106 protein-coding genes, 1 tRNA gene, 1 other RNA gene and 1 riboswitch (2 of these 109 only partly in view) are annotated in these 111,970 nt (G+C 71.3%); of the genes, 57 read left to right on the plus strand and 51 right to left on the minus strand.

The window, feature by feature from the left end:
- The 6 genes from ACIBBB_RS08470 to ACIBBB_RS08495 all read right to left on the minus strand — a co-directional run.
- A protein-coding gene (locus tag ACIBBB_RS08470; protein WP_398980160.1) for a carbohydrate-binding module family 20 domain-containing protein crosses the window boundary here: on the minus strand, window positions 1-313 show its beginning. 1,391 nt of this gene lie to the left of the window's left edge; the window shows 313 of its 1,704 coding nt (coding positions 1-313); its start codon is at window positions 311-313; the stop codon falls past the left edge of the window.
- A gap of 257 nt (window positions 314-570) precedes the next feature.
- Window positions 571-1,632, minus strand: a complete 1,062-nt coding sequence (locus ACIBBB_RS08475; protein ID WP_398980162.1) for a LacI family DNA-binding transcriptional regulator — start codon at window positions 1,630-1,632, stop codon at window positions 571-573.
- On the minus strand, window positions 1,617-3,320 hold the full coding sequence (locus ACIBBB_RS08480; RefSeq protein ID WP_398980164.1) for an alpha-amylase family glycosyl hydrolase: 1,704 nt from the start codon (window positions 3,318-3,320) through the stop codon (window positions 1,617-1,619). The genes ACIBBB_RS08475 and ACIBBB_RS08480 overlap by 16 nt, the downstream gene beginning before the upstream one ends.
- Window positions 3,321-3,426: 106 nt before the next feature.
- Window positions 3,427-4,326, minus strand: coding sequence for a sugar ABC transporter permease (locus ACIBBB_RS08485; RefSeq protein ID WP_398980748.1), 900 nt, complete (start codon window positions 4,324-4,326; stop codon window positions 3,427-3,429).
- 5 nt (window positions 4,327-4,331) lie between these two features.
- Window positions 4,332-5,345, minus strand: coding sequence for a carbohydrate ABC transporter permease (locus ACIBBB_RS08490; protein WP_398980166.1), 1,014 nt, complete (start codon window positions 5,343-5,345; stop codon window positions 4,332-4,334).
- A 34-nt stretch (window positions 5,346-5,379) separates the two neighbouring features.
- Window positions 5,380-6,654, minus strand: a complete 1,275-nt coding sequence (locus ACIBBB_RS08495; protein WP_398980168.1) for an extracellular solute-binding protein — start codon at window positions 6,652-6,654, stop codon at window positions 5,380-5,382.
- Window positions 6,655-7,036: 382 nt separating this feature from the next.
- Here ACIBBB_RS08495 and ACIBBB_RS08500 point away from each other — a divergent pair, with 382 nt between their 5' ends.
- Together ACIBBB_RS08500 and ACIBBB_RS08505 are read left to right on the plus strand one after the other, a co-directional pair.
- Window positions 7,037-8,095, plus strand: a complete 1,059-nt coding sequence (locus ACIBBB_RS08500) for a LacI family DNA-binding transcriptional regulator (RefSeq protein ID WP_398980170.1) — start codon at window positions 7,037-7,039, stop codon at window positions 8,093-8,095.
- Window positions 8,096-8,190: 95 nt separating this feature from the next.
- Window positions 8,191-9,276, plus strand: a complete 1,086-nt coding sequence (locus ACIBBB_RS08505; protein WP_398980172.1) for a phosphatase PAP2 family protein — start codon at window positions 8,191-8,193, stop codon at window positions 9,274-9,276.
- Here ACIBBB_RS08505 and ACIBBB_RS08510 read toward each other — a convergent pair.
- Window positions 9,261-12,332 carry a bifunctional [glutamine synthetase] adenylyltransferase/[glutamine synthetase]-adenylyl-L-tyrosine phosphorylase gene (locus tag ACIBBB_RS08510; protein WP_398980174.1) on the minus strand — a complete coding sequence of 1,024 codons (3,072 nt, stop codon included), beginning with the start codon at window positions 12,330-12,332 and terminating at the stop codon, window positions 9,261-9,263. The genes ACIBBB_RS08505 and ACIBBB_RS08510 overlap by 16 nt on opposite strands.
- A gap of 181 nt (window positions 12,333-12,513) precedes the next feature.
- Here ACIBBB_RS08510 and ACIBBB_RS08515 point away from each other — a divergent pair, with 181 nt between their 5' ends.
- Together ACIBBB_RS08515 and ACIBBB_RS08520 are read left to right on the plus strand one after the other, a co-directional pair.
- Entirely contained in the window at window positions 12,514-13,026 is a 513-nt protein-coding gene (locus ACIBBB_RS08515; protein WP_398980749.1) for a pyridoxamine 5'-phosphate oxidase family protein, read from the plus strand.
- A gap of 102 nt (window positions 13,027-13,128) precedes the next feature.
- Entirely contained in the window at window positions 13,129-13,887 is a 759-nt protein-coding gene (locus ACIBBB_RS08520; RefSeq protein WP_398980176.1) for a sulfite exporter TauE/SafE family protein, read from the plus strand.
- A gap of 173 nt (window positions 13,888-14,060) precedes the next feature.
- On the opposite strand, the gene glnA is transcribed toward ACIBBB_RS08520, so the two are convergent.
- Window positions 14,061-15,422: a type I glutamate--ammonia ligase gene (glnA, locus tag ACIBBB_RS08525; protein WP_189108045.1), complete on the minus strand. Its 1,362-nt coding sequence runs from the start codon at window positions 15,420-15,422 to the stop codon at window positions 14,061-14,063.
- 163 nt (window positions 15,423-15,585) lie between these two features.
- A complete protein-coding gene (locus tag ACIBBB_RS08530; protein WP_398980178.1) occupies window positions 15,586-16,113 on the minus strand; it encodes a MarR family winged helix-turn-helix transcriptional regulator in 528 nt (175 codons plus the stop codon).
- A gap of 136 nt (window positions 16,114-16,249) precedes the next feature.
- On the opposite strand from ACIBBB_RS08530, the gene ACIBBB_RS08535 reads away from it, so the two are divergent.
- From ACIBBB_RS08535 to ACIBBB_RS08555, 5 genes are all read left to right on the plus strand, one after another.
- Complete coding sequence (locus ACIBBB_RS08535; protein ID WP_398980180.1) at window positions 16,250-16,681, plus strand: hypothetical protein; 432 nt, start codon at window positions 16,250-16,252, stop codon at window positions 16,679-16,681.
- 79 nt (window positions 16,682-16,760) lie between these two features.
- Window positions 16,761-17,408, plus strand: coding sequence for a DUF3105 domain-containing protein (locus ACIBBB_RS08540; protein ID WP_398980182.1), 648 nt, complete (start codon window positions 16,761-16,763; stop codon window positions 17,406-17,408).
- Window positions 17,405-18,091 carry a DUF305 domain-containing protein gene (locus tag ACIBBB_RS08545; protein WP_398980184.1) on the plus strand — a complete coding sequence of 229 codons (687 nt, stop codon included), beginning with the start codon at window positions 17,405-17,407 and terminating at the stop codon, window positions 18,089-18,091. Before ACIBBB_RS08540 ends, ACIBBB_RS08545 begins: the two co-directional genes overlap by 4 nt.
- A 210-nt stretch (window positions 18,092-18,301) precedes the next feature.
- Window positions 18,302-18,721 (plus strand): CBS domain-containing protein, encoded by a 420-nt coding sequence (locus ACIBBB_RS08550; protein ID WP_398980186.1) that lies wholly within the window; start codon window positions 18,302-18,304, stop codon window positions 18,719-18,721.
- A 126-nt stretch (window positions 18,722-18,847) separates the two neighbouring features.
- Window positions 18,848-20,608 (plus strand): NAD+ synthase, encoded by a 1,761-nt coding sequence (locus ACIBBB_RS08555; RefSeq protein WP_398980188.1) that lies wholly within the window; start codon window positions 18,848-18,850, stop codon window positions 20,606-20,608.
- Between the two features lie 18 nt (window positions 20,609-20,626).
- Here the strand turns inward: ACIBBB_RS08555 and ACIBBB_RS08560 are convergent, their stop codons facing one another.
- The 3 genes from ACIBBB_RS08560 to ACIBBB_RS08570 all read right to left on the minus strand — a co-directional run bounded on the left by ACIBBB_RS08560 (window position 20,627) and on the right by ACIBBB_RS08570 (window position 24,281).
- Entirely contained in the window at window positions 20,627-21,652 is a 1,026-nt protein-coding gene (locus ACIBBB_RS08560) for an endonuclease/exonuclease/phosphatase family protein (RefSeq protein ID WP_398980190.1), read from the minus strand.
- 196 nt (window positions 21,653-21,848) lie between these two features.
- Window positions 21,849-22,529: a TetR/AcrR family transcriptional regulator gene (locus ACIBBB_RS08565; protein WP_398980192.1), complete on the minus strand. Its 681-nt coding sequence runs from the start codon at window positions 22,527-22,529 to the stop codon at window positions 21,849-21,851.
- Window positions 22,530-22,622: 93 nt separating this feature from the next.
- Window positions 22,623-24,281, minus strand: a complete 1,659-nt coding sequence (locus ACIBBB_RS08570; protein ID WP_398980195.1) for a DHA2 family efflux MFS transporter permease subunit — start codon at window positions 24,279-24,281, stop codon at window positions 22,623-22,625.
- Window positions 24,282-24,457: 176 nt separating this feature from the next.
- Here ACIBBB_RS08570 and panB point away from each other — a divergent pair, with 176 nt between their 5' ends.
- The 3 genes from panB (at window position 24,458) to ACIBBB_RS08585 (ending at window position 27,400) form a co-directional block, all read left to right on the plus strand.
- Complete coding sequence (gene panB / locus ACIBBB_RS08575; protein ID WP_398980197.1) at window positions 24,458-25,318, plus strand: 3-methyl-2-oxobutanoate hydroxymethyltransferase; 861 nt, start codon at window positions 24,458-24,460, stop codon at window positions 25,316-25,318.
- Window positions 25,319-25,520: 202 nt separating this feature from the next.
- Window positions 25,521-26,543 carry an ATP-binding cassette domain-containing protein gene (locus tag ACIBBB_RS08580; protein ID WP_398980199.1) on the plus strand — a complete coding sequence of 341 codons (1,023 nt, stop codon included), beginning with the start codon at window positions 25,521-25,523 and terminating at the stop codon, window positions 26,541-26,543.
- The gene (locus ACIBBB_RS08585; protein WP_398980201.1) at window positions 26,540-27,400 is read left to right on the plus strand and encodes an ABC transporter permease; all 861 of its coding nucleotides are present in this window, start codon (window positions 26,540-26,542) and stop codon (window positions 27,398-27,400) included. The genes ACIBBB_RS08580 and ACIBBB_RS08585 overlap by 4 nt, the downstream gene beginning before the upstream one ends.
- 52 nt (window positions 27,401-27,452) lie before the next feature.
- Here ACIBBB_RS08585 and ACIBBB_RS08590 read toward each other — a convergent pair whose 3' ends face one another.
- The gene (locus ACIBBB_RS08590) at window positions 27,453-30,827 is read right to left on the minus strand and encodes an AfsR/SARP family transcriptional regulator (RefSeq protein ID WP_398980750.1); all 3,375 of its coding nucleotides are present in this window, start codon (window positions 30,825-30,827) and stop codon (window positions 27,453-27,455) included.
- Window positions 30,828-31,001: 174 nt separating this feature from the next.
- Here ACIBBB_RS08590 and ACIBBB_RS08595 point away from each other — a divergent pair, with 174 nt between their 5' ends.
- A complete protein-coding gene (locus ACIBBB_RS08595; RefSeq protein WP_398980204.1) occupies window positions 31,002-31,802 on the plus strand; it encodes a site-2 protease family protein in 801 nt (266 codons plus the stop codon).
- Here the strand turns inward: ACIBBB_RS08595 and ACIBBB_RS08600 are convergent.
- Window positions 31,795-32,031: a hypothetical protein gene (locus tag ACIBBB_RS08600; protein ID WP_398980206.1), complete on the minus strand. Its 237-nt coding sequence runs from the start codon at window positions 32,029-32,031 to the stop codon at window positions 31,795-31,797. The genes ACIBBB_RS08595 and ACIBBB_RS08600 overlap by 8 nt on opposite strands.
- An 82-nt stretch (window positions 32,032-32,113) precedes the next feature.
- Entirely contained in the window at window positions 32,114-32,824 is a 711-nt protein-coding gene (gene npdG / locus ACIBBB_RS08605; RefSeq protein ID WP_398980208.1) for an NADPH-dependent F420 reductase, read from the minus strand.
- A gap of 179 nt (window positions 32,825-33,003) precedes the next feature.
- Between npdG and ACIBBB_RS08610 the strand changes: the two genes are divergently transcribed.
- Together ACIBBB_RS08610 and ACIBBB_RS08615 are read left to right on the plus strand one after the other, a co-directional pair.
- A complete protein-coding gene (locus ACIBBB_RS08610; RefSeq protein ID WP_398980210.1) occupies window positions 33,004-33,633 on the plus strand; it encodes a hypothetical protein in 630 nt (209 codons plus the stop codon).
- A 114-nt stretch (window positions 33,634-33,747) separates the two neighbouring features.
- Entirely contained in the window at window positions 33,748-35,064 is a 1,317-nt protein-coding gene (locus ACIBBB_RS08615; protein ID WP_398980212.1) for an MFS transporter, read from the plus strand.
- A gap of 157 nt (window positions 35,065-35,221) precedes the next feature.
- Here the strand turns inward: ACIBBB_RS08615 and ACIBBB_RS08620 are convergent, their stop codons facing one another.
- Complete coding sequence (locus ACIBBB_RS08620; protein WP_398980214.1) at window positions 35,222-35,449, minus strand: hypothetical protein; 228 nt, start codon at window positions 35,447-35,449, stop codon at window positions 35,222-35,224.
- Window positions 35,450-35,519: 70 nt separating this feature from the next.
- On the opposite strand from ACIBBB_RS08620, the gene map reads away from it, so the two are divergent.
- Window positions 35,520-36,377, plus strand: coding sequence for a type I methionyl aminopeptidase (map, locus tag ACIBBB_RS08625; protein ID WP_398980216.1), 858 nt, complete (start codon window positions 35,520-35,522; stop codon window positions 36,375-36,377).
- 79 nt (window positions 36,378-36,456) lie between these two features.
- On the opposite strand, the gene ACIBBB_RS08630 is transcribed toward map, so the two are convergent.
- Window positions 36,457-36,879 (minus strand): polyketide cyclase, encoded by a 423-nt coding sequence (locus ACIBBB_RS08630; RefSeq protein ID WP_398980218.1) that lies wholly within the window; start codon window positions 36,877-36,879, stop codon window positions 36,457-36,459.
- 282 nt (window positions 36,880-37,161) lie between these two features.
- On the opposite strand from ACIBBB_RS08630, the gene ACIBBB_RS08635 reads away from it, so the two are divergent.
- Window positions 37,162-37,830 (plus strand): heme oxygenase (biliverdin-producing), encoded by a 669-nt coding sequence (locus ACIBBB_RS08635; RefSeq protein WP_398980220.1) that lies wholly within the window; start codon window positions 37,162-37,164, stop codon window positions 37,828-37,830.
- Window positions 37,831-37,854: 24 nt separating this feature from the next.
- Here the strand turns inward: ACIBBB_RS08635 and ACIBBB_RS08640 are convergent, their stop codons facing one another.
- On the minus strand, window positions 37,855-38,523 hold the full coding sequence (locus ACIBBB_RS08640) for a PhzF family phenazine biosynthesis protein (RefSeq protein WP_398980222.1): 669 nt from the start codon (window positions 38,521-38,523) through the stop codon (window positions 37,855-37,857).
- 112 nt (window positions 38,524-38,635) lie between these two features.
- Entirely contained in the window at window positions 38,636-38,749 is a 114-nt protein-coding gene (locus tag ACIBBB_RS08645; RefSeq protein WP_398980751.1) for a hypothetical protein, read from the minus strand.
- A gap of 137 nt (window positions 38,750-38,886) precedes the next feature.
- Here ACIBBB_RS08645 and ACIBBB_RS08650 point away from each other — a divergent pair, with 137 nt between their 5' ends.
- A complete protein-coding gene (locus tag ACIBBB_RS08650) occupies window positions 38,887-39,876 on the plus strand; it encodes a hypothetical protein (protein WP_398980224.1) in 990 nt (329 codons plus the stop codon).
- Window positions 39,877-39,942: 66 nt separating this feature from the next.
- On the opposite strand, the gene ACIBBB_RS08655 is transcribed toward ACIBBB_RS08650, so the two are convergent.
- Both ACIBBB_RS08655 and ACIBBB_RS08660 read right to left on the minus strand, forming a co-directional pair.
- Window positions 39,943-40,695, minus strand: coding sequence for a bifunctional DNA primase/polymerase (locus ACIBBB_RS08655; protein WP_398980225.1), 753 nt, complete (start codon window positions 40,693-40,695; stop codon window positions 39,943-39,945).
- Window positions 40,696-41,005: 310 nt separating this feature from the next.
- Window positions 41,006-41,632, minus strand: a complete 627-nt coding sequence (locus ACIBBB_RS08660) for a TetR/AcrR family transcriptional regulator (protein WP_398980227.1) — start codon at window positions 41,630-41,632, stop codon at window positions 41,006-41,008.
- Between the two features lie 205 nt (window positions 41,633-41,837).
- Between ACIBBB_RS08660 and ddaH the strand changes: the two genes are divergently transcribed.
- On the plus strand, window positions 41,838-42,695 hold the full coding sequence (ddaH, locus tag ACIBBB_RS08665; protein ID WP_398980229.1) for a dimethylargininase: 858 nt from the start codon (window positions 41,838-41,840) through the stop codon (window positions 42,693-42,695).
- Here the strand turns inward: ddaH and ACIBBB_RS08670 are convergent.
- Window positions 42,687-43,730: a small ribosomal subunit Rsm22 family protein gene (locus ACIBBB_RS08670; protein ID WP_398980231.1), complete on the minus strand. Its 1,044-nt coding sequence runs from the start codon at window positions 43,728-43,730 to the stop codon at window positions 42,687-42,689. The two genes, ddaH and ACIBBB_RS08670, sit on opposite strands and share 9 nt — an antisense overlap.
- A gap of 215 nt (window positions 43,731-43,945) precedes the next feature.
- Here ACIBBB_RS08670 and ACIBBB_RS08675 point away from each other — a divergent pair, with 215 nt between their 5' ends.
- Window positions 43,946-45,262: a hypothetical protein gene (locus ACIBBB_RS08675; protein ID WP_398980233.1), complete on the plus strand. Its 1,317-nt coding sequence runs from the start codon at window positions 43,946-43,948 to the stop codon at window positions 45,260-45,262.
- Window positions 45,263-45,296: 34 nt separating this feature from the next.
- Here the strand turns inward: ACIBBB_RS08675 and ACIBBB_RS08680 are convergent, their stop codons facing one another.
- Window positions 45,297-46,616 (minus strand): multidrug effflux MFS transporter, encoded by a 1,320-nt coding sequence (locus tag ACIBBB_RS08680; protein WP_398980753.1) that lies wholly within the window; start codon window positions 46,614-46,616, stop codon window positions 45,297-45,299.
- A gap of 146 nt (window positions 46,617-46,762) precedes the next feature.
- Between ACIBBB_RS08680 and ACIBBB_RS08685 the strand changes: the two genes are divergently transcribed.
- Window positions 46,763-47,731, plus strand: coding sequence for a Gfo/Idh/MocA family protein (locus ACIBBB_RS08685; RefSeq protein ID WP_398980754.1), 969 nt, complete (start codon window positions 46,763-46,765; stop codon window positions 47,729-47,731).
- Window positions 47,732-48,027: 296 nt separating this feature from the next.
- Window positions 48,028-50,145 (plus strand): SpoIIE family protein phosphatase, encoded by a 2,118-nt coding sequence (locus ACIBBB_RS08690; protein WP_398980235.1) that lies wholly within the window; start codon window positions 48,028-48,030, stop codon window positions 50,143-50,145.
- Window positions 50,146-50,250: 105 nt separating this feature from the next.
- On the opposite strand, the gene ACIBBB_RS08695 is transcribed toward ACIBBB_RS08690, so the two are convergent.
- Entirely contained in the window at window positions 50,251-51,912 is a 1,662-nt protein-coding gene (locus ACIBBB_RS08695) for an alkaline phosphatase D family protein (RefSeq protein WP_398980237.1), read from the minus strand.
- A 200-nt stretch (window positions 51,913-52,112) separates the two neighbouring features.
- On the opposite strand from ACIBBB_RS08695, the gene ACIBBB_RS08700 reads away from it, so the two are divergent.
- The 3 genes from ACIBBB_RS08700 (at window position 52,113) to ACIBBB_RS08710 (ending at window position 54,319) form a co-directional block, all read left to right on the plus strand.
- Complete coding sequence (locus ACIBBB_RS08700; RefSeq protein WP_398980239.1) at window positions 52,113-52,883, plus strand: SDR family oxidoreductase; 771 nt, start codon at window positions 52,113-52,115, stop codon at window positions 52,881-52,883.
- A 111-nt stretch (window positions 52,884-52,994) separates the two neighbouring features.
- Complete coding sequence (locus ACIBBB_RS08705) at window positions 52,995-53,888, plus strand: PhzF family phenazine biosynthesis protein (protein ID WP_398980241.1); 894 nt, start codon at window positions 52,995-52,997, stop codon at window positions 53,886-53,888.
- Between the two features lie 80 nt (window positions 53,889-53,968).
- A complete protein-coding gene (locus ACIBBB_RS08710; protein ID WP_398980243.1) occupies window positions 53,969-54,319 on the plus strand; it encodes a hypothetical protein in 351 nt (116 codons plus the stop codon).
- 12 nt (window positions 54,320-54,331) lie between these two features.
- On the opposite strand, the gene ACIBBB_RS08715 is transcribed toward ACIBBB_RS08710, so the two are convergent.
- Complete coding sequence (locus tag ACIBBB_RS08715) at window positions 54,332-54,556, minus strand: hypothetical protein (protein ID WP_398980245.1); 225 nt, start codon at window positions 54,554-54,556, stop codon at window positions 54,332-54,334.
- Between the two features lie 84 nt (window positions 54,557-54,640).
- Window positions 54,641-55,059, minus strand: an RNA gene (gene rnpB / locus ACIBBB_RS08720) — RNase P RNA component class A.
- A gap of 94 nt (window positions 55,060-55,153) precedes the next feature.
- Here rnpB and ACIBBB_RS08725 point away from each other — a divergent pair.
- From ACIBBB_RS08725 to eda, 4 genes are all read left to right on the plus strand, one after another.
- On the plus strand, window positions 55,154-55,954 hold the full coding sequence (locus ACIBBB_RS08725; RefSeq protein ID WP_398980247.1) for a MerR family transcriptional regulator: 801 nt from the start codon (window positions 55,154-55,156) through the stop codon (window positions 55,952-55,954).
- Window positions 55,951-56,811, plus strand: coding sequence for a hypothetical protein (locus ACIBBB_RS08730; protein WP_398980249.1), 861 nt, complete (start codon window positions 55,951-55,953; stop codon window positions 56,809-56,811). The genes ACIBBB_RS08725 and ACIBBB_RS08730 overlap by 4 nt, the downstream gene beginning before the upstream one ends.
- Window positions 56,812-56,927: 116 nt before the next feature.
- Complete coding sequence (yaaA, locus tag ACIBBB_RS08735) at window positions 56,928-57,728, plus strand: peroxide stress protein YaaA (RefSeq protein ID WP_398980755.1); 801 nt, start codon at window positions 56,928-56,930, stop codon at window positions 57,726-57,728.
- Window positions 57,729-57,817: 89 nt separating this feature from the next.
- Window positions 57,818-58,432, plus strand: coding sequence for a bifunctional 4-hydroxy-2-oxoglutarate aldolase/2-dehydro-3-deoxy-phosphogluconate aldolase (eda, locus tag ACIBBB_RS08740; protein ID WP_398980251.1), 615 nt, complete (start codon window positions 57,818-57,820; stop codon window positions 58,430-58,432).
- A gap of 164 nt (window positions 58,433-58,596) precedes the next feature.
- Here eda and ACIBBB_RS08745 read toward each other — a convergent pair whose 3' ends face one another.
- From ACIBBB_RS08745 to ACIBBB_RS08770, 6 genes are all read right to left on the minus strand, one after another.
- Window positions 58,597-59,439, minus strand: coding sequence for a GNAT family N-acetyltransferase (locus ACIBBB_RS08745; RefSeq protein WP_398980253.1), 843 nt, complete (start codon window positions 59,437-59,439; stop codon window positions 58,597-58,599).
- 38 nt (window positions 59,440-59,477) lie between these two features.
- Window positions 59,478-60,734 carry a bifunctional RNase H/acid phosphatase gene (locus ACIBBB_RS08750; RefSeq protein ID WP_398980255.1) on the minus strand — a complete coding sequence of 419 codons (1,257 nt, stop codon included), beginning with the start codon at window positions 60,732-60,734 and terminating at the stop codon, window positions 59,478-59,480.
- A complete protein-coding gene (locus tag ACIBBB_RS08755) occupies window positions 60,735-61,478 on the minus strand; it encodes a zinc ribbon domain-containing protein (protein ID WP_398980756.1) in 744 nt (247 codons plus the stop codon).
- Window positions 61,475-62,311: a Nif3-like dinuclear metal center hexameric protein gene (locus ACIBBB_RS08760; protein WP_398980257.1), complete on the minus strand. Its 837-nt coding sequence runs from the start codon at window positions 62,309-62,311 to the stop codon at window positions 61,475-61,477. The genes ACIBBB_RS08755 and ACIBBB_RS08760 overlap by 4 nt, the downstream gene beginning before the upstream one ends.
- A 172-nt stretch (window positions 62,312-62,483) precedes the next feature.
- Window positions 62,484-63,518, minus strand: coding sequence for an ABC transporter substrate-binding protein (locus ACIBBB_RS08765; protein WP_398980259.1), 1,035 nt, complete (start codon window positions 63,516-63,518; stop codon window positions 62,484-62,486).
- A 143-nt stretch (window positions 63,519-63,661) separates the two neighbouring features.
- On the minus strand, window positions 63,662-64,120 hold the full coding sequence (locus ACIBBB_RS08770) for an SRPBCC family protein (protein ID WP_398980261.1): 459 nt from the start codon (window positions 64,118-64,120) through the stop codon (window positions 63,662-63,664).
- Window positions 64,121-64,392: 272 nt separating this feature from the next.
- On the opposite strand from ACIBBB_RS08770, the gene ACIBBB_RS08775 reads away from it, so the two are divergent.
- The 5 genes from ACIBBB_RS08775 to ACIBBB_RS08795 all read left to right on the plus strand — a co-directional run bounded on the left by ACIBBB_RS08775 (window position 64,393) and on the right by ACIBBB_RS08795 (window position 69,175).
- Window positions 64,393-65,631: a hypothetical protein gene (locus ACIBBB_RS08775; protein ID WP_398980757.1), complete on the plus strand. Its 1,239-nt coding sequence runs from the start codon at window positions 64,393-64,395 to the stop codon at window positions 65,629-65,631.
- Between the two features lie 106 nt (window positions 65,632-65,737).
- Window positions 65,738-65,917 (plus strand): hypothetical protein, encoded by a 180-nt coding sequence (locus tag ACIBBB_RS08780; protein ID WP_398980263.1) that lies wholly within the window; start codon window positions 65,738-65,740, stop codon window positions 65,915-65,917.
- Window positions 65,918-66,120: 203 nt separating this feature from the next.
- Complete coding sequence (locus ACIBBB_RS08785; RefSeq protein ID WP_398980265.1) at window positions 66,121-67,278, plus strand: ABC transporter ATP-binding protein/permease; 1,158 nt, start codon at window positions 66,121-66,123, stop codon at window positions 67,276-67,278.
- The gene (locus ACIBBB_RS08790) at window positions 67,275-68,573 is read left to right on the plus strand and encodes a sensor histidine kinase (RefSeq protein WP_398980267.1); all 1,299 of its coding nucleotides are present in this window, start codon (window positions 67,275-67,277) and stop codon (window positions 68,571-68,573) included. The genes ACIBBB_RS08785 and ACIBBB_RS08790 overlap by 4 nt, the downstream gene beginning before the upstream one ends.
- Window positions 68,570-69,175 carry a response regulator gene (locus ACIBBB_RS08795; protein ID WP_398980269.1) on the plus strand — a complete coding sequence of 202 codons (606 nt, stop codon included), beginning with the start codon at window positions 68,570-68,572 and terminating at the stop codon, window positions 69,173-69,175. The genes ACIBBB_RS08790 and ACIBBB_RS08795 overlap by 4 nt, the downstream gene beginning before the upstream one ends.
- Window positions 69,176-69,199: 24 nt before the next feature.
- Here ACIBBB_RS08795 and ACIBBB_RS08800 read toward each other — a convergent pair whose 3' ends face one another.
- Window positions 69,200-70,660 (minus strand): MFS transporter, encoded by a 1,461-nt coding sequence (locus ACIBBB_RS08800; protein ID WP_398980271.1) that lies wholly within the window; start codon window positions 70,658-70,660, stop codon window positions 69,200-69,202.
- 276 nt (window positions 70,661-70,936) lie between these two features.
- Between ACIBBB_RS08800 and ACIBBB_RS08805 the strand changes: the two genes are divergently transcribed.
- From ACIBBB_RS08805 to ACIBBB_RS08825, 5 genes are all read left to right on the plus strand, one after another.
- Entirely contained in the window at window positions 70,937-72,451 is a 1,515-nt protein-coding gene (locus ACIBBB_RS08805; protein WP_398980273.1) for an MFS transporter, read from the plus strand.
- A gap of 123 nt (window positions 72,452-72,574) precedes the next feature.
- Window positions 72,575-73,231 (plus strand): class I SAM-dependent methyltransferase, encoded by a 657-nt coding sequence (locus ACIBBB_RS08810; protein ID WP_398980275.1) that lies wholly within the window; start codon window positions 72,575-72,577, stop codon window positions 73,229-73,231.
- Between the two features lie 31 nt (window positions 73,232-73,262).
- A complete protein-coding gene (locus ACIBBB_RS08815; RefSeq protein WP_398980277.1) occupies window positions 73,263-74,246 on the plus strand; it encodes an N-acetylmuramoyl-L-alanine amidase in 984 nt (327 codons plus the stop codon).
- Between the two features lie 299 nt (window positions 74,247-74,545).
- Complete coding sequence (locus ACIBBB_RS08820) at window positions 74,546-75,391, plus strand: hypothetical protein (protein ID WP_398980279.1); 846 nt, start codon at window positions 74,546-74,548, stop codon at window positions 75,389-75,391.
- Window positions 75,392-75,527: 136 nt separating this feature from the next.
- On the plus strand, window positions 75,528-75,821 hold the full coding sequence (locus ACIBBB_RS08825) for a hypothetical protein (protein WP_189108137.1): 294 nt from the start codon (window positions 75,528-75,530) through the stop codon (window positions 75,819-75,821).
- A 66-nt stretch (window positions 75,822-75,887) separates the two neighbouring features.
- On the opposite strand, the gene ACIBBB_RS08830 is transcribed toward ACIBBB_RS08825, so the two are convergent.
- From ACIBBB_RS08830 to ACIBBB_RS08840, 3 genes are read right to left on the minus strand one after another with little or no spacing between them, the layout of a single operon-like run.
- Window positions 75,888-76,976: a prenyltransferase/squalene oxidase repeat-containing protein gene (locus tag ACIBBB_RS08830; protein ID WP_398980758.1), complete on the minus strand. Its 1,089-nt coding sequence runs from the start codon at window positions 76,974-76,976 to the stop codon at window positions 75,888-75,890.
- Window positions 76,977-76,978: 2 nt separating this feature from the next.
- Window positions 76,979-77,713, minus strand: a complete 735-nt coding sequence (locus tag ACIBBB_RS08835) for a methyltransferase domain-containing protein (RefSeq protein WP_398980281.1) — start codon at window positions 77,711-77,713, stop codon at window positions 76,979-76,981.
- 49 nt (window positions 77,714-77,762) lie between these two features.
- Window positions 77,763-79,085, minus strand: a complete 1,323-nt coding sequence (locus tag ACIBBB_RS08840; protein WP_398980283.1) for a glycosyltransferase family 4 protein — start codon at window positions 79,083-79,085, stop codon at window positions 77,763-77,765.
- A gap of 398 nt (window positions 79,086-79,483) precedes the next feature.
- A riboswitch (cobalamin riboswitch) is annotated at window positions 79,484-79,556 on the plus strand.
- Between the two features lie 135 nt (window positions 79,557-79,691).
- On the opposite strand from ACIBBB_RS08840, the gene ACIBBB_RS08845 reads away from it, so the two are divergent.
- From ACIBBB_RS08845 to ACIBBB_RS08865, 5 genes are all read left to right on the plus strand, one after another.
- Window positions 79,692-81,005 (plus strand): prenyltransferase/squalene oxidase repeat-containing protein, encoded by a 1,314-nt coding sequence (locus ACIBBB_RS08845; RefSeq protein ID WP_398980285.1) that lies wholly within the window; start codon window positions 79,692-79,694, stop codon window positions 81,003-81,005.
- Window positions 81,002-81,667: an SCO2322 family protein gene (locus ACIBBB_RS08850; RefSeq protein WP_398980287.1), complete on the plus strand. Its 666-nt coding sequence runs from the start codon at window positions 81,002-81,004 to the stop codon at window positions 81,665-81,667. The genes ACIBBB_RS08845 and ACIBBB_RS08850 overlap by 4 nt, the downstream gene beginning before the upstream one ends.
- Window positions 81,668-81,995: 328 nt before the next feature.
- Window positions 81,996-82,994 (plus strand): energy-coupling factor transporter transmembrane protein EcfT, encoded by a 999-nt coding sequence (locus ACIBBB_RS08855; RefSeq protein ID WP_398980289.1) that lies wholly within the window; start codon window positions 81,996-81,998, stop codon window positions 82,992-82,994.
- Entirely contained in the window at window positions 82,991-84,706 is a 1,716-nt protein-coding gene (locus ACIBBB_RS08860; RefSeq protein WP_398980290.1) for an ABC transporter ATP-binding protein, read from the plus strand. The genes ACIBBB_RS08855 and ACIBBB_RS08860 overlap by 4 nt, the downstream gene beginning before the upstream one ends.
- Window positions 84,703-85,590 (plus strand): ECF transporter S component, encoded by an 888-nt coding sequence (locus ACIBBB_RS08865; RefSeq protein ID WP_398980292.1) that lies wholly within the window; start codon window positions 84,703-84,705, stop codon window positions 85,588-85,590. Before ACIBBB_RS08860 ends, ACIBBB_RS08865 begins: the two co-directional genes overlap by 4 nt.
- On the opposite strand, the gene ACIBBB_RS08870 is transcribed toward ACIBBB_RS08865, so the two are convergent.
- Window positions 85,508-86,026, minus strand: coding sequence for a GNAT family N-acetyltransferase (locus tag ACIBBB_RS08870; RefSeq protein ID WP_398980294.1), 519 nt, complete (start codon window positions 86,024-86,026; stop codon window positions 85,508-85,510). The genes ACIBBB_RS08865 and ACIBBB_RS08870 overlap by 83 nt on opposite strands.
- 31 nt (window positions 86,027-86,057) lie before the next feature.
- Entirely contained in the window at window positions 86,058-88,133 is a 2,076-nt protein-coding gene (locus ACIBBB_RS08875) for a bifunctional glycosyltransferase 87/phosphatase PAP2 family protein (protein ID WP_398980759.1), read from the minus strand.
- 478 nt (window positions 88,134-88,611) lie between these two features.
- Between ACIBBB_RS08875 and ACIBBB_RS08880 the strand changes: the two genes are divergently transcribed.
- The gene (locus ACIBBB_RS08880; protein WP_398980296.1) at window positions 88,612-89,670 is read left to right on the plus strand and encodes a DUF2330 domain-containing protein; all 1,059 of its coding nucleotides are present in this window, start codon (window positions 88,612-88,614) and stop codon (window positions 89,668-89,670) included.
- Between the two features lie 358 nt (window positions 89,671-90,028).
- Here ACIBBB_RS08880 and ACIBBB_RS08885 read toward each other — a convergent pair whose 3' ends face one another.
- The 7 genes from ACIBBB_RS08885 to ACIBBB_RS08915 form a co-directional block, all read right to left on the minus strand.
- Window positions 90,029-90,223, minus strand: a complete 195-nt coding sequence (locus tag ACIBBB_RS08885; protein WP_398980298.1) for a DUF397 domain-containing protein — start codon at window positions 90,221-90,223, stop codon at window positions 90,029-90,031.
- Entirely contained in the window at window positions 90,220-90,417 is a 198-nt protein-coding gene (locus ACIBBB_RS08890) for a DUF397 domain-containing protein (RefSeq protein WP_398980300.1), read from the minus strand. Before ACIBBB_RS08890 ends, ACIBBB_RS08885 begins: the two co-directional genes overlap by 4 nt.
- Window positions 90,414-91,091, minus strand: coding sequence for a DUF5753 domain-containing protein (locus ACIBBB_RS08895; protein ID WP_398980302.1), 678 nt, complete (start codon window positions 91,089-91,091; stop codon window positions 90,414-90,416). The genes ACIBBB_RS08890 and ACIBBB_RS08895 overlap by 4 nt, the downstream gene beginning before the upstream one ends.
- 81 nt (window positions 91,092-91,172) lie before the next feature.
- Window positions 91,173-92,300: a serpin family protein gene (locus tag ACIBBB_RS08900; RefSeq protein ID WP_398980304.1), complete on the minus strand. Its 1,128-nt coding sequence runs from the start codon at window positions 92,298-92,300 to the stop codon at window positions 91,173-91,175.
- Window positions 92,301-92,385: 85 nt separating this feature from the next.
- Window positions 92,386-93,108 (minus strand): hypothetical protein, encoded by a 723-nt coding sequence (locus ACIBBB_RS08905; RefSeq protein ID WP_398980306.1) that lies wholly within the window; start codon window positions 93,106-93,108, stop codon window positions 92,386-92,388.
- The gene (locus tag ACIBBB_RS08910; RefSeq protein WP_398980308.1) at window positions 93,108-93,722 is read right to left on the minus strand and encodes a hypothetical protein; all 615 of its coding nucleotides are present in this window, start codon (window positions 93,720-93,722) and stop codon (window positions 93,108-93,110) included. Before ACIBBB_RS08910 ends, ACIBBB_RS08905 begins: the two co-directional genes overlap by 1 nt.
- 160 nt (window positions 93,723-93,882) lie before the next feature.
- Window positions 93,883-95,931 (minus strand): DHA2 family efflux MFS transporter permease subunit, encoded by a 2,049-nt coding sequence (locus ACIBBB_RS08915; RefSeq protein WP_398980310.1) that lies wholly within the window; start codon window positions 95,929-95,931, stop codon window positions 93,883-93,885.
- Window positions 95,932-96,177: 246 nt separating this feature from the next.
- On the opposite strand from ACIBBB_RS08915, the gene ACIBBB_RS08920 reads away from it, so the two are divergent.
- The 6 genes from ACIBBB_RS08920 (at window position 96,178) to ACIBBB_RS08945 (ending at window position 103,167) form a co-directional block, all read left to right on the plus strand.
- Window positions 96,178-97,137 (plus strand): peptidoglycan-binding protein, encoded by a 960-nt coding sequence (locus ACIBBB_RS08920; RefSeq protein ID WP_398980312.1) that lies wholly within the window; start codon window positions 96,178-96,180, stop codon window positions 97,135-97,137.
- 151 nt (window positions 97,138-97,288) lie between these two features.
- Complete coding sequence (locus ACIBBB_RS08925; RefSeq protein ID WP_398980314.1) at window positions 97,289-97,969, plus strand: HAD-IA family hydrolase; 681 nt, start codon at window positions 97,289-97,291, stop codon at window positions 97,967-97,969.
- A gap of 921 nt (window positions 97,970-98,890) precedes the next feature.
- Entirely contained in the window at window positions 98,891-99,559 is a 669-nt protein-coding gene (locus ACIBBB_RS08930) for an HNH endonuclease family protein (RefSeq protein ID WP_398980315.1), read from the plus strand.
- 164 nt (window positions 99,560-99,723) lie between these two features.
- A complete protein-coding gene (locus tag ACIBBB_RS08935) occupies window positions 99,724-101,409 on the plus strand; it encodes an alkaline phosphatase D family protein (protein ID WP_398980317.1) in 1,686 nt (561 codons plus the stop codon).
- 314 nt (window positions 101,410-101,723) lie between these two features.
- Complete coding sequence (locus ACIBBB_RS08940) at window positions 101,724-102,161, plus strand: DoxX family protein (RefSeq protein WP_398980318.1); 438 nt, start codon at window positions 101,724-101,726, stop codon at window positions 102,159-102,161.
- A gap of 331 nt (window positions 102,162-102,492) precedes the next feature.
- Window positions 102,493-103,167, plus strand: coding sequence for a DedA family protein (locus tag ACIBBB_RS08945; RefSeq protein WP_398980320.1), 675 nt, complete (start codon window positions 102,493-102,495; stop codon window positions 103,165-103,167).
- A 63-nt stretch (window positions 103,168-103,230) separates the two neighbouring features.
- On the opposite strand, the gene ACIBBB_RS08950 is transcribed toward ACIBBB_RS08945, so the two are convergent.
- A complete protein-coding gene (locus tag ACIBBB_RS08950) occupies window positions 103,231-103,455 on the minus strand; it encodes a DUF2277 domain-containing protein (protein ID WP_398980322.1) in 225 nt (74 codons plus the stop codon).
- Window positions 103,456-103,519: 64 nt separating this feature from the next.
- Here ACIBBB_RS08950 and ACIBBB_RS08955 point away from each other — a divergent pair, with 64 nt between their 5' ends.
- Window positions 103,520-103,984, plus strand: coding sequence for a PaaI family thioesterase (locus tag ACIBBB_RS08955; RefSeq protein WP_398980323.1), 465 nt, complete (start codon window positions 103,520-103,522; stop codon window positions 103,982-103,984).
- Here ACIBBB_RS08955 and ACIBBB_RS08960 read toward each other — a convergent pair.
- From ACIBBB_RS08960 to ACIBBB_RS08970, 3 genes are all read right to left on the minus strand, one after another.
- On the minus strand, window positions 103,981-104,436 hold the full coding sequence (locus ACIBBB_RS08960) for a winged helix-turn-helix transcriptional regulator (protein ID WP_398980325.1): 456 nt from the start codon (window positions 104,434-104,436) through the stop codon (window positions 103,981-103,983). The genes ACIBBB_RS08955 and ACIBBB_RS08960 overlap by 4 nt on opposite strands.
- On the minus strand, window positions 104,414-105,799 hold the full coding sequence (locus ACIBBB_RS08965; RefSeq protein ID WP_398980327.1) for a hypothetical protein: 1,386 nt from the start codon (window positions 105,797-105,799) through the stop codon (window positions 104,414-104,416). The genes ACIBBB_RS08960 and ACIBBB_RS08965 overlap by 23 nt, the downstream gene beginning before the upstream one ends.
- 361 nt (window positions 105,800-106,160) lie before the next feature.
- Window positions 106,161-106,235 (minus strand) — tRNA-Val (locus ACIBBB_RS08970).
- A 179-nt stretch (window positions 106,236-106,414) separates the two neighbouring features.
- On the opposite strand from ACIBBB_RS08970, the gene ACIBBB_RS08975 reads away from it, so the two are divergent.
- The 4 genes from ACIBBB_RS08975 to ACIBBB_RS08990 all read left to right on the plus strand — a co-directional run bounded on the left by ACIBBB_RS08975 (window position 106,415) and on the right by ACIBBB_RS08990 (window position 109,665).
- Window positions 106,415-107,209 carry a DUF4097 family beta strand repeat-containing protein gene (locus tag ACIBBB_RS08975; protein ID WP_398980329.1) on the plus strand — a complete coding sequence of 265 codons (795 nt, stop codon included), beginning with the start codon at window positions 106,415-106,417 and terminating at the stop codon, window positions 107,207-107,209.
- Between the two features lie 145 nt (window positions 107,210-107,354).
- Window positions 107,355-108,650 carry a hypothetical protein gene (locus ACIBBB_RS08980; protein WP_398980760.1) on the plus strand — a complete coding sequence of 432 codons (1,296 nt, stop codon included), beginning with the start codon at window positions 107,355-107,357 and terminating at the stop codon, window positions 108,648-108,650.
- Window positions 108,651-108,804: 154 nt separating this feature from the next.
- On the plus strand, window positions 108,805-109,428 hold the full coding sequence (locus ACIBBB_RS08985; RefSeq protein ID WP_398980331.1) for a DUF4383 domain-containing protein: 624 nt from the start codon (window positions 108,805-108,807) through the stop codon (window positions 109,426-109,428).
- 9 nt (window positions 109,429-109,437) lie between these two features.
- On the plus strand, window positions 109,438-109,665 hold the full coding sequence (locus ACIBBB_RS08990; RefSeq protein WP_398980333.1) for a zinc ribbon domain-containing protein: 228 nt from the start codon (window positions 109,438-109,440) through the stop codon (window positions 109,663-109,665).
- A 155-nt stretch (window positions 109,666-109,820) separates the two neighbouring features.
- Here ACIBBB_RS08990 and ACIBBB_RS08995 read toward each other — a convergent pair whose 3' ends face one another.
- Both ACIBBB_RS08995 and ACIBBB_RS09000 read right to left on the minus strand, forming a co-directional pair.
- Complete coding sequence (locus tag ACIBBB_RS08995; protein WP_398980335.1) at window positions 109,821-110,465, minus strand: response regulator; 645 nt, start codon at window positions 110,463-110,465, stop codon at window positions 109,821-109,823.
- Window positions 110,456-111,316: a sensor histidine kinase gene (locus ACIBBB_RS09000; protein ID WP_398980337.1), complete on the minus strand. Its 861-nt coding sequence runs from the start codon at window positions 111,314-111,316 to the stop codon at window positions 110,456-110,458. The genes ACIBBB_RS08995 and ACIBBB_RS09000 overlap by 10 nt, the downstream gene beginning before the upstream one ends.
- Window positions 111,317-111,452: 136 nt before the next feature.
- Between ACIBBB_RS09000 and ACIBBB_RS09005 the strand changes: the two genes are divergently transcribed.
- Window positions 111,453-111,970, plus strand: partial view of a DedA family protein gene (locus ACIBBB_RS09005; RefSeq protein WP_398980339.1) — the 5' portion only. The gene runs 109 nt beyond the window's last position; 518 of the gene's 627 nt are visible here — the first part of the coding sequence; it begins with the start codon at window positions 111,453-111,455; the stop codon falls past the right edge of the window.

Genomic DNA, 111,970 nt, shown 5'->3' on the forward strand with positions numbered 1-111,970 from the left:
TGTTGACCATGTTCTGGAAGGCGGCGCGGTCGCCGAGGCGCCCGGCGATCTTGTAGCTGACCGGCTGGTACGAGGTCCACCACTGGCCGCCCTGGATGTGCTCCTGGGGCGGGGAGACCTGGACGTAGCCGTATCCGTCGGGGCCGAGGCTGTCGGTACAGGCTCGGGCGACCGAGTCGAACCGCCACTCGAACAGGACGGCGGTGACGTCCTTCTCGCCGGGGGGCGCCGCCTGGGCGGGGCTGCCGGGTGCGACGAGGGCCGCCGCGCCTGCCACGAGGGCGAGCGCGAGGGCGGGAGCTCTGCGGGCCATGTTTCCTCCTGCGTGGGGGGAGGTGCGGGGATCGGGCAGAGACCTCGCAAGGCAACGCGCCCCGCCCTCAAGGCTCCTGAATGTTCTTGCTGCAAGAAAGCAAAGCTTGCCGCGAGCAGACCGTACGAGGCCCGCCCCGCCCGGTCAACCCTCTGGACACCACTGGGTAACCCCGGGGAAATATCGGTGTCGTTGACGCGCAAGAACTTCCGCAAGATGTTGCGGTGTGCCGACCCCCGTACGGCACACCGCACACCTCAGGCGGTCCGAGCGCCCGCCGTCGACCCCCGTACGACCAGCTCCGGCTGGAACACGTACTCCGTACGCTGCACGGGACTTCCGCCGATCTCCTCCAGCAGGGCGCTCACCGCCGCCCCCGCCATCGCGTGGACGGGCTGACGGACCGTCGTGAGCGGCGGGTCGGTGAAGGCGATCAGCTGCGAGTCGTCGAAACCCACCACCGACACGTCCTGCGGGACGCGCAGCCCGCGTTCGCGGGCGGCCCGCACCACCCCGAGCGCCATCATGTCGCTGGCGCAGACGATGCCCGTGCAGCCCCGGTCGAGCAGGGCGCCTGCCGCGACCTGGCCGCCCTCCACGCTGAACAGCGTGCAGCACACCCACTCCTCGGCCTCCTCGCGCGCCAGCCCCAGTGTGCGGGCCAGCGCGTCGACGAAGCCCTCACGCTTGCGCGCCGACGGCACGTAGCGCAGGGGTCCCGTCGCCAGGCCGATCCGCCGGTGCCCCAGATCGGCCAGATGCCCGACGGCCATTCGCATGGCCGCCCGGTCGTCCAGGGACACGAACGGCGCGCTGACCCGGTCGTTGCAGCCGTTGATCATGACGAACGGCACACCGCGGTCGATGAGTTCGGCGTAGCGCGAGGGGTCGGCCGAGGTGTCCGCGTGCAGCCCCGACAGGAAGACGATACCGCCGACGCCGCGCTCCACGAGCTGCTCGACCAGCTCGTCCTCCGTGGCCCCGCCCGGCAGTTGGGTGCAGAGGACCGGGGTGTAGCCGTGCCCGGCCAGGACCTGTTCGACGGCCTGGGCGAACGCCGGGAAGATCGGGTTGATCAGCTCCGGGGTCACCAGCCCGATCAGCCCGGCGCTGCGCTGCCGCAGCCGTACGGGACGCTCGTACCCGAGGATGTCGAGCGCGGCGAGCACCCGTTGGCGTGTGGTGTCGGCGACGCCCGGCTTGCCGTTGAGCACCCGGCTGACCGTCGCCTCGCTGACCGATGCCTGTCCCGCGATGTCGGAGAGCCGTGGCGTACCGGCTGCCGACTTGGGGAGGGGCAGCGTCACACCGTCCACCACACCGTGGTGTCGGCGGGCAGCTCGGCCTCGACGGCGCCGGGACCGGTGCCGTCGAAGGTGACGGTGCCGGGACCGCTGGCCAGCAGGGGGCGCCCGCGCACGGGGATCCGGACCGGCGCGCCGGTCGTGTTGACCGTGCAGAGGAAGCCGGGGCGGGCGAAGACGAGCACGCCTTCCGGCGAGTCCTGCCAGTCGACCGACCCCCCGGCGCCGAGCCCGGGGTGCGCGCGCCGCGCGGCGATGGCCGACCGGTAGAGCTCCAGGCTGGAGCCCTCCACCCCGGTCTGCGCCTCGACGCTCAGCGCGCCCCAGCCGGCCGGCTGCGGCAGCCAGCTGCCGCCGGCGCCGAAGCCGTACGAGCTGCCCTCGCGGGTCCACGGGATCGGTACCCGGCAGCCGTCGCGGAAGCCGTCCTGGCCGGCGGCGCGGAAGTACGAGGGGTCCTGCCTGGCCTCGTCGGGGAGGTCGGTGACGTCGGGCAGGCCCAGCTCCTCGCCCTGGTAGAGGTAGGCGGAGCCGGGCAGGGCGAGCATCAGCAGCGTCGCCGCGCGGGCCCGGCGCAGGCCGAGTTCACGGTCACCGGCCTCCCGGAGCTGGGTGCCGAGGGAGACGGGGTGGGCGAAGCGGGTGGTGTGCCGGGTGACGTCGTGGTTGGAGAGCACCCAGGTGGTGGGGGCGCCGACGGGGCGCATCGCGGCGAGCGAGGTGTCGATGACGTCGCGGAGGGCGGCGGCGTCCCAGAAGGTGCTCAGATACTGGAAGTTGAACGCCTGGTGCATCTCGTCGGGGCGCACGTAGTTGGCGGTGCGCTCGACGGTGGGTGTCCAGGCCTCGGCGACGGCGATCCGGTCGCCGGGGTACTCGTCGAGGATGGTGCGCCAGCTGCGGTAGATCTCGTGCACGCCGTCCTGGTCGAAGAAGGGCAGGCCGTATTCACTGCTGCCGAGGAGCTTGGTCTGGCCGCCGCTGCCGATGTCCGGCAGCCCCGGGGCCTTGACGAGTCCGTGGGCGACATCGACGCGGAAGCCGTCGACGCCCATGTCGAGCCAGAACCGCAGGATGGAGCGGAACTCGTCGGCGACGGCCGGGTGGTCCCAGTTGAAGTCGGGCTGCTCGGGGGCGAACAGATGCAGATACCACTCGCCGGGGGTGCCGTCCGGGTTGGTCGTCCTGGTCCAGGCGGGACCGCCGAAGATGGACTCCCAGTCGTTGGGCGGGAGTTCGCCGGCCGCGCCCTTGCCGGGGCGGAAGTGGTAGCGCTCGCGCAGCGCCGACCCGGGGCCGTCCTGGATGGCGCGGCGGAACCAGTCGTACCGGTCGGAGGAGTGGTTGGGCACCACGTCGACGATGATGCGCAGGCCCAGCTCGTGGGCGTCGCGGATCAGCGCGTCCGCGTCGAGGAGGGAGCCGAACATGGGGTCGATGGCGCGGTAGTCGGCGACGTCGTAGCCCGCGTCGGCCTGTGGTGAGGCGTAGAAGGGGCTGAGCCAGACGGCGTCGACACCGAGCGCGCGCAGATACGGCAGCCGGCTCCGTACGCCTTCGAGATCGCCCATGCCGTCACCGTTGGAGTCGGCGAAGCTGCGCGGATAGACCTGGTAGATCACCGCGTCCTGCCACCAGCCGGAGCGGTGGGCCGGGGCGTCGTCGGACGTGCCGGTGGAAGGGGCAGCGAGGTGCTGGGTCATGTCGTCCCTGGGGGGTCTGGGTGGGAGCGGCGCCGGGATCCTGGTCGGCCTCGGCGCCGCTGTCACTGTCGCTGTGGTGCGGAAGTACGATCGGCCTGACGCTCCGTCAGCCCTTGACGGCCCCGGCGGAGACACCGGTCACCAGATGGCGCTGCGCGAACAGGAAGACGATCGCCGCGGGTATCGCGATGAGCACGGACGCCGCTGTCATCGGACCCCACTGGGCGCCGTACTGGTTGACGAACTTCTGCAGACCGCCCGCGAGGGTCAGGTTCTCGTCGCCGACCATGAAGGCGGAGGCGTACGCCACCTCGCCCCAGGCGGTGACGAAGGAGTAGAACGCGGTCACCGCCAGACCCGGCTTGGCGAGCGGCAGGATCAGCCGCCAGAAAGTGCCGAACGGTGTCAGCCCGTCGACCATGCCCGACTCGTCGATCTCGCGCGGGATGGTGTCGAAGAACCCTTTCATCATCCAGGCGCAGAACGGCACGGCGATCGTGAGGTACGTGATCACCAGTCCGGCCGCCTGGTTGAGCAGTCCCAGGTCCGACATGATGTTGTACAGCGGCACGATGAGGACCGCCATCGGGAACATCTGCGTGACCAGCAGGGTCCACATGAGGCCGCGCTTGCCGGGGAAGCGGAAGCGGCTGACGGCGTAGCCGGTGGTGGCGGCGGTGAACACACCGAGCACGGTGGTGAATCCGGCGATGAGCAGCGAGTTGCCGAACCAGGTGAGGAACGGCGTGTCGTCCAGCAGCTTGGTGTAGTTCTCGAACGTCGTCTCTTTGAAGAAGTCCGTCGTCGTGGCGTACGCGGCGGGCTTCAGCGACGTCAGCAGGACCCACAGCACGGGGAAGACGGCGATGACGGACGCCACGATGAGGGTGGCGTGCAGGCCGACGGACGCGGCCCTGGAACGCTCGCCGCGGCGCCGTACCTTCGCCGTCGGCCGCGCGGGGGCGGCGGGCGGGGCGGTCGGCGTGTTCGTTTGCGTACCGGTCACGGCGGTCACCAGGTATCTCCCTGCTTGCGGAGGACTCGTTGGTAGACCACGGCGAAGATCATCAGGAGTACGAGGATCAGTACGCCCCAGGTGGAGGACTGGGCGAAGTCGCGTGGGCTGATCTCGAAGGAGAACTTGTACGCCTGGGTCACCAGGATCTGGGTGGCCTCGCCGGGCCCGCCTCTGGTCAGCAGGAAGATCACCGGGAACATGTTGAACGTCCAGATGGTGCTCAGCAGGATCACGGTCGTGCTGACGGACCTGAGGCCGGGCATGGTGATGTGCCGGAAGCGCTGCCAGGGGCCGGCGCCGTCCATCTCGGCGGCCTCGTACATCTCCCCCGGAATGGACTGGAGTCCGCCGAGCAGGGCCACGAGCATGAACGGCACACCGAGCCAGATGTTCACGGCGATGACCGAGAACTTCGCCCAGGTCGGGTCGTTGAGCCACGGCACGGCGTCGATGCCGCCGCCGGCGAGCAGCTTGTTGAGGAAGCCGCGGTCCTCGTTGTAGAGGAAGCGCCAGGCGAAGACGGAGACGAAGCCCGGGACCGCCCACGGCAGGATGAGCATCATCCGGTAGACGGAGCGGCCCGCGATCCGGCGGTTGAGGATCCCCGCGAGGGTGAGGCCGAGGACGAAGGTGAGACCGACGCAGGAGACGGTCCACACCAGCGTCCAGCCGAGCGTGGAGAGGAACTGATCACCCGTCAGGGCGTCGGCGTAGTTGTCGAGACCGACGAACTCGTAGGTGGCGGGCAGGTGGTTGACGCCGATGTTCCGCTCGACATTGCGTTCGTTGGCGTCGGTCAGCGACAGATAGATGCCGCGGACCAGCGGGTATCCGACGATCACGCCGATCACGGCCACCACGGGGGCGACCATGGCCCAGGCGTACCAGTGCGTCGAGAGCGAACGCCGCAGCCCGCCGGGGGGTTTGCCAGTGCCGCGGCTCCGGCCGCGGGCGACTTCCGAGTCACCCGCGGCCTTCGCCACCGACTGGCCGGTGTGGACAGCCATCAGCCGGCCTGCCTTCCTTCCTCTCGGCGAAGTCCTACTTCCAGCCCTTGAGCAGCTCGCGGTAGGAGTCGCCGGTGGTCTTTACGCCCTTCTCGGGCGTGGTCTGGCCGGTGAGGACCTTCGTGTACTCGGTCACCAGCGGGGCGAACAGGCTGCCGGTCTCCGGGATCCAGGGGCGCTCGATGGCCTTGTCGACGACGGGCTTGAAGAAGCCGACGATCTCGTTCTTCGCGACCTCGGGCCGCGAGTAGACCGAGGTGCGGGTCGGCAGCAGGTTCAGCTCGGTGGTGATCTTCGCCTGGGACTCGGCGGAGGACATGTACTCGATGAACGCGTAGGAGGCGTCGAGGTTCTTGGAGCCCGCGTAGACGGCGAGGTTGTGGCCGCCCTGCGGGGCGCCCTGGCCGGCCGAGCCGGCGGGCACGGGGGCGACGCCCAGGTTGGCCTTGTCCTTGAACTGCGGTCCGGCGTAGGTGTCGGCGATCGCCCACGGGCCGTTGATCATCATGGCCACGTCGCCGTCCTTGAAGGCGGCCTGCATGTTCTCCCAGCCGTCGGTGGCGTCGGTCTTGGCGGCGCCGGAGTCGACGAGGTCCTTCACGACCTCCATGGCCTTGACGCCGGCCGGGCTGTCGACGGTGACGGTCTTGTCCTTGGCGTCGACCAGGTCGCCGCCCTCGCCGTAGAGGAACGACAGGAACCAGTACGCGTCGTCGCCGCGCAGATACATCCCGGTCTTGCCGGTCTTGTCCTTGACGGTCTTCGAGACGGTCTTCAACTCGTCGATCGTCGTGGGGACTTCGACCCCGGCGTCCTTGAAGAGCTTCTTGTTGTAGAAGATGCCGAGGGAGTCGATGACCTGCGGGACGGCGTACGTCTTGTCGTCGTACCTGGTGGAGGCGGCGGCCTGCGGCACGAAGTCCTTCTCGTCCTTCAGCGCGGGCGTGCCGTCCAGCGGCGCCAGGTAGCCGAGATCGGCGAACTCGGGCGTCCAGGCGACCTCGGAGCGGATGACGTCGGGGGCGCCGGAGCCGGACTGCGCGGCGTTCTTGAACTTGTTCTGCGCCTCGCCGAACGGCACGTTGACGTATGTGACGTCGACACCCTTGTGCTTGGCCTCGAAGTCCTCGGCGAGCTTCTTGAAGACCTTGTCCTCACTGCCCACCGTCGAGGTGTCCCACCAGGTGACCGTTCCCGAGAGCTCGCCCGAGCCCGACTTGCCCTCGGACTCCTCGTCGCCGCCGCCGCAGGCGGTCGCCGCGAGCGCCAGGGTCGCGACCAGGGCGGTGGCCGTTATGCCACGTCGCATCTGAAACTCCTTCAACTGCCGTACCGCTCCGTCGCGGCGCCGGGTCGACGTGAAGGTAACAAGGATGAAAGAAGGCCGAAAGAGCTTGCGGAAGATTCCTGCAAGCATCCTTGATCGTTACATTCATGTGTCCTCACAGTTGCCGCAAGGGTTCTTGACGGGGAGTCCGGGAGCTGGCACGTACGGTCCGTGTCGGCCGGTACCGGCTCGGTGAACGTATTGCGCACTCCGGCGTGACGTCTCGCAAGGCCTTGCAAGATTTTGCCGACGCCGGCACTGCAAGGAGCTGCAAGCCCTCCGGTGCCACCACCCGGTCGGTGCCGGTGGCTGATTCAGGCTCATGGTGGGCAATCCCGGCAGACGCCCGGTACAGTCCACTCCCATGACCGCACGGCTAGCCGACATCGCAGCCCAGGCGGGGGTCAGCGAAGCGACGGTCAGCCGCGTACTGAACGGTAAGCCGGGTGTTGCCACGGCCACCCGCGAATCCGTACTCGCCGCACTCGACGTCCTCGGCTACGAGCGCCCCGTACGGCTGCGCCGACGCAGCGCCGGCCTCGTCGGACTGATCACGCCCGAGCTGGAGAACCCGATCTTCCCCGCGCTCGCCCAGGTCATCGGCCAGGCACTGACGCGCCAGGGCTACACACCCGTTCTCGCCACCCAGACCCCCGGCGGCTCCACCGAGGACGAGCTGACGGAGATGCTGGTCGACCGTGGTGTCTCCGGCATCATCTTCGTCTCCGGTCTGCACGCCGACACCTCGGCGGACATGCAGCGCTACGAGCAACTGCGCGCCCAGGGTGTGCCGTTCGTCCTCGTCGACGGTTTCTCGCCCAAGGTCCGCGCGCCGTTCATCTCGCCGGACGACCGGGCGGCGATGCGGCTGGCCGTGACGCATCTCGTCTCGCTGGGCCACCGCCGGATCGGTCTCGCCGTCGGACCCAAGCGTTTCGTGCCGGTCCTGCGCAAGATCGAGGGCTTCCGCGCGACGATCGTTGAGCAGCTGGGGCTGGACTCCGAGGAGACGGAGGAGCTGATCGAGCACTCCCTGTACACGCTGGAGGGCGGCCAGGCGGCGACGACGGCGCTCATCGGGCGCGGCTGCACGGCGGTGGTGTGCGCGAGCGACATGATGGCGCTGGGCGCGATCCGCGCCGCCAGACAGCTCGGCAAGGACGTGCCGCGCGAGGTGTCCGTGGTCGGTTTCGACGATTCGCCCCTCATAGCGTTCACCGATCCGCCGCTCACCACCATCCGCAAGCCGGTGCCGTCGATGGGCCAGGCCGCGGTCCGTACGCTCCTGGAGGAGATCGGTGGTACACCGGCTCCGCACAGCGAGTTCGTCTTCATGCCGGAGCTGGTCGTACGCGGTTCAACCGCCTCCGGTCCGGTGCCGGGCCCCCTGGGGCGGTCCCTGAGGGAAACCGGGGCCGGGTAAGGGTCGCGGACTCGTCCGTAGGGCGTAGCACATGCGTTCAGGACCCACCCGAGGGATGATCGGTCGAGGGCGGAAATCTGGCAGACTCTCTCTCCATGGGTGAAACGACCGTGAAGATTCCGGAAGGCACGACGGCCCCGCCGACACCCCCCGCGGGTGCGACGGCCGACGCGTCCGGCCCGGCGTCCCGCACCGGTCGGCTGCACCGGATGAGGTCGCCCCGGCACCCTCGGCTCTGGTTCGAAATCCTGCTGATCGCGGTGAGTTATTGGACGTACTCACTGGTCCGTAACGCGGTGCCCGAGCAGAAGACCCAGGCCCTGCACAACGCGGACTGGATCTGGGACGTGGAACGTTCGCTGGGTCTCGCGTTCGAGGAGAGCGTCAATCATGCGGTGAATTCGGTGACATGGCTTGTCGTCGCGATGAACTACTACTACGCGACGCTCCATTTCATCGTCACGATCGCCGTGCTGGTCTGGCTCTACCGCAGCCATCCGGGCCGTTACGCGGCCAGCAGGCTCATCCTCTTCGCGACTACAGGTGCGGCACTGGTCGGTTACTATCTGTATCCGCTCGCGCCGCCCCGGTTGATGAACGGGCAAAACTTCATCGACACGGTGCAGGTCCACGAGACCTGGGGCTCGATGGCCTCGGGCAACTTCAAGGCCGTGTCGAACCAGTACGCGGCGATGCCGTCGATGCACATCGGCTGGTCGCTCTGGTGCGGGCTGACCATCTTCGCGCTGGCCAGGACGCCCTGGGTGAAGATCCTCGGACTGCTCTACCCGACTGCCACGCTGATCGTGATCGTCGCCACCGCGAACCACTTCTGGCTGGACGCGGTGGGCGGCATAATCTGCCTCGCGTTCGGCTTCGGCGTCAGTTACGTCTGGTACCGGGCGCTCCCGCACCAGCTGCCGCGGCTGATCGAGGACGACGACGAGCGCCCGGGACGACGACGCCGGCTCCGACACCCAGGCACTCACCCGGGCACTCCGGGTACGGCGGCCGCGCCTGATCCCGTCGGCCAGGCGGCCCGTACGGCACAGCCCGCTCCGCCCGCCCAGGTCCCCAGGACCGGACAGGCCGCCAGGACCGCGCCGTCCCCGCGGCGCGCGCCGTCCAGCCCGCACGGGCCTCCGCCACGGAGCGAGCCTTCCACTCAGACCGCCCCGTAGAACAGCTCGTCCATCACCGCGCGAGCCCGGCGGGTGGTCCGCAGATAGTCGTCGATCATGTCGCCGGTGTGGCCGTTGTACGGGGTGGGGCCGGGCGCCATCGACCCGGGGCCGTAGCCCAAGTACCGTCCCATGGCGGCCAGTTCCCGGCCGTCCGACGGAAAGGTGTCGCCCGCCCTGCCGCGCACGAGCATCACGCCGTTGCGCACCCGGGTCGCCAGCACCCACGCCTCGTCGAGGATGTGGGCGTGCTCCTCGCAGATCAGGCCCGCGGTGTGCGCGGCGGCCAGTGCCTCGCGCGTACGGGTCGTGCGCAGGCCGGGCACCTCCCAGGCGTGCTGCATCTGGATCAGCTGTACCGTCCACTCGACGTCCGACAGCCCGCCCCGGCCCAGTTTGGTGTGCAGGTTGGGGTCGGCGCCGCGCGGCAGCCGCTCCGACTCCATCCGCGCCTTGAGCCGGCGGATCTCCCGTACGGCGGCGTCGCTCAGGCCGTTGTCGGGATAGCGCAGCGGGTCGATCAGCTCGATGAAGTCGCGGCCCAGTTCCACGTCCCCCGCCATCGGTTCGGCGCGCAGCAGCGCCTGGCTCTCCCAGCCCAGCGACCAGCGGCGGTAGTAGGCGGCGTAGGAGGCGAGGGTGCGCACCAGCGGGCCGGTCTTGCCCTCCGGTCGCAGATCGGCGTCGATCATCAACGGCGGGTCGGACGTGGGCAGTTGGAGAAGTCTGCGCATCTCGGAGACGACAGTGCTGGCGGCGCGTGACGCCTCCTGGTCGCTGACGCCCTCGCGCGGCTCGTACACGAACAGGACGTCCGCGTCGGAGCCGTATCCCTGCTCATGGCCGCCGAAGCGGCCCATGCCGATGACCGCGAACCTGGCGGGCAGGGTGTCGCCCCACGTCCGGCGCACGGCGGCGCGCAACGCACCCGACAGGGTGGCGGAGTTGAGGTCGGTGACGGCGTTGCCGACCCGGTCGACGAGTGCGCCGGGGTCCTCCTCCGCGGGGCTCTCCTCGGTGCCGTAGGAGCCGATGATGTCGGCGGCGGCGGTGCGGAACAGCTCGCGGCGGCGCACCCCGCGGGTGACGGCGACGGCGATCTCGGCGGTCTCGGCGCGTCCGACGGCGGCCAGCACCTCCTGCTCCAGATGGTCACGGCCGCGCGGTCTCAGTCCGTTCGGGTCGCCGAGGATGGCGACCGCCTCCGGGGCGCGCAGCAGCAGGTCGGGGGCGAGGCGCCCGGCGGACAGCACCCGGGCCAGATTCTCGGCGGCCGCTCCCTCGTCGCGCAGGAGCCGCAGATACCAGGGGGTCTTGCCGAGGGCGTCCGAGACCTTGCGGAATCCGAGCAGCCCGGCGTCCGGGTCGGCGGAGTCCGCGAACCACCCCAACAGCACGGGCAGCAGCGTGCGTTGGATGGCGGCCTTGCGGCTCACACCGGACGACAGCGCCTCCAGATGCCGCAGCGCGGACACCGGGTCGGCGTAGCCGAGGGCTTCCAGGCGCTGCCCGGCCGCCTTCGTACTGAGCCTGATCTCGCCGGGGGCGAGCTGGGCCACGGCGTCGAGCAGCGGCCGGTAGAAGAGCTTCTCGTGCAGCCGCCGCACCATCGAAGCGTGCCGTTTCCAGGCCCTGTTGAGCTCACCGACCGGTTCGGTCCGCAGCCCGAGGGTGCGTCCGAGCCGGCGCAGATCGGCCTCGTCGTCGGGCACCAGATGCGTACGGCGCAGCCGGAACAGCTGGATGTGGTGCTCCATGGAACGCAGGAAGCGGTACGCCTCGTCGAGCTGCGCCGCGTCGGTCCTGCCGACGTAGCCGCCGGCGGCGAGGGCCCGCAGGGCGACGAGGGTGGTACCGCTGCGCAGCGACGCGTCGCTGCGGCCGTGCACCAACTGGAGTAGCTGGACGGCGAATTCGACGTCCCGCAGCCCGCCGGGGCCGAGCTTCAGCTCACGGTCGACCTGGCCCACGGGGATGTTGTCGACGACCCGGCGGCGCATCTTCTGTACGTCGGGCACGAAGTTCTCGCGGTCTGCGGCCTGCCAGACCATGGGCGAGACGGCGTCCACGTAGTCCCTGCCGAGGGCGAGATCCCCGGCCACGGCGCGCGCCTTGAGCAGGGCCTGGAACTCCCAGGTCTTGGCCCAGCGCTGGTAGTAGGCGAGATGGCTGGAGAGGGTGCGGACCAGCGGGCCGTTGCGGCCCTCGGGGCGCAGGTTCGCGTCGACGGGCCAGATGGTCCCCTCGGCGGTCGTCTCGGAGCAGATCCGCATCATGTGGGCGGCGAGCCGGGTGGCCGCCTGGAGGGCCTTGGCCTCGGTCTTCGGCGTGTCGCCGGCGTCCTCGCCCGCCATGTGGTGGTCGTGGACCAGGGTGTGGGCGGGCTCGCCGACGAAGATGACGTCGACGTCGGAGACGTAGTTCAGCTCCTGACCGCCGCACTTGCCGAGCGCCACGACCGCGAGCCGGCACAGCGCCGCGTCCTCGGGGGCGGAGGTGCGGGCGACGGCGAGCGCGGCGCGGAGCGTGGCGGTCGCGAGGTCGGCGAGTTCGGAGGCGGTCTGCGCGACGTCGGCCGTGCCGCAGACGTCGCGGGCGGCCAGGGAGAGCAGACAGCGGCGGTAGGCGATGCGCAGCGTGTCGACGTCGTGCGCCTCGGCGAGCCCGGCCTCGAACTCGGCGACGCCGGGGTGCAGATCGGCGGACTCGTACGTGACGAGGACCCGCCAGTCGGCGGGGTGCCTGGCCAGGTGGTCGCCGAGCGCCTCGGACACGCCGAGCACGCCCAGCAGCCTGTCCCGCAGGGGCTTCGCGGCGATCAGGGTGTCCAGCAGGACCTGGCGGTCGTCGCTCTCGTGCGCCTCGACGAGCCGGACGAGGCCGCGCAGTGCCAGATCGGGATCGGCGGTGGCTCCCAGCGCGTCGAGGAGGACGGAGTCCCCGCGTACGGAGGCCATCTCGGGGACGGCGAGCAGGTACTCGGCGGCGGAGGGGTCGGTGAAACCGTGCCGGAGCAGACGGGTGAAGGTACTGCTCCTGCGTCCCTGCACCGTCATCCGGCCTTTCCGTCTGTCCGATCAAGATCCGGGCCCGAGCCTAGTACTCCGTCACTCGCCCGGGGCCGGTGTGCCGGCCGGGCGCTGAGTCCTGGTGTCGCGGACGGTCATCACTTACGGAAGGGTCGTGAGCGTACTCCCGCTCGCCGCCGTACAGGACCTCTCTCGAAGGGACCGCGCCATGGCGCACAGAGAACCGACCAGCACGCACCTGGACGACCGCTACAGCCACCCGACGGCCGCCGCGGAGGACTGGGCCGACGCGGTGGCCCGGCTGACGGAGGCCGAGATCTTCTGGCTCTCGACCGTACGCCCCGACGGCCGCCCCCACGTCACCCCGCTGCTGACGATCTGGTCACGGGACGCGCTGTACTTCAGCTCGGGCGAGCGGGAGCGGAAGGTCATGAACCTCCAGGACAACCCCGAGGTCGTCCTCACCACCGGCACGAACGCGCTCAACGAGGGCCACGACCTGGTGGTCGAGGGCGAGGCGGTCCAGGAGACGGACGACGCGCGCCTGCGCGAACTGGCGGCGATGTACGAGCGGAAGTATGGCTCGGTCTGGCACTTCGACGTGAAGGACGGCGCGTTCGTGGGCGCGGGCGGTCCGGCCCTGGTATTCGGGGTCACCCCCCGCGCGGCCTTCTGCTTCGCCAAGTCCCCCTACAGCCAGACCCGCTGGCAATTCGCCTGACGGCACGGCCCCGCGTCTTCCGGTCGAGGCGCGGCATCGGCGGTGTGGAGTCCGGCTTGCCCGAGGGGGGCTGGACGCGTGGTCGTACCATGGGTTATCGCCATGGACACGATCAGCATGTGGGAATTCGTCGCGCTCGCCGCCGCTGCCGCGCTCGTGGGCTTCTCCAAGACGGCCGTCAGCGGTGCCAACACCGTCAGTCTCGCGGTGTTCGCCGCCGTGCTGCCGGCCCGCGAGTCGACCGGTGTGCTCCTGCCGATCCTCATCGTGGGCGACACCATCGCCGTTCTCACCTACCGTCGCCACGCGCACTGGCCGACCCTGTGGCGGCTCTTCCCGGCCGTCGCCGCCGGTGTGGTGGTCGGCACCGTCTTCATGCTGTGGGCCGACGACGAAGCCGTACGCGTCTCCATCGGCTCGATCCTCCTGCTGATGGCGGGCGTCACCATCTGGCGGCGCCGTTACGCGCCGGAGGAGGACACCCCCCAGGATTCGGCGTCGCTCAAGGGCCGCGTCAAGGCGCGTCTCTACGGGGTGCTCGGCGGGTTCACGACGATGGTCGCCAACGCGGGCGGTCCCGTCATGTCGATGTACCTGCTGTCGGCCGGCTTCCGAAAGCTCGGCTTCCTGGGTACGTCCGCGTGGTTCTTCCTGATCGTCAACACCACGAAGGTGCCCTTCAGCGCGGGCCTCGGACTGATCGACCGCGACTCACTCGTGCTGGACGCGCTGCTCGTGTTCTTCGTCCTGCCCGGCGCACTCGTCGGGAAGCTGTGCGTGGCCCGTATCGACCAACGGGTCTTCGAGCGACTGGTGATCGGCGCGACGGTGCTGGGCGGTCTTCAACTGCTGCTGCGCTGACCCACGTCGTACGACCGACGCGCGGACTCCCGTACCGGCACGGCCGGGGTGACGGTGCGGACGGCACGGGCCCCGGAGGCGTTCCCGCTCCTGGTGGGGAGCCTGGTCCGCGCGTGGGGCCCGGTGCCGTTCGCGATGTCGGTCGCCCGCTGACGGGCGGACACCCCCTGCGGCTACAGCACCGGCAGCAGGTTCTTCAGCTCGAAGGCAGTGACCTCGGAGCGGTACTCCTCCCACTCGCGCTTCTTGTTGCGCAGGAAGAAGTCGAAGACGTGCTCGCCCAGCGTCTCCGCGACCAGTTCACTCCGCTCCATCAGCGAGATCGCCTCACCGAGGTTCTGCGGCAGCGGCTCGATGCCCATCGCGCGGCGCTCCGCGTCGGACAGCGCCCACACGTCGTCGTCGGCGCCCGCCGGCAGTTCGTAGCCCTCCTCGATGCCCTTCAGGCCGGCGGCGAGGAGCACCGCGTACGTCAGGTAGGGGTTCGCCCCGGAGTCGATGGAGCGGACCTCCACCCGCGCGGAGCCGGTCTTGCCGGGCTTGTACATCGGGACGCGGATCAGGGCGGAGCGGTTGTTGTGGCCCCAGCAGATGTAGGAGGGGGCCTCGCCGCCCGAGCCCGCCGTGCGGGTGGAGCCGCCCCAGATGCGCTTGTAGGAGTTGACCCACTGGTTGGTGACGGCCGAGATCTCGGCGGCGTGCTTGAGCAGTCCGGCGATGAACGACCGGCCGACCTTGGAGAGCTGGTACTCGGCGCCGGACTCGTAGAACGCGTTGCGGTCTCCCTCGAAGAGGGAGAGGTGGGTGTGCATGCCGGAGCCCGGGTACTCGCTGAACGGCTTCGGCATGAAGGACGCCTGGACGCCCTGCTCCAGTGCGACCTGCTTCATGACCAGGCGGAAGGTCATGATGTTGTCGGCGGTGGAGAGCGCGTCGGCGTACCGCAGGTCGATCTCCTGCTGGCCGGGAGCGCCCTCGTGGTGGCTGAACTCCACGGAGATGCCCATGGATTCGAGCATGGTGATCGCCTGGCGGCGGAAGTCCATGCCCACGTTCTGCGGGGTGTGGTCGAAGTAGCCGGAGCTGTCCGCGGGGGTCGGGCGGGTGCCGTCGACCGGCTTGTCCTTGAGGAGGAAGAACTCGATCTCGGGGTGGGTGTAGAAGGTGAAGCCGAGGTCCGAGGTCTTGGCGAGCATCCTCTTCAGGACGTAGCGCGGGTCCGCGAAGGACGGCGAGCCGTCGGGCATCAGGATGTCGCAGAACATCCGGGCGGTGCCCGGGGCCTCCGCCCGCCACGGCAGGATCTGGAAGGTACCGGGATCGGGCTTGGCGATCATGTCCGACTCGTACACCCGTGCGAAGCCCTCGATGGCCGAGCCGTCGAAGCCGATGCCTTCGTCGAATGCCTGTTCCAGCTCGGCGGGGGCGACGGCGACCGACTTGAGGAAGCCGAGCACATCGGTGAACCACAGGCGTACGAAGCGGATGTCACGTTCCTCGAGGGTCCGGAGGACGAATTCCTGCTGCTTGTCCATGTCTGCTGTCCTACCCATCCTTGCCGGTCAGGCCGCCTGCTCCCACGCTGCCGAGTACACCGGGGCACCCGAGCATGACACCACAGGATTTCCGGAAGGTTGCACACCGGCGTACTAAAGCATTGTCAGACACGCGCCCCGTCCGCCGCGCGTCCGGGGGGCCTCAGTGGAGCGGCGCCGCCGTGTCCGACCAGCCCAGCGGGTACGGCTCCCCGTCGTCGCCCGGCATGGGCCGCTCCCCGCCCGCCTCGGTGAACGCCGTGAGGGCCTCCACGAGCGCCGTGCGCTGCTCGGGGGCCAGCCGCTCCACGATCGCCGTGATCTCGCGTCTGCGCGCCGCCGAGACGTCCGAGACCAGCGAGCGGCCCTCGTCCGTGAGCCGCAGCACCGTCTCCCGTCGGTTGCCGGGATTGACCTCCCGCTCGGCGAGCCCGGCCGCGATGAGCCGGTCGACCATCCGCATCGCGGTGGAGGGGTTCACCCCGAGCCGCTCGGCGAGCGACACCAGGTTCGCGCCGCCGTGCGCGGCGAGCACCTTCAGCAGTCTGAACTGGGGCAGGGTGACCCGGTCCTCGACAGCGGTCAGGGAACGGACGGACACCGCGACGAGCAGCCGTGAGGCGATCAGGACCGCCCGGGTCACGGCGTCGACATCGGGCTCGCTCGGCTGAGGTTCCGGAGGGTCGGCCATGACCTCTTTGTACCGCGCCGGAGCATTGGCGGACCCCTCCCGTACGGCCGCGTTGTGCCGCCCCACGGCACGTTCCGGACTCGGTACCCCCTGCGTACTCCTGCTCGGCCACCTGTACGGACTACGATCTGCGCCCATGGGGGGACGACAGCGCATACGTCACGCGCGTCCCACGGCCTTGCTCAGCGCCGTGGTGACGCTGCTCGCCGCGCTCTACTTCTGTCTGACCCCCGTCGGCACGCACCACTCGGCCTCCTCGTCGCCGACGGCGGAAGCGCCCGCGCAGACCGCGCGCACCGGCATCACCCTCCGTACGGATGTGGAGGGCACGGCCGCCCGGCCCGCCGCGGCCCCCGAGTACACCTGCCCGTACGACCCGAGCGGCTGCCGCTTCCTCCCGCACCTGTCTCCGGCCGTGCTCACCGCGCCGCACCCCGCCGACCCGCTCGGCGCCGGCGACGTGAGCCCCGCGCATCTCGCACTGCCACCCAGCACCGGCCAGGTGTCCCGGTCCGGAGCGTTTCCCCGCGCGCCGGACCTCCACGTCCTTCAGGTACTGCGGACGTAGCCGGGCCCGCGCCCCACCGGGTGCCCGTAACTCCCCCACCCCCGTTCCGCAGGCTTTTCGAGAAGGACGAACAGACACCATGGCTTCCAAGTCCCAGAGCACCGAGCGCAAGGCCCGAATAGAGCAGATGCGCCGCGCCGAGCGCGTGCGTGAGCGCCGTAACCGCATCATCACGATCACCGCGAGCGCGGTCGTGGTCGCGGCGCTCGTCGGCTTCGGCGCGTTCGTGCTGAATAAGGAGTCCGACGAGAAGAAGGAGCAGGAGCAGGCCGCGGCCGAGCCCGTGAAGGGCGAGAAGTCCTGGGACGCCGAGAAGCTGGGCCGCGACCATGTCGCCGAGGCGGTCAAGTACCCGCAGACCCCGCCCGTCGGCGGCAACCACAACCAGGCCTGGATGAACTGCGCCGGCGACGTCTACAAGGAGCCCGTGCCGGACGTCAACGCGGTGCACTCGCTGGAGCATGGCGCGGTCTGGGTGACCTACAACGACAAGGCGCCCGAGGCCGACGTGAAGGCGCTCGGCGACAAGGTGGGCAAGACGCAGTACTCGCTGATGAGCCCCGTCAAGGAGCAGGCCGGCGCGATCATGCTGACCGCATGGGGCAAGCAGGTCACCGTGGACAGCGCGAAGGACCCCCGGGTCGACCAGTTCTTCACGAAGTACGTGCAGGGCCCGCAGACGCCTGAGCCGGGTGCCGCGTGCACCGGCGGAATCGGCGCCCAGTGACCCGCACGAACTGGGCCGCCATCACGGCGGTCGTTCTCGCCCTGCTGTTCGCGGGGGCGGCCACGGTCGCCTCCGCGGGGAGCGACGACTCGCCCCGCGCGGCGGCCACGCCGACGGCGGACTCGGCGGAGGCGGGGTTCGCGCGTGACATGGCGGTCCACCACCAGCAGGCGGTGGAGATGTCGTTCCTCGTGCGGGACAGCACCGACGACGAGGAGGTGCGCCGCCTCGCGTACGACATCGCCAACACCCAGGCGAACCAGCGCGGCATGCTGCTGGGCTGGCTCGACATGTGGAAGCTGCCGAAGGTCTCCACGGACCAGGAGCCGATGGCCTGGATGGAGCGGGGCGGCGAACACGCGGGCATGGACGGCATGGAGGGCGTGGAGGGCATGGTCCACGGCGGCCACGAGGTCCGTGACGGCTCCCTGATGCCCGGTATGGCGACGAAGACGGAGCTGGAGACGCTCCGGACCGCCAAGGGCCGGAAGGCGGAGATCCTGTATCTCCAGTTGATGACCGACCATCACAAGGGGGGCGTCATGATGGCCCGGGGCTGCGCCGGCCTGTGCACGGTCGACACGGAAAAGGCCCTGGCCAAGGGCATGGTGACGGCGCAGCAGTCCGAACTGGACCTGATGGCCGACCTCTTGAAGGCCCGGGGCTCGAAGCCGCGGGCCTGACGGAGGGCATGACGCGCGAGGTACGAGGCGCACCCCGCCCCCGTCTGTGGAGATCATCTCCGCGGACGGGGGCGGCGCAGTATCTCCGGTGCGCGCGGCCCCGCCGGACCCACAATTCACCCGTTCGGGTGACAGCGGTCGCGTACACCCGTACGACCCCATGACGATGGGTGCGCTCGGGGTGGACGGCATTCAGGAGGGACGAACCCCATGACCACCGCCAAAGACATCATGCATCCCGGCGCCGACTGGATCCCCTCGCACGAGACCCTCGACCGGGCCGCGCAGCTCATGCGGGACCTGGACGTGGGCGCACTGCCCATCGCCGACGTCGACGAGCGGCTGACGGGCATCCTGACCGACCGCGACATCGTCGTCGGCTGTGTGGCGACGGGCCACGACCCGGCGCAGACCACCGCGGCCGAGATGGCCCACGGCACACCGCGCTGGATCGACGCGGGCGCGGACGTGGACGACGTGCTCCACGAGATGCAGGAGCACCAGATCCGCCGGCTGCCGGTGATCGAGAACAAGCGCCTCGTCGGGATGATCAGCGAGGCGGACCTGGCGCAGCACCTGAGCGACGCGCAGATCGCCGCCTGGGTGGAACGGGTCTACGCGACCGGCTGAGCCGCCGCGGAAGCACCGGACGGGCCCGGGGAGGGTGTGCCGGCCGCTGCCCCGTGGCGCGGCTCACACACCCTCCGCACCCGCCCCACCAGCCCATCGCGTCAGAAAGACGATTACGATGGGGACGTGCCTCAACTACGTCTCGCTCTGAATCAGATCGACTCGACCGTCGGCGATCTCGCCGGAAACGCCGAGGCGGTCGTGCACTGGACCCGGCACTCCGCCGAGCAGGGCGCGCATCTCGTCGCGTTCCCCGAGATGGTGCTGACCGGCTATCCCGTCGAGGACCTGGCCCTGCGGTCGTCCTTCGTCGAGGCGTCCCGCGACGCGCTGCGCGCGCTCGCCGCGCGGCTCGCCGCCGAGGGCTTCGGTGAGCTGCCCGTCGTGCTGGGCTATCTCGACCGGTCCGAGCGGGACCGGCCGCGGATCGGCCGGCCGGCCGGCTCCCCGCAGAACGCCGCCGCCGTGCTGCACCGGGGCGGGGTGGCGCTGTCGTTCGCCAAACACCACCTGCCGAACTACGGCGTCTTCGACGAGTACCGCTACTTCGTGCCCGGCGACACCATGCCCGTCGTGCGGGTGCGCGGCGTCGATGTGGCGCTCGCGATCTGCGAGGACCTGTGGCAGGACGGTGGCCGGGTCCCGGCCACCCGGTCCGTGGGGGCCGGTCTGCTGCTCTCGATCAACGCGTCGCCGTACGAGCAGGCCAAGAACGACACCCGCCTCGAACTCGTACGCAAGCGCGCCCAGGAGGCCGGGTGCACGACCGCGTATCTGGCGATGATCGGCGGCCAGGACGAGCTGGTCTTCGACGGTGACTCGATCGTCGTCGACAAGGACGGCGACGTCGTGGCACGCGCACCGCAGTTCGCCGAGGGCTGTGTGGTCCTGGACCTCGATCTGCCGGCGGCCGCCGCCGAACGGCCGGGCGGCATCGTGGACGACGGGCTGCGTGTGGACCACGTCGTCCTCTCCGAGGAGCCCGTCCCCGCCTACGAGCCGGAGCTGACGGGCGGCTACGCGGAGCGGCTGGACGACGACGAGGAGGTCTACTCCGCCCTGGTGGTGGGCCTGCGCGCGTACGCCGCCAAGAACGGCTTCAGGTCCGTCCTGATCGGCCTCTCCGGCGGCATCGACTCCGCCCTCGTCGCCGCGATCGCCTGCGACGCGCTCGGCGCGGAGAACGTCTACGGCGTCTCGATGCCGTCGAAGTACTCCTCGGACCACTCGCGCGGCGACGCGGCCGAGCTGGCGCGCCGTACGGGGCTGAACTTCCGCACCGTTCCCATCGAGCCGATGTTCGACGCGTACATGGGCTCGCTCTCCCTGACGGGACTCGCGGAGGAGAACCTCCAGTCGCGGCTGCGCGGCACGCTGCTGATGGCGCTGTCCAACCAGGAGGGCCAGATCGTCCTGGCGCCGGGGAACAAGTCCGAACTGGCGGTGGGGTATTCGACCCTGTACGGCGACTCCGTCGGCGCGTACGGCCCGATCAAGGACGTCTACAAGACGACAGTCTTCCGGCTCGCCCGCTGGCGCAACCGCGCCGCCGTGGAGCGCGGCGGGACCCCGCCCGTCCCGGAGAACTCGATCACCAAGCCGCCGAGCGCCGAACTGCGCCCCGGCCAGGTCGACACGGACTCGCTGCCGGACTACGACGTGCTGGACCGGCTGCTGGCGATGTACGTCGACCGCGACCAGGGCAAGGACGCGATCGTCGCGGCGGGCTTCGACCCGGCGATGGTGGCGAAGACGCTGCGCATGGTGGACACGGCGGAGTACAAGCGGCGGCAGTATCCGCCGGGCACGAAGATCTCCGCGAAGGGCTTCGGCAAGGACCGGCGGCTGCCGATCACCAACCGCTGGCGGGAATCGCCGAGCCCCTGAACGCGCCTGGGGCGTGTTTCAGAGTCCGATACGGGCGGCGATCGGCAGATGGTCGCTGCCCGTCCGTGGCAGCGTCCACGACGACATCGGCTCGACGCCCTTGACCATGATCTGGTCGATCCGCGCCATCGGGAACGCCGCGGGCCAGCTGAAGCCGTAGCCGTCACCGGCGGCCCCCTGGGTGGAACGCATCTGCGACGTCACGGCGTTCAGGGAGCGGTCGTTCATCGTGCCGTTGAGGTCGCCGAGGAGAACGACCCGCTGGATCTCCTCGGCCGCGATCGCCTCACCGAGCGCGTCGGCGCTGTTGTCGCGCTGGTTGGCGGTGAAGCCGGCGTGCAGTTTGACCCGTACGGACGGCAGGTGCGCCACGTAGACGGCGACCTCGCCCTGCGGCGTCGTCACCGTGGAGCGCATCGCGCGCGTCCAGCCCATCCGGATGTCGACGGGGCGGCTGCCGGTCATCGGGTACTTGCTCCAGATCCCCACCGTGCCCTGCACCGAGTGGTACTTGTACGTCCCGGCCAGCCCCTTCTCGTACGTGGGAACCGCCGACGCCTTCAGTTCCTCCAGCGCGACGACGTCCGCCCCGGACTCCACGATCTCGCGCGCGGTTCCCTCCGGATCGGAATTCTCCGCGTTGACGTTGTGCGTGGCGACGGTCAGATCGCCGCCGCCGCCCGACTTGTCGAGGAGCAGCCCGCCGAAGAGATTGACCCAGACGACGGCGGGCAGCAGGAGAGCGATCAGCGCGGTGGCGGAGCGCCGTACCAGCGCGGCCACGAGAATCACGGGGACGAACAGCCCCAGCCACGGCAGGAACGTCTCCATGAGAGAGCCCAAGTTGCCGATGCGGTTGGGAATCTGGGCGTGCAGGATCATCAGCAGCGCCGTCAGGACGGCGAGCGCCGCGAGGACGGCACCTCTCCGCCAGATCCCGCGGTCGCCGCGCCAGCGGTCGACGAAGGCCCGGAACCGGCTGGTGGGAGGGTCGTTGTCCTCGGGGCCGTCCACCCGGGACTCAGCCGTGTACTCCTGCGTCATTCCGCCTGCCCTCGCTGCCTTGCCGTGCACGCCCGCCATCGACCCTAGGCGATGACGGGCGCTTTCCCTGCCGTCCCCCCACGACGGCCGTACGGGCACAAGGACGAGTGGTTGGGGGCGGCGGGTTCCGGACGCGGGCTGACGGCGGGCGGCTGTGACGGAACAGGCACGTTCGGTGCGAGCACCCGGCGGGCGGTCAGCGCCCCGTTCCCCCGGCCGCGTCCCGGGGGGCCCTGGGGGTGTCCCTGGGGGTGTCCCTGGGGGTGTCCCTGGGGCGCAGACCTTCGAGCAGCGCCCGGACGATGCGCTCGGAGAGGTCGTCGTCCAGGGGCGCGTCCTTGCGGTGGATGGTGCGTAGGAGCATGGGGCCGGCGAACAGTTCGTCCATCAGTTCCACGTCGATGTCGTCGCGGAGTTCACCCGCGGCGACGGCGCGGCTGACCGCCGCCCGCATCGCGGCCCGCCGCGGCTCGATCACGGTGGCCTGGTACGCCCCCCACAGCTTCGGGTGGCTCTTCATCTGCGCGAAGACGCTGTACAGCAGGGTCGAGTTGCGCTGGGCGAGGCCGCGATGGCGCAGGGACTCCAGACAGATGAGGATGTCGGCGAGGCCCGAGGTGCCGGACAGGGCGGGTTCGGGTGGCTCGATGTCGCGCAGGACGTCGACGAAGAGCTCTTCCTTGTCGCTCCAGCGCCGGTAGATGGTCGCCTTGCCGACGCCCGCCGTCCGCGCGATGCGCTCGATGGAGAGCCCGGCCAGCGGCTCGCCCTCTTCAAGAAGCCGCACCACGGCCTGGAGGATCGCGCGTTCGGCCGCCTCGCTGCGCGGCCGGCCTCGCCTGGGCTCCCGTTCCCCGCCCCGTTCCTGCCCTCGCAATGCCTCACCCTTCGCCCTGCTCGCACCACGCCGTACGCCGCGCACAACCCGGTCGATTGTCGCCGACGCCGGCGGGCGCGGTCGACCGCCCGCTCAGTCGCGCAGGGCGGGTGCGGTCTCGGCCGGTGGCTCCGCCCGCGGCTCGGCCGCCTCCTTCGGGGCCGTACGGCCCGGCATGAAGAGCGCCACCACGGCGGTGCCGACCAGCGCGACAGCGGCCGAACCGAGGGCCGTGACATGCATCGCGGTCAGGAAGGCGTCGTTCGCGGAAGAGACCAACGCGTCGCCGGCGGGGCCGAGTCTCGTAGCGACGGCCATGGTCGCCTCGATCGACTCACCCGCCGTGTCGCGCGCGGCGGCCGGGACGGCGCCGAGGTGTCCCTCGATCTCGCCGCGGTAGGTGGTGGAGAGCAGCGAGCCGAGTACGGCGATACCGAGCGCGCCGCCCACCTGGCGGAACGTGTTGTTGATGGCCGATCCCGAGCCGGCCTTCTCGCGGGGCAGGGCCTGCATGACGGCGACGGTCACCGGCGGCATGATGTGGGCCATTCCGGCGCCCTGGACGAAGAACACGACACACAGCACCCAGACGGGCGTGGTGGCGTCGAACAGGGAGAACGCGGCGAGGCCGACGGCGACGAGCAGCATGCCGCCGGTGCAGACCGCGCGGGCGCCGAACCGGTCGACGACCAGCCGGGCACGCGGCGCGAACACCATCTGCGCCACGGCGAGCGGCAGGATCAGCAGACCCGAGTCGAGCGCGCTGTAGCCGCGCACGCTCTGGAGGTAGAAGGCCGAGAAGAAGGTCACGCCCATCAGGGCGAAGAAGACCAGCGCGATCGCGGATACCGCGGCCGAGAAGGCGGGCTTCTTGAAGTAGGACATGTCGATCGACGGATGGTCGCTGCGCTTCTGGTGCACGACGAACGCGGCCAGGACGGCCAGACCGCCGATGATCGAGGCCAGCACCGTGGCCTCGGTGAAGTCGGCGAGCTCGCCCGCGCGGATGATCCCGTACACCAGCAGGACGAGACCGACGATCGAGAGCAGTACGCCCACGGGGTCGACCCGGCCGGGGTTCGGGTCCCTGGAGTCCGGGACCAGCACCACCATCGCGATCAGCGCGACGATCACGACCGGGACGTTGATCAGGAAGATCGAGCCCCACCAGAAGTGTTCGAGCAGTACGCCGCCGGTGATGGGGCCGATGGCTATGCCGAGTCCGACGCCGCCGGCCCATATGCCGATGGCCTTGGGCTGCTCTTCACGCTCGAAGACGTTCATCAGGACGGCGAGGGTGGCGGGCATCACGAAGGCGGCGCCGAAGCCCATCAGGGCCCGGTACGCGACGAGTTCACCGGGCGATCCGGACATCGCGGCGAGGGCGGAGCCGACGCCGAAGACCGCGATGCCGAAGAGCAGCACCTTCTTGCGGCCGACGCGGTCGCCGAGCAGACCGGAGGTGAAGAGCAGGCCGGCGAAGACGAGGGTGTAGGAGTTGATCGCCCATTCGAGTTCGCTCTGGGTCGCGCCGAGTCCGACGGGCTCGGGGCTCGCGATCGTCTTGACCGCGACGTTCAGGATCGAGTTGTCCAGCACCACGATGAGCAGGCTGAACATGAGCACGCCGAGGATGGCCCAGCGACGGCGGTGAATGGCTTCGGGGACCCGGGGTGCCGGACCGTGGGCGCCGGCCGGTCCGGATACCGGTGAGGACGGCGGCGGTGGAGACGAGGGTGACGGTGTGGACATGGGTCTGAGCGTATGCCCATTTCAATACGAGACCGTCTCGTATTGTAAATTCTTTACCCAACGGACCGACTCGGGCGGAGCAGCCCCACTTCCCGTCGATGGTCAGGAGATGCCACCATGGACTCGGTCCGGGGACGCCGTCAGGGCGCCTCGAGATGACGAAGGAGCCGTACGCCATGAAGTCCGAGGCTGCGCAGAACCCCTCCGGCGACACCAAGTCGCTCTACGGCGGCACCAGCACCCGCCGCGTCACCGTCCACGACATCGCCGCCGCCAAGCGACGCGGCGAGAAGTGGCCCATGCTCACCGCCTACGACGCGATGACCGCGTCCGTCTTCGACGAGGCGGGCATCCCGGTCATGCTCGTCGGCGACTCGATGGGCAACGTCCATCTCGGCTACGAGACCACGGTACCGGTCACGCTCGACGAGATGACGATGCTCTCCGCGGCCGTCGTACGGGGCACCAGGCGTGCCCTCGTCGTCGGTGACCTTCCCTTCGGCTCGTACCAGGAAGGCCCCGTCCAGGCCCTGCGCAGCGCCACCCGGCTGGTCAAGGACGCCGGCGTCGGCGCGGTCAAGCTGGAGGGCGGGGCGCGCTCGCTGCCGCAGACGGAGCTGCTCGTCCAGGCCGGTATCCCGGTCATGTCGCACCTCGGCCTGACGCCGCAGTCGGTGAACACCCTGGGCTACCGGGTGCAGGGCCGCGGCGACGAGGCCGCTCACCGGCTGCTGCACGACGCCAAGTCGGCGCAGGCCGCCGGGGCGTTCGCGGTGGTGCTGGAGTTGGTGCCCGCCGAGGTCGCCGCCGAGGTCACCCGGTCGTTGGACATCCCGACCATCGGCATCGGGGCCGGTCCGGACACCGACGCGCAGGTGCTCGTGTACACCGACATGGTGGGTCTCACGGGTGGCAAGGTGCCACGCTTCACCAAGCAGTACGCGAACCTCCGGCAGACGCTCGGCGACGCCGCGAAGGCGTTCGCGGACGAGGTCGCAGGAGGAACGTTCCCGCAGGAGGAGCACACCTTCCACTAGCCCCACACCGCAGCCACTGCCGCAAGAGAAGACAGCCCGCCGACATCCCCCATCGGCGGGCTGTCGGCGTTTCCGGGGGCCGTCACGGCCCGGCGTCGACAGCCCGGGAGTACCCGCCTCCCGCTGAGCCGACAGCCGCGTGTCGGCGGGCTGTCGGTCGGCTGTCGGTGCCTTGTCAGTGGCGCCTGCCAGGATCATCGGCATGACGCGAATCGATACAACCCCTGCCGACGGCACCACGGCCGTCACGGTGCGGGGCCTGGTCAAGCACTACGGTGCGACCAAGGCGCTGGACGGCGTGGACCTGGACGTGCGTGAGGGCACGGTCCTCGGTGTCCTCGGCCCCAACGGCGCCGGTAAGACAACCCTCGTACGCTGCTTGTCCACCCTGATCCTGCCCGACGCGGGCACCGCCGTCGTCGCCGGTTTCGACGTCGTGAAGCAGCCGCGACAGCTCCGCCGCACCATCGGCCTCACCGGGCAGTACGCCTCGGTCGACGAGAAGCTCGCCGGCTGGGAGAACCTGTACATGATCGGGCGGCTGCTCGACCTGCCCCGTCCGGCCGCCCGTAAGCGGGCCGACGAGTTGCTGGAGCGGTTCTCGCTCACCGAGGCGGCGAAGAAGCCCGTGCTCCAGTACTCCGGCGGTATGCGCCGACGCCTGGACCTCGCGGCGTCGATGATCGGGCAGCCATCGGTGCTCTATCTGGACGAACCGACGACGGGCCTCGACCCCCGCACCCGTAACGAGGTGTGGGCGGAGGTCAAGCGGATGGTCGCCGACGGCGTGACCGTCCTGCTCACCACGCAGTACATGGAAGAGGCCGAGCAGCTCGCGAGCGAGCTGACGGTCATCGACCGCGGCCGGGTCGTCGCGGGCGGCAAGGTCGACGAGCTCAAGGCGAAGGTCGGCGGCCGGACCCTGGAGATCCGCCCGAGCGACCCCGGCCAACTGCCGGAGATGGCGAAGGCGTTGAGCGAGACGGGACTGGACGGCATCGCGGGGTCGCAGATCCACGACGGAATGCTCTTCGTGCCGATCCTCGCCGACGAGCAACTGACCGCCGTCATCGGGCTGCTGGGCGGGCGCGGTTTCGACATCGCGCACATCGGCACCCATCTGCCCAGCCTGGACGAGGTGTTCCTGGCGATCACGGGCGAGAAGGCGAGCGAGCAGTCCGACGGCACACAGACCGACGCGCAGCTGAAGGGGGTCGCGGCATGAGTACGGCGACAACGACGAAAGTGACGGAGCCCGCTCCGTCCACCCGGACCGAACAGACCGTCCGGCCCGCCACCGACGAGGGCCGAATCGGTCTGCGGGCCAATCTGAGGCACATCGGCGCCCTCGCGCGCCGTAACGCCCTCCAGATCAAGCAGGACCCGGAGTCGATGTTCGACGTCCTGCTGATGCCGATCGTCTTCACGCTGCTCTTCGTCTTCGTCTTCGGCGGGGCCGTCGCGGGCAAGGGCAACCAGTCCGAGTACGTGAGCTATCTGGTCCCCGGCCTGATGGCGATGATGGGGCTCAACGTCTCGATGGCCGTGGGCAGCGGGATAAACGAGGACTTCCAGAAGGGGGTCATGGACCGGTTCCGGACGATGCCCATCGCCCGGTCGTCGGTCCTGATCGCGAAGATCGTGGTCGAGGTCGGCCGGATGATGGTCGCCTTCGCGATCCTGCTGATCGTGGGCTTCATCCTCGGTATGTCGGTCGAGACCTCACCGCTCCAGGTGCTGGGCGCGATCGGGCTCTCGCTGCTGTTCGGCGCGTCCCTGATGTGGATCTTCATCCTGATCGGTCTCACCGTGAAGACGGCGCAGGCCGTGCAGGGGGTCGGCTTCCTGGTGCTGATGCCGCTCCAGTTCGGCTCCTCGATCTTCACCCCGCCGTCCACGATGCCCGGCTGGCTGCAGAACTTCACGGACTACAACCCGCTGTCGAATCTGGCCGACGCGGCGCGCGCGTTGTTCATCGGCGGGCCGGTCGCGCACGACCTGTGGATGACGCTGGCCTGGTCGGCGGTGATCACACTGGTGACGGCGCCGATCGCGGTGGCCAAGTTCCGCAAGAAGACCTGAGGTTGGGCCTCTCGCCAGGAGGCCGGCCGGGGGAAGCGTCTCAGGGGGCGTCTCAGGCGCCGGCCACGGCGAAGGCCTCGTCGAGGGTGAGCGTGCGACCCTCGGCGAGCGCCTTCTCGTAGTCGGCGCCCTCCAGCCCTCCGGCCCGGATCGTGGCGTCGGTCCCCGCGCGGCACTCGCGCTCCTGCGCGTTGGAGTAGTGGCCCCGCGGCAGGTGCGCCTCGTACGCGCCCACGAGGCGCGCCCCGTCCCGTACCCGCTCCGGGCCGCCGAGTCCGGCCAGCGCCCAGCCCGCGGTCAGCAGATGAACGGCCGGCATCTGCGGGGCGACCACCCGCGACATCGGGTCGCGCGTACGGTCCAGGGCCAGCCGTGACCGGGCGAGCCCTTCGGCGTACCGCCCGTCGAGATTCTCCAGCCAGGAGAGCAGACCGAAGACGAACCCCTCGAAGAGGGCGAGGTTCGAGCGGCTGAAGTCCTCGCGCAGCACGTCGAGTTCACGGCGGCCCTCGGTGGCGCGTCCGGTGCGGCCGAGCCAGATCGCCAGATAGAGCCGGGCGGCCGGCTCGGCCTCGTAGTCCCGCCGGTCGGTCTGGGCGAGGATCTCGCGCAGGATCGCCTCGGCCTCCTCACCGGCGCCCGTCTCCATCATCACGCCCGCCAGGCGGGTGCGCAGGAGCGAGATCTGCGCCTCGGCGCCGAGCAGCCGGGCGTTGTCGATGGCGGCGCGGAAGTCGACCGCGGAGCGCTCGAACTCACCGTTGCGCTCAAAGGCCTCCGCGCGGGCCGACAGTGCCTCCGCGGCGCCCCAGGCGTCACCGATCCTGGTGAAGATCTCCAGGCTCTCGTCGGCGTCCCGGCCCGCGTCGCCGACCCACTCGCTGCGGTTGGCGAGGATGTTGGCCCGCACCTGGAGGGCAGAGGCCAGCTCCCACTCGTAGCCGAAGTCCCGGCACGCCTGGACGGTCGCGTCCGTCACCTCACGGAGCCGGTCGGACTGCCCCGTCAGCAGGATCGAGAAGAACCAGAGCGAGCCGGGCGTACGGCAGGTCTGCGGCAGACCGGGCCGGTACACCTCGCCGACGCGGTGCAGCCACTCCAGAGCGTCGGGCGAGGTCCACACGTCGAAGTCGTGGTTCATGTTGGACAGATGGATCAGCCGGGTCCCGCGCCGCGCCTCCAGCAGTTGCTCGGGCGCCATCGGCGGCGGCGAGTCCGTGCACCGTTCGTGGATCGGCGGGGCGGGGGAGGCCGGCGGGGCAAAGGGGTCGGGACCCAGTTCGGCGGCGGCGCCCGACCAGTGCCGGGCGTCGGTGCGCATATCGCGGATGTGCCAGTACCAGGCGAGGGAGTGCACCAGACAGAGCGCCTCGTGCTCGTCCTCTGCCGCGACGGCGTGCCGCAGCGCGGTGCGCAGGTTCTCGTATTCGACCGAGATCCGCTCGATCCACAGGAGTTGCTCCGGGCCGCGCAGCTTCGGGTCGGCGTGCCGGGCCAGCTCCCGGAAGTGCGTGAGATGGCGGCGCTCGGCGGCGGCGCGGCCGTCGGACTCGTCCAGCCGCTCACCGGCGTACTCCAGGACGGTCTCCAGCAGCCGGTAGCGCATCGCCCCGTCCGGGGCGGGGGTGGCGACCACGAGGGACTTGTCGACGAGCGAGCCGAGGAGTTCCAGCGCGTCGGGCCCGCACACGGCCTCGGCGGCGGCCAGGTCGCAGCCGCCGGCGAAGACGGACAGGGCGCCCAGCGCGGTCCTCTCGGCGGAGTCGAGCAGGTCCCAGGACCAGTCGACGACGGCGCGCAGCGTCTGCTGCCTGGGCAGTACGGTGCGGCTGCCGCCGGTCAGCAGGCGGAAGCGGTCGTCGAGGCGGTCGGCGATCTGCCGGGGGGTGAGCATCCGCAGCCGGGCGGCGGCCAGTTCGATCGCGAGCGGCAGTCCGTCGAGCCGGCGGCAGATCTCGTCGGCGGCGGCCGGGTCCTCGTCCGTACGGAAGCCGGGCCGGGCGGCGGCGCCGCGGTCGGCGAGCAGTCGCAGTGCCATCGGTTCCGGCAGCGGGCCGACGGGACGTACGACCTCGCCGGGCACGCCGAGCGGTTCCCGGCTGGTGGCGAGGATGGTCACGCCGGGGCAGCGGGCCAGCAGTTCCTCGGCGAGCCGGGCCGCGGCGTCCACGACGTGTTCGCAGTTGTCGAGCAGGATCAGCATGCTCCGGCGCGAGCAGTGCTCGACGAGCCGTACGAGGGGGTCGTTGGCGCCGGGGTCGACGGCCCGCAACCCCTCGGCCCCGGCGCCGCGCAGCACGGTCTCGCGCGCTCCGAGGGCGAGGAGTACGGCCTCGGGCACGGTCTCGGGGTCGTCCACGGGCGCGAGCTCGGCGAGCCACACCCCGTCGGGCCAGCCCCCGGGGTCGGCCGCGGCGGCGGCCTCCTGCGACAGCCGCGTCTTCCCGGCGCCGCCGGCCCCGAGCAAGGTGACGAGCCGCGCGTCGCGGAGGTCCCCCTGGAGGGCGTCCAGGTCGGTGTCCCGGCCGACGAAGCTGGTGAGGGGGACACGGAGGTTGCCGGGCGAAGCAGGGGTCGCGGCCCCCGACTCGTGTCGTGCGTGGGCACGGGGCGCGGCCCCGTTGACCGCGGCCTCGGGCCGCGTCCGGGCCGTACGGCGCGGCTGGTCGCCGTGCCCGTCGTCGTCCGGGCTCAGCAACTCCTTGTACAGCGTGCGCAGTTCGTGGCCCGGGTCCGTGCCCAGGCGGGTCGCGAGGTCGCGGCGGACGTCCTCGTACGCCGACAGGGCCTCGGCCGTACGTCCCACCGCGCGCAGCGCGCGGATGCGCAGGGCCTGGAGCAGTTCGTCGATCGGGTGGTCGTCGCAGAGCTCCGCCAGCTCCGGCAGGGCCTCCTCGGCCCGGCCGAGGGCGAGCGAGGCGGTGAGCCGTGCCCGGCGGGCGGCGAGCCGACGGGCCTCCCAGCGCGCCGACTCGGCCCTGCGGTCGGGCAGGTCGGACAGCGCGGGGCCGTGCCAGAGGCCCAGGGCCTCGTCCAGCAGCTCGGCGGCCCGCTCGGGACTCCCCTCGTCCACGGCCTGGGTGGCCTCGGCGGTGAGCCGTTCGAAGCGGTAGAGGTCCACGTCCTCCGGGGCGGCGCGGAGCCGGTACCCGCCGGTGTCGGAGACGACCGTCCCGGCCCCCAGCACCCGGCGGAGCCGGCTGACCAGGGCCTGGAGCGCTCCGGCGGCGTCCGCGGGCGCGTCGCCGTCCCAGACCTCCTCGACGAGTGTGGCCGCCGGGACGATCCTGCCGGGGCGCAGCGCCAGCACCGTCAGCAGCGCGCGCAGCCTTGATCCGCCGACGGCGTACGGGGTGCCGTCGGCGCGCAGCGCCCTTGTGGGGCCGAGAAGCCGGTAACGCACCCCACCATTGTCCGGTACGACCATCCGGTCGGCCGACCGCTCCCCCACGTTCCTGCCCCCCATGTGCCGCCTCTCCCCCTCCGTACGCCCACCCTCACCGGAACCGACTCCGCACGCGAGACGTTTTCGGCGTGTCGCCTGTACGGTCAGGCACGCCCCGCCGCCCGCCCCGCCGCCCGCACCCTCCCGGAGCCGCGAATGACCACCGCACCCTCCCGTCGCGACCGGCGGATCAGCCCCGTCTTCCTCGGGATCGCCGCTGTCATGGCCGCCACCGGGTGGGCCGTGTGGACCGGCTTCGCGGCGGACGCCCGTATCGCCGTCTTCCTCTTCGTCACGTCCGCGTGGGTGGTCTCACTCTGTCTGCACGAGTACGCGCACGCGCGCACCGCCCTGCACAGCGGTGACATCTCCATCGGCGCCAAGGGCTATCTGACGCTCAACCCCCTCAAGTACACCCACGCGTTGCTGAGCATCGTGCTCCCCGTGGTCTTCGTCATCATGGGCGGTATCGGTCTGCCGGGTGGCGCGGTCTTCATCGACCGGAGCCGGATCCGGGGCCGCTGGCGGCACAGCCTGATCTCGGCTGCGGGCCCGCTGACGAACCTCCTGTTCGCGCTCGTCTGCACCGCGCCCTTCTGGCTGGACCTGCTCGACGGCGTGCCGCTCCTCTTCCGCTTCGCGCTCGCGTTCCTCGCCCTGCTCCAGGTGACGGCGGCGATCCTCAACTTCCTGCCGGTGCCGGGACTTGACGGCTACGGCGTGATCGAACCGTGGCTGTCACACAAGGTCCGCGCCCAAGTCGAGCCGTTCGCGCCGTTCGGGCTGCTCGCGGTCTTCGTCATCCTCTTCATCCCCGAGGTGAACGTCGCGTTCTTCGACGGGATCGACGCGATCCTGAGCGGGCTCGGCATCAGCGATCTGGAGACGTACTGCGGTCAGAGTTTCTACCGGTTCTGGACGACTCGTGATGAGTTGTGCCAGTCGTTCGTCAGCTAGCGCGGGGCGCGGTCCTCGCCTTGCGGAGGTAGTACCACGCCATGTTCGAGGACAGCCCGGCCAGCAGCACCCAGACGACACCGAGCCAGTTCCCCCGCATGAAGGACACGACGGCCGCCGCGATGGCCAGGAGGCAGACGACAAGGGCGTAGAGAGCGAGGCGGGGCATGGGGTCGGCTCCTGTCGGGGGCGTGTGGCGTGCGTAAGGCGCCCGTCCAGTGTCCCCCATGCCCCGCCCGCACTCCGATGCGGTACGGCCCGTGCTGTCCGCGCCGTGCGGTCAGGTCCTGGCGTCCCGTCCCGCCCCGTGGTCAGAGGTCGGTGACGCGCAGACCCGCGTGCGCCTTGTAACGGCGGTTGACCGAGATCAGGTTCGCCACGAGCGACTCCACCTGGTGCGCGTTGCGCAGCCGCCCCGCGAACACCCCCCGCATACCGGGGATACGCGCCGCCAGCGCCTGCACGATGTCGGTGTCGGCCCGCACCTCGCCCAGCACCATCACATCGGTGTCGATCCGCCCGACCTCGGGGTCCAGGAGCAGCACGGCGGACAGATGGTGGAACGCGCCGGTCACGCGTGAGTCGGGCAGCAGGGCGGCGGCCTGTTCGGCTGCGCTGCCCTCCTCCGGCCTCAGCGCGTACGCGCCCTTCTTGTCGAAGCCGAGCGGGTTGACGCAGTCGACGACGAGCTTGCCCGCGAGTTCGTCCCTGAGCGATTCCAGCGTCTTGGCGTGGCCCTCCCACGGCACCGCGACGATGACGATGTCGCTGCGGCGCGCGCACTCGGCGTTGTCGGCGCCCTCGACGCCGAGGCCGAGTTCGGCGGCGGCCGTCTCGGCGCGCTCCGCGGCGCGGGAGCCGATGATCACTTTCTGCCCGGCCCGCGCCAGCCGGTAGGCGAGCCCGCGCCCCTGGTCGCCGGTGCCGCCCAGAACACCCACGGTCAGGTCCGCGACATCGGGAAGCTCCCAGGGGTCCTTGGCGGGGGGCTTCGGCGTGCTGCCACTGTCAGTAGAAGTCATGACCTTGACAGTACTTGTCGGTGTGGGACCCACTCGGCGCGACCCTCACGGCCCCTCACGGCCGCCTCGCGCCCCCGGCGGGGCTCCCGCCCGGCTCCCACACAGCCGGAATGGCCCGTTCGGGTGACGCCGTGCGGACCCCCGGCGCGGGGCCCGGCGCTGCGGCAGGATCCCGGCCCATGGATGCCGTACGCGTCGCCCTGCTCCGTGAAGTCCTGGCCGGTACGGAGTGGCCGTCCGCGACCCGGCGGTTCGCCGCGTCCCTGCGGTCCTCGGTCGTGCCGCACGGGGGCGGGCTGCTGCTGGTCGGGACGCGGGTGTACGAGCCGTGGCACATGGCCGCGCATCTCGTGGACGAGGCGGCGTGGTCCGGCCGCCCGGAGCTGACACCCCTGCTCGTACGGCACCGGGTACGGCCCGGCGACCCGCCGCATCTGGCCGTCGGGCTCGGCAGGCTCCAGGCGGCGGGACGGGGCGAGACGCTGCTGCTGGTGGCGCCGGAGCGGCCGGACGGCGGGCTGCTGGAGCGGGTGCACGACGCGCGGCGGGCGGGAGCGACGGTGCTGTCGCTGGGGAGCGGGGACTCCGAGGTGGTGGGGCTGGCGCACGACGCGCTCACGATCGCCCCGCCGGTGCCGGAGGACTCCCGGGAGGGTGCGTCGGGCGTCGACCTCGACATGGTGCAGCACCTGGTGAGCGCGGCGGCCGGGGAGAACGGCCTGCCGGCGGCGCACGGCAGGCGGCGCTTCCGGGACCGGCTGTCGCGGCTCGTCGACCAGTTGACGTCACCGCCGCCCGCGCGCTGGTGACGCGGGCGTCGCGATGCGGGCGGCCAGGACGCGCGGTCGGGCGTCCGGGGTCGGCGTCCGGGGTCGGCTAAAGGAGTTGCCCGTCGTGACCGTTACGACGGAACATGGCCTCTCGTGACCAGAAAGCTGTCCGCGATCCTGCCGGACCTCACCCCGCTGCGCACGCTGCGCGAGTTCCGACTTCTGTGGATCCAGGGTCTGGTGACGTATTTCGGCAGCTCCATGGCCATGATCGCGCTGCCGCTCCAGATCAAGGACCTGACCAACTCGCCTCTCGCGGTGGGCGCCATGGGCGCGGTCGAGCTGGTCCCGCTGATCGTGTTCGGCCTGTACGGCGGGGCGCTCGCCGACGCGGTCGACCGCCGCAAGCTGATCCTGCTCTCCGAGGCGGGCCTCGGGCTGCTCGCGGTCGTCCTGCTGATCAACGCGCTGCTGCCCCGGCCGGCCCTCTGGCCGCTGTACGTCGTGGCCGCCGGCGTCTCCGCGCTGGCGGGCATCCAGCGGCCCGCGCTGGACTCGCTGATCGCGCGGATCGTGCCGCACGCCCAGACGACGGCGGCAGCCGCGCTCAACGCGCTGCGCTGGCAGACCGCTGCGGTCGCGGGGCCCGCGGTGGCCGGTGTGGTGGTGGCGCTCTCGGGAACGGCGACGGCGTACGCGCTGACCGTGACCGGCTTCGTCGCCTCCGTACTGATGTGCCTGCGGCTGCGGCCGGCGCCGCCTTCCAAGGAGGCGGGGAAGCCGTCGTTGCGCGGGATCGCCGAGGGCGCCCGGTACGCGTGGAGCAAGCCGGTGCTGCTGGGCACGTACGCGGTCGACCTGAGCGCGATGTTCTTCGCCTTCCCGCTCGCGATCTTCCCGTTCCTCGCGGAGGACCTGGAGGCGGAGTGGGCGCTGGGGCTGATGTACGGGGCGATCCCGCTCGGTTCCGTACTGGTCAGCCTGACCAGCGGCTGGGCGTCGAAGATCCGGCGGCACGGCCTGATGGTGGTGCTGGGCGCGGGCGGCTGGGGTCTGGCGATGACCTTCGCGGGCCTGATGCCGAACATCTGGCTGGTCCTGTTCTGCCTGGTGCTGGCGGGCGCCGGCGACATGCTCAGCGGACTGGGCCGTTCGACGATCTGGAACCAGACGATCCCCGAGGAGCTGCGGGGCAGGCTGGCGGGCCTGGAGGTGCTGTCGTACAGCGTGGGCCCGCAGCTCGGGCAGGTCCGCGCGGGCACGGTGGCCGGCTGGACGGGCACCCGCCCGGCGATCTGGAGCGGCGGGGTGGCGTGCGTGGTGGCCGTGGGGCTGCTGGCGGCGGTCCTGCCGAAGCTGATGACGTACGACTCGGAGACGGACGAGGACGCGCTGCGCCGCAAGGCCCACCAGGAGGCGGAGCTGGCGGCGGCGGACGGGGCGACCGCGCCCGGCCCCGCAGCGGTCTGACGCGCGGGGCCGTCCGCCGGGGGGCGAGGCGGCTCCGGGCTCCCGTGCCTGGCGGGAGCCGCCTCCGGCGCGGGTGCGGTCCGTCCGCGCACGCGGGACGGGGGTTGATGTGGCCGCCCGGTCCGTCCTCGGATCCCGGGTCGGCCTGAGATCGCCGTCAGTTCGGGGGCGGATCCTGGGACTTGTCGTGCCAGCGGGGGTCCGTCTCCCAGTCGAGGTTGCGTTCGGCCGCCGTCTCCATGGCGTGCTCCGCCTCCTGCCTGGAGGCGTACGGGCCGAAGCGGTCCTTGGCCGGGCAGTCCGGGCCCTCCTCGACCTTCTTGTGTTCGAGGCAGTAGTACCACTCGCCCGGCTTACCCACCGTGCGCTTCTTGAACAGGGCCATCGTCGGCTCCTTCCTCTGAACGCCATGCTGCCCCGCCGACAGCTTTTGAACGCTGGTTAGACTCGCTGTTATGTCTGGCCAGTCACTGCTCGTGCCCGGGGAGCTCTCTCCCGCCCGTTCCGTTCCCGCGAAGATCCGGCGCCCGGAGTACGTCGGGAAGCCTCAGCCGACCCCGTACACCGGGCCGGAAGTGCAGAGCGACGAGACCGTCGAGCTGATGCGGATCGCCGGGCGGATCGCCGCCCAGGCGATGGAGGAGGCCGCGAAGCACATCGCGCCCGGCGTCACCACCGACGAGCTCGACCGGGTCGCGCACGACTTCATGGTCGACCACGGGGCGTACCCCTCCACCCTCGGCTACCGCGAGTTCCCGAAGTCGCTCTGCACCTCGGTCAATGAGGTCATCTGCCACGGAATCCCGGACTCCACCGTGCTGCGCGACGGCGACATCGTGAATCTCGACGTCACCGCCTACATCAACGGCGTGCACGGCGACAACAACGCCACCTACTTCTGCGGCGACGTCGACGAGGAGTCGAGGCTGCTGGTCGAACGGACCCGTGAGTCACTGAACCGGGCCATCAAGGCCGTCAGGCCCGGCCGGCAGGTCAATGTCATCGGCCGCGTCATCGAGTCGTACGCCAAGCGCTTCGGTTACGGCGTGGTCCGCGACTTCACCGGACACGGCATCAACTCGTCGTTCCACTCCGGGCTGATCATCCCGCACTACGACAGCCCGCACGCCACGACCGTCATGCGCCCCGGCATGACCTTCACCATCGAACCGATGCTCACGCTCGGTACCCACGAGTACGAGATGTGGGACGACGGCTGGACCGTGGTGACGAAGGACCGCAGGCGGACGGCCCAGTTCGAGCACACGCTCGTGGTGACGGACACCGGCGCGGACATCCTGACGCTGCCCTGACCCCGCTCTCGCCCGGCTTGTCGAGCCAGGGGTCTGCCGCGTGGGCCGTTCGGTGAAGTCACCGACGGCCACGCGGAGTTCAGGCCCGGGACGTCGGCGCGGCAACCTCGGCCAGATGGTGCAGTGAGTTCGTGAGGTGCTCAGGGCCGAACGGCGGGAACTGGATGTACTCCCGGATGTGCGGCGGCACCGCCGACCAGTCGTAGGTGAGCGTGACCTCGGTCTCGGACGGGCCGACCTGCACCAGGTCGTAACCCCAGAGCCAGCCGCCGAACTCCTGCTCACCGTCGTCGTTGCGATACCCCCGCAGCCAGCCGATGGCGGACGGCGGGTCGAGCACCTGGACCTTGTTGACCACTTGGTAGTCACCCTTCGGATGGTTGGCATGATGCATGCCCATCCCGAAAATCTGCCCCACTTCGGTCAGCGACACCCGGTCGACGGCTTCCTGAACCCAGCCGGTCCCGTCGATCGCGGAATGGCTCGTCGGGTCCGCCAGCACCGCGAACACCCTCGGGGCAGGCGCGGCAACGGCCAGGGCGTCTGGTGAAAGTCCCGTCTGGCTCACGACACCGGGCCCGCACGCCCTCAGCCCTTCGCGGGGGCCACACGGGTGGCGGGTGTCCCCCGCGTGGTCAACGGGTATTACTTTTACCGACAGGACGTCGGGAACCAGTTGACTTAGGTAAGCCTAAGTAGGAGGATCGGCGAAGGCAAGCGCCCATGCTGCCCCGCCGGATCTCGGTCTGGTTCTTCCGTTCCACTCGGCCCCCGGAGGCCCGCCTTGGACGCAACCGCCACCGCCCCCACCCCCTTCTCGACGATGATCCGTGTCGCCTCGCACGAGAAGCACACCGAGGTGAACACCTCGACCTTCATGAGCGACCTGCTGGGCCGGAGGTTCGGGGTGGAGGCGTACACGCGCTACACCGAACAGCTCTGGTTCGTGTACCGCGCGCTGGAGGACGCCGCCGGGACCCTCGAAGGGGATCCGGTCGCCGGGCCCTTCCTCCGGCCCGAGCTGATGCGCACCGACGCCCTGGAGCGCGATCTGACGCATCTGCGCGGCGCCGACTGGCGCGAGGGCCTGGAGCCGCTCCCCGCCACCGCCGCGTACGCGGCCAGGATCACCGAGTGCGCCCGCACCTGGCCCGGCGGCTATGTGGCCCACCACTACACCCGCTATCTCGGGGACCTCTCCGGCGGCCAGGTCGTCCGCGACATGGCCGAGAAGACCTGGGGCTTCGCGCGCAAGGGCGACGGGGTCCGCTTCTACGTCTTCGACGAGATCGGCAATCCGGCGGCGTTCAAGCGCGTCTACCGCGAGCTGCTCGACGCGGTCCCGGTGGACGATCTGGAGAAGCAGCGCGTCATCGAGGAGTGCAAGCGGGCGTTCGAATTCAACGGTGACGTGTTCCACGAGCTGGAGGGCGAGTTCCCCCTCAGCGCCTGAGGAGGGTGACGCCGGGGACCGCGTTCAGCGCGGCGGAAGCAGGCGGACGCGTCCGCCGACCTCGATCGAGCCGTCGGGGCCGGGGGCAGTGAGGATCTGCGACCCCCGGCCCTGCGTGATGTTCAACGCCCGCCCCAGCTCGGCGGTGAGCAGCAGGGCCGCCGCCCCCGTCGCCTCGTCCTCCACGATGCCGTCGTCGCGGCGCGGGAAGGCCCGTGCCCTGACCCGGCCGGCGGACTCGTCCTCCCACGCCCACGCGTAGAGCCAGCCCTCGCCCGGCGGCGGCGCGGGGAGGGCGTCGACCTCGGCGGCCGTCCCGTAGCGGCACAGGGTGCGCGGCGGGGCCCACTCGGGGCGCGCCGTGATCCAGGTGAACTCGCCGTCCTGGCGCACCCACACCTCGCCGACCGGCGGGTTGACCAGCTCCAGGTCGAGCAGCCACGCGGCCCCCACGAGCGGGTGTCCGGCGAACGGCAGCCGTACGCCCGGGGTGTAGATGTCCACGTAACCGCGCTCGGGGTCGTCAACGAACACGGTCTCGCTGAAGCCGAGTTCGGCGGCGAGCGCCTGCCGGGACGCCTCGTCGGGGTAGTCGCGGCCGTGCCGTACGACTCCGAGCCGGTTGCCGTGCCGCCCGTCGCCCCCGCAGAAGACGCTCAGTACTTCGATGCCGCCGCTGCCGATGTCAGTCACGCAGGCATTGAAACATCAGGGGTCGGACATCACGTGCGAGGTGTGCCGGACGGGGCGGGGCCGTACCGCTACTCCCGCGGCACGGCCCTGCCGCTTGAAGGTGCCCGAAGGCTCAACTCACCTGTCGGACCTCGCCGGTGGCCGGGTTACGGCGCCGGGCGACGTAGACGGCCGCGGCGCCCGCGACGGCGAGCGCCCCCGCCGCGCCGGTCAGCGCGCAGGTCAGCGCGCCGGTCGACCCGCGTCACCAGGAGTTGATGCTGCGGGCCTGCCGGGCCCGCGCACCGGGACCCCGCTCGTGGTGCCGCGGCGGACGGGTAGGGTTCGCACGGTCAGTGGGGGTCACGGAGCAGAAGGCGACCGATGAGAAGGCCGATTCGGGCAGCGGCGGGGCTGGCGATAGCGACGGTGATGTCGCTGGTCGCGAGTGGGTGTATGACGGTCCACGGTGAACTGGCGGTACTGCCGGGTGCGAAGAAGTCCGAGGCGGCCCAGGCCCTCGCGGATTTCACCGAGGCGTACAACAAGGCGGACAAGGCGTACGACCCGGGGCTGGACGCCGGCCGGGTCACCGGTGCGCTCGGGGCGATCAACCAGGCCGGGCTCAAGGCCAGAAGCATCACCGACCCCGAGGGCAACGACCGGCACCAGCCCCTGGAGCTGACCGACGCCAAGTACCTGATCCCCAAGAAGGCCGGCTGGCCGCGCTGGTTCGTCGCCGACACCGACAGCAACCGCGACAAGGACGACGGCCCCGGCGACAACCGCTGGGTCCTGGTCTTCGTGCGCAACGGCGCCGACCAGTTGTGGGAGGTCGCCTATCTCGCGATTCTCACGCCGGACGAGTTCCCCGAGTTCAAGACCGACAAGGACGGCTTCGTCGAACCGGCGCCCGCCGACAGCGAGTCACCGGCGGTCGCTCCCGGGGACGTGGGCGCGGAGTACATCTCGTACTTGAAGGACGGCGAGCCCGAGCATTTCACGCCCGGACCGCACACCGACGAGTGGCGGGACATCCGCGCGAAGAACGCCAAGCTTCCCGGCCTCACCATCCAGTACAGCGATCAGCGCCTGGACACCGGGGACTTCGCGCCACTCGCCCTCGCCACGAAGGACGGCGGCGCGCTCGTCTTCTTCGCGATCAAGTACTTCGACCGGCAGACGGCCGCCGAGGGCTACACCCCGACCGTGAGCGCCGACGTGAAGGCGCTGATGACCGGCGACGTGGACGACACCCTCACCAAGGAGTGGGTGTCGAGCCAGGCGGCGCTGGTGAAGCCGGCCGGGGCCGACGCGGATCAGGTGAACGTGGTGAGCAGGCTGCAAGGGGTGATCGGGGCCGAAGGCTCCTGACACCCCTCGCAGGGGACGCCCCGACGAGCGCGGACCGTCGTCCGGGCGACGGTCCGGCTCCGGTGGTCAGCGGCCGAGCGGCCAGGCCACCGAGTGCGGGTCCAGCTCGTGGTTCTCGCCCGCGTACCTCGCGCACGCGTCGGTCAGCGACTCCAGCAGCGTCAGCGGGTCCGGCAGCGGGTGCTCGGGGCCGCGCAGCCAGGCCATCGACAGCTCGCCGGGCAGCCTCGCCGGCGGTACGAGGACGTAACTGCCCCGGCAGTGCCAGCGGAACCCCGGATGCTCGTCCATCGTCTCGGGGTGGCAGTCCAGCTCACAGGGCCACCACTCGTCCTCGTCCTCGGGCGTGCCGCGGGTGGCGGTGAAGAAGAGCATCCGGTCACCGCCGGAGTCGGCCACCGGACCGACGTCGATCCCCGCGCCGAGCAGCCGCTCCAGCGCCCTGCTGCCCGCCTCCAGCGGGACGTCGAGGACGTCGTGGACCAGACCGGTCGCCGTGATGAAGTTGGCCTCGGGCTGGTTCCTGGCCCAGCGTTCGATCTGGGCCTCGTCGGTCGTGGACTGTGTCTGCCAGGCGAAGGAGATGGGATGTCTGGCGGGGGTGGGGCAGCCGATACGTTCGCACGAACATCGGTAGCCGATGGGGTGCGCGGCGGGCGAGACGGGCATACCGGCGGCGGCCACCGCGAGGAGCAGTGCCAGGCGGGCGTCGGGATCCTGGGCGGATGCCGGACCGTCGTCGGTCCGTCTGGCGAGTCGGCGCAGCCACTGGGAAACCCTGCCCTCAGTGCCGCGGTAGCGGCCGAAATCGTCGCCCATCTATCCCCTCACCTCATGCATCGGCCCTCTCGGACTCTTCCATGTTCGCACCATCCTGCGCTTCGGGGGGCCGCACTCCTCAACCGGGGTGGGGAGGCGGATGCCCATCACCGGGCGTCATCCCAGGCTATTTCGGGAAATCAGCCACCGATGCGGGCGATGGGTGCCGGTGGCATTCGACACATTCGACGTTGCCGGGAACTCGTCCCGTGCGGGTCGGGATTCCGGTACGGCACTCAGTGCCGTGAGACGCCCGGCCGGGGGCTGATGGAGGCCGAGCGACGCCGAGGGAGCCGATGGACCGGTCGGGCTACTCATCCGATGATCTCGGCGCCAGTCCGTTCAGCGCGTAGTCGACCAGCGCGTCCGCGTACTCGTGGGTGAGCGGCAGCGTCCGCAGCAGCCAGCGGTGCAGGATGGGGCCGGTCAGCAGTTCCATCGCGGTGCGCGGGTCGATGTCGTCGCGTACGGTCCCCGCCTCCTGTGCGGCCCGCAGCCTCCGTACGTAGAGGGCGGCCTGCGGCTCCAGGAGCTTCTCCACGTACTGGGCGCCGATGGCCGCGTCCACGATGCCCTCGGCGGCGAGCGCGCGGGTCGGTGCCTCGAACGCCGGATCGTTCAGCTCGTCGACCGTGGCGCGCAGCACCAGCTTCAGGTCCGCGGCGAGATCGCCGGTGTCCGGGATCTCGTACGCGCCGCCGCCGGCCGCCTCGGCCGCCTGTTCGCCCAGGTCGAGGAAGGCTTCGAGGAGTACGGCGGCCTTCGAGGGCCACCAGCGGTAGATCGTCTGTTTGCCGACGCCCGCGCGGGCCGCGATGCCCTCGATCGTCGTCTTCGCGTAGCCGGCCTCTCCCACCAGGGACAGAGCGGCGGCGTAGATCGCGCGGCGTGACTTCTCGCTGCGGCGGGTGGAGTCCGGTGCCTTGCTTTCAGCCATTTCGGCAGCCTACCAGGCTGGCGAGACGCACCGTCTCGCCCGCCTCGCCCCTCGGCGCACCGCGCGGGCGCCGATCATGCGGCGCGGCCCCTCCCGTGCCGCTCCGTGAACCACCCGAACGGATCACTGCGCGAACGCCCTTCGGGGCGGACCATGGGTCGACGCACACACCCCGTGCGATCCCCTCGTTCGTGAGGAGCCCTCATTGCCTCGTGACGCCTCGCCCCGGCGCTATCTGATGTGCCCACCGGCGCATTTCAGAGTGACGTACTCGATCAACCCGTGGATGGATCCGTCGAAACCGGTGGACCTTCCGCTGGCCCTCGCGCAGTGGGAGGTGCTCCGCGACCGCTACCGCGCTCTCGGTCACACCGTCTCGCTGCTCGAACCCCGGCCCGACCTGCCCGACATGGTGTTCGCGGCCAACGGCGCCACCGTCATCGACGGCCGCGTGCTCGGCGCGCGGTTCGCCCACCCCGAGCGCACGCGGGAGGCGGAGGCGCATCTGGCCTGGTTCCGCGCGCGCGGCTTCACAGAGATCCATGAGCCGGCGCACATCAACGAGGGCGAGGGCGACTTCGCCGTCACCGGCTCGTACATCCTGGCCGGACGCGGCTTCCGGTCCAGTCCGCTCTCCCACGACGAGGCACAGGAGTTCTTCGGCCGGCCGGTGATCGGTCTCGACCTGGTCGATCCGCGCTACTACCACCTGGACACGGCGCTCTGTGTCCTGGACGACGCGGCCGACGAGGTCATGTACTACCCCGGCGCGTTCTCGCCCGGCAGCCGGGCCGTCCTCGCCCGGCTCTTCCCGGACGCGCTCATCGCCGAGGAGACCGACGCGGCGGCCCTCGGGCTCAACGCGGTGAGCGACGGCCGCCATGTGCTGCTGCCGCAGGCGGCGGCCGGGCTCTTCGCCCCGCTCAGGCGCCGGGGCTACGAGCCGGTCGCCATGGACCTGGGCGAGCTGCTCAAGGGCGGCGGCAGCGTGAAGTGCTGCACGCAGGAGCTGCGCCAGGAGCAAGAGCTCGACGTGCGGCGGGAGTTGCTGCTCTCAGCCTGATTCCGGCGCGCTCGCGGGCACGTCGTGGGGCGGCCAGCCGTCGCCCCACGACGCGTCGCGCGCGGCCCGGTACAGCGGCCCGTGCCGCTTGCTCACCGTCTCGCGCCGGAGCCCGTCCTTCTCCGTACAGAGGTCGAGCAGCATCTGCCCCTTGCGGGTCTGCGGCTTACGGGTCACCCGCGCCCGTACCGGCTCCGCGTCGAAGCGCACCGCCGCCACATAGCTGAACTTCTCGTCCTCGTAGGCCAGCGAGCCCCCCTTCACCTGCCGGTGCAGCGACGACCGGCTGACGCGGGCGGCGAAGTGGCACCAGTCCGTGCCGGGTTCGATCGGGCAGGCGCCGCTGTGCGGGCAGGGCGCCGCGACGCGCAGGCCCGCCCCGATCAGCAGGTCGCGGGCCTCGATGACGCGTGCGTAGCCGTCGGGCGTCCCCGGCTCCACGATCACCACGGCCTGTCCGGCGCGCGCGGCCTCGGCGACGAGGGCGCCGCGATCGGCGTCGGTGAGCTCGCCCAGGACGTAGGAGACGGTGACGAGGTCGCACTCGGGGAGTTTCAGGCCCGTGCCGATCCTGGTACGGCGCCACTCGGCGTCCCGCAGCGCGGGCGCGCCGGATTCGGCGGCCAGCTCGCGGCCGAGGGCGAGCGCGGGTTCGGCCCAGTCCAGCACGCTCGTGGTGCGCCCACCGGCGCCGCCGCCGCCCTCGCCGCCGGACCAGGTCGCCTCGGTCGCCCACACCGCCGCCCCCGTACCCCCGCCCACGTCCACATGGCTGCCCGGCGCCCACCCGGGCGCGGCGTCGGCGAGCGCGTCGAGCGCGGACCGTACGGCCTCGAACGTGGCCGGCATCCGGTACGCGGCATAGGCCGCGACGTCGGAGCGGTCCCTCAGCAGCGGCGTGCCGGTCGGGGTGACTCCCCGGTAGTTGGCGATCAGCCGCTCGACGGCTTGGGCGGCCTTGCTCGGCGGCACTCCGTCGAGCAGTCCCGCGAGCGCGGAGCGGAGGACTTCGGCGGTGCGGAGGGAGGCGTTCACCGCCGAAATTGTAGGCGCCCCGGGTGTGGCCGGAATCCGCCTGTCCGACACTCGATGGGCACAGAACGGGGACGGAATCGGGACGGCACCGAACTGCGTTGGGTACCGACCCAGTTGCTACGCTGACGGCCGTTGCCGCTCCATCGCCACACCGTGCTCGCGGGGGGACCAAGTTGTCGTTTTACCGTGCTCGCGGTCTGACGCCGATGTCCTTGATGACCAAGCGGCAGAAGATCGTGCGCATCACGCTCATCGCCGGGGTGCTGATCCTGGTGATGCTGCTCGTCCTCGCCAGCTGCGGCGGCGGCACCGAGGAGGACGCCAAGCCACGCAAGCCGGTGGCGAGCTCCGGCCCCGAGACACAGCTGAACGTGCCCGACGCCTACAACACCCGGCGCGGCTGGGAGATCGAGGACGTGTCACCGCAGTACGCGGTCGCCTCCGCCAACGGTCTCGTCGCCTATCTGGCCCGGGTCGACGACAACCGGTACCAGCTGCGCACCCAGTACACCGAGACCGGGAAGGCCGGCTGGTCGGGCCAGGCGTGGCGGCCCCTGGCGCCGGTGGACCGGTACCCCCGGCTGCTGTCGGTGACCAAGGGCGACAAGCAGTACTTCGTGACCTGGTCGTACGGGCGGCTCGGCGAGTACGCGCTGGCGTCGGCCGACTCGCTCGTCTCCCTCGACGTGTACGACGCGACCACCGGCGAGCAGCGGCGCGTCGAGGTGCCCTGGACGGACGCGCCAACCATCACCGGCACCGGCCCCGGCATTCTGATCAGCGACGGCAAGGCCGTCAGCGCGGTCGTCGACCCGTCGACCGGCGAGGTGTCCCGGACCGCGCCGGGCTCGCTCGGCTTCCCGAAGGGCTGCCCGAACTGCAAGAAGCTGACCGAGGTGCGGGGCGTGACCGCGAGCGGTCTGCTGGTGAGCGGCGCGAAGGAGTTCTGGGTACGGGGCGGCTGGTTCAGCCGGAAGGTCGCGCCGAAGGGCACCGAACCGACGTCCGGTGTGCCCGCGTCCATGTCGGCCGAGCACGTGCTGGCAAAGTGGCAGAAGAAGAAGGGCGCGAAGGACGCGGCCACGCACGAGATGTGGGTGGTGCACGCCCTGGACACCGGCAAGCTGGTGGCGCAGGTGCGGTGCCGTAAGCCCGCGATCAACCCGAGCGCCGAGCCGCAGCTCATCTCCTCCCCCAACGGCCGCTTTCTCATCGCGGGCAGGCTCGCCTTCGACCTGGACGAGAAGAAGGCGTTCTGCTTCGAGGAGTCGGACGGCACCAGGCCGCTGACGCTGACGTCGGTGACGGACACGGGCGTGGCGTACGGGGCGACGAGCGCCCGTAACGTGACAGACGCCCTGTCCGGCGGCGGCAATCCCGTACAGGTGAGTCTCACCACCGGTGAGCCCGAACCGCTGCCTCTCAATGTGCGGCTGCCGAGCGGGGACGCGAACGGGGTGGGGCTCTTCCGCTGGACGGACGCCGGCGACCGTCCGCATCTGATCGCCTATCTGCGGCGCGACGAGGACTGAGCCTCCCCGGAGAGTCGCGGACCCGGGAGACGGCTCAGGGGCCGACGGGCTGGGAGGCGCGGTGCTGGGGCTGCCACGGGCGGCAAAGCGCCAGGAAGCAGACCAGCGACCCGACGCCGCACACCACCTGCACGACGGCCATCGGCACCGCCGTCTCCTCGCCCGCGATCCCGACGAGCGGTGACGCGACGGCGCCGATCAGGAACGACGCCGTACCGATGAGAGCCGAAGCGGACCCGGCCGCGTGCGGGGTCCGCATCAGCGCCAGGGCGTTCGTATTGGGCATCGCGAGCCCCATCGCCGACATCAGGACGAACAGCCCGGCAGCGACCGGGACGAGGCCGGGCTCGCCGAACACCCCGCTGGTCATCAGCAGCAGCGCCGCCCCGGCGAGTGTGATGACGACCAGTCCGAGCGCCAGCACCTTGTCCATGCTGACCCGGCCGACCAGCAGCCGGCCGTTGATCTGCCCGACGGTGATCAGACCGATGGAGTTGACGCCGAAGAGCAGGCTGTACGTCTGCGGCGAGGCACCGTAGATCTCCTGGACCACGAACGGCGAGGCGGCGATGTACGCGAACAGGGCCGCGAAGGCGAGCCCGCCCGCCAGCATGTAGCCGGTGAAGACGCGGTCGGCGAGCAGCCCGCGCATCGTGCTGAGCGCTTCGCCGACGCCGCCGCCGTGCCGCTTCTCGCTCGGCAGCGTCTCGTGCAGCCACTTCACGACGACGAGGGTCAGCGCGATGCCGACGAACGTCAGGACGACGAAGATGCCGCGCCAGTCGGTGACCTGGAGCACCTGGCCGCCGATCACCGGGGCGATGACCGGCGCGACGCCGGAGATCAGCATCAGCGTGGAGAAGAACCGGGCCATCTCGACGCCGTCGTAGAGATCACGCACCACGGCGCGGGCGATCACGATGCCCGCCGCGCCCGCCAGCCCCTGGAGAAGCCGGAAGCCGATGAGCAGTTCGACGGTGGGGGCCAGGGCGCAGATCGCGGTGGCGAAGACGTACACCACCATGCCGAGCAGCAGAGGCTTCCGGCGTCCCCACTTGTCACTCATCGGCCCCACGACCAACTGGCCGAGGGCCATGCCGGTCAGACAGGCGGTGAGGGTGAGCTGCGCGGTGGCCGCCGACGAGCCGAGGGCACGGGTGACGGCGGGGAGCGCCGGGAGGTACATGTCCATCGACAGGGGCGGGAGTGCGGTGAGCCCGCCGAGGACGAGAGTCACCACGATCCCGGCGCGTCGCGCGGCGGGGATGTCGACGCCGGTGTCGCTCCCCGTCGCGGCCGGTGAGCTGGGTATGTGTCCTTGACGTGCGCGTGTGCTCTGGCCGCCGTCCGGCATTCGCATCTCCATGTAGTTGAAACCCTCCCTATGCTCTCAGCTCTGACCGACTGGTCGAGACCTTTTTTGTGTAAGGGGCACATATGACGGCGGAACAAGACAGAAACGGCGTGGTCGGTGGCGGCGACGGCACGACGCGGTGGGGCATTCTCGCCACGGGCGGCATAGCCGCGACGTTCACCGCGGACGTACGGCGCATGGCGGGCGCCGAGGTCGTCGCCGTGGCCTCGCGGAGTGAGGCGTCGGCGAAGGCGTTCGCCGACCGGTTCGACATCCCGCGGGCGTACGGCGACTGGGCCGGGCTCGTCGCCGATCCTGACGTGGACGTGGTGTACGTGGCGACGCCGCACTCCGCGCACCGCGCCGCGACAGGGCTCGCCCTCGAAGCGGGGAAGCCGGTGCTGTGCGAGAAGGCCTTCACGCTGAACTCGCGCGAGGCCGGTGAGTTGGTGGCGCTCGCGCGTGAGCGGGATCTCTTCCTGATGGAAGCCATGTGGATGTACTGCAGTCCGGTGATCCGGCGGATGACGGAGCTGATCGCGGACGGGGCGATCGGTGAAGTCCGCACGGTGCAGGCCGACTTCGGGCTCCAGGGTCCCTTCGGTCCCGAGCACCGGCTGCGCGATCCCGCGCTCGGCGGCGGCGCGCTGCTGGACCTCGGGGTCTACCCGGTGTCGTTCGCGCAGCTGATCCTGGGCGAGCCGGACCGCGTACAGGCCGACGCACTCCTCTCGCCCGAGGGGGTGGATCTCAACACGGGGATGCTGCTGGGCTGGGAGTCCGGGGCGACCGCTCTGCTCAGCTGCTCGGTGACCGCCGCGACGCCGTCGACCGCGACGGTCACCGGCACAGCGGGCCGGATCGAGCTGCCGAGCGGTTTCTTCGCGCCGGACGCCTTCGTACTGCACCGGGACGGGCGGGAGCCCGAACAGCACGCCGCCGAGAGCGGGTTGACGGGGATGCAGCACGAGGCGGCGGAGGTGATGCGGTGCCTGCGGGCCGGGGAGACCCAGTCGCCGCTGGTCCCCTTGGACGGCAGCCTGGCCGTGATGCGGACGCTCGACGCGGTACGTGAGCGGGTCGGCGTCCGCTACCCGGTGGACGAGGAGGGCTGAGGGGAGCGCGGGCGGGCCGGCGATCACCGCTCCGGCGTATGGCAGAGCGGGGATGACGCCAGAGAAATGCGGGCTTATTGTCCGCTTATGGGTTATCTTGTTCGCCGCGACTGGTGGGCGGCTCCGCTCTCTCCGGCGCTTGGCCGCCGGTCCCGTCGGCCGTCGCACCGGCAGGCAGCGTGGGGTGCCCGCCGCCACCGGCAGGAGGAAGCCGTGATCCGGGAAGAGGCGGCTCAGGGCCGCCGCAGCCGCGTTCGCCCTGCCGCCGCGCTCGCCGCCAGGGCGGGCTGAGCCCCGTGCGGGGGCGCACCGGCTCCGGCCCCGGCTTCGGTCTCGGTGACCTGGATGGCCTGATGACAGAGGTGATGCGCGACACCGACGCGTCGATCGGCCTGCTGTACCTGTTTCCGCCGGGGGCGGAGGTGTTGTGGCTGACGCTGGTGTCCGGCGTGTCACCGCGGGTCGCCGCGCCCTGGGCCCGTGCCCCCCTGGACATCTCCAGCCCTGTCGTGGACGCCGTTCACCAGCGGCATCGGGTGTGGCTGGGCAGCCAGGAGGAGATGTCCAGCCGCTACCCGCAACTGGGCGTCGTGGTGCCGTACGACTTCATGCTCGCCGCGCTCCCCCTGACCAGTGGAACCCGGGCATGGGGCGGAATCGCGCTGCTGTGGCCCGTCCGGCGTCCCCCGCGACTCCGTCCGCGCGACAGCGAGGCCATCTCCACCTTCTGCCGGAAGACCGCGCGGCTGCTGGAGGTGGCCCATGACCGAGGCGTCCCGCTGCTGCCCCCGCGAGAACCGAGGTTGCTGCCCACGCCGGCCGGCCGGGCCGACCCCTCCCGTGCCACGGCCGCGCTGCGCTTCACCGAACGCCTTCCTGTCGGTTGCTGCGAACTCGACCTCGACGGCAAGGTCACCTTCATCAATCCCGCCGGGGCGGACCTCGTGGGCGCCGGTTCGGCCGCCCTCGTGGGCAACTACCCCTGGGAGGTGCTGCACTGGCTGAACGGTCCGGAATTCGAGGACCGCTACAGATACGCGGTGATCACCCGCCGGTCCACCTCGTTCACCGCGGTCCGGCCACCGGACACACCGGTTCTCTTCGAGCTCTACCCCGGCGGCAGCGGCATCAGCGTGCACATCACACCCGCCGCCCGGCCGGAAGGCGTGGCGCCGCGGGAGGCCACGCCGTCCGGCGAACCCGTCGGTGCGATGGGGCTCTACCACCTGACCCACATGTCGGCCGTACTCGCCGAGGCCGTGGGTGTCCGGGACGTGGTCGATCTCGCCGCCGACCAGATCGTGCCCGGCTTCGGCGCGCAGGGCCTGGTCCTCCTGATCGCCGAGGAAGGCCGTCTGCGCGCGATCGGTCACCGCGGCTACAGCACCGAGTTCATCAACCGCATCGACGGAGAGCCCCTGACCTTCCCCAGCCCGGCGGCGCGCGCCCTCGCGACCGACGTTCCCACCTTCTTCCCCACCTTCGCCGACTTCCTGCGCGAGTACCCCGACGTGCCCCGCTTCCAGAACAGGAGCGCCTGGGCCTTCCTGCCGCTGACCGCCTCCGGCCACTCCATCGGCTCTCTCACACTCTCCTACGACCAGCCCCGCGCCTTTCCCCCGGCCGAACGCGCCCTCCTCACCTCACTGGCCGGGCTCATCGCCCAAGCCCTGGACCGGGCCCATCTCTACGACTCCAAACACGCCCTCGCCCACGCCCTTCAGACATCCCTGCTGCCCCGCGCACTGCCCCGCGTCCCCGGCCTGGACGTCGCCGCCCGCTACCTTCCGGCAGGCCACGACACGGACATCGGCGGCGACTTCTACGACCTGGTCCGCGGCACGACCACCATCACCGCGGCGATCGGCGACGTCCAGGGCCACAACACCGCCGCCGCCGCCCTCATGGGGCAGGTCCGCACCGCCGTCCACGCCCACGCCAACGCGGACACGCCTCCGGGGGAGCTCCTCGCCCGCACCAATCTGCTCCTCATGGACCTCGACGCCGGGCTGTTCACCAGCTGCCTGATCGTCCGCCTCGACCTCATCCACCACCGCGTCCACCTCGCGAGCGCCGGACACCCGCCGGCCCTGCTCCGCCACCCCGACGGAGCCACCGAAGTTCTCCGCGTACCTCCCGGAATCCTGCTCGGCGTCGACCCCGACGGCGAATACCCCACCACCGAGATCCCTCTCCCGCCCGGCTCGGTACTCGCCCTCTACACCGACGGGCTCGTGGAGATCCCGGGCACGGACATCGACGACATCACCGACGACCTCGCGCTGCGCCTCGGCCAGGATCAGAGCCGGGACCTCGACGAGGTCGCCGACGCCCTCATCCGCCACGCGGAGGAGTCCGCCCCCCGGCTGGACGACATCGCCCTCCTGCTTCTTCGCCGGCGGGCCGTCCCGTGACCGGGCCGGCCGGCCCCCGGGAAGCGGGCAGGGCCGGAGCTCTCGCCGACCGAGGTCGCCAAGGGCTCCGGCCCTGTCACTTCCACACCGGTTACGGCGAGAGCGTCAGACGGGTTTGAGGCCCGGGTCGCCCGCCTCGGTCACGAAGGAAGCGGCCGTCGAGAGGGGCGCGCCGGGCGTCGTGACGGCGGAGACCGTCTTGAAGTCGGCCCGCGCCTGCTGCTTGCCGAGCGTGACGGTCACATAGCCGCGCCGCCCGTTGTAGAACTTCATGTGCGGGTTGGCGGCGGTGAGGTTGTCCCAGTTGGCGGGCTTGTCCGCACCGTCCTTCCCGCTCGTGATGGAGGTGGCGACGACCTCGGTACCGACGGTGCGGGAGGCGGGGTCGTCGAAGTCGGCCTTGAGGTCGAAGCCGTAGCCGACGTGCACGTCGCCGGTGAGCACCATCAGGTTGTCGAGACCGGCCGCGTCCGCGCCGTCCAGGACGCGCTTGCGGGAGGCCGTGTACCCGTCCCAACCGTCCATCGACACCTTGAAGTTGTCCCCGGGCACATCACGGCGCTGCGCGAAGGTGACCTGCTGCGGCAGCAGGTTCCAGGTGGCGCGGGACTGCTTCCAGCCGTTCAGCAGCCACCGCTCCTGCGTCTCGCCGGTCATGGTGCGCGTCGGGTCCTCGGACTCCGGGCCCGGGACCTGCCAGCCGTCCCCGTACGCCTGGTTGGAGCGGTACTGGCGGGTGTCGAGGATGTCGAACTGCGCGAGGCGCCCGAAGTGCAGCCGGCGGTAGAGCTGCATGTCGGGGCCGTCGGGCTGCTGCGGGGCGCGCAGCGGCTGGTTCTCCCAGTACGCGCGGTAGGCGGCGGCCCTGCGGAGCAGGAACTCCTCCGGCGGGACGTCGTTCTCGGGCGTCTCGTCCGCGTAGTTGTTCTCCGTCTCGTGGTCGTCCCACGTGACGATGAAGGGGTGCGCGCCGTGCGCGGCCATCAGGTCCGGGTCGGACTTGTAGAGGCCGTAGCGCAGCCGGTAGTCCTCCAGCGTGATGGTCTCGCGGTTGTAGTGCGCGGGCAGCCGCCGGTCGGTGTAGTTGCGGGCGCCGCCGACCGCCGAGACGGCGTACTCGTAGAGGTAGTCGCCGAGGTGGATGACGACGTCCAGGTCTTCGGCGGCCAGGTGCTTGTACGCGGTGAAGTAGCCGTCGTGGTACGCCTGGCAGGAGACGGCGGCGAGCTTGAGCTCCCCGATGTTCGCGGAGCGCGCGGGGGCGGTGCGGGTGCGGCCGACGGGGCTGATCCACTTGCCCGCGCGGAAGCGGTAGAAGTAGAAGCGGTCCGCGTCCAGACCGGGGACCTCCACGTGGACGCTGTGGTCGAACTCCGGGTGGGCGGTGGTGGTTCCGCGTCTGACGACGCGCGTGAACCGGTCGTCGTGGGAGACCTCCCAGCGCACCGAGACCCGGGCCCGGGGCAGGCCGCTGTCGGCCTGGTAAGGGCTGGGCGCGAGGCGGGTCCAGAGCAGTACGGAGGCGGGCTGCGGGTCGCCCGAGCCGACGCCGAGGGTGAAGGGGTCGCTCTTGATCTTCGAGGCGTCCAGCTCGGCGGCGCTCGCGGTGCCCGCCGTGGGCAGGTTGACGGCGAAGGCGAGTGCGGCGGCGGCGCCCGTGACGGTGAGAAAACGACGGCGGCCGAGATGGGCCGCGGCGGCCCTCATCTCGGGCGAGTGCGCGGCGGCGTTCCCACTGCTGGATGTACCGGTGCGTGCGGGTGTCATGTGATGTGCCCCTCCCCTGACGGTTGTTGTCAGAGGAAGTGCAGCCCGGCGCGACGTCTGATCGTTGTCGGGTACACAACATCGGGATGTCCGCCTGATGAGTTCCCCGTGCGCCCGTTACATGCCACCCCCGGTGTGCCCGGTCACGGCTCGCCGGGTCCCGTATGCCCGCAGCTCCTCCTCCCGTACGCTGCGGCCCCATGGATGCTGAGCGGAAGATCGCTGTGGTGACGGGAGCGGGTTCGGGCATCGGACGGGGCGTCTCGGTCGCCCTGACGGGCGCGGGCTGGTCGGTGGTGCTCGCGGGACGGAAGGCCGAACGCCTGGAGGAGACAGCCGCGATGGCGGCGGAATCGGCGTCCGGGACGGCCGATACGGTGTGCGTTCCGACGGACGTGGCGCGGCCGGAGGATGTGGACGCGCTCTTCGGGACGGTGCGCGAGCGGTACGGCCGGATCGACTTCCTCTTCAACAACGCGGGCACCTTCGGTCCCGGCGGCGTGCCGCTGGAGGAGCTGCCCTACTCGGCGTGGCGCAAGGTCGTCGACACCAACCTGACGGGCTCGTTCCTGTGCGCGCAGGGGGCGTTCCGGCTGATGAAGGACCAGGACCCGCAGGGCGGCCGGATCATCAACAACGGCTCCATCTCCGCGCATACGCCCCGGCCGCGGTCGGTGGCGTACACGGCGACGAAGCACGCCCTCACGGGCCTCACCAAGTCGCTGTCCCTGGACGGCCGTCCGTACCGCATCGCGTGCGGCCAGATCGACATCGGCAACGCGGCGACGGACATGACGCAGCGCATGGGTCTCGGCGTCCCGCAGGCGAACGGCGAACTGGCCGTGGAGCCGGTGATGGACGCGGCGGACGTGGCGACGACGGTGCTGCACATGGCGGAACTGCCGCTGGAGGCGAACATCCAGTTCGCGACGGTGCTGGCGACGGCGATGCCGTTCATCGGGCGAGGCTGAGGGCCGGGCGGGGCGGCCGCTCGCACGGGGAGGGCGGTCGCACGGAGGGCGGTCGCACGGGGAGGGCGGCGCGGCGGGAATGCCTCCCCGTCGCCCGTCGTTGGCACGCGCATGAGCGAACCGACACTGACCGGCGAAGTCCTGCGCTACACCGCCTTCTCGACCGATCCCGCAGGTGGCAACCCCGCAGGCGTCGTGCTCGACGCGTCCCGGCTCACGGACGACGCGATGCTCGCGATCGCCGCCGACCTCGGTTACAGCGAGTCGGCGTTCCTGACGGCGCCCGCGCCGGACGGTGCCGGGGAGCCGGGGCGGGCGTTCACCATCAGGTACTTCAGCCCGAAGGCCGAGATCCCGTTCTGCGGGCACGCCACCGTTGCCACCGCGATCGCGCTGGCCGAACGGATCGGCGCGGGCGACCTGGTCTTCGAGACACTCGCAGGGACCGTACCGGTGACAGTCGCCGCCACGCGGGACGGCGGTCCGCCGCGGGCGACCCTCACCAGCGTCGAGCCGCACGTCGAGGAGGTCGCCGGCACCGACCTCGCCGAGGCGCTGGCCGCCCTCGACTGGCCCACCGGCGATCTCGACCCGGACCTGCCGCCGCGCATCGCGTACGGCGGGGCCCGTCACCTCGTCGTCGGCGCGGCGACCCGGGCCCGACTGGCGGACCTGTCCTACGACTTCGCCCGCCTGGAAGCCCTGATGCACCGGCTGGACCTGACCACGGTGCAACTGGTGTGGCGCGAGTCGGCGGACGTCTTCCACGTACGCGACCCGTTCCCGGTGGGCGGCGTGGTCGAGGACCCGGCGACGGGCGCCGCGGCGGCGGCGTTCGGGGCGTACGCGCGTGAACTCGGCCTCGTCCCCGAGGCGTCGGTGCTCACCCTCCACCAGGGCGTGGACATGGGCAGGCCCGGCCTCCTGACGGTGGAACTGCGCGCGGGCGACGCGCGCGTACGGGTGTCGGGGGCGGGGACAGCCATCCCGGCGAAGTCGTTCTAGTCCGGAGGGGAGCGCGCGACTCACTCCACCGGCTCGCGCTGCTACCCACGCGCCCCATCCCGCCCGCCTATGCTCACGGCATGGAGCAGAGCGAGGTCCTGAAGCGTGTGATCGCCATCCTGACGCAGGCCGGTGACTGGCAGCGTCGACTTGAGGAGGACACCGGTCAGGAGCAGGACATGGACGCCGAGATGGGCGTCGTGACCGAACTGCTCAACGAGACGATGCCGCGCGTCGAGGTGCCGGCCGACGCGACCCCCGAAGAACTCAGCTCCCTGCTCGGCCGGGAGGTCGGCGGCGCGGTGGAGCAGCTCGTGGGAGCGTTCACGCTCGCTTTCGTGACGCTGGCCCGGGTGCACGACGCCGGCGGCCCCGAGGTCTCGTCGGCCGACATCCTCCAGGATCTGGCGCTGCGCGCCGAGGAGCTGTGACCGGGCCGACCGTCAGCGTCCCCGGTTCCTCGGATGGTCGCGGGCCGTGCGCTCGTTCCCGAACTTGTACGACCCGGTCCACCGCGCCATCACCAACTGCGCGTCCCCGCTCGCGACCTGGGCGAGGAACTTGTCGGCGCGCCCGCCGCGCAGGGTGCTCGCGATCCGCCCCTGATGCGTGATGACGACGCTGCCGTCGGCGTGCCGCTCGTAACTGAAACCTGTGGGTGCGGGCATGCCCGGATTCTCGCCCCCGGCCCGCCCGCCGGTCATGTCATTTCGTGGCTGGGGGGACGCGGGGAGGCAGTGGGTGGCAAACGGCAGACGAGTCGGGCTCTACGCCGGATTCTGTCGCCCGGTCGCCTCGCGGCGGCCGGGGAGACGGCCATCCATCTAGGACCGACGTTACCGCCGGCCTCGTGCGGTCTACCCGCGAACTCGGGCGGGCAGCCCTCGAACGTTCGCGCAGGACCGTCTCGCGACGGCCCCTCTTGACCTTGCTCCAGGTGGGGTTTACCTAGCCGCCCGAGTCACCTCGGGCGCTGGTGGTCTCTTACACCACCGTTTCACCCTTACCGGGGACCGCCCTCTTCGAAAAGAGCACAGTCCCGGCGGTCTGTTTTCTGTGGCACTGTCCCGCGGGTCACCCCGGGTGGGCGTTACCCACCACCTTGCCCTGTGGAGTCCGGACGTTCCTCGGGAAGATCCGGAGATCCTCACGCGGCCGTCCGCCCGGCTCGTCTGCCGTGATCACCATGATACCCGTCCTGGCCGGTCGGCGGCTGCCGACCGCGTCCTTGACCTTGCCGCAACGTCAGGGTTTCTACTGGAGCCATGCGAATCGGAGAGATCGCCGCACTCGTGGGAGTCACCTCGCGTGCGGTGCGGCACTACCACCACATGGGGTTGCTGCCCGAGCCCGAGAGGCGCGCCAACGGCTACCGCGTCTACTCCGTACGGGACGCCGTACTCCTCGCCAGGATCCGGCGGCTCTCGGAGCTGGGGCTCAGCCTGGACGAGGTACGGGACGTCCTCGCCGACGACGCCGGGCGTGAGCTGGCGGAGGTGCTCGGCGAGCTGGACGCCGATCTGGCCCGGCAGGAGGAGGAGATCCGCGGCAGGCGGCGCAGGCTCGCCGAGCTGATGACAGGGCCGCTGCCGCCCGAGGGGCCGGTGTCGCCCACGCTGGCCCGGTTGCTGCGGGCCGCGCCGGACACGGATTCGGCGATGGCGGCCAAGGACCGCGAGCTGCTCGTCCTGCTCGACACCGCCGGGGGCGGCGAGGAGTTCTACGAGGCCCTGCACCCTCTGCTGGAGGACCCGGGCGTCCTCTCGCTCTACGCCCGCCTGGACGAGCTCGCCGACGCCCCGGCGGACGATCCCCGCATCGGACCGCTCGCCGACGCGCTGGTGGCCATCGTCCCGGAGGCGGTGCTGGACGCGATGCCGGAGCAGGACGGGCCCCCGGTGCTGGAGGGGGTCGGGGCGGCGATTCTCCGCGACTTCGCCCCTGCCCAGGCGGAGGTGGGGCGGCTGGTGATGGAAGCACTCGCGCGGATGCGGACGCGGCGCGCGGAGGAGCCGCGGACGCGGAAGCCGCGGACGGAGACGACGGACGGGGAGGGACCGGGATGAGCAGAGCCCTGTGGGTGTTGGTGCCGGCGGAGTTCACGCTGGTCGTGTGTTTGCTGGCGGGCGTGGACGTCCCGGCGCCGGTGATCCTGGCCGCCGAGGTGGTCGTGCTCACACTGGTGGTGGCGGAGGCCGTGCTCGTACGGCGCCACTACCAGGCGGCGCGCCTGGCCGGCGCCGAGCGGCGGGCCGCCCTCGTCGGGGCCGTGGAGGCCGCCGTACCCGCGCCCGTGCGCCGGCTGCTCGTCAACGAGCTGCGGGGCATGACCAGCCTCGTACGGTGGGTGGGGCGGCGTGTGCACGGCGTACGCGAGGGCGATCTCGCCGCCCCGTACACCGGCCCGCAGACGGCGATGATGTACGGCCTCCTCTTCGTGTCCGTCGTCGAGACGGTGGCACTGGCGATCCTGATCCCCTGGCCGCTGGTGCACATGATCCTGCTGGTGCTCGACGTGTACGGCGTCCTGATGGTGCTCGCGCTGCACGCGAGCTGCGTGACCCGGCCGCATGTCGTGGGCTCCGACGGATCGCTCCGGGTGCGCTGGGGCGCGCTGTTCGACATGACGATCGCGGGAGACCGGATCGGCTCGGCACGCGTCGAACGCCGCTACCCGGAGGGCGCGTTGATCCGGATCGACGAGCCCGGCGGCACGCTCGATCTGATCGTGGGCAGCCAGACGACGGTACGGGTGGAGCTGACCGAGCCGGTCGAGTTCGTACGGCCCATGGGCGGACGCGGTACGGCGACGGTGGTCCGCTTCCACGCGGACGAACCGGCGGCGCTGGTGGCCCGGCTCACCCAGATCAGGAAGGCGCTCGCCGAGACACCGGACGAGGCCGTGGGCGACGTCAGCGTGTGAGGGCCGGCGCGGCGCGGGCACCGGGGAAGCGGCTGGGTGGGTGCGTGCTCCACCGCTTAACCTGGCGGAACGGGGGCCCGCACCCCCCGTTCCGTACGTCCTTGAGGAGAATCACCGTGCTCGTGCTGCTGCCGCCGTCGGAAGGCAAGGCCGCCTCCGGTCGCGGGGCTCCGCTGAAGCCGGAGTCACTGTCACTGCCCGCCCTGGCCGAGGCGCGCGCCGCCGTACTGGACGAGCTGGTCGAGCTGTGCGCCGCCGACGAGGAGAAGGCCGCGGAGGTCCTGGGTCTGAGCGAGGGACTGCGCGGCGAGATCGCGAAGAACGTGGAACTGCGGACCGCGGGGACGCGACCGGCCGGGGACATCTACACCGGTGTGCTGTACGACGCGCTCGGCCTCGCCACGCTGGACACCGCCGCGCGGCGGCGGGCCGGGAAGTCGCTGCTGGTCTTCTCCGGGCTGTGGGGAGCGGTACGGATCGGCGACCGGATCCCGTCCTACCGGTGCTCGATGGGCGTGAAACTGCCGGGCGTCGGGGCGCTGAGCACGCACTGGCGCAAGGCGATGGCGTCGGTGCTGCCCGAGGTGGCGGGCGGCGGGCTCGTACTGGACCTGCGCTCGTCGTCGTACACGCCGGCCTGGAAGCCGGTGGGCGAGGTCGCCGCCCGTACGGCGACGGTGCGCGTCCTGCACGCGCGGTTCGTGGACGGTGTGGAGAAGCGGTCGGTGGTGAGCCACTTCAACAAGGCGACGAAGGGGCGGCTCGTCCGGGACCTGCTGACGACCGGCGCCCGGCCGAAGAAGCCCGGCCAACTGGTGGAGACGCTGCGCGAGTTGGGGTACGTGGTGGAGGTCGCCGAGCCCGGCGGGGCGGGGCGGTCGTGGGCGCTGGACGTGGTGGTGACGGAGATCCACTGAGGGCCGCCGCCGGACCGCCGTTGCCCCCCCCGTTGCGCAGGGCGCAACGCTCGTTGCGGGGAGCGAGGGCGGCGCGGCAGGATGACCGTATGACCTCCGTGCTCGACCTCGCCCCCGTTGTCCCTGTCGTCGTCGTGGACGATCTCGCCGACGCCGTGCCCCTGGCCCGCGCTCTCGTGGCCGGCGGCCTGCCCGCGATCGAGGTGACCCTGCGTACGCCGGTCGCGCTGGACGCGATCCGGGCGATCGCGGCGGAGGTGCCGGAGGCGGTGGTGGGGGCCGGGACGGTCATCACGCCGGGATCGGTGACGGAGTCGGTGGCGGCCGGGGCCCGCTTCCTGGTCAGCCCCGGATGGACCGGCACGCTGCTCGACGCGATGCTGGCGTCCGGGGTGCCGTTCCTGCCGGGTGTCTCGACGGCCTCGGAGGTCGTGGCGCTGCTGGAGCGCGGTGTGACGGAGATGAAGTTCTTCCCGGCGGAGGCGGCGGGCGGCACGGCGTACCTCAAGTCCCTGTCGGGACCGCTGCCTCAGGCGCGGTTCTGCCCGACGGGCGGGATCTCCCTGGCGTCGGCGGGGTCGTATCTGGCACTGGTCAACGTCGGCTGCGTGGGCGGCACCTGGATGCTTCCGCCGGACGCGATCAGGGAGAAGGACTGGGCCCGGGTGGAGAAGCTGTCCCGCGAGGCGGCGGCCCTGCGCTGAAGCACGACGCGCACCGCGGGCACACGGCTGGGGCGTGTGATGAAAGTAGCGTCGTCCGCCCGCAGGGCGGGGCTCACGGCGGCTGGTGCGTGCGATCGCAGGCGGAGGATCACCCTCGTACCGGGCGTACTCGGGCTCATCCACGAAGATCCGCCGGACAGAACCTAGTCGAACGTCAGGACCTGACTGTCCATCAGCGGCCGATAACCCAGCCGCTGGTAGAGCGCGTTGCTCGTCGGGTTCGCCAAGTCCGTGTAGAGCAGCACCTGTTCGGCGCCCGCGTCCCGTGTCGCCCGGCTGACCGCCGCCGTGACCGCGCCCCCGTAGCCCCGGCCGCGCAGCCGGAGCGGTGTGTAGACAGGAGCCACCCGGGCCTGGCCCGCGAGGATCGGGGTGACCGAGGCCATCGCCACCGGTGCGCCCGCGACGTCCCACAGCCACAGCCGGCCGGCCGCGATGCGCTCCGCCGTGGCCCGCGTGTAGTCCCCGTCCGCCCTGATCGGCTGGCCGGTGTCGGTGGCGAAGGCGCTCATCCACTCGGCGAGGAGCGGCAGGTCTTCGGCGGTGGCGAGCCGTGCCCGGCCGGCGGGGGCGGGCTCCGGCGGGGTCAGCTCGCCCAGGCGGAACAGCCGTACCCGGTGCGAGACCCCCCAGCCGCCGGAGCGCCCCGTCCACTCGGCGGCGAACGCCCGTACACACGCCTCCTCGCCCTGTACGGAGGTCAACGACGGGTCCGCGGCACGCAGTACGGGAACGAGTTCACGCGCCGCCCGGTCCGGCATCGGACCGAGCAGCGGGCGCAGCGGCGGTGTCTGGAGGAAGGCGGCGGAGACGGGGGCGGCCTCGGTCGGGCGCCAGTAGCCGAAACGGACCGACTCCCCCGCCCCGTTGACCCGGATCGACTCGCTGATCGTCAGCAGCAGCGTCGAACGGGCGGGCTCCAGCGCGAGGCACGGGTCCGCCGCCGTACGGAACTCCTCGACGTCGTCGGTCAGTTGCCAGCCCACACCGAGCCCTCCCCCCGTCTTCTCCCGCCCGCCGCCGCTCAGCGCAGGTGCGACGTGTCGTTCAGCAGACGCAACGACGCGTTGCCGTCCGCGTAGTAGGCGACCGCCGAAAGCGACGCCGCCGACAGCTCCATCCGGAACAGGGACTCCGGCGGTGCCCCCAGCGCCAGTCTGACCAGGGTCTTCACCGGTGTCACGTGGGTGACGACCAGCACCGTACGTCCCGCGTACCGTTCGATCAGCGCGTCACGGGTCGCCGCGACCCGGACCGCGACCGAGTTGAAACTCTCGCCGCCGCCGGTCGGCGCCACGTCGGGCGAGGCCAGCCAGGCGCTGAGGTCGTCCGCGTACCGCTCCCTGACCTGGGTGAACGTCAGCCCTTCCCAGGCGCCGAAGTCCGTCTCGCGCAACCCTTCGTCGACACCTGCCTCAAGGCCGAGCCGGGTGGCGACGGCGTCGGCCGTCTGGCGGCAGCGCAGCAGCGGCGACGAGACGATCGCCTGGATCGTGCCGCGCGCGGCGAGCGCCGCCGCGACGGCGTCGGCCTGCCTGCGGCCCACCACCGACAGCTCCGGGTCGCTGCCGCCGCTGCCCGAGAAGCGCTTCTCGGGGGTGAGCACCGTCTCGCCGTGCCGTAGCAGCACGAAGGTGGCGGGGGTGCCGAGGTCGGCCGAGCCCCAGCCGACGGGCGGGGCGGTCTGCTCGGGGACGGCGGCGGAGAGTTCGTACGAGGCGGCCAGCGCCGCGCGCGCCCTCGCCGCGCCGGCCGCCGCGTCCCCCGGCGGTCCGCCGGGGGCGGGAGCCGCGGACCTGCGAGAGGCGGAGCCCGTACGCCTCGCTCCCGCGTCCAGCTCGGCAGTTGACGCCGAGGGCTCCCACTGCTTGCCCTTCTTGCCCGCGTCCATCGCCTCGTTGGCGAGCCGGTCGGCGTGCTTGTTCTTCTCGCGCGGGATCCACTCGAAGCGGACCTGCCCCGTGGGGTAGATCCGTGATGCCTCGGCTGCCAGCGGCTTCATGTCGGGGTGCTTGATCTTCCAGCGGCCCGACATCTGCTCCACGACGAGCTTGGAGTCCATCCGGACCCGTACGTCGGCGGCCGGGTCGAGTGCCTTCGCGGCCTTCAGTCCTGCGATCAGACCCTTGTACTCGGCGACGTTGTTCGTGGCGACGCCGATGTGCTCGGCGACCTCGGCGAGGGTCTCACCGGTCACCGCGTCGAGTACGACGGCCCCGTAACCCGCCGGGCCGGGGTTGCCCCGCGACCCGCCGTCCGCCTCGACGACGAATGTCGGCATCTACAGACCCGATTCGGAGGTACGGACCAGGATGCGGCGGCAGTTCTCGCACCGCAGGACGGTGCTGGGGCTCGCCGCCTTGACCTCGTTGACCTCGGTGATGTTGAGCTCCAGCCGGCAGCCCTCGCAGCGGCGCTGGTAGAGGCGGGCCGCGCCGACGCCGCCCTGCTGCACCCGCAGCTTCTCGTACAGCTTGAGCAGATCGGCGGGGATCGTCGCCGACACGGTCTCGCGCTCCTTGGTCGCCGTCGCCTCCTCGGCGTCGAGCTTCTCGGCGGCGGCGTCCCGGCGCTCGACCGAGTCGTCCGTCTTGGCCTGGACGGAGGAGACGCGCTCGGTCAGCTCGGCGGCGCGCTCCTGCGCGGCCTCGCGGCGCTCCATGACTTCGAGGACGACGTCCTCCAGGTCGCCCTGGCGCTTGGCGAGCGAGACGATCTCGCGCTGGAGGGATTCGAGGTCCTTGGGCGAGGTGACCGCGCCCGAGTCGAGGCGCTGCTGGTCGCGTACGGCGCGCTGGCGGACCTGGTCGACGTCCTGCTCCGCCTTCGTCTGCTCGCGCGCGGTGTCGCTCTCCTCGGTCTGCGAGGCGACCAGCAGGTCGCGCAGCTGTGTGAGGTCCTTGGTCAGCGACTCGATCTCGGCGTGCTCGGGCAGCGAGTCGCGCTTGTGTGCGATCTGCTGGAGTCGCAGATCGAGGGCCTGGACGTCGAGGAGTCGGATCTGGTCGGCGGGTTCGGCGTTCAGTTGGGGGCTCCTGAGGAATGGTGGGAGGACCAAGGGTCGGTGACCGTCTTCGAGACATGGACCCGCAGGTCCCAGTCGTGACGGTCGGAGATCTCGTCGAGCTGGGTGGCCGCCAGTTCGCACCAGGGCCACTCGGTGGCCCAGTGCGCGGCGTCGACCAGCCCCAGCGGTGAGTGCTGCGTGGCCTCGGAGACCGGGTGGTGGCGCAGGTCGGCGGTGAGGAATACGTCCACTCCCGCCGCCCGTACCTGGTCGAAGAGGCTGTCGCCGGATCCGCCGCTGACGGCGACGGTGCTGACGAGGGTGTCGGGGTCGCCGGCCACGCGGATGCCCTGGGCGGTGGCGGGCAGCCGGTGCGCGGCGCGCGCGGCGAAGTCGCGGAGGGTCGCGGGGCGGTCGAGTTCGCAGATCCGGCCGAGCCCGCGGCGGCCCGCGGGGTCCGTCGGATCGGGTACGAGGGGGCCCACCACGCGCAGGCCGAGCGCGCCCGCGAGGGCGTCGGAGACTCCCGGATCGGCGCTGTCGGCGTTGGTGTGCGCGACGTGCAGGGCGATGTCGTGCTTGATGAGCGTGTGCACGACGCGGCCCTTGAAGGTGCCCGCGGCCACGGTTGTCGTTCCCCGCAGATAGAGCGGGTGGTGGGTGAGGATCAGGTCGGCGCCGAGCCCCAGGGCCTCGTCCACGACGGACCGGACGGGGTCGACGGCGATCAGGACCCGGGTCACGGGGGCGTCGGGATCGCCGCAGACGGTACCGACGGCGTCCCACTGTTCGGCCCGCTCGGGCGGCCAGAGGGCGTCGAGCTGGGCGAGGACTTCGGACAGGCGGGGCACGGGGCACAGGCTACCTGCCGACCGTGGTGCCGCGACCATGGCCGGGGACGGCTTCCCCCGGGCACGGCTGCCTTCTGCCCGGCCACGCCTTCCTTCTCCCCCGGCCACACCTGTCCTCGACCGCCGGACGGGACGGTCGAGGACAGGGCGGTCCGCCCGGACGGGCCGGACGTCACTCGGCCAGGAAGCCCCGCAGGTCGTCCAGGACCAGGCCGGCGGCGATGGTTCCGAGGCCCAGGTACCAGGTTTCGTCCGATACGTCCACGGCCTGTCCCGACCGGACGGCCTTGAGGTTCTTCCAGAGCGGGTTCGCGCGCGCGGTGTCCCGCTTGGTCGACTTGGGGTCGCCGTACACACCGGTGAAGATCCAGTCCGCGTCCGCCTGGTCGATCTCCTCGGGGCTTACCTCGACGGCGAGGTCGTTGATCTGCTGGTTCGCGGGCCGCGGCAGGCCGATGTCATCGAGGATGGTGCCGATGAAGGACGCCTTGGCGTAGAGACGGGTCTCGTTCGGCCTGTACCGCACCATCGAGATGGTCGGCTTGTCGGCGCCGATGTCGTCCGACAGTGCCCTGACCTTCGCGTCGTACGCGTCGAGCGCCTTCTCGGCCGCCGCGCTCCGGTCGAGCGCCGCCGCGTTGAGCCGGAGGTTCTCCTTCCAGGGGAAGCCGGGGCGGATGGAGAACACGGTGGGGGCGATCGACGACAGCTCTTCGTACTTGTCGGCGGCGCGGAGCTGGCTGCCGAGGATCAGGTCGGGCTTGAGGGCCGCGATCGCCTCCAGGTTGAGGCCGTTGCTGGTGCCGACGCTCTTCGGGCTGCCCGCGCCCTTCTTCAGGTAGGACGGTACGGCCGCGGCGCCCTCGGTGGGCGCGTAGCCGACGGGTTCGACGCCGAGGGAGACGACGTTGTCGAACTCGCCCACGTCGAGCACGACGACGCGCTCGGGACGGTCCTTCAGGACGGTCTTGCCCAGAGCGTGGGTGACCGTCCGCGGGAACTCGCCCGGCTTGGCCCCGGTGCCGTAGGCCGCGGTCTTCTTCGCCGCGTCCGCGAAGTCCTTGCCGCCCGTCGCGACGGCCTTCTTGTCCGCGTCGGTGCCGGGGGGCGAGGACTCGTCCGACCCTCCGTCGCTTCCGCAGGCCGCGAGTGAGAGGGCGGCGGCCAGGGCCACGAGTGCGGCCGTGCCGCGGCGTCGAACGGACATCTGTGCTCCAAGTCGCCTACTTAGGGGTGCCTTACCAACACCCAGCAGGAAAGTACATGCAAGAGTCACTTTGTGGAAACTGATCCATGGTCAGTTCTCACCGAATCTCGCACTCCTCAGAGCGGCGCCCTGGCCCCGAGCGCTCAGGCGGACGGTCGGGACGCCTCGACAGCCTTCTTGATGCGCTCACCGAACGCGGGTGCGTCCTTGCGGGCCGCGCCGAGGGCGAATCCCAGCAGCAGCTTGCCGACGCCATGCCCCTCAAGGACGTTGAACAGTCGCACCCGCGTCCTCCCGTCCGAGATCGCCTCCAGGTCGTAACCGCCCTCGCGAGCCATCAGCGAGTTCTTCGAGGTCTCCATCCAGCGGATCCTGGATGGCGCTGCCAGCTCGGTGATCCGGAACTCGCGCCGGGATTTCATCCCCGCGTCCTTCACCGTGCTCTGAAACACCGTGCCGACATCCGTGGGCCCCGCCGGCTCCTTCACGATCTTCTGCACCCGGGGACTGAATTCCGGATCGTTCGTGCCCTGAGCCAGGTACGCGAAGACCTCCGCGATCGGTCGATCGATGTCGGTACTCGCTTCGAAGCGTCCACTCACAACTGTTCACCCCTTGATTCGGAAGGTCTGAGCTCCCACCGGCCCACACTGCCCCTGTGGCTGGTCTCACGCCACTCGGGTTCCTGAGCGCGGGTGAAGTTTCGCCGGATGGCCGAGGGTGTCCTGTCCACGCAGCACAACCACCCCCTCCCCCACAGCCGAACCCTTGACCGGCCACCCTTATGTGTGAAGCGACTTGTCCCGTGTTGTTCGGCAGAGAGTGCGAACCTAGCGTCGTAGCCGGAGGTGACTGAGCGATGACAGCCTGTGCCATGGAGGGCGTGGAGAACGCCGCGCCGGACGGGGCCGCCCGGCGCGCGGGATTCGTGATCGCGGCGGACGGTTCCTACGCGGCGCGGTTGACCCTCGGTACGGAGGCGGGCGCCGGCCCTCCTCCGCAGGAGGACGGGGAGGGGGACGGTGCCGCCGCGGCCTGGTTCCCGGAGCGGTGGACGCTGGACGGGCCCGAGCCGTACGCCGTGCCGCTCCCGCTCGACCAGCCCGAGGAACCCGACGCCGAGGTGCTGCCACTGACCGACGGACGGGTGCTGATCCACCGTCGGGTGGCGAACCGGCAGGCGTTCTCGCTGCTCTATCCGACCGGGCCGGGCACGGGTGAACTGCCCCTGGGCGCGGTCGAATGCCCACGGCTCACGCTGCTGCCGCCGTCGCCCGACGGCACGAGCGCCTACGCGCTGGCCCCCGGCGAACACGGCACCACGCTCTGGCTGGTGGCGGGCGGCGCGTTCGGCCCGGAACCGGTCGCGACCGTACGTGGACGCTGCACGGGCGGCGTCTGGCTCGACCGTACGGGGCGGCTGCTGGCACTCGACCGCGAACTGGACGGCGTGGTCAAGTCCGTCGCCGTCGATCTGGAACGGGGCGGCGAGGTCAGCCCATTGCTCCAGATCGCCGAGGGGAGCAACGACCGGCTGCTGCTGGCCGACGCCGACAGCGGTCTGCTGCTGATCCGTTCGGACGCGCCGGGGAACGACCGGCTGGGCTGGGGCGTGCTGGGCAGCGCGCGGCCGGTGCGCTTCCCCGAGTGTCTGCGGCCGGCCGAGTGCGCGGTCACCCCGTTCGCCGTTCAGCCGGGGCAGGTACTGATGCCGGAGAGCTGCGCGGTCGCGCTGCGGATCGACGGGCCGGCCGGCACCTGGGTGGGGACCTGGCGGCCGTCGGGCCGGCAGCTCCATCAACAGGCCGCGCCGGAGGGCTGGTTGGCAGGGACGGGGCTGTGGTCCCCGGACGGGGTGCTCCAACTGCCGTACGTCACGGGCACGATGCCGTGCGGCGTGGCCCGGGTGGAGGCGCCGCGCGACGTCCCCCGGGACGTACCGATGGACACCTGGCATCCCGCGACGGGGGACGCGGGACCCGAATCGATCACGGAACCCGCACAAGTGGAAGCCATGGACGAAAATGGGTCCGCACCCCGTCCAACTCGCCTGGTCCGCAAGCCGGTTCCCTTGCAGCAGGCACCCCTCACCGGGCGAACGGCCGCCGGGTAGGGCTGGTTAGTATTTTGCCGCGGGTCCGGTCGGTCGTACGGGGACGGCCGGCGCCCGTGTGCCACGCGAGCAGCGACATCAGCGATCCAACGGGGTGACTTCCCACATGTCTGAGAGCCGAACAGACACGGCCCAGAACCGTCCGCACCAGGCGGTCGGCGACCGGGACGAAACCGGCCACGGAAAACACCGGGGCGGGGCCGCCGCGACGGACGACTCCCAGTCGTCGGTGCACGGACGCCACCGCCGTCCGGGGGACAACGGGCAGAGCGGCCACGCGTCCTAGGCCGTTTCTGACAAATCCCGCTTGGCGCGCGACGCCCGGCACGCCCCTGGTCGTGTCTTGGAACGCCGAACGGGCCTCCCGGAATCGGGCGGCCCGTTCGGCGTTGGAAGCGGAACTTCCGGCGGGGGCAGGACATTTGTCCCGGCCGAGTCCGTACATGCGCATCTGCCGGCGGACCGCCCGCTCTCCGTAGCGTCATCGGCATGACACAGCCCATGGCAACGGCGACAACCACGCCGGCGGATCCCGAGGGCGGGACCGCGCCCGCGCCCGCGGTGAGCATCGAAGGGGCCGTCAAGTCCTTCGGCGCCGTACGCGCGGTGGCCGGCCTCGACCTCGGCATCGCACGCGGCGAGACCCTCGCACTCCTCGGACGCAACGGCGCGGGCAAGTCCACCACCCTCAACCTCCTGCTCGGCCTCGACGAACCCGACAGCGGACGCGTCCGTCTCTTCGGTGACACCCCCGAGCGCGCGGTGAGATCGGGCCGGGTCGGCGCGATGCTCCAGGACGGCGGGCCGGTCCGCCGTACGACGGTGCGCGAACTCGTCTCGTTCGTCGCGAGCACCTACCCGCACCCGCTGCCCGTCTCCGAGGACCTGCACCTCGCGGGGCTCACCGAACTCGCGGCCCGCCGCGTCGACAAGCTCTCCGGCGGGCAGTGGCAGCGCGTCCGCTTCGCCGTCGCCCTCGCGGGCAACCCCGAGCTGATCGTCCTCGACGAGCCGACGGCGGCCCTCGACGTGGAGGCCAGGCGCGCGTTCTGGACCTCCATGCGGGCCTACGCCCGCCGGGGCAACACCGTCCTGTTCTCCACGCACTACATGGAGGAGGCCGACGACAACGCCGAGGACCGTTCGCTCGGCTGGCTGCGCCAGCTGCGCATCACGCCCATGCGGCCCCGCCAGGTCGTACTCGGCCGCGCCGCCACCAGCTCGGTGACCGTCCTGCCCGCGATCCTGGCGGTACTGACCGCCGGCGCCCTGTCCAACGGCGTACGGCTCGACGCGTGGCAGTGGGCGGTACTGGTCCTGGTCCTGTGGGCGGGCACACTGCCGTTCACACTGCTGGGGATCGGCAACGGCTACCGACTCTCCGCGCAGAGCGCCGGAGTGGTCAACACGGGCGCCCTGATGGGTCTGACGGTCATCGGCGGGCTCTGGTTCCCGATCGAGGCGTTCCCCGAGTGGCTGCGGACCCTCGCCGAGTACACGCCCGCCCACGGCTTCGCCGAACTCGGCTGGGCCACCACCGACGGCCACGCCCCCGCGACAGCGACAGTCGCCGTACTCCTCGGGTGGCTGGCGGCGTTCGGTTCGTACGCTGTGATGTCCTACCGCACATCCGCGAGGACGGCATGAGCGACCAACCGAGGAAAACCCGTTGCGGGCACCACCGGCCGGGACCGGCCTCCGGCTTCGCCATGCTGCCGTGGCTGCTGCTTGGCCTCGGCTCCCTGTCCAACCTCGTCCAGGGCGACACCCCCAGCCCCTGGCTCGGCGGGACCGGTCTGCTGGTCTTCAACACCCTCTACATCCACGTGGTGTTCCGGGCGTTCGACCCGGTGCGGCGGCGCGGTCCGGGCACCTGGCGGGCGCTCGGCGGCATGGCCGTGATGACGTTCGGTCTCGGCGGCGCGTACGGCGGCAGCTGGCTGCTGTTCTTCCCGCTGTTCGGACTCGCCTGCGGCACCGTGCTGCGCGGCCGGTCCCTCGCCCTGGTCGGCGTTCCCCTGACGCTGGTGGTCGCGGTCGTCGCGGCGGTCCACGACGGCTGGGGCGCGATCGCCATCGCGTACGCCACGATCATGTCGATGCTGGTCACGGCGGCGATCCTGGCCCTGACCGAGACGATCATGGAGCTGCGCGCCACCCGGCAGGAGCTGGCGCGCTCGGCGGTCGAGGAGGAGCGGCTGCGGTTCTCGCGCGACCTGCACGACCTGCTCGGCCACACCCTGTCGGTGATCGTGGTGAAGTCGGAGGCCGCGCGCCGGCTCGCTCCGCGCGACATGGACGGGGCGCTGGCGCAGATCACCGACATCGAGTCCGTCGGCCGACAGGCACTGACAGAGATCCGCGAGGCCGTCACCGGCTACCGCGACAGCAGCCTCTCGACCGAGCTGGACCGGGCGCGCTCCGGGCTGACCGCCGCCGGGATCGAGCCCGTCGTACGGCAGTCGGGACCGCCGCTCGGGCCGCGTACGGAGGCCCTGCTGGGCTGGGTCGTACGGGAGGCCGTCACCAACGCCGTACGGCACAGCGGGGCGAGCCAGTGCGAGATCACGGTGAACGGCGCGCCGGAACAGGTCCGACTGGTGATCACGGACGACGGTCGCGGCGTACGCTCTGGACCGGCCGACGACGTGGGCGACGGCGCGGGCGGCGGCACGCGTGGCGGCGGCACGGGGCTGAAGGGGCTCACCGAGCGGCTGGCGGTGGCGGGCGGTTCGCTCGAAGCGGGGCCCGCGGGCCCGGAGGGGCGAGGCTTCCGGGTAACGGCCGTGCTTCCGGTGGATTCCGCGGCGGACGCGCGGACGACGGCGACGGCGACGGCGACGGCGACGGCGACGGCATCATCTTCACCGACAGCTTCAGCGGCAACGGCAGTTTCACCTCCACCTTCACCTTCACCGACGGAATCGGGGCAACCGGCATGATCAGAGTCCTTCTCGCCGAGGACCAGGGCATGATGCGCGGCGCCCTCGCGCTGCTGCTCGGCATGGAGAGGGACATCGAAGTGGTCGCCCAGGTGTCCACGGGGGACACCATCGTCGCCACCGCGCTCACCGCTCGCCCCGACGTGGCTCTGCTCGACATCGAACTCCCCGGCCGCAGCGGTCTCGACGCCGCCGCCGACCTGCGGGAGGAGGTCCCGGACTGCCGGGTGCTGATCCTCACCACCTTCGGCAGACCCGGCTATCTGCGCCGGGCCATGGAGGCGGGGGCCGCCGGGTTCCTGGTCAAGGACGGGCCCGTGGAGGAGCTGGCCGAGGCTATCCGGCGGGTGCTCGCGGGTGAGACCGTGGTGGATCCGGCGCTGGCCGCCGCCGCGCTGAGCGCGGGACCGAGCCCGCTGACCGCACGCGAGCGGGACGCGCTGAACGCCTCCGTGGACGGGGCGACCGTCGCCGACATCGCCGAGAAGCTGCGGCTGTCCGAGTCGACGGTGCGGAACTATCTCTCGTCGGCGATCGGCAAAACCCACACCCGTAACCGCATGGAAGCCGTACGCGCGGCCCGCCGGCAGGGCTGGCTCTGACCTTCCGGCCCGGCTCCCGCCGCGTTACGTGTCCGAGTGGCGGGGCAGCCAGAAGGCCATCAGCACCGCCGCGACGAGCAGCAGCCCCGAGCCGGTCCGGAAGGCCAGCGCGTACCCCTCGGTCAGCGCCGCCGGACCCGTCCCGTGGGACGTCCGCGCCGCCGCGACCGTCGAGAGGATCGCGAGGCCGATGGCCCCGCCCATGGTCCGCGAGGTGTTCACCAGGCCCGAGACGAGACCGGCTTCGCCGGGTTCCGCGCTACCCGTCGCGAGGGCGGCGAGCGGTGTCATGGCCAGTCCGGCGCCGGCCATCATCAGGATGCCGGGTCCCAGGATCGTCCTGAGGAAGGTGCCGTCGGCGGTCATCATCGACTGCCAGCCGAATCCGATCGAGCCGACGAACGCGCCGAGGACGGCGACATGCCGGGCACCCGTACGACGCATCAGCAGGGGCGCCAGCTTGGAGCCGAGGACGACACTGAGCGAACTCGGTACCAGCGCGAGGCCCGCTTCGAGGGGCGTGTAGCCGAGGATGTTCTGGGCGTAGACAGTCATGAAGAACCACATGGCGAACGACGCCGAACCGGTCACCAGCATCCCCGCGTTGGCCGCCGAGACCGCCCGTACGCGGAAAAGTCTCAGCGGCATCAGCGGTTCCCTCGTGCGCGCCTCCACCCCCAGGAAGGCCGCGAGGAGCAGCAGTCCGCCCAGCAGCGGCACGAGTGTCCCGGCGGCTCCCCAGCCCGACTGCTCGGTCTGCACGATGCCGTAGGCGAGGACGGCGAGACCGCCGGTGACCAGTACGGCGCCGGGCAGATCCAGCCGGCGCCGGGCCTCCTTCGCCCGGCTCTCCGTCAGCCACACCACGGCGGCGACCAGGACCAGTGCTCCGGCGGGCACGTTGATCAGCAGCACCCAGCGCCAGGACAGCAGATCGGTGAGTACGCCGCCGACGAGCCCGCCCGCCGCGCCACCGCCCGCGCCGACGGCCGCCCAGGTGGCTATGGCGCGCGTCCGCGCCGGTCCGGCGGGGACGGCGGCGGTCAGGATGGTGAGGGTCGCGGGAGCCAGTACGGCGGCGCCGAGGCCCTGCACGGCGCGGGCGGCCAGCAGTTGCCAGCCCTCCTGCGCGAGACCGCCGGCCAGGGACGCGGCGGTGAAGACCCCGAGTCCGGCGAGGAACATCAGCTTGCGCCCGAAGATGTCGGCGGCGCGTCCGCCGAGGAGCATGAAGCCGGCGAAGGCGATCGAGTAGGCGTTGAGCACCCACTGGAGACCGGTGGTGCCGAGGCCCAGGTCGGTGCGCATCGAAGGCAGCGCGACGTTCACGACCGAGACGTCGAGTACGACGAGGAACTGCCCGGCGCACGCGGCGAGGATGACGGCCCAGGTGCGGGTCGACCGCGCGCCGTCGGTGACGGGCCCGCGCTCGGACGGGGGCGGGGGGTCGGACTCGGTTTCGGTGCCTGCCGGGACATGGGCCATGGCGGTAATAGTCGCAGCCGTGTCCTTCCCCGTACATCGGGATATCGATGTACGGGCACCGGGCCGGGAGACCTGGTGCGATGACCGGGACGGGGACAGCTCGGAGGCAGGTTCGCGACGGGGGCGGCGGGAGGGCGGACACGGGGCGCATCAGGATCCTGTCAGGGCCAGGAATACCGGGGCGGCCGGGAAGCGTTCAACCTCCATCTACTTAGTGGCCTCAAGCATCCTTTTTGCTGGCCTTATCCCCTCTTCGCCTGCCCGGAGGCCCCACCTATGCCACAAGCGACGCCCGACCACCACACCGGCACCGGCCCCCTCCCCGGGGCCGCTTCGCGTAAGCGGGGGACCGGCGGCGTCGTCCCCGTACTCGCCTTCGCCGGCATCACCGTCGCCGTCATGCAGACCCTGCTCGTCCCGATCATCAAGGACCTGCCGGCGCTGCTCCGTACCTCGCCCGACAACGCGACGTGGGTCATCACGGCGACCCTCCTCGCCGGCGCCGTGTCCACCCCGATCATGGGGCGGCTCGGCGATCTGTACGGCAAGCGCCGGATGCTCCTCGCGAGTCTGGCCGTCATGGTCGTCGGCTCACTGATCTGCGCGTTCACCGACGATCTGACGGTGATGATCGCCGGCCGCGCCCTCCAGGGGTTCGCGATGGGCGCGATACCGCTGGGCATCGGCATCATGCGCGACGAACTGCCCCGCGAGAAGCTCCCCTCGGCGATGGCCCTGATGAGTTCGTCGATCGGCGTCGGCGGTGGTCTCGCCCTGCCCGGCGCCGCGCTCGTCGCCCAGCACGCCGACTGGCACACACTCTTCTTCGGCGCCGCCGGCCTCGGCGTGCTGTCGATGCTGCTGACCGTCCTCACCGTCCCGGAAAGCTCCGTGCGGGCGGGCGGCACGTTCGACTGGTTCGGCGCGCTCGGGCTCTCCGCGGGCCTCGTCGCCCTGCTGCTGCCGGTCACCAAGGGCAGCACCTGGGGCTGGACCTCGCCCACCACGCTCGGGCTCTTCGGTGTGGCCGTCGTGGTCCTCGGACTGTGGGGCTGGATGGAGCTGCGGCTCAAGGCCCCGCTCGTCGACCTCCGCACCAGCGCGCGCCGCGAGGTGCTGGTCACCAACCTCGTCTCCGTGATGGTCGGCGTCGCGTTCTACGCGGTGTCGCTGATCCTCCCGCAGCTGCTCCAGCTCCCGACGTCCACCGGTTACGGACTCGGCCAGTCGATGGTCGTCGCGGGCCTGTGCGTCGCCCCGCTCGGACTGACGATGATGCTCGTGGCCCCGGTCTACGCCCGGATCTCGGCGCGGCGCGGCCCGAAGGTCTCGCTGATGATCGGTATGGCCGTCATCGCGATCGGCTACGGCGCCGGGCTGGTCATGATGAGCGCCGCCTGGCAGACCGTCGTCATCTCGATGGTCCTCGGTGCGGGCATCGGCCTCGCGTACTCCTCGCTGCCCGCCCTGATCGTCGGCGCCGTCGACTCGTCGGAGACCGGCGCGGCCAACGGGCTGAACACGCTGGCGCGTTCGATCGGTACGTCCGTCTCCAGCGCCGTCATCGGCATGGTCCTGGCACGTACGGCGATCGGTACGGGCCCCACGGCGGTGCCCAGCCTGCACGGCTTCCGCATCTCGTTCATGATCGCCACCGCAGCCGTGCTCGGCGGTCTGGCCCTGGCGATGTTGCTGCCGTCCCACAAGGCCTCGGCCAGGACGGAGTTGCTGGCCGGCAGCGAGGGCGACGCGAAGGCCGACGCCGCCCCGGTCCCGGCGGTCCGGTCCTAGGTCGTGTCGGCGCGCGGGAGGGCGTACGGCAGCATGGGCGACCGCGCCCCGTACGCCCATGGCGCGCACGTCTCACCGCACCACACCCCCGCCCCGCCGCACCGCCCACGCAGGAGGAACCGCATGACCGCCGGGACCGCCCCCACCCCCTCCCCCGACGTCCTCGCGGTCTTCGAGGGCGCCAAGGGCTTCATGCCGACCGGTGAGGGGCTCGCGCTGTACGCAGCCGCCACCGAGGCCGCCGCCCTCGGGCTGCCGCTGCTGGAGGTCGGCACGTACTGCGGCCGTTCCACGATCCTGCTCGCCGACGCCGCCCGCGCCGCCGGCGTCACGGCCCTCACCGTCGACCACCACCGCGGCAGTGAGGAGCAGCAGCCCGGCTGGGAGTACCACGACCCGGCGGTCGTCGACCCGGCGGTCGGCCGGATGGACACCCTGCCGTCCTTCCGCCGCACGCTCCACGCGGCCGGTCTCGAAGACCATGTCGTGGCGATCGTGGGCCGCTCCCCGCAGGTGGCCGCCGTCTGGGGCGGTCCGCTGGGCCTGGTCTTCATCGACGGCGGCCACACCGACGAGCACGCGAACGGCGACTACGAGGGCTGGGCACCGCATCTCGCCGAGGGCGGGCTGCTGGTCGTCCACGACGTGTTCCCGGACCCGGCGGACGGCGGCCAGGCACCGTACCGGATCTGGCTGCGGGCGCTGGCGTCCGGCGCGTTCGCCGAGGTCCGGACGTGTGAGTCGCTGCGTGTTCTGCGACGTACCGGCGCAGGAACCTGACGCTCCGTCCCCCACGGACTAGCATCGCCGCGTGTCGTACGACGAAAGCCCCTCCCCCGCCCCCCGCCGCCGGACCTCGCGGACCACGCCGACCATCGCGATCGCGGCCCTGGTGCCCGGCGCCTTCGCCGGATGGCTGATCTGGCAGGCCACGGGCGGGTCCGACGACGGGGGCCCGGCGCGGAGCACGAGCGCGTCATCCCCTGCCGCCGGCACGGGCGACAGCCCAGGTTCCCCCGGCCCGGAGCCGAGGCCGGCCCCCTCTCAGTCGCCCTCCCTGTCGAAGCCGGCGCCGGGCGACGACGGCGTTCCGGGGGACGCCCGGCCCGCTCCCGGCGAGGGGCCGCTCGCGGGGCGCGTCGTGGTCATCGACCCCGGGCACAACCCGGGCAACTTCAAGCACACCACCGAGATCAACAGGCTCGTGGACATCGGAACCAACCGCAAGGAATGCGACACCACGGGCACCGCGGGTAACTCCGGTTACACGGAGGCCGAATTCACCGCCGATGTTTCACAGCGCCTCCGCACTCTCCTCCGTAAAGAGGGCGCGACGGTGAAACTCACACACGAGAACGACCGCCCGTGGGGACCATGTGTGAACGAGCGTGCGGAAATCGGCAACAAGGCCAAGGCCGATGCCGTCATCTCCATCCACGCGGACGGCTCGGCCGTCGGCAACCGGGGCTTCCATGTCATCCTTCCCGCACTGGTGAAGTCGGGCGGAGCCGACACCACAAAGATCGTGGCCCCCTCGCGCGATCTCGGCGAACGCGTCGCGGGCAATTTCGTACGCACGACCGGAAGCGCTCCCTCCAATTACCTCGGCGAGGGCACGGGACTTGATGTCCGCGACGACCTCGGCGGACTGAATCTGTCGACCGTGCCGAAGGTGTTCATCGAGTGCGGCAACATGCGCGACTCCAAGGACATCGCCCTGCTGACGAGCGCCGACTGGCGCCAGAAGGCCGCGCAGGGAATGGCGGACGGCATCAGCGGTTTCCTGAAGCGATAGCCGTACGCCAGGAACGGTAGGCCTCACCGTCCGGGGAACGCAGCTCGAACAGCCGGAAACGGCAACGGATTCACAACGAAAAGACCACTGTCGATTCTTCGGCACGCTCTCCCGCAACCGTTGGAGGGCCTGTTGTGGTCCCCTCATGAGGTGGCCCGGAACCGAGAAGACGACCCGCTCGGGCAGACGATAGATTCATCCGTACGATAGGGAGCCGCCCCCGAGCTTCGCACTCCGCACCGTCGCCCTCGCGCCGGTGGCGACCGCCCCGACGAGACGATCTACGAAGGACTTTTCACGTGAACATCCGCTCCCTCACACGAGGCGATGGCGTGGTGATCGGAGCAGCGGTGGTGCTGTTCATCGCCTCGTTCCTCAGCCTGTCCAGCATCGACTGCCCGCAAGGTATCGACTGTTCGGGCTTCGACAGTGCGAACGCCTGGGACGCACTCGGTCTTCTCATGAGCATGTTCATCGCCGGCATCATCGGCGCCGCGCTCATCGTCGTCGGACGCGCCATGCCTGGCCGCAAGGTGGCCGGTCTGGACCTCGGGCAGTTCGGTGTCGCACTGACCGTCTTCGCCCTGTGGACCGCGTTCTGGAACATCATCGACGCGGACAACGCGGGCGCGGGCATGATCCTCGGCCTGCTCTCCACGATCGTGCTCGCCGCGGGCGCGGTTGCCACCCCGCTCGTTCCCGCCCTCAAGGCGCCCCTCGTCGGGGCCCCGAAGCCGCCTCAGGTCGCGTCGCCGTACGGCCAGCCTGGCCACCCCGGCCAGGGTTACGGCTACCCGGGCGCCCAGCAGGCGCCGTACGGCGGCCAGCCGGGTCAGCCGCAGCCCGCGTTCGGCGGTGCCCAGCCGGGGCAGCCCGGTCCGGGTCAGCCCTCGGCGGGCGGACAGCCGGGGGCGCCGGGTCCGACGCAGGGCGGTTCGGCCGGCGGTAACTTCGAGCCGTTCTGGTTCGCCGTGCCGGTGGCCCGTCCCCTGTACGGGGAGGACGGCTCGCCGTCTCCGATCGCCGAACTCGCGCCCGGTACCTGGTACTTGGCCGTCGAGCAGCGCGGTCCCGGCCTCATCGCCCAGACGCAGGACGGCCGTCGCGGTCTGCTCCAGGACACCTCCGGCATCCAGCGCGGCTGAGCGGCGCACGCACACCCGATTCACCGCACAGTCACGGCCCCTCGCCCTTCCGGGCGGGGGGCCGTCGGCGTGTACCGGACGGAGCGGATGGATCCGGTGGGGGTTTTACCCGCCGTTCAGCGGCAACACGGTCGTCATGGCCTCACGTCAACGCAGTGGAAGCAGCGCAGCAGCCACGGTCCTCATAGTGATCGCGGATGTCATGGCCTTCATCCTGGGCCTCTGGATTCTGATGTACCTGCTGGACGCCAACCGCGCCAACGACCTGGTGAACTTCATCCAGGACGCGGCACGCTGGCTCGCCGGCTGGTCCTACGACCTGTTCACCTTCGACGAGGCATGGGCACGGGTGGTGTGCGGCTACGGTCTCGCGGCCGTGGTGTACCTGCTCATCGGCCACGGGCTGGCCGGCCGGCTGCGCCGTATCTGACACGCTGTCAGTCACTTCGGTAACTGACGCTTCGTCAGCAGAAAGCCCCGGCAGGGCCGTTCGGCCTCAGCCGACCCGCTCGCAGCAGTCCGGCTCAAGCCCGGACGGCAGTCTCTCACCGCTGAAGACAGCCGTGGTCGCCTCGTCGCCCCCGAGCGCGGCCACGGCCAGCAGCAGGGAGGCCGCCGTCCAGCTGGTCAACTCCTCCGGCCAGAGCGCCTTCTTGCCCTCGAAGACGTACCCCGTCCAGTACATTCCGTCGTCCGCGCGCAGATGCCCGATGGACTGGAGTACGTCGAGCGCGCGGTCGGACTCACCCACCACCCAGAGCGCCATGGCGAGTTCACAGCTCTCGCCGCCGGTGACCCACGGGTTGGGCAGTACGCAGCGCACCCCGAGTCCGGGGACGACGAACTGGTCCCAGCCCTCCTCGATACGGGCCTTCGCCTGCGTCCCGGTCATCGCACCGCCGAGCACCGGGTAGTACCAGTCCATCGAGTAGCGGCTCTTGTCGAGAAACCGTTCGGGGTGCTCGCGGATCGCGTGCGCGAGCGATCCGGCCGCCAACTCCCAGTCGGGCTGGGCCTCTTCACGTTCCTCGGCGATGGCGAGCGCGCAGCGCAGCGCCTGGTGCACGGACGAACTGCCGGTGAGCAGCGCGTCGTCGACGGCGGTGCCGTCGGCCTCCCGCTTCCAGCCGATCTGCCCGCCGGGCCGCTGGAGTTCGAGGACGAACTCGACGGCGGAGTGCACGACGGGCCACATCCGGTCGAGGAACGACTCGTCGCCGGTGGCCAGATAGTGGTGCCAGACCCCGACGGCCGGATAGGCGCAGAAGTTGGTCTCGCGGCTCAGGTCGGTCGGCCGGGCGGCGTCGCCGTCGTGGTAGGCGGCGTACCAGGACCCGTCCTCGTTCTGATGCCGGGCCAGCCACTCGTACGCGCGTGCGGCCGCCTCGTGTTCGCCGGACGCGTCGAGCGCCATGGCGGCCTCGGTGTGGTCCCACGGGTCGAGATGGTGGCCGCGGAACCAGGGGATGGCACCGTCGGGGCGCTGGACCGCGAGGATGCCCGCGACCGTCTCCGCCGCCTGATCCGCGTCGAGGACACCGGGCAGGACGAGGTGTTCGGTGCGGTCGGGGCCGCGACCGGGCAAGGTCACTTGCCCTCCGCCGTCGGCAGGTGCGGCTTGGTGGCGTAGGCGACGAAGCTCTTGCCGACGACCGGGTTGAGCAGCTGCTCGGCGAAGCGGGTCGCGAACGGCTTCTTCATGATGTCCCAGACGAGCAGCTTGTGATAAGCGCGCACGGGCAGCACCTGGTCGTTGTCCACGCCGAAGGCGCACTTGAGCCACCAGTAGGGCGAGTGCAGGGCGTGCGCGTGATGGGTGCCGTACGGCCTGAGCCCGGCCTCCCGCATCCGGCCGAGGAGTTCGTCGGCCTTGTAGATACGGATATGGCCGCCCTCGACCTCGTGGTACGCGTCGGAGAGCGTCCAGCAGACCTTCTCGGGGCCGTACCGGGGCACCGTCACGGCGATCCGGCCGCCGGGCCGCAGGACCCGGACCATCTCGGCGAGTACGCCCTTGTCGTCGGGGATGTGCTCCATGACCTCGGAGATGATCACGACGTCGAAGGACTCGTCGGGGAAGGGGAGGTTCAGCGCGTCCCCCTCCATCGCGGTGGCGGTGGCGCCGGGCGGCGCCTCACCGGCCTCCTTCATCGCCGCGAACCAGGTGGCGACCTCGCGGATCTCCGCACCGTTCCGGTCGAGGGCCACGACCTGGGCGCCGCGCCGGTAGCACTCGAAGGCGTGCCGGCCCGCGCCGCACCCCAGATCGAGCACCCGGTCGCCGGCGGCGAGCGGGAAACGGGAGAAGTCCACGGTCAGCACGAGTTCCTGCTTTCGCGGTCGGGGATGGGGGTGGAAGGGAGTTGCGGGATCAGCGGGCCGCCCCCGCGCGGGCGGCGACGGCCGCGCGGTACAGCTCGGCGGTGCCCTCGGCGGCGCGCGCCCAGGTGAACCGGCGCAGCACCCGCTCACGCCCCGCGGCGCCGAGCCGCTCGCGCAACTCCCGGTCGTTCAGCAGCCTGTTGAGCGCGCCTGCGAGCGCGTCCGCGTCGCCGGGCGGCACGGCCAGACAGGTCTCGCCGTCGGCCCCCGCGACCTCGGGGATCGCGCCGCCGGTGGTGGCGACCAGCGGGGTGCCGGTGGCCATGGCCTCGGCGGCGGGCAGGGAGAACCCCTCGTACAAGGACGGCACGCACGCGATCTGCGCGCCGCGTACGAGGTCGACCAGCTCGGCGTCGGAGATGCCCTTGACGAACTGGACGGCGTCGCCGAGCCCGTATGTCTCGATGGCCCGGTAGACGGGGCCGTCCTCGGCGCGCTTGCCGACGACGACGAGATGCGCCCGGGGGTTCTCCGTACGGAGCTTGGCCAGCGCCTCGACGAGATGGACCAGGCCCTTGAGAGGGACGTCGGCGCTGGAGGTGGTGACGATCCGGCCCGGAATCTCGGGGACGGCGGGGTCCGGCGAGAACAGGTCCGTGTCGGCGCCTATGTGCACGACCTTGATGCGGTCGCGCCGTACCCCGAGATGGTCGGTGATCTCCTGCTTGGAGCTGCCGGAGACGGTGACCACCGACGGCAGCCGCCGCGCGACGCGCTTCTGCATGCGGGTGAAGGCGTACCAGCGGCGCACGGAGGCGCGGGCGAGCCGCCCGTCGGCGGCGTCGATCTCCAACTGCCGGTCGACGGTGATGGGGTGGTGGATGGTGGTGACCAGGGGTGCGCCGAGGTCGCCGAGGAGCCCGTAGCCGAGGGTCTGGTTGTCGTGCACGACGTCGAACTCGCCCCGGCGGGCGGCCAGATGGCGGCGGGCCCGCAGTGAGAAAGTGAGCGGCTCGGGAAAGCCGCCGGTCCACATGGTGGCGACTTCGAGGGCGTCGATCCAGTCGCGGTACTCGCCGCGCTTGGGTGTCCGGAAGGGGTCGGGCTGCCGGTAGAGGTCGAGACTGCCGAGTTCGGTGAGCGAGACGTCCCCGTCGAGCACGGGGTAGGGCTGGGCGCCGATGACCTCGATGTGGTGCCCGAGGCGGGCCAGCTCACGGGAGAGGTGTCGTACGTAGACGCCCTGGCCGCCGCAGAAAGGGTTGCCCTTGTAGGTGAGGAGCGCTATGCGCAGCGGCCGGTCCCCGTCCGCCGCGCCGGAGGTGCCTGCGGGCCCCGCGGGGGTACCCGCCTCTACGGCCTCAGCGGTCACTCTCGGCCCTCACTTCTCACTTCACTTTCGCCGGAGCGTAACCGCTCGCGTCAATCCGGAACAAGTTCCCGTCGGGTGGACGGAAGGGCATCGCGAGGCTCGAATCTACCGGCAGGCGGGGCCGCGAAGAGCGGCGGCCAGGGGTGATTCGCACCACGACCGGGGCGGGCGGTGCGGCGGGAGCCGGTGGGGCGGAGCGGTCGCTGACGGCCCGTCAGAGTGCCGTCGTGGACCGGCCGTCCGGCCTGCTCGTCCGGTCCGTACGGCGATTTGGGGACGAACCCGGCGCGCGGTTGGAGCCGGGAGAGGGAGCCGGACGCCGGGAGAGGCCGCGACGGCGTCCGGGCCGTCCGAAAAGGGGCCGGTAGAGTGAGCGCGTCGTCATCATGCCCGTACGGGGGGAAGCCGGTGCGAATCCGGCACTGACCCGCAACCGTGAGCCGCCCTCACCGGCGGCGAGTCGGAACACCCCGGACGCGGACGTGACCGGCTCGTGCCACCGGAAACCCCCGGTGGCCGGCACCGTCGAGGCATACGGAGCCGGAGCCTGGTGCCTCAGCGTGCCTGCCCGGTTCCCGCGTTCCCGCAGGAGAGGCCCCACCCGCCATGAACACCGTCCGCCGCCGCGCGGCGCGCAGCGCGGCAGCGTTCGCCGCAGCCGCCGTCCTGTGCGTGGCCGCCGCCCCCTCCACGGCCTTCGGCGCCCCGGCCGACGGGGCCTCCGCGGGAGGCGGGCGGGCTCCCGCAGCGCCGCCGGTCAAGCTCCCCGCCGGGATGTACGGCACCACGGACCCGACCTACGACGGCGTCTGGCGGCAGTCGCTCGCCATGCTGGCGCAGCGCGCCGTGAACGTCATGCCCGCCGATTCCGCCGTCAACTGGCTGCTGGCCCAGCAGTGCGACAGCGGCGCGTTCCCGGCCTACCGCCCCGACCCCGCGAAGCCGTGCGACGCGACGACGGTCGTCGACACCAACTCGACCGCCGCCGCCGTGCAGATACTGGCCGCGCTCACCACGTACCCCGACGCCCTGAACAACGGCATCAGCTGGCTCGCCTCCGCGCAGAACAAGGACGGCGGCTGGGGCTACAGCGCGGGCTCCCCCAGCGACGCCAACTCCACGGCGCTGGTGATAGGAGCGCTGGCCTCGGGCGGCGCCCCGGTGGGCACGAGGCTGTCGACGGAGGGCAGGTCCCCGTACCAGGCGCTGATGAGCTTCGCGATCCCCTGCGACGCGAAGGAGGGTGCCGGCGCGTTCGCGTACCAGCCGGACAAGTCCGGCAAACTGCTCCCCAACGCCGATGCCACCGCCGCCGGTCTGCTCGGTGGGGTCGGGAAGCGGATGGTCACGACGGGCGTCGAGCCCGGCGCGGCGCCGGTCTGCCAGGACCTGCGCCCGCTCACGCCGGAGCGCGTGGCGCGCAACGGCGCGGCGTATCTGGCGAAGGCGCTCGCGAAGACGGGCCATCTGGACCAGCCGCCGATGCCCGGTGCCGCGGACTCGGCGCCGCTGCCGGACTACGGCAACACGGCGGACGCCGTCGTCGCGCTGACGACCGCCGGGTACGGCAGGCAGGCGGCGGGCGCGATGACGTGGCTGGAGAAGAACTCGGCGGCGTGGGCGAAGGAGAACGGCCCTGCCGCGTACGCCCAGTTGATCTTCGCCGCGCATACGACGAGCACCGACCCGCGCGAGTTCGGGGGCACCGACCTGGTCAAGGCCCTCAACGCGACGGGGCCCGCGCCCAAGTGGATCGGACCGAAGCCGTTGACGACGGCGGAGCAGCAGAAGGTGCTGGCGGACCAGAAGGAAGAGAAGAGCAGCATGTCGGGGAACCTGTGGACGATCGCCGTCGGGCTGGTCGCCGCGCTGGCGGTATGGACGCTCTTCGTCGTACGGGCGAAGCGGCGCCAGTCATGAGGAGTGCCCGGATATCCGGGATGCTGGTGGCCGTCCTGCTCGCGTTCGCCGGCGCGCTGAGTGTGCCGGGAACGGCGCACGCGGCGGGCTACCGCTACTGGTCGTTCTGGGAGAACGACGGCGCGACGTGGACGTACGCCACGCAGGGCCCGGCCATCGCCCGCCCGGCTGACGGCACCGTCAACGGTTTCCGCTTCGCGGTCAGCGCGGACAGCCAGGACGCGGCCAAGCCCCGCCGGACCCCGGACTTCGCTTCCGTGTGCGGGTCCACGCCCGCGAAGCCCGGCGTCAAGCGCGTCGCGGTCGTCGTCGACCCGGGTACGCGGGCGGACGCCCCGGACGGCGAGACACCGCCGGCGCCGCTGGCCGAGTGTGCGCGGGTGGACGCCGACGCGACGAGCGCGGACGCGCTGGCGGCGGTGGCAAAGCCACTGCGCTACAACAGCGACGCGCTGCTGTGCGGGATCACCGGCTATCCCAGGTCGGGCTGCGGCGAACAGATCTCACCCGCCGCGACCCCAACGGCTTCCCGCGCCACGGGCGCGCTCCAGAAGCCCGCGGACGACGAGGACACTCCGACGCTCGGCATCCTGGCCGGAGCCGCGGCGGTCCTGGCCCTGGCGGCAGCCGCCACCTGGCAGGCCCGCCGTCGCCGCGCCTGACGGCCCGCCCCTCGGGGACACCCGCGGGGGCCGGGCCGGGGCCGAGGGCACGGGCGGGGCGCTGTCGGGCGCGGGTCGCGACCCCCGCGACCGCACCACGCGCGCGGACAGCGAACGCACCGACTGCGACAGGGACGACCCTGCGCGCGGCGCGCCCGTCGACGCGGGCGTCGAGCGCGATCGGGGCGCCGGGCGGGTAGCCCGGCCCCGGACCCGGCTCCCCCTCCGCGCGCCCCAGGCGACCCGCAGCAACGCCCTTCACGCCGGGGCGTGGTGGGTGTGGGCCCTGGGGCTGGGAGTGGGGGCCTCGCGGACCAGTAATCCGTTGGTGCTCGGGCTTCTCGTCGGGGTGGCCGGATACGTCGTCGCCGCGCGGCGGACCGATGCGCCGTGGGCACGGTCGTACGGGGCCTTCGTCAAGCTCGGGCTCGCCGTCATCCTCGTCCGGCTCGTCTTCTCCGCCTTCCTCGGCTCGCCGATCCCCGGCTCGCACCTGATCGTCACCCTGCCCGAACTGCCCCTGCCCGGCTGGGCGAAGGGCATCCGGATCGGGGGGCGGGTGACGGCCGAGCAGTTGGTGTTCGCGCTGTACGACGGGGCCAAGCTCGCCACGCTCCTGATCTGCGTCGGCGCCGCGAACGCGCTCGCGAACCCGGCCAGACTGCTCAAGTCCCTGCCGGGCGCCCTGTACGAGGCGGGTGTCGCCGTCGTCGTCGCCATGACCTTCGCGCCGAACATGGTCGCCGACGTCCTGCGCCTGCGTACCGCCCGCAGGCTGCGCGGCCGGTCGACCGGCGGTGTGAAGGCCGTCCTCCAGATCGGACTGCCGGTCCTGGAGGGCGCGTTGGAACGGTCCGTCGCCGTCGCCGCGTCGATGGACGCGCGGGGTTACGGCCGGACGGCCGCCGTACCGCCCGCCGTCCGGCACACCACCACCGTCCTGACCCTCGGCGGTCTGCTGGGCGTCTGCGCCGGCACGTACGGGCTCCTCGCCGCCGAAGGCGCCACCTACGGTCTGCCGCTCCTCGGCATCGGGGTCCTCGCGGCCGTCTCCGGGCTGTGGCTCGGCGGGCGCCGTTCGGTCCGGACCCGCTACCGCCCCGACCTGTGGGGCGTCCGGGCGTGGCTGGTGGCCGGGTCCGGTGCTGCCGTGGCCCTGCTGATGATCCGGGCGGGCGCGTACGACCCGGAGGGCCTGCACCCCGGTGTCGTACCGCTCGTGGCCCCCGGTCTGCCGCTCTGGCCCGCCGCGGGCATCCTGCTGGGCCTGCTGCCGGCCTTCGTCGCGCCCCGGCCCGCCCTCACGAACAAGGAGAAGACCCGGTGATCCGGTTCGAGCAGGTGTCGGTGACCTATGCCGACGCCCCGGCCCCCACCCTCCAGGGGGTCGATCTCACCGTCCCCGAGGGTGAGTTGGTGCTGCTCGTCGGCCCTTCCGGTGTCGGCAAGTCCACTCTGCTCGGCGCGGTGTCCGGACTCGTCCCGCACTTCACCGGCGGCAGACTGCGCGGCCGGGTCACCGTCGACGGCCGTGACACCCGCACCCACAAGCCCCGCGAACTCGCCGATCTCGTCGGCACGGTGGGCCAGGACCCGCTCGCCCACTTCGTCACCGACACGGTCGAGGACGAACTGGCCTACGGCATGGAGTCATTGGGCCTGCCCCCGGACGTGATGCGGCGCCGCGTCGAGGAGACCCTGGACCTGCTCGGCCTGGCCGAGCTGCGCGACCGCCCGATCGCCACCCTCTCCGGCGGCCAGCGGCAGCGCGTCGCGATCGGCTCGGTGCTCACCCCGCACCCCAAGGTGCTGGTCCTGGACGAACCGACCTCCGCCCTCGACCCGGCCGCGGCCGAGGAGGTACTGGCCGTGCTGCAACGGCTCGTGCACGACCTGGGGACAACGGTGCTGATGGCCGAGCACCGGCTGGAGCGGGTCGTGCACTACGCGGACCAGGTCGTCCTCCTCCCCGGGCCGGGCGAGGCGCCAATCGTCGGCGGGCCTGAGGAGATCATGGCCGTCTCCCCCGTCTTCCCCCCGGTGGTGGCGCTCGGCAGGCTCGCCGGCTGGGACCCGCTGCCGCTGTCCGTGCGGGACGCCCGCCGCCGCGCGAGCGACCTGCGCGCCCAACTCGCCGCAACGGTGCCCCCGTTGGCCGCCGCCCCGGCCCCACCACCCGTCTCGCCGACGGCCCGGCCGGGCACTCCCCCTACCGCTCTCGCCCGTCTGCTGCACCGCCGACCGCAACCCACGCCAGCCACCGACGTCACGGCCGTCACCCACCTATCCGTCCTTCGCGGACGGATCGAGGCGCTGCGCGGCATCGACCTCACCGTCACCCCCGGCGAGACCGTCGCGCTCATGGGCCGTAATGGCGCGGGCAAGTCCACCCTGCTCGCCACCCTCGTCGGCATGGTCGAGCCCTCGTCCGGCTCCGTCACCGTCGGCGGGCGCACCCCGCACCGCACGCGTCCGCGCGAGCTGATCCGCCAGGTCGGGCTCGTCCCGCAGGAGCCGCGCGACCTGCTGTACGCGGACACGGTCGCCGCCGAGTGCGTGGCGGCGGACGCCGACGCGGGCGCCCCGCCCGGCAGTTGCCGGGCGCTGGTGGACGATTTGCTGCCGCACGTGCCCGACGCGACGCACCCGCGCGATCTGTCCGAGGGGCAGCGGCTGGCCCTGGCGCTGGCGATCGTCCTGACGGGCCGGCCGCCACTGCTGCTCCTGGACGAGCCGACGCGCGGTCTGGACTACGCGGCGAAGGCCCGCCTCGTGGACATACTGCGCGCGCTCGCCGCCGAGGGGCACGCGATCGTGCTGGCCACCCACGACGTGGAACTCGCCGCCGAACTCGCCCGCCGGGTGGTGATCCTGGCGGACGGCGAGATCGTCGCCGACGGCCCGACGCCCCAAGTGGTCGTCTCCTCACCGGCGTTCGCCCCGCAGGTCGCGAAGATCATGGCCCCGCGGGAATGGCTGACGGTCTCTCAGATCCGAGAGGCCCTCGCGGCCGGTGCGGCGGCGGAGGACCCGGCATGAGCGGCACGCCCCGGGACCCCCAGGCCCGCGCCGTACGCCTCGGCCCCCGTTCCGTCGCCGCGCTCGCCCTCGTCAGCGCGATCGGGGTGATCGCCTTCGGCTGGCCGCTGCTCGCCGACTCCGCCTCCGGGCTCGCCCACTCCCAGGACGCGCCCTGGCTCTTCGCCGTGCTGCTCCCGCTCCTGGTGGCCGTCGTCGTCGCGACGATCGCCGACTCCGGTCTGGACGCCAAGGCGGTCGCGATGCTCGGCGTGCTCGCCGCCGTCGGCGCCGCGCTGCGTCCTCTGGGCGCCGGCACGGCCGGTCTGGAGCCGATGTTCTTCCTGATGGTCCTCAGCGGCCGGGTGCTGGGGCCCGGCTTCGGCTTCGTCCTCGGCTCGGTCACGATGTTCGCGTCCGCCCTGCTGACCGGCGGCGTCGGGCCGTGGATGCCGTTTCAGATGCTGTCGATGGGCTGGTTCACGATGGGCGCCGGGCTGCTCCCGGGCGCGGACCGGCTGCGCGGGCGCGGTGAGTCGCTGATGCTCGCCGCGTACGGGGCCGTCGCCGCCTTCGCGTACGGCACGATCATGAATCTCCAGGGCTGGACCTACATCGGCGGGCTCTCCTCCGGGATCTCGTTCCGGCCGGGGGACCCGCTCCACGAGAATCTGGTGCGCTTCCTCGCGTACTGCGCGGCGACGTCCTTCGGCTGGGACCTGGGACGGGCCGTGCTCACCGTCGTACTGACTCTGACGATCGGCGCCACGGTCCTCAAGGCGCTGCGCCGGGCGACGCGGCGGGCCGCGTTCGACGCGGAGATCACGTTCGAGGATCCGGGGAGGAGGATTCCAGATCGAGCTCCCCCACCGTCTCGTCCCCGCTGGTCTCCCCCGTCAGCCTGAACCCGAGCCCCGCGTAGAAGCCTTCGGGCCCGTCGTCGCCGGGTTGCCAGGTGACCGTCAGGCGGGTGCCACCGCGGCGACGGATCTCGGCCGCGACGGCATCGACCGCGAAGCGGCCGTAGCCACGCCCCTGTTCACCGGCCGCGATATTGAGGCGCCACAGTTCCGACCGGAGGTCCTTGCCCGCGCCGTCGCCCGTCCTCTCACCCCCGGCCTCGTCCGCGAAGTCCACGTCGAAGAAGGCCATCAGGAAGCCCACGACCCGGTCCCCGTCGAGGATGAGACGGGGCCAGGCCATGTCCGGATGGACGTACGCCTCGGCGAGGGACTTCACGACCGGGGCGACCAGACGGTCCTGGTCGGGGCGGACCCGCACGCCGATCGCGGCGTCGAAGTTGCCGGGGGTGATCTTCTCCAGCCGGAGCGTCGTCGTCATACGGAAACGATAGGACTCCGGATCAAGTGGATTACCGCGCGGCCGACTTCGTATCCCCGCCCCGCATCCCCGGCGCGGTCATCGCGCCGGAGCCTTTCCCGCCGGAGCCCTTCCCGCCGGAGCCCTTCCCACTCGATCCGTCGTCGCCCGGTTCCTTCTCGTCCGCCGGCTTTCCCGCCAGCTCGAACCCCGGCCTCAGCTCCAGCATCGACTCCGCCCTCCGCAGCCTGCGCGGCCCCGACAGGACGTACGTCAGCCCGAAGCCGACACCCACGACCAGCGCCCCGCCCGCCGCGTCCAGCACCCAGTGGTTGGCCGTGGCGACGATCGCGGAGACCGTGATCAGCGGGTGCACCAGTCCCAGGAGCTTCATCCACGGCTTGGGCGCGAGCATCACGATCACGACCCCGCACCACAGCGACCAGCCGAAGTGCAGCGACGGCATCGCGGCGTACTGGTTGGTGACGCTCGTCAGCGCGCCGTAGTCCGGGTTCGCGAAGTCCTGCGGGCCGTGCACCGTGTCGATGTAGTCGAGGCCCTGCATGAGCCGTGGCGGCGCCAGTGGGTAGAACCAGAAGCCCACCAGCGCGAGGAGCGTGGCGAAAGCGAGCGAGGCGCGCACCCAGCGGTAGTCGGCGGGCCGGCGCACGTACAGGACGGCGAGGATGGAGAGCGGTACGAGGAAGTGGAAGGACGTGTAGTAGAAGTTGAGGAAGTCCTCCGCCCAACTCACCTTCACCACCGCGTGGTTGGCCCACCGCTCGATGTCGATGCCGAGCGCCTTCTCGATGGAGAGAATCTGTTCCGCGTGCGACTCGGCCGCCTTGCGCCCGCCGTCGGCGGCCGCGCGGATCTGCTGGTAGCCGGAGTAGCCGACGCGGATGGCGAGCAGTTCGAGCAGCAGGTTGGGCCGGCTGACGAGCCGCCGCCAGAACGGCGCGAGCGGGACACGTCTCCACCGCGCCGCGACGGGTCTCGCGTACACGGTCTGGATCGGCCGGTCGAAGTACGGCGACGTACGGGTCAGGAAGGGGAGGAAGCAGGCCGCGGCCAGGGCCGCGATCAGCAGCACGTTGTCCCGTACGGGGTACAGGGCCGCCATGTTCGGCAGCATCATCTTGCCCGGCAGCGTCATGACTATCACCACGACCGCCGGCCACACGGGCCGGTCGCTCGCCCGTCTGCCGACCCGGCCGACGAGGGCGAGCAGCAGCCACAGCAGTTGGTGCTGCCAGGCGGTGGGCGAGACGGCGATGACCACGCAGCCCGTGATCGCGACGGCCAGCAGCAGTTGCCCGTCCAGGGCGTAGCGTGCCGCGCGGCGCAGCCCGAAGAAACAGACGGCCGCGGCCAGCACCACGAACAGCGCGATCTCCAGGGGCCCTTCGAGACCGAAGCGCAGCAGCGCGCCGTGCAGGGACTGGTTGGCGATGCTGTCCGCGTTCTCCCCGAGGCCCGCGCCCGCGAGATGACGCGTGGCATACGTCCACGTATCACTCGGCAGCGCCACCCACGCCAGCACCGTACAGACCGCGAACGTGCCGACGGTGGTGAGCGCCTGGCGTCTGCGGCCGGTCAGCCAGAGCAGCGGGGCGAACAGCAGCACGGCGGGCTGGAGCGCGGCGCCGAGACCGATGAGGATGCCGGGGCCGGGTTCGCCCCGTTCACCGCGTACGACGAAGAAGGCCACCAGCACCAGAAGTACCGGAATTATGCTTGTCTGGCCGAGATGAAAGCTGTTGCGGACGGGCAGGGACAGCATGAGCAGGCTGATCGCGACGGGCGCGGCGAGCAGTCGCGTACGACGCGACACCGTGCCGGGCAGGGCGCGCGCCGCGACCAGGCCGAGGGCGACGACGAGCAGCAGAGTGCCGAGCGTCCAGGCGACACCGAGGGCCTGTTCGGCGGCCCGGCCCAGCGGCTTCAGCACCAGGCCGGCGAAGGGTGTGCCGGTGAACTTCCCGCTCTCGTACAGCGAGCCCGACACGTGCAGTACGCCGTTCTCCCCGGTCCAGGTCCCGAGATCGAGCAGCCGCTCGCCGGGTGGCAGCCGTAGGACGGCCACCGCCTGCCGCACCGCGAGACCGGCCGCGAGGGCCCACAGCACCGCTCGCGCGGTTCCGAATCCGTTGCCTGCCGTCGTACTGCCTCGCACACCCTGCTCCGCATTCGCCACGCCGCGCCGACCCTCCGTTTCCAACCCTCGACCCTGGGTCATGAGCCTCGCATTCCCCCACTGTGGAGACTCAGGCAACCCCCTCTTCGCCTGAGTGTCATCCCTGTTTTGTCCAAATGCCGATGAAAGCACCGATGACGCCGCCGTCGGCCGACCGCAATGCCGGATCCCCCGGGGAGGGGTCCGGAGCTGGGCCATCGGGACGGCGCGCCAGGAACCGGACCCGGGGTGGGGCCGTCTGAGGCGTTGGGGCGCCGCGACGGGCGGACGGCGCGAGGAAGCGGGGGTGCGGGGGATGCGACGGGTAGTGAGGATACGGGGCCGGGGGGTACGGGGCCGGGGGGTACGGGGCCGGGCACCCGGGACTGGCGGGACTGGCGGGATACCGACCGCCCGGCGGGCGTTGCTCGTGGTGTGCGCGCTGCTGCTGACGCAGCTCGGGTCGCTGATCGCACCGGCGTACGCGTGCGGCTGCGGCGCGATGGTGCCGGCCCGGCAGGCCACGATGGGCGTCGACCGGGAGGCGTCGGTGGTCCGTTGGGACGGCGCCACGGAACAGATCGTGATGCGTTTCACGGTGAACGGCGACGCGCCGGAGGCCGCGTGGATCATGCCGGTGCCGAGCCGCGCCGATGTGGAACTGGGCGATCCGGACCTCTTCGGCGAACTCGACGATCTCACGGCGCCGGTGGAGCGTACGCGGTACTACTTCTGGCCCCGCGACGGCGACTGGCCGTTCGCGTCGGACGACGACGGGACGTCGGCCGGCGCGCCGCGCCCGGTCGACAGTGCGCCTGAGGTGGGTGTCGTCGGCCGCGAGCGGCTCGGCGACTTCGACGTGGCACGCCTGACGGCGACGGACCCCGACGCGCTGCGGGACTGGCTCGACACGAACGGCTTCGACCTGCCGGCCGACCTCGCGTCAGGGCTCCAGCCGTACGTGGACCGGGAGTGGGAGTACGTCGCGGTGCGGCTGGCCCCGGAGGAGAGGGGCGCGACCCTGGGCGGGACGCTCGACCCGCTGCGGCTGAGCTTCGAGAGCGACCGGCTGATCTACCCGATGCGCCTCTCCAGCCTGGCGGACCAGCCGCAGTCGCTGGGTCTGTACGTGCTGGCGGACCACCGGATGGAACCGCGCGACGCGATCGGCGGGAACGCGCCGGAGGTGCGTTTCGCGGGCCGGGTCTCGTCGGCGGACGCGCCGGCGCTGGGCGAATTGACGGGCGGCGGGCGGACGTTCCTCACGGCGATCGACCAGTATTTTCCGGTGCCAGAACGCATCGACGCGGACCACGAGTTGCGGGCGACGGCGTCGGACACGACGTACCAGCAGGTGTTCTACGACGACGAACTGCGCATGTTCGCGGGTGTCCCGGCGTGGCTGGCGACGGTTGGCGGTGTGTTCGTGGTGCTGATGCTGCTGGTGGTGGGCGCGGCGGTACTGCGGGTCCGCCGCCGGGCGGTGTGAACCGGGGCGGTCCTGGTCCTTCCTGGCTCGGTTGCGGTTGCGGTTGCGGTTTCGTTGCCGGGGGCGGGATTCGGGGCCTTCGGAGGGGTATGTCCGGACGGCGTGATTTACGGCGCGTGCACCGCTCGTTGGACCCGACGAGACGTTCTTGTTTCACGCACCACAAATCAGCCTGAGCGTCCGAACACACCCCTCCTGCGACCCCGCCCCCCTCACGCCGGTGGGGGATCCGCACAACCCGTACCGGTCCGCGCGGAGGAAGGGAACCCCCTGAACGCCACGACCACGACGAGCGCGGAGACCCCGAGTGTGTTCCCCACAACGGTGGTCAACGCGGCACGCCGGCCCAGCGGCGGCCTCAGACGTGCGCGACGAAGTCGCGCCACCCCTGCACGGAGACGACGAGAACGGGCCCGTGGCTCACCTTGCTGTCGCGGACGGGAACGAAGTGGTGGGTGTGGGTGTAGGAGGGGGCCCACTCAAGGCAGTTGCCGCCTTCGGGGCTGCTGTAGGAGGACTTGACCCAATTCTCGGGTGCGGGGTTGAGGTTCACAACGCCGCGACGAAGGCACGCCAGCCTTCACAAGAGACGGTGAGGACGGGGCCCTCCACGTCCTTGCTGTCGCGGACCGGAACGACCTGGTGAGCCTGCGCGAAGGCAGGCGCCCACTCAACGCAGTTGCCGCCGTCCTGGCTGCTGTAGCTCGACTTGACCCAGTCGCACTGAGGAATGACAGGCGCGGTCACGATGCCTCGGTAAGCTCAAGAATCAGGTCTGCGGACGCGTCCGGTGACAGAGCTGACGCGGTAAGCACATCGTAGGCCCTTGCCAAGTCCCGTACAGAGGACGGCTCGTCAATCACGAGGCCCGACCGGATTCCCTCGGTGTAGACGATCGACGCCCCATCCTGAGTGGTCAGGATCGACATCGCGCCATCCATGAGGCCATGCGTGGCAGCGTCGAGTGGCAGCACTTGGAGGACGTTGGTGCGTCGGGCCCTCTGGGCCAGCAGCGATGTGAGTTGTTCGCGCATCACCTCCTTGTCGCCCACATTTCGCCGGAGCACCGACTCGCACACGACGACGGAAAAGTAGGGTGGGCTGCCCTTCCGGAGGACCTGTTGCCGAGCCATCCGAGATCCGACCATCGCGGCGATCTCCCGTTCGCTGGCCCGAAGATCCCCCTTTCTGAAGAGTGCTCGCGCGTATGCCGCCGTCTGAAGCAGCCCCGGAACGACAGTTGGTGACCACTCGGCGATCGTCACGGCGCGCAGCTCCACCTCCATCCGGCGTCGCGAATGCGCGGGAAAGTCGTCCGCCCGCGACTTCTCGTACAAGGACTTGAACAGCCCGTCCGTCTCGAATACCTGGTCGAACAACGCCGGAAGGTTGCTGGGAATCGGCCCCTCCCCGCGCTCCATACCCCACCCGCAGGCTCAGTCGGCACGACGGTCAGTGAAGCCCCCGTCGTGGGGGCACGTGCCCCCACGACACGGAGACCCCTATTGCCCGGTCCCGGCCTCCGGCCCCCGAGGGGCACTCGCCTGCCAGCCCGTGAACAGCGGTACCTCGCCCGTGGCGTCCAGGACCACCACGCCGAACGGCCGGTCGAAGGCGATCGGCACCACGCGCGGCGGCCGGGCCATCCCCGCCGCCCGCATCATGATCGCCGTCACCGCCGCCGCCTCGACACCCAGTTCGGCGACTTTCACCACCGCCTCCTGCACGACCTTCTCGATCTTGAGGCGTTCAGGCGAGAGCCCGGAGAAGTCGGCGAGGTCGCTCGTCGCGTACGCCACCCCGAGCGCCGGCAGTTGGGGCGTGATCTCCATCGTCGTACGGAGTTCGAGCCGCGGCAGGAAGACGTTGATCCGCTCGGTGTCGATCCGGGCGCGGCGCGACTCGGGCGCCCACGCGGCGGGCAGGACGTCCGCCGCCCTCTCCCCCTCCGCGCCGAGTACGAACCGCACGCGCAACGCGGACTCGCCGCCCTGGCAGCGCAGTTCGACCACATGCGTACCGTCAACCGTCCACCCGGAGCCCGCTCCGAGCTGCTGCCGCATGGTCCGTACGGCGTGGACCGTACCGCCGGCGTCCGTGAAGGGCAGATTCGCGGTGTCCCTCGCCTCGAACGGCGTCTGCCAACGCGCCTTCAGGGCGAGGACGTTGACGAGCGCGAGCAGTGTGTTGTCGTCGACCTCCGCCGGCAGCTTCTCGATCAGCCCGCCGGTCGCCTCCCGTACCCAGGCGTCGATCTCGGCGGGATCCATGTGCCCGAAGCCGATGTCGGGAAGCTCTTCGCGGTACGCGCGGTAGACCGGGACGCGGCTCCAGACCCGGGTGGCGACCCCGAGTTGGTCGGTCCGGGCGAGTGCGCGGGCGCTGTCGGTCACGGCCCCGGCGGCGCCGGACCCCGTACCGACGAGCCCCAGCACCGTCTCCAGCTCACGGGCCGTCTGCCCGCGCGCGCCGGCGGTCACCGCGCCGAGGGCCAGCCACAGCCCGGCGGGCGAACAGACGAAGTCGCCGTCCACGCCCCCGTGTTCACCCTCGCCCCGTACCCGCAACCACCGCTCGGCCAGTGCCCGCATCGGCCCGGCATATGTCGTCAGTCCTGTCGCCTGTCCCATGCGGTGAGCCTACGACGCGGACCCTCTGGCGACTGGAGCCGGACGGGCGGATAGCCCGTCCGGCCCTTGACCTCGTCCTCGGTCCTCAGATCCGGAGCAGCCGCTCCGTGACCTCGCGGTAGCTGCGTAGCGCGAGGCGCAGATCCTCCGTGTCGGCGGCCTTCCTACCGCTTCCGTCGCCGTGCCCGTCCCAGCTGTCGCGCAGGGTGCGGGGCCGTTCGGCGAGGGCCGCGGTGAGGCGCTCGGCCGCCTCCTCCAGTACGCCCGCCGCTTCCTCGACCGAGTGCCTGGGCCCGTCGATGAAGGTGGCCAGCGCGTCCTGGAGGCGCAGGTTCAGCTTGTCGCACTGGTCCTGGGGAATCAGCCGGGGCGTCTGCTCGGGGGTGACCTCCGGCGTCCGGCCGGGCGCGGTCTCCCGGGCCGGTGCGGGCGTCGCGGGCGTCGCCGCCTTGGCCGACGTCGGCACGCTCTTGGGCGTCGTGCCGGGCGCGGGCACCGGATGCACCGGATCCTGGACCGGGCCCGCCAGCGGGTCCTTCTCCGCCTCGGTCGCGGCCCGGGGCGGCGTCGCGGGCGGGGACGGGGGCGTCACGGGCGCCGCCGGGGGCGGCACGGGCGGGGACGTCGGCCGCGCGGGCCGGTGGGTGGTGGCTCCACCGGCCCCGGCGGCGACGCTCTCCGACTCGGACAGCGGCACGACGGGTGTCGCGGGCCTGCTCCCGCGCTCACTCCTGAGCGCCCGCTCCCCCTTGTCGTTCCGCCCCTGCTGCTCGCGCTTCTGCTCGGCGTCATACGGGTCGTACGTCATCACACGCCACTTCCTTTCGGCCTCAGTGTGGGATTCCGGCCGGGGATGCCACGCCGCTCGCGCGGGGTGTCCTCCTTGGAGTCCAGGACCAGCCGCTCGAAGAGCTGACGCGCCTCGACCATCGCCGCGCGCAGTTCCTCTGTACTCGCGTCCTGGCCCTCCTCCGAGGCCGCGTGGTGCACCCTGCGGTAGCCGTCCACCTGGTGCGCGTGGTGCACGGAGAGTGCGTCGAGGTGGTCCGAGCGCTGTCCGACGTCCGGGAAGCCCCGGTCGGAAGCCAGCCGGGAGATCAGCTTCTCGGCCTCGATGACGGCCTGCCGCGGCGAGTCGACGAACCGCTCCTGGAGGCCGGCCCAGTGGGCGACGTACTGGTCGCGGGCTTCGGTGGGAAGGGGGCTCGGACGAAAGTCGCCGTGGCGCTTGACCCGCTCGGTCAGCTCGTTCTCGGCGGCCTTGACGTCACCGTGGTGCCGATTGAGGGTGCGTTCGTATTCGGGGCCGAACCGCCGCTTCAGTCCGACGCGTCCACCACCCCTCCCGGTCGCGTACAGGACGGCGCCGACAGCGACGGCGATCACCACGATCAGAGCGACGACGATCAGGACAGTGGACATGGTTGCCTTCCTGGATTCGACTCGTGTCCGGCGAACGGGAGCTTCAGGAAGTCGGGTTGCCCGGAATCGGCCCGCCAAACAGCACGGCGCGGAGCACCACCCCCCAGTCGGGCGGGGCGTCCCCGAGACAACGACACGGACGACGACAAGGACGGGCGGCTCAGACCGAGTGATCGCCGCGCGGCTCCGGGCTCTTGGGCCGTTCGGACTTCGATCCGCACAACTCGTCGCTCAACTCCCGTACCAGTTGCACCAGATCGGTCGGCCGGTCCGGCCCCCACCAGTCGCCCAGCATCCTGGCCAGCGACTCCTCCCGGGACTTCGCCAGCACCTCCGCCACCTGGGCGCCGTGCTCGGTGAGGACCAGCCCCAGGCCGTCGCGGCGGGCCAGTCCGCGCTCCTCGATCTGCCGGGACGCGTCGTTGATGACCGTCAGCGGTACGGGCGTGGCGTCGGCGAGGCGCGCGGGCTCGACCACCCCGTGCCGCCGGATGCGCAGCACCATCCAACTGGCCGCCGGGAGCAGATCGTAACCCGCCCGTTCGGTGATCTCCTCGTAGATCCGCCGGCGCCCGTCGCGGCTGCCGAGCACCGACAGCGCGCGAGCGACCTCCTCGTGCGAGGAGCGTTCCACCGGGTTGCTGGCCAGGGTCTCGGTTGCCTCGGGGGCGGTCACCGAGCCGCGCAGCTTGTCCTCCTTGAGGAACCAGGACACGACGAAGGCCACGAGGACGACGGGCACAGCGAAGAGGAAGACGTCGGTGATGGACGTCGAGTACGAGTCGAGCACCCCGGAGCGGATCGTGGGCGGCAGAGTACCCACGGAGCGCGGGTCGGCGGCGAGTTCCCCCGGGCTGACGCCGGGCGGGAGCGGCTGTCCGGCGAGGGCGTCGGCGAGCTTGTTCCTCAGCAGGTTGGTGAAGATCGTGCCGAAGATGGCGACACCGAACGACGCGCCGATGGAGCGGAAGAAGGTCGCGCCGGAGGTGGCGACGCCCAGGTCCTCGTAACCGACGGAGTTCTGCACGACCAGCACCAGCACCTGCATCACGAGGCCGAGACCCGCGCCGAAGACGAAGAAGTACGCGCTCATCTCCCAGGTGCCGCTGTTCACTTCGAGCTGGTGGAGCAGGAGCAGTCCGACCGCGGTGACGCCCGTGCCGGCGATCGGGAAGACCCTCCAGCGGCCGGTACGGCTGACGATCTGCCCGGACACGGTGGAGGTGATCAGCAGCCCGAACACCATCGGCAGCATGTGCACACCGGAGAGGGTGGGGGACACGCCCTGCACGACCTGGAGGAACGTCGGCAGATAGGTCATGGCGCCGAACATGGCGAAGCCGACGACGAAGCTGATGACGGAGACGAGCGAGAAGGTCCTGATGCCGAAGAGCCGCAGGGGCAGTACGGGCTCCGCGGCCCGCCGCTCGACCCGGATGAAGAAGACGAGCAGGATCGCGGCGAGGACGGCGAGGCCGATGATCTGGCCCGAGCCCCAGGACCAGGTGGTGCCGCCGAGCGACGCGACGAGGACCAGGCAGGTGGCGACGGAGGCGATGAGGAAGGTGCCGAGGTAGTCGATGGTGTGCTTGGTGGAGCGCACCGGGATGTGCAGGACGGTGGCGATGACGGCCAGCGCGACGACGCCGATCGGCAGGTTGATGTAGAAGACCCATCGCCAGCTCAGATGCTGGGTGAACACCCCGCCGAGCAGCGGCCCGAGGACACTCGTCGCGCCGAAGACGCCGCCGAACAGGCCCTGGTACTTGCCTCGCTCACGCGGCGAGACGATGTCGCCGACGATCGCCATGGACAGCACGATGAGCCCGCCGCCGCCGAGGCCCTGGAGGGCGCGGAAGATGATGAGCTGGAGCAGGTTCTGGGAGACGCCGCAGAGCGCGGAGCCGATGAGGAAGATGACGATCGCCGTCTGGAAGAGCTTCTTGCGGCCGTACTGGTCACCGAGCTTCCCCCACAGGGGGGTGGCGGCGGTCGACGCGAGCAGGTATGCGGTGACGACCCAGGAGAGATGGTCGAGGCCGCCGAGGTCGCTGGCGATGGTGGGCAGCGCGGTGGAGACGATGGTCTGGTCGAGCGCGGCGAGCAGCAGGCCGAGCAGCAGGGCGCCGATGGAGACGAAAATGGTCCGCCTGCTCTGGCCCTCTCCGGGTTGGGGAGTCGTCGGCTGCGTGCTCGCTTCCTGAGCCATCGGCATCTCCTCGGGTCCGGGCCTGCCACCATCCTGATTGTTCCGCTCACTTATGGCCTGTTATGTCCTACCAAAGGCGGTGCGCGGGCGGCTCGGTCGCCGGTCCTTCGCCGATCGCCCGGCCGTCGCCCGGCGGTCGCCGCGCGGTCGTTCACCGACCGTTCGGCGGCCTGGAGGTGGACTTGCCACCCGACGGCACGGGGGCGGGCTGCATAATCGCTGACAGCCCAAGGGAGGGGACCCACATTGACCGGAAAGCACTGTCCCGAATGCGGTACGCCGCGGGACGCGTACGGCCGACCGGGCGCAGGCTGCGACTGCTCCGAGCGGGCGGCGATAGCCGCGGCCGAGGACTTCGACCCGCTGCGGATAAGGCCGTACGTACCGCTGCGGGACCCGGACGCGGCCGTACCGTCCATCCCGCCGCCACCGCCGCCGCACGCCGGCGACCTCTCGGAGGGCACCGACCCGGCCGAGACGATGCGACTGGTGCTGCCGGGCCTGCGCACGACCGGGCCGCCGCGTCCGGCGGATGCTCCGGAGCGGAAAGGCGGGCGCAGGACGTTCGCGATGGTGGCACTGACGGCGGCGGCCGTGGCGGTGATCGGTACGGCGTCCTTCGCCGGGGGGCTCTTCACGGGGGACGACGGGGGTGACGAGGCGACATCCGACCTGAATTCGGGGCTGACGACGGCGAGTGCGCGGCCGGATCCGTCGGAGTCGGCGTCCGCGTCCGCGTCGGCCTCCGCCTCCGCTTCGAAGTCGGCGTCCGGGTCCGCTTCGGCTTCGGCTTCGGCGAGCGCGTCGGAGTCCGCCGCGGGAGGGCCGCCCTCACCGAGCGAGAAGCCCGCCGCGCCGAGCCGGGCCCCGGCGAATCCGCCGCGGCCGGACGGCACGACGACGCGGGGTTCGGACGCCGGGGCGGGTCTGCGGCGCGGGGACAGCGGGGCGGAGGTCGAGGAGCTTCAGCGCAGGCTGTCGGAGGTCTGGCTCTACAACGACGGGTACGACGGCCAGTTCGGCGAACGGGTGGAGTCGGCGGTCCGCATCTACCAGTCGTACAAGAGCATCGAGGGCGATCCGAGCGGGGTGTACGGCGAGAACACGCGGCGCGCGCTGGAGGCGGAGACGAGTGGGCGGGGCCGGGAACAGGGTGACGGTGGCGGTGGTCGGCCGGGCCGGGGGGACGGCTGGGGCCGGGACTGACGGACCGGCCGAGTGGGGCCGGGGTGGCGTGATCCCTCCCCCACTTTGTATAGTCGTTGAACAAAGCGGTTCCCGTCCGTATCCCTGACCGGCGGGCGGGAACCGCTCTTGCCTGTGCTCACCCTCTGCTCCCCCTGCCTGGAGTCCGCCGATGCCGGCCAACGTCCCGACCACGACGACATCCGTCCTGACCGCCCGCGCACTGCTGCTCGACATGGACGGGACCCTCGTCAACTCCGACGCCGTCGTGGAACGCTGCTGGCGCGGCTGGGCGATCGAGCACGGCCTGGACCCGGAGGAGGCCCTGAAGGTCGTCCACGGCCGCCAGGGCTATCTGACGATGGCGGTACTGCTGCCGGACCGGCCGATGGAGCAGAACTACGCGGACAACCGTGTGCTGCTGGCGCAGGAGACGGCGGACCTGGACGGGGTGGTCCCGGTCGCGGGCGCGCCCGCGTTCATGGCGGCGATCGCCTCGCTGCCGCACGCGTTGGTGACGTCGGCGGACGAAGCGCTCGCCACGGCACGCATGACAGCGTCGGGCCTCCCGATGCCCGCGCTCCGGATCACGGCGGAACACGTGTCCGCGAGCAAGCCCGACCCGGAGGGCTTCCTGAAGGCCGCGGCGGAACTGGGCGTGTCCCCGGCGGACTGTCTGGCACTGGAGGACTCCGAGGCGGGCATCACGGCGGCGCGGGCGGCGGGGATGCGGGTGCTGGGGGTGGGCCCGAGGGCGGCGTCGCTGTCACCGACGGCGCATACGCGGGACTTGACGGACGTGAGGGTGACGGGGCTGCGGGACGGCACGATCGAAGTCCGGGTGGGCGTGTAGCTTTCCCCCACCCCACCCCACCCGCCCCTTCCCGAAACCGGGGGATCTCCCCCGGCCCCCGGGCCGGGGGCGGGCACCCGACCCTCTGCCCACCGGACCGCGCCACGCCCGGCAGGGCGACGCGCCCACGCTCAGGCCGCCCGGGGCAGCCACGGCCCCGCACAGGCCCGGGGCGGGCCCGGGGCGGGTCCGGGGCGGGTCCGATCCCCCGCACACCCAACACCCCCCGGCGCCCGGACCGAACAGCGGCAGCCCCGGCGTCCGGACACGGGCCCGCGCCCGTCTCCCCCCTGTCGCGGCGAGCCGGGGGCCGCCCGGGGGTACCGGTACACCCAACGGCGCCCGGCCGAGCGTGCCCGGCGTCGGACACACGCGGCAGTGGGGGTCAGGGGTCACCCACGCTCGGGCACGCGCCTCCTGACGCCCCAGAACCTCCTGACGCCCCAGAAGCCGAGCACCGAGCACACCGGCGCACCGGTCGTGGGCTCACGCCCGTTCTCCCCCACCTGGCGGGCTGGAGCCCCCGCCCCCGGGCGCCCACGGGCGCAAGCCCGTCCCCCCGCTACCTACGGCAGTGCCATACCCGCCGTCGACGTAGAGGCCCCCTCGCGATGCCGCGCCCGGCGGCGCGGACCGCCGCCGCCGGGGGCCCCGGGCACCCCGGGCCCCGGGGCCCAGCACCCACACCCCCCGCCCGCGACATTTCCCCCCGTACGTCAGATACCGCCCGCCCACGCGGAGTTGGCGCCCCCGTGCGCCCGCCAACAGCCACCCCAAGACCCTTGATGTGACGTGCTCATGTCGTCACCCTGTTACCTGGTGCCCATCTCGCAGCAATCCGGCGCCGACACCATGGCGCTCGGGTCCGACCCCCCATTGATTCCGAGCGGTCAATTTCCCCCCCACGACAAGGGAGTTCGCATGTCAGGTATCTACGCGCGTCAAGGCGGCCGTCCCGTCGGCCGAATAGCCGTCATCGCCGCCTCCGCCGCACTGGTCTCGGCCACCGCGCTGCTCGTCGCGCCCACGCCCGCCCAGGCGTCCCCGCCCACCCCCATCGCCGCCTCCACCGCCCGCACTTACCTCGGTCAGCTGACCGTCCGTGCCGAGGGCTCCACCAGCGGCTACAGCCGTGACCTGTTCCCGCACTGGATCACCCAGTCCGGCGCCTGCGACACCCGCGAGACGGTCCTCAAGCGCGACGGTACGAACGTCGTGACGAACTCCAGCTGCTCGGCCACCAGCGGGCGTTGGTACTCCGAGTACGACGGCGCCACCTGGACCCTCGCCAGTGACGTGGACATCGACCACATGGTGCCGCTCGCCGAGGCGTGGACCTCAGGCGCCAGCGGCTGGTCGACCTCGCAGCGTCAGAGCTTCGCCAACGACCTCGGCAACCCGCAGCTGATCGCGGTCACGGACAACGTCAACCAGTCCAAGAGCGACCGCGACCCCGCCGAGTGGATGCCGCCGCGCACCGCGTACCACTGCATGTACGCCCGTATGTGGGTGGACGTGAAGCACGCCTACAACCTGTCCGTCGACTCGGCCGAGAAGAGCAAGCTGCAGAGCGTCCTCAACGGCTGCTGAAGAACGCCCTGAGGCCGCATGACGGCTGCCGGGGAACCACTCGCAGCCACCGGTGACCGGTCGCGCGACCGCTCCGCGCGACCGGTCGTGCTGCCTGTCACAGGCCGGAACCTGGTCCGCCCCCTCCGACGTTCCGTACCGTACGGGGCGACGGAGGAGGCACCATGACCGGGCTGCGCCTGGGACCACTGCTGCGCTATGTCGACGGAGAGTCGGCCGGCACAGCCACGATCTGGGTCGAGACGGACCGGCCGTGCACGGCGGAGGTCCGCTGCGACGGCGGCGCGTACGGCTCGTCGCGTACGTTCCTGATCGCCGGGCACCACTACGCCCTGATCGCCGTGACCGGACTGACCCCCGGCACCGAGGCCGCTTACGAGGTGCTGCTGGACGACGTAAGGGTCTGGCCGCCCGAGAACTCCGCGTTCCCCCCGAGCGTGATCCGTGTCCCGGCCGCCGATGGGCCCGCCGCGTCCGAACTCCGCGTCTCCTTCGGCTCCTGCCGCTGGGCCTCCGCCCCCGTCGGCGAACCCGACCCCGTCGGACCCGACGCCCTTCACACCCTCGCCGCGAGCCTGACGGCCGACCCCGGAGCCGTACGCCCGGACGTGCTGCTCCTGCTCGGCGATCAGGTGTACGCCGACGAGACGTCGAAGGCCACCCGTCGCTGGCTCGCGGAACGCCGCGATCTCGCCGAGCCGCCCGGCGCGGAGGTCGCCGACTACGAGGAGTACACCCACCTCTACGACGAGTCGTGGAGCGACCCCCAGGTCCGCTGGCTGCTCTCCACCGTCCCGAGCTGCATGATCTTCGACGACCACGACGTCATAGACGACTGGAACACCAGCGCGTCGTGGGTGACCGAGATGCGTACCGAGCCGTGGTGGCGGGAGCGCATCCTGAGCGGGCTGATGTCGTACTGGGTCTACCAGCACCTCGGCAATCTCTCCCCCGCCGAACTGGCCGACGACAAGCTGTACGCGGAGGTACGCGCCGAGCCGGACGGCACCGACCGGCTTCGGGAGTTCGCCTCCAGGGCCGACGCCGATCCGGCCTGTGTGCGGTGGAGTTACCGCCGCGACTTCGGCCGGACGAGGCTGCTGATGGTCGACTCCCGGGCGGCCCGTGTCCTGGAGGAGGGGCACCGGGAGATGCTCGACACGGACGAGGCGCGGTGGCTGCGCGACCAGGCACTGACCGATCCGGGCGCCCGCGACCATCTCCTCATCGGCACCTCCCTGCCCTGGCTCCTGCCGCCGCTGGTCCACGACGCGGAGAGCTGGAACGCCGCGCTGGCCGGGGGAGAACGCGGCAAGCGGTGGGCGCGCTTCGGCGAGAAGCTGCGCCGAATGGCGGACCTGGAGCACTGGGCGGCGTTCCCGACGTCGTTCGAGAAGCTGGCGCGGCTGATCGCCGAGGTGGGCAGCGGCGCCGACGCCCCGGCGACGGTCTGCATACTCTCCGGCGATGTGCACCACGCGTACGTCGCCGAACCGGCCTGGCGCGAGGGGCAGTCGCAGCCGCGGTCGCGGGTCGTCCAGCTCACCTGCTCCCCCGTGCACAACTCCATCCCGCTCTCGATCCGCCTCGGTTTCCGGTTCGGCTGGAGCGGGACGGGCCGGCGCCTGGGTCGTGCGTTCGCCCGGCACGGCCGGGTGGCCGCCCCGTCCGTCACATGGGGGAAGACCGGCGGTCCCTGGTTCGGTAATCAACTGATGACGCTGACGTTGCGGGGACGCGCGGCGCGTCTGAGCCTGGACCAGGCGCAGGCGCGGGAGAGCGAGCAGGACGGGCGGAACGCGACCGCGCGCCTGGTGACCGTCGACGAACGGGAGCTGACCTCCGGGTGACACCGGGGGCGACTTCGGAGGCGCATTTACGCCCCACTTCGAAGGCTTCTCACCGCATTCTTCCCGGTCCGCCCGGTTCCGCCGTACCGACCATTGGTCTGCTCATGCCATACCTAATGGGACCTCCGTCGCAGTCACGACAAGGACCCACAAAGAAGCAGGTCAGACGGTACGACTGGAATTCGCCACGGAGAACGGACGCCGGGCCGAGAAGTGCCCGTCGGCGGGATGTTGAACTTGCAAGCATTCCTTAGGGCTGCCTAACGTGAAGGTTCTCGTCGGTTACGTCCCGAACCGAAGGAGCTTCACCCCCCATGTCCACACGCCTCAATCACGCGCAGCCGTACGCCCTCGGACTCTTCCGAATGGTGATCGGACTGCTCTTCGCCTGCCACGGCGCCGCGACACTCTTCGGCGTCCTCGGCAAGGACACCGTCAACGCCGGCACCTGGCCCGGCTGGTACGCCGCCGTCATCCAGCTCGTCGGAGGCAGCCTGGTCCTCCTCGGCCTGGGAACCAGGGTCGCCGCGTTCGTGGCCTCCGGTTCCATGGCGTACGCGTACTTCAACGTCCACCAGCCCGACGGGCTGTTCCCCATGGAGAACGGCGGCGAGGCCTCGGCGATCTTCTGCTGGGCCTTCCTGCTGATCGTCTTCGTCGGCCCCGGCGCGCTCTCGCTGGACCGGCTCATCGGCACGCGCGGCACACGCGAGCCGGAGCGCCGGGACCAGCCTGCGGCGGTGCCGGCCTGACAGACGGCCGCTCGGCCCGACAGCCGGAGCGCACGACGGCCGGCAGCGACACAGGCGCCCGGATCCCGTTTCAACGGGGTCCGGGCGCCCTCGCGTCCGGCAGACTCAGCCGGACACACACATTCGGCCATTTCCCGATCTCGGCCAACCCACAAACAGGAGGTGGACAACCCCCGCCCCGTGGGAAGGTGGTCCACCACACAGGCGTACGCTGTATGGCTGACAGCCACTCCCTTCTCGCCCAGGCGCAAGGGAATCGGTGGTCAGGGGGTTCAGGGGGATTACGAGGCCGGGAGATTTCGGCCTCGTTACGGAAACGGGGAATGTAAAAGTGCTGGAGAGTCTGGGCGCGCTGACCGGCAGCCCATGGATCTACGCCGTTGTGGCGCTCTCCGTGCTTCTGGACGTGTTCCTGCCCGTCCTGCCCAGCGGCGTGCTGGTGATCACGACGGCCACGGCGGCGGCGGGCTCGTCGGCCGTCGCCGACGCGGCCGGCAAGGTGTCGCACGTGGCGCATGTGCCGCAGGAAGTGCCTTCGCTGCTCGTACTGATGGTGTGCGCGGCCGTCGCCTCCGTGATCGGTGACTTCGTCATGTACCGCCTCGCCTGGCGCGGCGGCGACCGGCTGGCCCGCGCGATCGCGCGCTCACGCCGGCTGACCACCGCACAGGAACGTCTCGGCGCGTCCCTCACCGGCGGTGGAATCCTCGTCGTGATCGCGCGCTTCGTGCCGGCGGGCCGCTCGGTCGTCTCGCTGAGCGCGGGCGCCGCGCACCGCAAGATGAAGGAGTTCCTGCCCTGGTCGGCGCTGGCGGCCGTGGCGTGGACGGGTTACAGCGTGGGCCTCGGCTACTTCGGCGGCCAGTGGCTGGGCTCCAGTTGGTTCGGCATCGCGGTGTCCGTGCTGGCACTGTTCGCGGCGGGGACGGTGGCCGCGTACATCGTGCGGCGCCCGGCAGACCGCCGGGACGGCGGGCGGGCGCAGGTCCCGGCGTCAGCCGTCTGAAGACGGCGGCGGGTCAGGCACCAGACCCCGCTCCCTGATCCAGCCTGATCCAAACGACAGGCCCTAGCTGCGGGCCGCCGCCCCGCGTACCTCGATGCCGTCGAGCAGCCGCATCGTCGAGGCGGTGATCTCGTCGACGGCCCGGTCGAACACCTCACGGTTGTGGGCCGCGGGCGCGCGGAAGCCGGAGACCTTGCGTACGTACTGGAGGGCGGCGGCCCTGATCTCCTCCTCGGTGGCCTCTTCGGGGATGACGGGCGGACGGAGAGTCTTGATACTGCGGCACATACCTCCAGTGTGACCGATCACCGCCCGTGGTGGGTTCAGAATCAGAACTGATAACTTCGGCCGCATGACGACTGTCGACTTCACCACGATGACCGGCCTCGAACTGCTGCGCTGGGCGGCGAAGCAGCCCACCGACCTCCCCTCCATCGGGCGGCTCCTCGGCATGACCTTCGACGAGCTCGACGAGGGCTGCGTCGTCCTGTCGCTCAGCACCAACCCCGACTTCGCCAACCCGCTGGGCACGGTCCACGGCGGCATCGCGGCGACGCTGCTCGACTCGGCCCTGGGCTGCGCCGTGCATACGACGCTTCCGGCGGGCGTCGGCTTCACGACGCTGGAGCTGAAGGTGAACTACATCCGTACGGTCGCCGTGGACGCGGGACGGCTCACGGCGGTCGGCTCGACGATCCATGTGGGCCGACGTACGGCGACGGCGGAGGGCAGGGTCACGGACGAGCGCGGCAAGCTGATCGCCCACGCGACGACGACTTGCATGATCCTTCGACCCGAAGTGAGCCCCGCGGCCTAGGAGTTGAGCTCGGCCCTGAGCGTCGGCCGTACGTCCCGGGGGTCGATCGTCTCGCCGCAGTCCGGGCAGGCGAGTTCGGGCGTCATCGTCCGCCCGCACGTCTCGTGGTGGAGCCGTACGGGCGGACCCTCGTCACCCGTCATCCACCGGTCGCCCCAGGCGAGCAGCGAGACGATCACGGGGTAGAGGCCGACGCCCTTCTCGGTGAGCCGGTACTCGTACCGCTCGGGCCGCTCCTGGTACCGCACCCGCCGCAGCACCCCGTGCTCGACGAGCGTGGCGAGCCGCTCGGTCAACAGGGGCCGCGAGACGCCCGTGTTGGCCCGGAAGTCCTCGAACCGCCGTACGCCGAGGAACGCGTCGCGCAGCACGAGCAGCGTCCAGCGGTCCCCCACCACCGACAGGGCGCGCGCGACCGAACAGTCGACCTCACCGATCTCGTTCCACCGCATGCGCCCGAGTGTAGGAGCCCGCGCCGGGTCGTACGGCGACGGACCAGCCCGGGTTGTACGTGTCGGGCACCCGCCGGCGCGGCCACTCCCGTGCCCAGTGCGGCGGGTCCGCGCGCCGCAGGATCACCGCCGTGGCGGGAGCCGGATCGCCCATGGCGGCCGACGCGCAGCCCGCGGTGTACGCGACGGGGATCGCCAGGCTGTTCCCCTTGATCAGGCACGGTGGCCGTACACCGCCCTCGCGCAGGACGGCACCGATCCGCTGCCAGTCGGCGCGCGCCCGTTCCTGGACGCTTACGTGCGTGCGCACGTGCGTGATCTGTACGACGGCGTGCCCCAGCACTACGAGGGCGAGCGCGACCGCGACCGGACGTGAGCGGCGCGCCCGGCCGGCGAGGGCCAGCAGACCGACGGCCGCGGGCAGCACCAGGAGGGCGTAGCCGGGCAGGAGGAAACGGGGCGCCGCGTACGGGACGAGGAAGAGGTACGGCAGCGAGGCGCACGCCCCGACGGCGACCGCGAGCCGGAGCGGCGCGGTCGCGCCGCCGGCGCGGCGTGTGGTCCACAGCCCGAGGACGACCAGCAGCGGAAGCAGCAGCCACCACGCGGCGGCGCCGGGGGCCATGGTGTCGCCGGTGCACGGCCGGCAGAGCAACGGGCCGTCCAGGGCGGTGAGATGGGCCTTCAGCGAGAGGACGGGGCGCATACCGCCCTGGGTGTCACTGGCCTCGGCGAGCCGCCGCGTCACCCCGCCGAACCGCAGCCACGCCTCCACGACCCACGGCAGCGCCCCCGCCGCGACACCGGCCGCCACGGCCACGAGCCGCCCCCTGCCCCGCCACGCGGGCACCAGCAGCGCGGCGGCGAACAGCGGAAGGGCCACGGCGGCACCGTCGTTGGGCCGCATCAGCGTGACGACGGCCAGCCCGCCGACGATCCCGGCGTACGCGCCACGGCCGGGGTCCCGCCGCAGAAAACATCCGGTGGCGGCGAGGGCGCCCATCGCGGTGTAGTGGTTGGGCATGGCGGAGTTGGCGTAGAAGAGCGCGAACCACAGACTCCCGTACATCCCCGCACCCACGGCCGCCCCCAGGGGCCGCCGCAGCACCTCCACCCACGGCCGAAACCCGAGATGGAGCGCGCCGCCCGCGAGCGCGGTCATCCAGAACCGCAGAAGGACAACCGAATCGGTCCACGAGGCGACGGGCGCGAGCAGCAGGGGCACTCCGCGCGTACGGGGCGCGCTGAACGGGACGCCGGGCCCGTACGGACCGAACCTGCTGGCGTAGACGATCTCGTCCCACCCCAGAGGCAACCCGAACGGCACGAGCAACCCGACAAGAACGACAAACCCCAAACACACAACTGCGACGCCCCCAGGCCCCCGGCCCCGGCCCACGCCCCCACCACCGGGGACGGCATAACCAACAACCGGCCTGACGTCTGTCCGCACGCGTGGCACTCCCAGCGGGATCAACTCCGCACAACACGGCACTTCGCCCCAACTCGACCTATTCCCGCATCATCCTCCCACCCGCCGGGTGGTGACGGCTCGTCGGCGCGGACAGGTCCACCACCTCGCACCTGGCCAGGCCCAGCACACCGGACATGCGATCGAAGGGTCCCCCGCACCCCCAGCCGGCTGCCGCCCACGGCGAGACGCGATCAACCCACGCAAGAAACGCCGAAGGCCCCCGACCATGACAGGTCGGGGGCCTTCGTGGTGGTGGGCGCGGACGGTTTCGAACCGCCGACATCTGCTTTGTAAGAGCAGCGCTCTACCCCTGAGCTACGCACCCTGGATGAGGCAATAGCGTACATGGCGCGGGGCCCCCGCTCCCAACGCCTTCGCAGGCCGGGCGGCGGGGGCGGGGGGATACCCCCACCAACGAGACGGTGGCCGACCGGATCGTTCGGAGGCGGTGGGATTCGTACCGTGGGGGCACATCCGTAGGAACGTCTTGGGGGACCGATCACCGTGGACACAGCTCGTACGCCCGATACCCGTACTGCCCGCCGTCGTCGCACGCTCGGTGTCGCCGGGGGCGCCGTGCTCGCCGTGGTTGTCGTCAGTGGGTGCGGGAGCGCCGATGCCGATGAGGCGCCTGTTGAGAAGCGGTCGTTCGCCTACAGCGGGAAGACACTGACCATCGCGGCGGACAACTCCTCCATCGATCTGGTGCCGGCCGATGTGAAGGACATCGAGGTGACCCGGCAGGCCGACGGCTGGGTGTTTCTCGGATCGGGGCCCGACTCCGTATGGAAGCTGGAGGACGGGACCCTCACGCTGAAGCTGAAGTGCCGGGCGGTGGTGAACAACTGCGAGTCCCGGCACGAGGTGAGCGTGCCGCGCGGCATGGCCGTGAAGGTGCGGAACGACAACGGCAGGGTCCGCGCCGACGGCTTCGAGACCGAGCTGAACCTCCGTTCCGACAACGGTTCGGTCGAGGTACGGAACTCCAGCGGCAAGCTGGATCTGTCCAGCGACAACGGCAAGGTGACGACCGAGGGCGTCTCGTCCAAGTCGGTGCACGCCCGGTCGGACAACGGGGCGGTGCGGCTGGAGCTCGCCTCCGTGCCGGACACGGTGGACACCGTCAGTGACAACGGGTCCGTCACCATCGACCTGCCGAAGTCCGACACCGCCTACGCCGTGACGGCCAAGAGCGACAACGGGCGTGTCGACGTGGACGTGCCCACGGACGACGACAGCGCCCACCGGGTGAAGGCCCACAGCGACAACGGCAAAGTCACAGTCCGAAGCGCGAACTGACCGACCCGTGTGTTCGTCCCTTCCTGGTGGGAGAATGAACCTGGGCAGGGCGTAATCGGCACGGGAGAGGGATGTGACGGCGACGACACAGGCGCAGCCGCACGCACGAGCGAGGGCGGGTGGCGTCCGTGATGTCCTCACCCTGATGCTGCTGCCGGTGCCGTTGCTCGTCGCGGCCCTGCCGGGAGCCTTCGCCGGCGGGGGGACGCGGCGCTGGTTCGGCGGGCGGGGCGAGAATCAGCGGGCCGGCGCGCAGGCCGCGAAGGACGCCGCCGCCGCCGCTTTCTACGAGCTGGACACCGCCCAGCGTGACCTGCGCATCTCCATAGAGACGATCACCGCCGTGGACACCTCGCCGGGCGCCCGGCGGGTCGCGGACGAGTTCGCGGCGCTGGGACGGCGGATCGACGAGGCCAGCAGCGGCTACATCAACGCCGTCGACGCCCACGACCTGGACCGGGACGATCTGGAGCCGTCCGTCGCCTCGACGGCCCGTACGGAACTGACCAAGGCGAAGGACGAGCTCGTACGGGTCAAGGGCGAGCTGGACCGCTTCGAGCGCGGGCTCGGCCCGCTGCTCGACAAGGCGGAGACGCAGCTCGCACAGCTGGCGCCCGCCGTGGAGCGGGCGCGGCAGACGCTGCTCGCCGCGAGCAACGCCCTCGACGCGGTGCGCGGTTCCGGGCTGCGGGCCGACGACCTGGCGGCGCGGCTCGCCACGCTCGGCCCGGAGCTGACCAAGCTCAACCAGGGCGCGGGTCAGCACGGCGTGGCCGAGACCATCCAGCGCGCCGACCGGGTGCTGCGGGACGCCGAGGCCGTACGGGCCGAGGCCGAGCGGCTGCCCGAGCGCGCGGCGGAGATCGACCGGCGGCTGGTGTCGCTGCGTACGCGCGCACAGGCCCTGACGACGCGCGCGGGCACGGTGGAGCCCGTCCTGAGCGAGCTGAGGCGCCGTTTCAGCGCGGCCTGCTGGCAGGACCTCCAGTCCGTGCCCGGTCAGGCGGGGACCTCCGTGCACCAGGCGGAGGAGAAGCTGAAGGAGGCCGCCAAGGCACGCGAGGAGCAGCGGTGGCCGGACGCGACGGCCCTGCTCAGCACGGTCCGGGCGCTGCTGAACTCCACGGACGAGGCCGTGTCGGCCGCCGGTGACCGTCTTCGGCGGCTCAATGCCGTGTCGAAGGACCCGCAGCAGGAGATCGACCGGACGCGGTTCGCCGTACGGGACGCGCAGCGGCTCGCGATGGCGGGCCGCAACACGCCCGATCCCCGGCACGCGCGCCCCTTGGACGACGCCGTGGCACGGCTGGACCGGGCCGTGGCCGGGCTGGAGGGCCGGCATCCCGACTGGTGGCACTTCCTGATGGAGACGGAAGCCGTACGCAACACGGCGGTCCGCGTCGTCGGGGAGATCCGGGACGAGCGGGGCGCGGGCGCCTGACCGGGTCCCGCCCGGCCGCCACCGCCCGGCCGCCACGGCCCCGCCACCACGACCTAGCCGCCACGGCCCAGCCGCCCGATTTGTCCCCTCGTCCCGCCGGGCCGATCCTTGAAATACGCAGGACACCGGCACGCATGGCTGAAGGGGGCCGCACATGTCCGGTCAAGGGACCCTTTCCCGCCGCCCGCCCACCAGGCAACAGAAGCGGCGGGTCAGGCTCGATGAACATCTGCCCGTCGACCACCGTCTGAGCACGGTGTACCGGATCGGCGCGGGACTGATCGGTCTGGTGCTGCTCGTGTTCGGCATCCTCGGGCTGGTCGACCAGATCGGTGTCTTCAGCACCGGCAGTCACACCACCGCCGGTCTGAACACCAACGGAGCGCTGAGCGTCCTGTCCATCGGCGTCGGCGTCCTGCTCTTCGTCGGCATGCTGATCGGCAAGAACTTCGCCTCGACGCTGAACATGATCCTCGGCGTGCTGTTCATCCTCAGCGGCTTCGTGAATCTCGCGCTGATCGACAGCGGATTCAACCCCCTCAACTTCCGCATTCAGAACGTGCTGTTCAGCTTTGTGGTGGGCGTGCTGCTCATGTTCTTCGGCATGTTCGGGAGAGTCAGCGGCAGCCTGCCGCACGACAATCCCTACTGGCGGGCCCGCCATCCGACCCAGGTGGAACACGAGCGGCGCACCCGCGACGCCGCCAAAAAGCGCGCGGCCCTCGCCCACCGTGCCGTGACCTCCCACCGGCACGGCGAGCACCGGACATCCGGATAACCTGGCCCCATGCCTCGCTACGAGTACCGCTGCCGCCCCTGCGACACCACGTTCGAACTCAGCCGTCCCATGGCGGAGTCCTCGGCGTCGGCCACCTGCCCCGCCGGCCACCAGGACACGGTGAAGCTGCTCTCCACCGTCGCCGTCGGCGGCTCGGCGAAGGGCTCACCGGCCGCCGCGCCGGGCCCCTCGACCGGAGGCGGAGGCGGCTGCTGCGGTGGCGGCTGCTGCTCGTAGGAGCACGACAGGCCCTAGTGACCCGAGTCGGAGATTCTTCGGTAGTTCTCGCCAGCGAGCTGGTGGGGCTCGGCTGCCACTGACCTGGGTCGCAGTCCACTGGACCCGACTCGACGAGACGCCTCGAACTACCAGGGAATCTTTGATTCAGGTCACTAGCTGTTGAGGTAGCGCAGCACGGCCAGTACGCGGCGGCTGTAGCCGCCCGTCCCCCTGATCTCCAGCTTGTCGAAGATCGCGTTGCAGTGCTTCTCGACCGCGCTCACCGAGATGTGCAGCCGCCGCGCGACCGCCGTGTTCGTATGCCCCTGCGCCATCTCACCGAGCACTTCCCGCTCGCGCTCGGTGAGACGGGAGAGCGGATCCGTACGGTTGGAGCGGGCCAGCAACTGCCGTACGACCTCCGGGTCGAAGGCCGCCCGCCCCGCTGCCACCCGCTCCAACGCGTCCAGGAACTCGTCCACTTGGACCACCCGGTCCTTCAGGAGATAGCCGACCCCCTCCGAGTCGGCCGTCACCAACTCCCGCGCGTACCGCTTCTCCACGTACTGCGAGAGGACCAGCACCCCCACCGCCGGCCAGCGTTTACGGATCTCCAGCGCGGCCCGCAGCCCCTCGTCGGTGTGTGAGGGCGGCATCCGCACGTCTGCGACCACCACATCGGGCTGGTTCCGGGAGACGGCGGCCGGCAGCGCCTCCCCGTCGGCGACCGCGGCCACCACCTCGTGCCCCTCCTCGGCGAGCAGCCGCACCAGGCCCTCCCTCAGCAGGGTCGAATCCTCGGCCAGGACTACTCGCATGGAAACTCCGCGGTGATGGTGGTGGGGCCGCCGGCCGGACTGTCTATCCGCAGGGTCCCGTCGAGGGCCTCGACACGGCGGGCCAGCCCGAACAGACCGCTGCCCGACATGTCGGCCCCGCCTTTGCCGTCGTCCGCGACCTCTATTCGCAGGGTGCGGGTGTCTTCGACGACTCGTACGCCGATGCCCGTCGCTCCGGAGTGCTTGACCGCGTTGGTGACGCTTTCGGAGACGACGAAGTACGCGACGGTGGCCGCCGCCTTCGGCGGTTCGGCGCTGAGCCGGCAACTCAGCCGTACCGGCAGCGGGGACCGTTCGGCGACCGTCTCCAGCGCTGCTCGCAGACCCGCCTCGTCCAGCACCGTCGGGTAGACGCGCCAGGCGCTGAGCGAGCTGCGCGAGGTCGCCTGGCCGCTCTGTTCGTGCGCCTGGCGCAGCAGTTCGTCCACGTGCTCCGGGATACTGCTGCGCCGGGCGCGGCCCAGCAGTATCCCGAGGGCCACGAGCCCCTGCTGCACTCCGTCGTGCAGGTCCCGCTCGATACGGCGGCGCTCCTCGTGCACCACGTCCACGACTCCCGCCCGGCTGACCGCGAGCTGTTCGATACGCCGCTCCAGCGCCTCCCGCGGGCTCGGCCCGAGGTAGTGCCGGGCCAACTGGCCTTCGAAGTGCGCGATTGCGACGGCCCCCTGGAGACAGAGGAAGATCAGGAACAGGCCGCCGAAGGAGGAGAGCACGAGCGAGCCCACGTGGTCGATGTCGATGATCGCCCAGCCGTAGAGGAAGAAGGTGCCGTAGCCGACGCCGAGTCCGACCGTGAGCCGTGCCCTACGACGCACCGCTGTGTTCACGTTTCGCAACGCTAACGGCCGTACATGTACGCGCGCACTGCGGGAAACCTCATAAGTCCATACGGTCCGCCGCCCGGCGAGGCCGCCTCGATCAGCGGTGCCTGAGCGGCCTGAACAGGCATCCAGTGTGGGAGTCATGATCTCAAGCAGCCCCGAGCAGTGGGTCAACACCTTGATGGACACGCTCGGAGCACCGGGCGCGGGTCTGGCGATCGCCCTGGAGAATGTGTTCCCTCCCCTGCCCAGCGAGGTGATCCTGCCGCTGGCGGGCTTCTCGGCCAGCACCGGCAAGCTGAATCTGACAGCGACGGTGCTGTGGACGACGGCGGGCTCGGTCGTGGGCGCGCTCGTCCTGTACTGGCTGGGGGCGTGGCTCGGCCGGGACAGAGCGATCGCCCTCGCGTCCAAAGTCCCGCTGGTGAAGGCGAAGGACATGGAGAAGGCCGAGGACTGGTTCGGCCGGCATGGCAGAAAAGCTGTCTTCTTCGGCCGGATGGTGCCCGTCTTCCGCAGCCTGATCTCCGTGCCCGCGGGCGTGGAGAGAATGCCGCTGCCCGCCTTCGTCGGTCTGACCGCACTCGGCAGCGCGATCTGGAACACCGCGTTCATCATGGCCGGCTACTCGCTCGGCGAGAACTGGAAAGTGGTGAGCGG

Origin of the sequence: Streptomyces sp. NPDC051217, from assembly GCF_044455465.1 — a bacterium.
Lineage (GTDB): Bacteria > Actinomycetota > Actinomycetes > Streptomycetales > Streptomycetaceae > Streptomyces.

Bases quoted from the DNA above. Each gene is read 5' to 3' on its own strand.
- ACIBBB_RS08480 (WP_398980164.1), bottom strand. From the start codon at position 3,320: ATGACCCAGCACCTCGCTGCCCCTTCCACCGGCACGTCCGACGACGCC.
- ACIBBB_RS08490 (WP_398980166.1), bottom strand. From the start codon at position 5,345: ATGGCTGTCCACACCGGCCAGTCGGTGGCGAAGGCCGCGGGTGACTCG.
- ACIBBB_RS08495 (WP_398980168.1), bottom strand. From the start codon at position 6,654: ATGCGACGTGGCATAACGGCCACCGCCCTGGTCGCGACCCTGGCGCTC.
- ACIBBB_RS08500 (WP_398980170.1), top strand. From the start codon at position 7,037: ATGACCGCACGGCTAGCCGACATCGCAGCCCAGGCGGGGGTCAGCGAA.
- ACIBBB_RS08505 (WP_398980172.1), top strand. From the start codon at position 8,191: ATGGGTGAAACGACCGTGAAGATTCCGGAAGGCACGACGGCCCCGCCG.
- ACIBBB_RS08510 (WP_398980174.1), bottom strand. From the start codon at position 12,332: ATGACGGTGCAGGGACGCAGGAGCAGTACCTTCACCCGTCTGCTCCGG.
- ACIBBB_RS08515 (WP_398980749.1), top strand. From the start codon at position 12,514: ATGGCGCACAGAGAACCGACCAGCACGCACCTGGACGACCGCTACAGC.
- ACIBBB_RS08520 (WP_398980176.1), top strand. From the start codon at position 13,129: ATGGACACGATCAGCATGTGGGAATTCGTCGCGCTCGCCGCCGCTGCC.
- glnA (WP_189108045.1), bottom strand. From the start codon at position 15,422: ATGGACAAGCAGCAGGAATTCGTCCTCCGGACCCTCGAGGAACGTGAC.
- ACIBBB_RS08530 (WP_398980178.1), bottom strand. From the start codon at position 16,113: ATGGCCGACCCTCCGGAACCTCAGCCGAGCGAGCCCGATGTCGACGCC.
- ACIBBB_RS08535 (WP_398980180.1), top strand. From the start codon at position 16,250: ATGGGGGGACGACAGCGCATACGTCACGCGCGTCCCACGGCCTTGCTC.
- ACIBBB_RS08540 (WP_398980182.1), top strand. From the start codon at position 16,761: ATGGCTTCCAAGTCCCAGAGCACCGAGCGCAAGGCCCGAATAGAGCAG.
- ACIBBB_RS08550 (WP_398980186.1), top strand. From the start codon at position 18,302: ATGACCACCGCCAAAGACATCATGCATCCCGGCGCCGACTGGATCCCC.
- ACIBBB_RS08560 (WP_398980190.1), bottom strand. From the start codon at position 21,652: ATGACGCAGGAGTACACGGCTGAGTCCCGGGTGGACGGCCCCGAGGAC.
- ACIBBB_RS08570 (WP_398980195.1), bottom strand. From the start codon at position 24,281: ATGTCCACACCGTCACCCTCGTCTCCACCGCCGCCGTCCTCACCGGTA.
- panB (WP_398980197.1), top strand. From the start codon at position 24,458: ATGAAGTCCGAGGCTGCGCAGAACCCCTCCGGCGACACCAAGTCGCTC.
- ACIBBB_RS08580 (WP_398980199.1), top strand. From the start codon at position 25,521: ATGACGCGAATCGATACAACCCCTGCCGACGGCACCACGGCCGTCACG.
- ACIBBB_RS08585 (WP_398980201.1), top strand. From the start codon at position 26,540: ATGAGTACGGCGACAACGACGAAAGTGACGGAGCCCGCTCCGTCCACC.
- ACIBBB_RS08590 (WP_398980750.1), bottom strand. From the start codon at position 30,827: ATGGTCGTACCGGACAATGGTGGGGTGCGTTACCGGCTTCTCGGCCCC.
- ACIBBB_RS08595 (WP_398980204.1), top strand. From the start codon at position 31,002: ATGACCACCGCACCCTCCCGTCGCGACCGGCGGATCAGCCCCGTCTTC.
- ACIBBB_RS08600 (WP_398980206.1), bottom strand. From the start codon at position 32,031: ATGGGGGACACTGGACGGGCGCCTTACGCACGCCACACGCCCCCGACA.
- npdG (WP_398980208.1), bottom strand. From the start codon at position 32,824: ATGACTTCTACTGACAGTGGCAGCACGCCGAAGCCCCCCGCCAAGGAC.
- ACIBBB_RS08610 (WP_398980210.1), top strand. From the start codon at position 33,004: ATGGATGCCGTACGCGTCGCCCTGCTCCGTGAAGTCCTGGCCGGTACG.
- ACIBBB_RS08620 (WP_398980214.1), bottom strand. From the start codon at position 35,449: ATGGCCCTGTTCAAGAAGCGCACGGTGGGTAAGCCGGGCGAGTGGTAC.
- map (WP_398980216.1), top strand. From the start codon at position 35,520: ATGTCTGGCCAGTCACTGCTCGTGCCCGGGGAGCTCTCTCCCGCCCGT.
- ACIBBB_RS08650 (WP_398980224.1), top strand. From the start codon at position 38,887: ATGAGAAGGCCGATTCGGGCAGCGGCGGGGCTGGCGATAGCGACGGTG.
- ACIBBB_RS08655 (WP_398980225.1), bottom strand. From the start codon at position 40,695: ATGGGCGACGATTTCGGCCGCTACCGCGGCACTGAGGGCAGGGTTTCC.
- ACIBBB_RS08660 (WP_398980227.1), bottom strand. From the start codon at position 41,632: ATGGCTGAAAGCAAGGCACCGGACTCCACCCGCCGCAGCGAGAAGTCA.
- ACIBBB_RS08675 (WP_398980233.1), top strand. From the start codon at position 43,946: ATGACCAAGCGGCAGAAGATCGTGCGCATCACGCTCATCGCCGGGGTG.
- ACIBBB_RS08680 (WP_398980753.1), bottom strand. From the start codon at position 46,616: ATGCCGGACGGCGGCCAGAGCACACGCGCACGTCAAGGACACATACCC.
- ACIBBB_RS08695 (WP_398980237.1), bottom strand. From the start codon at position 51,912: ATGACACCCGCACGCACCGGTACATCCAGCAGTGGGAACGCCGCCGCG.
- ACIBBB_RS08700 (WP_398980239.1), top strand. From the start codon at position 52,113: ATGGATGCTGAGCGGAAGATCGCTGTGGTGACGGGAGCGGGTTCGGGC.
- ACIBBB_RS08705 (WP_398980241.1), top strand. From the start codon at position 52,995: ATGAGCGAACCGACACTGACCGGCGAAGTCCTGCGCTACACCGCCTTC.
- ACIBBB_RS08710 (WP_398980243.1), top strand. From the start codon at position 53,969: ATGGAGCAGAGCGAGGTCCTGAAGCGTGTGATCGCCATCCTGACGCAG.
- ACIBBB_RS08715 (WP_398980245.1), bottom strand. From the start codon at position 54,556: ATGCCCGCACCCACAGGTTTCAGTTACGAGCGGCACGCCGACGGCAGC.
- ACIBBB_RS08725 (WP_398980247.1), top strand. From the start codon at position 55,154: ATGCGAATCGGAGAGATCGCCGCACTCGTGGGAGTCACCTCGCGTGCG.
- ACIBBB_RS08730 (WP_398980249.1), top strand. From the start codon at position 55,951: ATGAGCAGAGCCCTGTGGGTGTTGGTGCCGGCGGAGTTCACGCTGGTC.
- eda (WP_398980251.1), top strand. From the start codon at position 57,818: ATGACCTCCGTGCTCGACCTCGCCCCCGTTGTCCCTGTCGTCGTCGTG.
- ACIBBB_RS08750 (WP_398980255.1), bottom strand. From the start codon at position 60,734: ATGCCGACATTCGTCGTCGAGGCGGACGGCGGGTCGCGGGGCAACCCC.
- ACIBBB_RS08765 (WP_398980259.1), bottom strand. From the start codon at position 63,518: ATGTCCGTTCGACGCCGCGGCACGGCCGCACTCGTGGCCCTGGCCGCC.
- ACIBBB_RS08775 (WP_398980757.1), top strand. From the start codon at position 64,393: ATGGAGGGCGTGGAGAACGCCGCGCCGGACGGGGCCGCCCGGCGCGCG.
- ACIBBB_RS08780 (WP_398980263.1), top strand. From the start codon at position 65,738: ATGTCTGAGAGCCGAACAGACACGGCCCAGAACCGTCCGCACCAGGCG.
- ACIBBB_RS08785 (WP_398980265.1), top strand. From the start codon at position 66,121: ATGACACAGCCCATGGCAACGGCGACAACCACGCCGGCGGATCCCGAG.
- ACIBBB_RS08790 (WP_398980267.1), top strand. From the start codon at position 67,275: ATGAGCGACCAACCGAGGAAAACCCGTTGCGGGCACCACCGGCCGGGA.
- ACIBBB_RS08795 (WP_398980269.1), top strand. From the start codon at position 68,570: ATGATCAGAGTCCTTCTCGCCGAGGACCAGGGCATGATGCGCGGCGCC.
- ACIBBB_RS08800 (WP_398980271.1), bottom strand. From the start codon at position 70,660: ATGGCCCATGTCCCGGCAGGCACCGAAACCGAGTCCGACCCCCCGCCC.
- ACIBBB_RS08805 (WP_398980273.1), top strand. From the start codon at position 70,937: ATGCCACAAGCGACGCCCGACCACCACACCGGCACCGGCCCCCTCCCC.
- ACIBBB_RS08810 (WP_398980275.1), top strand. From the start codon at position 72,575: ATGACCGCCGGGACCGCCCCCACCCCCTCCCCCGACGTCCTCGCGGTC.
- ACIBBB_RS08825 (WP_189108137.1), top strand. From the start codon at position 75,528: ATGGCCTCACGTCAACGCAGTGGAAGCAGCGCAGCAGCCACGGTCCTC.
- ACIBBB_RS08845 (WP_398980285.1), top strand. From the start codon at position 79,692: ATGAACACCGTCCGCCGCCGCGCGGCGCGCAGCGCGGCAGCGTTCGCC.
- ACIBBB_RS08850 (WP_398980287.1), top strand. From the start codon at position 81,002: ATGAGGAGTGCCCGGATATCCGGGATGCTGGTGGCCGTCCTGCTCGCG.
- ACIBBB_RS08865 (WP_398980292.1), top strand. From the start codon at position 84,703: ATGAGCGGCACGCCCCGGGACCCCCAGGCCCGCGCCGTACGCCTCGGC.
- ACIBBB_RS08870 (WP_398980294.1), bottom strand. From the start codon at position 86,026: ATGACGACGACGCTCCGGCTGGAGAAGATCACCCCCGGCAACTTCGAC.
- ACIBBB_RS08895 (WP_398980302.1), bottom strand. From the start codon at position 91,091: ATGGAGCGCGGGGAGGGGCCGATTCCCAGCAACCTTCCGGCGTTGTTC.
- ACIBBB_RS08900 (WP_398980304.1), bottom strand. From the start codon at position 92,300: ATGGGACAGGCGACAGGACTGACGACATATGCCGGGCCGATGCGGGCA.
- ACIBBB_RS08905 (WP_398980306.1), bottom strand. From the start codon at position 93,108: ATGACGTACGACCCGTATGACGCCGAGCAGAAGCGCGAGCAGCAGGGG.
- ACIBBB_RS08910 (WP_398980308.1), bottom strand. From the start codon at position 93,722: ATGTCCACTGTCCTGATCGTCGTCGCTCTGATCGTGGTGATCGCCGTC.
- ACIBBB_RS08915 (WP_398980310.1), bottom strand. From the start codon at position 95,931: ATGGCTCAGGAAGCGAGCACGCAGCCGACGACTCCCCAACCCGGAGAG.
- ACIBBB_RS08925 (WP_398980314.1), top strand. From the start codon at position 97,289: ATGCCGGCCAACGTCCCGACCACGACGACATCCGTCCTGACCGCCCGC.
- ACIBBB_RS08930 (WP_398980315.1), top strand. From the start codon at position 98,891: ATGTCAGGTATCTACGCGCGTCAAGGCGGCCGTCCCGTCGGCCGAATA.
- ACIBBB_RS08935 (WP_398980317.1), top strand. From the start codon at position 99,724: ATGACCGGGCTGCGCCTGGGACCACTGCTGCGCTATGTCGACGGAGAG.
- ACIBBB_RS08940 (WP_398980318.1), top strand. From the start codon at position 101,724: ATGTCCACACGCCTCAATCACGCGCAGCCGTACGCCCTCGGACTCTTC.
- ACIBBB_RS08950 (WP_398980322.1), bottom strand. From the start codon at position 103,455: ATGTGCCGCAGTATCAAGACTCTCCGTCCGCCCGTCATCCCCGAAGAG.
- ACIBBB_RS08955 (WP_398980323.1), top strand. From the start codon at position 103,520: ATGACGACTGTCGACTTCACCACGATGACCGGCCTCGAACTGCTGCGC.
- ACIBBB_RS08960 (WP_398980325.1), bottom strand. From the start codon at position 104,436: ATGCGGTGGAACGAGATCGGTGAGGTCGACTGTTCGGTCGCGCGCGCC.
- ACIBBB_RS08980 (WP_398980760.1), top strand. From the start codon at position 107,355: ATGCTGCTGCCGGTGCCGTTGCTCGTCGCGGCCCTGCCGGGAGCCTTC.
- ACIBBB_RS08985 (WP_398980331.1), top strand. From the start codon at position 108,805: ATGTCCGGTCAAGGGACCCTTTCCCGCCGCCCGCCCACCAGGCAACAG.
- ACIBBB_RS08990 (WP_398980333.1), top strand. From the start codon at position 109,438: ATGCCTCGCTACGAGTACCGCTGCCGCCCCTGCGACACCACGTTCGAA.
- ACIBBB_RS08995 (WP_398980335.1), bottom strand. From the start codon at position 110,465: ATGCGAGTAGTCCTGGCCGAGGATTCGACCCTGCTGAGGGAGGGCCTG.